Here is a 113,310-nt window from a genome sequence, read left to right as displayed (position 1 = left end):
CGGAGGATGTGACAGTGGTACATGTAGGGAGTCCGCGGATCGGTGTGCCGGCCGAACTCGACGGCGAGCCGGACGGTCGTCTTCGACGGCACGTAGACGGTGTCCTTGTGGCCGGTGGCGTAACCGGGCGGGGCTGATCCGCCCACGTCCAGGATCCGGAAGGCCACCTCGTGGATGTGGAAGTTGTGGGCGTAGACGCTGTTCTCGATCTCCCAGATCTCCGTCGCCCCGGCCGGCACCACCTCGTCGATCCGGGTGGGATCCATCTCCTTCCCGTTGATGGCGTCGTGCCCGTTGAGCTTGAAACGTCGCACCCTGGCCCCCGCGGGCACGGCGATCGGCGCGGTTCGCGCCAGCCGTGCGGGCAACGGCTGGGAGTCGGCGAGCCGGGCGGCGGCAACGATCTTCAGCAGCTCGAGGTCACCCTCGTCGATGTCCGCTGAGCCGCCGACGCTGCGCAGCACGACCTGCTCGCCAGGGGCGAAGTCCACCACGATCTCCATCCGCTCACCAGGCGTCAGCGACACCCGGTCCGCCGTGACCGGGGCGGGCAGCAGACCGGCGTCGTTGCCGACGACATGGAACTTCCGGCGGTCGGAGAACGCGAGGTTGTACATGCGGGCGTTGGATCCGTTCAGGATCCGGAACCGCGCCCGCTCGGTGGTGACGTTGACGAACGGGTCGTAGGTGCCGTTCACCAGGATGTGGTCGCCGAGGATGCCGAAGGTGCCCTTCAGCGGGTCCCCGGCCAGGGAGCCGTCCGCGGCGAAACTCTTGTCCTGCAGAATGAGCGGGATGTCGTCGACCCCGTAGCGGTCCGGCAGCTCCACCTCGACGTCGTCGTCAACGATGAACATCCCGGCGAGCCCGCGGTAGACGTGCATGGCCGTCTTGCCGTGCGGGTGCGGGTGGTACCAGGAGGTGGCGGCGGGCTGGTCGACGGTCCAGTGCGGCCGCCACGTGGCGCCCGGTTCGATCGGCTGATGCGGGCCTCCGTCCATCTTCGCCGGCAGCCGCATGCCGTGCCAGTGCACCGTGCTGGTCTCCGGCAGCCGGTTGGTGACCGCCATCTGGATCTTGTCGCCTCTGGCCGCCCGGATCGTGGGTCCGAGGAACGAGCCGTTGAACCCCCACGTGGCGGTCGACGTGCCGGGCAGGATGCCCACCCGGCCGCTCTGCATGGTGAGCTGGAACCGCCGCACGCCGCCCTTGCCGGGCTCGGGGCGGAGCAGGGGCGGGATGCGCAGCTCAGTGCGGAAGCCCGGCTTGCCTGCGGGGCGGGACGCCCCTGCCTCCGATGACGAGCCGCAGGCGGCGGTGAGACCAGCGAGCGCGGCGGTCGTCAGGAACCGCCGGCGGCTCATGCCGTGCATGGTGATCAGTCCAATTCTGTCGATCTTCATGGTTCGATCGCAGTCTGGGCCACCCTGCCCGGTCCGGAACAGTCGCCGGATTCACCTCATGGCGTGAGAACTTCATGATCGACGGGTGCTTCGGCGAGGAGCTCGAAGCGATCGCCCGCGCGGGCGATGGTGAGCTCGCCGGCCACGGCCTCAAGGCGGGCACGCAGGTTTCGCAGCCCGCTGCCGTGCCGGTGAACGGCCAGGCTCGTCCCGCCGCCCCCCGCCCTGGTCGCCGGTACGGCCTGGTCCACGCCGTCGTTGACGACACGCAGCCGTACCCGCCCGCCGGTGGAGGTGAGCTCGATGCGGACCTCCGCGGGCGAGCTGTGCCTGAGCACGTTGGTCACCGCCTCGCGCAGCACCAGCGCCAGGACCGCGCCGAGCGGGTCCGGCAGCGGATCGGCGGTGGTCCGGACCCGAGCGCCCGCCGCTCGCAGCGCGGCTTCGGCGGCGGCCAGTTCGTCGGCCAGCCGCAGGCGGGGCACGGCGTCGCGAAGCCCGTAGGTCTCGGACCTCGCGGCTCGCACCGCGCCGGCGGCCCGCTCCAGCTCCGCCCCCGCCCGCACCGGATCGGCGTCGAGCAGCCGCAGCGCCAGCTCGCTGTGAAGGGTGATCGCGGTGAGTCCGCGGCCGAGCAGGTCGTGCAGGTCCCTGCCGGCCCTCAGCTGCTCCCGCAGCGCGGCCAGCTGCACCGACTCGGCCTGCGTCCGCCTGAGCTCGACGACGAGCCCGGTCAGCCGGGTCAGGCCGTACACACCCATGGAGGTGAACAGCGTGCTGCAGGCGAAGTAGGCTCCGGTGACCGGCCCCCACGAGAACGTGCCGCTCACGCCGGCCACGCCGACGATCATCGCGCAGACCAGCCAGGACACCGGTGCCGCCAGGTACAGCAGCACCACGCCGCCCAGGAAGCCCGACACGATCAGGCCGGACTCGGCCCCGAGCGCCACGGGGAGGTAGGTGGCCAGGGCCTGAAGCGGCAGCGTCCAGTGCCAGCCCCTGGAGCGGTCGCCCGCCCGGGCGGCCGCCAGATGCCGCAGCTGCAGGCCGAAGGTCACCGGCAGCAGGGCCACCCCGACCACTTCGCCGGCACCCAGGGGGACGCCCTGGGCGGTGAGGTTGAACACGGCCTGGCCGACGAAGATGGCGTGCACCAGAACCAGGCTGGGACCGGCCAGACGCACGACCCGCCAGTCGTAGGCGGGCAGCGCGACGGGGGGCGGGTCCGGGGCCGCGGGCAGGGAGCGCACCCGGGCCAGCGTCTCCCGGGCTATGCCGACCGCACGGGCGATGTCCCTTTTCGCCGCCTCCCCCTGCTGCGACCTGGCCCGATTCACCAGCCGTTCGGCGGTGGACAGGCTCGTCAGGAGCAGTCCGCGGGTGTGCCGCCACAACCGCAGCCGCTCCACCTCTCCGGCCCTCGTGGCGAGCTCGTCCCGCTCCTGCCGGACCCGCTCGGCCAGGCCGATGAGGTCGCTGAGGCCGTACAGCACGAGGCCGGCAGTGATCGGCGCCACGATCGAGTGGTAGACGTCCGCGGCCCCGCGGCCCAGGAGGAACGCGACGACGCCTTCGAGGGCTGCGACCAGCGTGAACAGCACCCAGGCGCGCCGCCCCCTGACCACCAGCAGGATGGAGGCTGCGACGAAAGCCGTTCCCCCGGTCCACCAGGCGTCCGGCGTGACCAGGAGGGGCAGGTAGTTGACCAGCCCCTGCGCCACCAGCAGCCACGTCCGCGTGACAGGCGGCCGGCCCGGCAGCGAGATCGGCTGCTGGAGCAGGGCGACCAGCGTCACGGCGAGGACGACCAACGTGGGATCCGCGCCCTGGTCGAGGTGAGAGCTGACCCGGATCCCCCACAGGGCGCACAGGAACCAGGCCAGAAGCGCGACCGGTCTCACAGCCAGCCGGCGTCTGTGGCGATCCGGACGGCGTGCAGCCGGTTGCGGGCGTGCAGCTTGGTGACGATCGCGGTGAGGTAGTTGCGCACCGTTCCCACCGACAGGAACCGTTCCCTGGCGATCTGCTCGATGTCCGCCCCCTCGGCGAAACGGCGCAGCACATCCAGCTCGCGCTCGTTGAGCGGGCTCTCCACCACCTCCAGGGCCGCCGCGGCGAGTTGCGGATCGATCACCCGCTCACCCGCCGCCACCTTCCTGATCGCGTCCGCGAGCTGGTGCGGCGGAGCGTCCTTCAGCATGAACCCGGACGCCCGGGCGGCGAAGGCCCGGCGGACATTGGCCGGGCGGCCGAAGCTCGTCACGACGAGGACGCGGCACTCCGGCAGCAACCTGTGCAGCTCGGTGGCGAGGGAGAGGCCGTCCACACCCGGCAGCTCGATGTCGAGCACGGCCACGTCGGGCACGGAGGCGAGCGCCGCGGGCACGACCTCCTCCCCCGATCCGACGTCCGCGACCACGTCGATGTCAGGCTCCAAGCCCAGCAGCGCGACCAGCGCGCCGCGCACCAGATGCATGTCCTCGGCGAGCAGCACGCGGATCATCCGTCACCCCGTTGAAACACGGACCGATTGTGCCGCATTTCGACCATCTCGTGAGATCTTCACGAAACCGGCACGAAGATCTCACGAGGTGAGGCGCGGGGGATCGCTACCCGTACGACTTGGCGACTCCGTCGAGCAGGTGCTCAAGCGTGTCGTAGGACGGGGTCTCGACCACATCGATGAGATCCGTCGCCACGCGTACGTCGTGATCCGCGGCGACCTTGGCGAACTGGGCGGCGTCGCCGGAGCGGAACCCGTGCTCGGCAGCGAGTCGCTGCAGCTCCGGGTCGGTGCTCAGCAGGTGCCCGACCCGGTCGCCTGAGGCGTTGAACGGCACCAGGGTGTGCTTGGACAGCACGGTCGGTGACGGGTACATCAGCACCATCCCCGGCTTGAGCTGCCCGCGCGTGGCGGCGTCCACGAACTGCGCCTCGTAGATCCAGACCATCGGGGTCGGGCCCATGCCGACCGTGAGGTATTCCTTGAAGGGACCCTCGGAGGTGTTGTCGGTGTAGCCCTGGCTGGTGAAGAGCTGAGACACCAGGGGGAGCACGGTCTTTTCCGCGGCGGCGCCGTGCACGATCGTGCCGTTGTTCGCGACATAGCCGGCGATGGCCAGGTACATGGCCGCGGAGTTCGAGGTGCGCGGATCCGTCGTGGAGACCAGGATGTTCTTGCGCACGGGATAGACGGTGTTGCCCGTGAGCTGGTCCCACTGCACGTCCGTGGTGACCAGCTCCAGATAGCGGCTGAAGTCGAAGGTCAGGACGGGTCCCTGTTTCACGACGCCCGCCTTCTTCAGCAGGTCCGCGATGGGCTGGAACGTGGCGATGGCCATGGGCGAGGAGAACGGCGTGTATTTCGCACTGCCATGACGCTGGCGCTGGATCCGGTCGCCCGCAGGCGCGCTCGACGGGAACGCGAAGTCGTATTTTCCGAGGTCGATCGAGGTGGCGATCTGGCGTGAACCCGCCGGATCGACTTCGACCTTCACCCCCTTGTCCGCGAGCGCCTTCTGCACTCGTGGATCCTCGAAGAACGCCTTCTTCTCCGAGCCGATCACACCGCGCACGGTCGCGAGCGGGGGCGGGGGCGGGGTTTCCTCCTGCCCGGTGTTCACGACCACCACTACGGCGGCGACCACGGCCACCGCGACCACGATCAGCGCAAGAAATCCCTTACCGCGGACTCGCGCCGACCGAGTTCGCGCCGGCTCGGCGACTTCAGGGGAGCGACTTCTCCCTGTGTCAGATATGTCGCCGATGGCGTTAGATGTCGTTTTCGCCGTTACCGCGGGAATGGGGTCCGCCGTCACCTCCGGGTGAAGGTCCCCGGCAAACTCCGGCGGCTCCTCGGTCTCCACCGCCCGATTCGCCTCCACCAGTTCCTGACGGACGATGCGCTCGACCAGGATGGGGACGAAATCCCTGACGGGATGGCCGTCGAAACGGCGGTGGATCGTCTCCACCGCACTCTCGACCTGCTCGGCCGGGTGAGTGCCGGCAAAAACCTGGACCAGGTGGTCAGTCGCTCGACGTATCGCCTGTTCCTCGCGGAGGGTGTCGACACTCACCAGCATCTCCTCGGCTTACTCATTGGTCGGGCACCCGCGGCCTTTCGGCCTGCGCCGGGCCAACCTTATAGGGGGTTTCGGCCGAGTCGATAATCCGAGTCAAGGGTTATTCGAAATCGCAGATGACCGCCTATGCGACCGCGCGACTTGAAGTTGTTGTTCACCTTGCCGTGGATTTGGTTCGACAAAATCAATGATTAATGTCAGAGCTTGTTCATCAAGATGACCCGTGGAGGCGATACCTCTTGGGCAGCTTGAACCCGCGCTCGGCCATGACCTGCCGCAGCCGATCGGGATAGTCGGTGATGATGCCGTCCACGCCGTCGTCGATGAGCTTGTTCAGCGTCGGCTCGTCGTCGATCGTCCACGGGATCACCTTGAGCCCGAGCGCGTGGGCCTGGTCGACCATGTCCTTGGTGACGTACGCCTGGTAGCCCGGGTCCGTCACCTTGCCGTTCTGCGGGAAGCCGTGCACCGGCGAGAACGCGTCCGCCCCGAACGACTTGACCGCCTTGAGCGGGTCGCCGCCGAAGGCGTCGATGTCGATGCCGCCCAGCCAGGGCGAGGCGCCGGGCTGGCCGGTCTGCAGGAAGTCGCGGTTGGTGAGGGCGACGAGCGGCAGCCGCGGCTCCAGCTCCCGCATCCGCATGAGCGCGCCCCAGTCGAAGCTCTGGATGGTGACCTGCCGCAGCATCCCCGCCCGGCGGATCTCCCGGAGCGTCACCTGGACGAACTGCTCCCTCGGCGCCGTCTCGCTGGGCGCCCCTGCCTCCACCTTGGTCTCCACGTTGAGCTTGACGTCTCGCGCCCGGTACCGGCCGACCAGCTCGAACACCTCGCGCAACGTGGCCATCGGCGCCCCCGGCACCGCCCGCTGCCCGGGGAACGCGGCCAGCGTCTGCGAACCGCAGTCCATGGTCCTGATCTGGCTGAGGGTGAGCGTGTTGACGTACTTGCCGGCGTAGGGGAACTCGGGGTCGTCCGGCACGGCCGGCGCCGTGTCGCGGCACTTCGTGCCGTTGACCTTCCTGTCGTGGGTGACGACCGCCTGGCCGTCCTCGGTGATCTGCACGTCGAGCTCGAGCGTGCTGACGCCGAGCTCCAGCGCGTTCGCGAACGCGGGCAACGTGCTCTCCACCACGAGCCCGAGCCCGCCCCGGTGCGCCTGGAGGTCGAAGGCGCGCCGCCCGTCCGCGTCCGCGACGCCCGGCACGGCCGTCACCGCCAGCGCCGCCGCCACTACCGTAAGCCATCTCTTCGTGTTCACATGCGAAAAGATCGGCCATCACGGGTACAGCAGGGCGTACGCGAGGTGAGCCCCGACAGACCGTCAGTGGAACTGCGGGACGATCAGGTAGATGCCGTACAGGACCACCGCCGCGCAGGCCGCGAAGCACAGGACGGCCGCGGCCAGCCCGCGGGCGCCGCTGCCAGTGCCTTGTTCCTGAGCGGACTGCCGGGCGGCGACCGCCAGCACGCCGAGCGAGAAGACCAGGACGATCACCACGCTCACGGCCAGGCTGACGGCGAAGACCTGGCCCAGGGCGGCCCACTTGATGTCCATCGCGTTCCTCTCAGACCACGGTCGGGACTTCGTTGACGTTGCCGGCGTGGACGGGCTCGCGGCGGCTGACCGCGTAGAGCCCCGCGGCGGCGGCGATCGTCACCAGCGCGGCGATGGCGACGCCGAGGGTGCCGGTGATGGCCACGACCGCCACGACCCCGCCGACCGCCGCGGCGGCGGGCAGGGTGAACAGCCAGGCCAGCACCATCCGGCCGGCCACGTTCCAGCGCACCTTGGCCAGCCGGCGGCCCAGCCCGGTGCCCAGGATCGCGCCGGAGACCACCTGCGTGGTCGACAGGGCGAAGCCCAGGTGAGAGGAGACCAGGATGACAGTGGTCGCGCTGGACTCGGCGGCGAAGCCCTGCGGGGACTCGATCTCGGTGATGCCCCTGCCCATGGTGCGGATGATCCGCCACCCGCCCATGTACGTCCCCACCCCGATCGCCAGGCCCGCGGCGGCGATCACCCACAACGGCGGGCCGGAGCCCGAGGCCAGCGCGCCGGACGAGATCAGTGTGAGCGTGATGACGCCCATGGTCTTCTGCGCGTCGTTGGTGCCGTGCGCGAGCGACACCAGCGACGCGGAGACGATCTGCCCGAACCGGAACGTGGTCGTCACCGAATCCTGCCGGGTCCTGGCGATGATCGTGTACGCCAGATAGGTGGCGCTCATCGCGACGAATCCGGCGATGAGCGGCGAGGCGACCGCCGGGATGAGCACTTTCTCCAGGACCGTGCCGAAGTGCACGCCCTGGATGCCCGCGCCCACCCACACGGCGCCGATCAGCCCCCCGAACAGGGCGTGCGAGGAGCTGGACGGCAGCCCCAGCAGCCAGGTGAGCAGGTTCCACAAGATCGCGCCGATCAGCCCGGCGAACACCATCGGCGGCGTCACCAGGTGATCGTCGACGATGCCGCCCGAGATCGTCTTGGCCACCTCCACCGACAGGAACGCGCCCACGACGTTCAGCACGCCCGAGATCGCCACGGCCGCCCTGGGCCGCAGCGCGCCGGTCGCGATCGAGGTGGCCATCGCGTTGGCGGCGTCATGGAAGCCGTTGGTGAAATCGAACGCCAGCGCCGTGATGATCACAACGACGACCACGAACGTCACGTGCTCCATATGGGCGGCCCCATCGTCTCGACGTCACCAGGACGTTGGGCGCGGGCTGTGAACCAGCCGTGAACCCCCGGCCGACAGGACGCCCCGGTGGGCGTATACCCCTCCTCAGCAGATCCGATACGGGCGGCGTTCCCTTCAGGCAGCCGGCGGGAGAGGCTTGTCGTACAGCCAGGCGGACATAAGCGGGCCCACCGGACGCGCCGTGTGCCGCTGGAAGTGCGCGGCCAGGCCCTGGGTGGTGACGTTCCCGTGCCGGTGCGCGGTGGTCCAGGCGCGCAGGGCGGGGAAGAACGCCTCGTCGCCCAGCGCCCGGCGCAACGCGTGCACGATCAGCGCGCCCCGCTTGTACACGCGGTCGTCGAACAGCGTGCCCACGCCGGGATCGGCCAGCATGAAGTCCTGCGGCAGCCCGGCGAGCCGCTGGTGCCAGCGCCGGGCGTGTTCGGCGGCGGACGGGCCGCCGGACGCCTCGGACCACAGCCACTCGGCGTAGGTGGCGAAGCCCTCCTGCAGCCAGATGTCGCTCCAGCAGGACACCGTGAGGCTGTTGCCGAACCACTGGTGCGCCAGCTCGTGCGCGATCAACCGCTCGAACCCGCGCCGGCCGTCCACGTGGTTGCGGCCGAAGATCGACATGCCCTGCGCCTCGACCGGGATGTCGAGGTCGTCGTCGGCCACGACGGCGACGTAGCCGGCGAACGGGTAGGGGCCGAACCGCTCCGTGAACACCGCCATCATCTCGCCCTGCCGGCCGAAGTCGTGCCGGACGCGGGCGCCCAGGCGCGCCGGATGGGCCAGCCGGGTTCCCGCGACCTCGGCGACCTGATAGCGCCCGATCTGCACGCTGGCCAGGTAGCTGGCCATGGGCTCCGGCTGTTCGTAGATCCACGTCGTGGTCCCGGCCCCGCGGCGCCGGGCGGTGAGCACGCCGTTCGCGATGACCTGGTACGGCGACGCGGTCGTCACGGCGATCCGGTACGCCGCCTTGTCGTCGGGCCGGTCGTTGCACGGGAACCAGGAGGGCGCCCCGATCGGCTGGCTGGCCACCAGCGCGCCGTCGGTCAGCTCCTCCCATCCCAGACCACCCCAGGGGCTCGGCACCGGCATGGGTCCGCCCGAGTAGCGGACCTCGACGGCGGCGCCGGCTCCCGCGGGCAGCGGCCTGGACAGGGTCACCCGCAGCTTGCCCCGTCCGTGCACGTGGCGGGCCGGGACCCCGTCGACGGTGACGCCCGTGACCCGGAACCGGCCGAGGTCCAGGTCGAGGACGCCGACGGGTTCGGCGGCCGACACGGTGAGCCGGGCCGTGCCGTCGAGCCGGTTGCCCGCCACCCCGTACTTCAGCGTCAGGTCGTAGTGCGACACCCCGTACCGGTGGTCGCCGTGCGCGGGAAAGTACGACGTCATCGCCACGCCGAGATGGGATTGCCGAACCACCGCGTACGAGCGGGCACCGCCTCCCCGCGCATGACCAGCGAGGCCGGCCCGATCGTGGTGTCGGCGCCCACCCGCGCGGCAGGCAGCACCACACCGTGCGGTCCCAGGGTCGCGCCCGCCTCCAGCGTCACCGTGTCCATGCTCATGACCCGGTCGTGGAAGAGATGGGTCTGCAGGACGCAGCCCCGGTTGACGCACGCGCCGTCGCCCAGGGTCACCAGATCCGCCTCCGGCAGCCAGTACGTGTCACATGAGACCCCATGCCCGATGCGCGCCCCGAGCGAACGCAACCACACGTTCAACGGCGCGGTCCCCAGCCACGGCTGCGCGAACCAGGGCGCGGCCAGCACCTCCACGAAGTTGTCCGCGAGCTCGTTGCGCCACACGAAGGAGCTCCACAGCGGCCGGCTGCCCGCTCTGATCCGCCCGACGAGCGCCCATTTCGCGGCCGTGGCGACCGCCGCGGCGAGGACGCCCGCGGCCAGCAGCACCACGCCGCCCAGCGCGAGCGCCACGGCGAAGCCGTAGCCGGCCGCGAGCCACTCGAAGGCGGCGGCGACCAGGACGGCGAGCGCGACCGCGCACATCGCGGGCACCACGCGGAACGCCTCGACCAGCGCCCTGGCCACCTTGTACCGGGCGGGCGGGTGATAGGTGCGGCTGCGATCGGCCTCCTCGGCGGTACGGCGCAGCTCCATGGGCGGCATGCCCACGTACGACGATCCGGACCTGGCCTTCTTCGGCGTCGCCGACAGCACCCCGACCAGGCCGTCCTTGGGCACCTTGCGGCCGGGCGCGGTCATCCCCGAGTTGCCGAGGAAGGCGCGCTTGCCGATCCGCGCCGAGGCGACGCGCATCCAGCCGCCGTCCAGCTCGTACGGGGCGACCATCGTGTCGTCGGCCAGGAAGGCGCCGTCTCCGACGGACGTCATCGTGGGCAGCGCCAGGACCGTGGACAGCTCGACGCCGCGGCCCACCTTCATGCCGAGCGCCCGCAGCCACGCGGGCGTCAGGACGCTGGCGTACAGCGGGAACAGCCAGACCCGCGCCGAGGCCATCAGCCGCCCCGTCGTCCACGCCTGCCAGGCCTGGCGGCTGTGCACCGGGTGGCGGCCCGCGTGCAGGCCCATACCGAGCAGCCGCACGCTGACCAGCGTGATCAGCGCGAAGGCGGCCATACCGGCGATCGTCGCCAGCGGCACGCCCGGCAGAGCGGCGGCCAGTGCCTGGCCGAGCGTGCGCGCGTCGCCGGCGAACCAGGCCAGCACCGCGAGCCCGGCCCCGGCCGCGACCGCCGGGAGCAGGCTGAGCACGATGGCGGTGAGCCCGTACATGGAGGCCCAGAACCGGGAGCGGGCAGGCCGCTCCGCCGGCCGCGACCTGCGGGACTTGCCCTGCCTGAACGCCGGGGCGCCGGCCCAGAGCTGGCCCGCCGGCACGCTGCCGGCGACCGCCGATCCGGGGGCGATCTGGGCGTTCTTCCCGATTCTCGTGCCGGGCAGCAGCGTCGACCGGGAACCGATCCTCGCGCCGGCGCCGATCCCGATCTCGCCGATGTGCAGCCGGTCGCCGTCGTACCAGTGGCCGCAGAGATCGACCTCCTGCTCGATCGACGCGCCCGTGCCCAGCTTGAGCAGCCCCGTGACGGGTGGCGGCGAGTGCAGGTCGGCGTCGCCGCCCACCTGGGCGCCCAGCAGGCGGGCGTACCACGCCAGGTAGGGCGCGCCGGCCAGGTCGGGAACGCCGAGCCGCTCGGCGAACCGCTCGGCGAACCACAACCTCAGATGTACGCCGCCGCCGCGCGGATGACTGCCCGGCCGCACACCGCGCAGCAGGAGCCGGGCCACGGCCGCGGACAGGCCCATCCGCCCGGCGGGGGTGACGAACAGCAGAGCGCCCAGCGTCACCCACCACCACGACAGGGCCGGGGCCCACGCGGGCGCCAGCAGGTTGCCGAGCGCGGCGAGCAGCACGATCCAGCGCATCGCGCCGACGGTGAGCAGCGGAACCATGAGCGCCGACTGCGCCAGCGCGGCGCGCCTGGGCATCGGGGTCACGGGCCGCCGTTCCGGCTCCGCCTCGCCCCGGCTCTCCAGCAGCCGCGCCAGCCCGCCCAGCGTCGGCTGCGCGTACACGTCGCCCACCGCCACGTCGGGATGGCCGGCGCGCAGCATCGACACCAGCCGGGCCGCCGCCAGGCTCGTGCCGCCGTCGGCGAAGAAGTTGGCGTCCCGTCCGCGCGGCGCCACGCCGAGGATGGCGGTCCACCGTTCGGCCAGCGCCGCCTCGGCCGGGCTCAGCCCGTCCCCGGTCGCGGCGGGCGCGGCCAGCGGCCAGGGCAGCGCGTCACGGTCGACCTTCCCCGAGGTCCTGGTCGGGAGCGCGTCGACCGCTGCCAGGCGCGGCACCAGGGCCGCGGGCAGCGAGTCGGCGAGCAGCTCGCGCGCCTTGCCGAGGTCGAAGCCGGGCTCGGTGACGACGTAGCCGACGAGCACCTGGTGACCGCCGCCCGCGGTGCGCACGGCCGCCGCCGCGCCCGTGACCCCGGGCAGCGCCCGCAACGCGGCCTCCACCTCGCCCAGCTCGATCCTGCGCCCGCCCAGCTTCACCTGGTCGTCGGCGCGGCCGATGAACACCAGTCCCTGGGGGTCGGCCCGTACCAGGTCACCGCTGCGGTAGGCGCGCTCCCAGCCCAGCGACGGCAGCGGCGCGTACTTCTCGGCGTCCTTGACCGGGTCCAGGTAGCGGGCCAGGCCCACGCCGCCGATCACCAGCTCGCCGGTCTCCCCCATCGCCACCGGCTCGCCCTCGCCGTCGACCACGACCAGATCCCACCCGTCGAGGGGCAGGCCGATGCGCACCGGGCCGTCGCCCGTGAGCCGCGCCGCCGAGGCCACCACTGTGGCCTCGGTCGGCCCGTAGGTGTTCCACACCTCGCGCCCGGGTACGGCGAGCCGCTCGGCCAGCTCGGGCGGGCAGGCCTCCCCGCCGAAGATGAGCAGCCGGATCCGGTCGAGGTGCTCGGCGGGCCACAGCGCGGCCAGCGTGGGCACGGTCGAGACGACCGTGATCCGCTGCTCCGCCAGCCAGGGCCCCAGGTCCATCCCGGTGCGTACGAGGGCTCTGGGCGCGGGCACCAGGCAGGCGCCGTGCCGCCACGCCAGCCACATCTCCTCGCAGGAGGCGTCGAAGGCCACCGACAGTCCTGCCAGCACCCGGTCGCCGGGGCCCAGCGGCCGTTCCCGCAGGAAGAGCCCCGCTTCGGCGTCCACGAACGCGGCCGCGGACCGGTGCGTCACCGCGACCCCCTTCGGCCGGCCGGTCGAGCCGGAGGTGAAGATGATCCACGCGTCGTCGTCGAGGGCGGGCGGCGAAGGGGCCGTCGCGGCTCCGCCCTCGCCGCCTGCGCTGTCCTCGCTGCCCTCGCTGCCCTCGCTGCCGCAGACCGTCAGTTCGCCGGAGATGACCGCGTCGACCTCGGCCTCGGCGAAGACCAGCGCGGCGCGTTCCGCCGGGTCGTCGGCGTCGACGGGCACGTACGCGGCGCCGGCGGCGAGCACGGCGAGGATGGACAGGTACAGCTCGGCGGTTCCCGACGCGACGCGCACGCCGACCCGGTGGCCGCGGCCGATCCCCGCCGCGGCGAGCTCGGCGACGAGCCGGTCCACCTCGGCGCGCAGCGAGCGGTAGTCGAGGCGTACGGTGCCGTCGTCGATCGCGAGCGCGTGCGGGTGCAGGCGAGCGGTCTCGTCGAGGACGTCGATGAGGGTACGTGGCGGCGTCGCCAGCACGCCCGCGGGGTAGATCGCGTCCGCGGTTCTGTGGCGTAAAGAGGCAGGGTTGCTGGGCAAGAGTGCTCCGTGGATCGGCGACGGCTGACACTGCAGGGTACGCGCCGTTCCCTCTTGATCGCCCACGGGGCCGGGCCCGGCGCTCGTCATGGACGCCTCCCGAATGGCTTCGCGAGCCGTCACGGAGTGAATGTCAGCGAGCTGGAGCGGTGGGCGCCTGCCTAGCGTGGGCGCATGGGTGACTGGTGGGCGGCTTTCAAGCAATCGCCGTACTTTCCCGCGTCCGTCCTCGCGCTGATCCTCGCGGCGGGGGCGGGGCTGTTCGCCGGGTCGTACTCCTACGCCATGGCCTCCCCGACCCCGCATCATCTGCCGGTGGCGGTCGTCGGCGTCACCGCCGAGACCGTGCGCGGGAGGGCCTTCGTCGCCGGGCTGGAGAGATCGCTGGAGGCCTCGCTCGTGCTGCGCTTCTACCGGACCTACGGCGAGGCCGTTCAGGCCATCGAGGAGCAGCGGGTCTTCGCCGTGTTCGTCGTGCGCGGCGAAGACGTCAGGATGGACGTGTCGAGCGCCTCGGGCGCGTCGGTGGCCCAGCTGCTCACTCAGGAGGCCCCGCACGTCGCCTCCCGGGTGGGGGTACGCCTGACGGTGCGGGACGTCAAGCCGCTCCAGCGAGCGGATCCGCGCGGTCTGGCGATCTTCTACATCACGCTCGCCGCGGTGATCATCGGGTTCACCGGGGCGGCCCAGTTGAGCGCCAACGCCGCCGGTCTCAATGCCGGCGAGCGGATCGCCTTCACGGCGGTGTACGCGGCGCTCGGCGCGTTCGCCATCGTCGCGATCGTGGACTGGCTGCTGGGCGCGCTGGACCTGCCCGCCGCGGAGTCATGGATGATCCTGGCCCTGACCATGTTCTCGACGGGGATGGTGTTCACCATGTTCAACGCCTTCCTGGGGCGCTGGGCGATGCTCCCCACCTGGGGGCTGATGGTGCTGCTCGGCAACCCCTCCTCCGGCGGGGCGGTGTCGTGGCCGCTGCTGCCCTCGCCGCTCGGCGCCATCGGCCGCTGGCTGCCGCCGGGAGCGTCGGTCAACGCCCAGCACACCGCCGTCTACTTCGGCGCTCACCAGAGCCTGATGCCGTTCCTGGTGCTGGGGGCGTGGACGCTGGTGTCCTGCGTGGTCTTCCTGATCTGGCACCGGCGCCCCGCCGCGGACCGCTCCCGCGATCACGGATGACGCGGAATCATTGTGCCGGCGTGCCGTACACGCTGACCTCAGTGAGGTGGAACGACAGGTTGGCGGTGTTGTGCGTGCCGACCACCCGGACGTAGCGGGCCTTAGCCTCAGTGGTCAGGGTGTCTCCGGCGTCGGTCGCGGCGCGGGGGCCACGGCGGCCGCCGAGGGTGTGCCAGGTGACGCCGTCGAGGCTGCCCTCCAGCCGGTACTCGTAGTAGCGCCCGCCCCCGACATAGTTGCGCACGTTGACCCGTGAGATGTCGTTGACCGTCCCCAGGTCGACCTGCCACCAGGTGGTGTCCCAGGTCATCTGGCTGGCGAAGTACGGCGAGTTGCCCCGGTTGCCGTCGTTCGCGTGCTCGGGGCCCCGGTTCGGCTCCGAGCTCAGCGCCGTGACCGGTTTGCGGAGGCTCTGCAGCGTGTCCCGCGCGCCGTCGCGTGCGGTCGGCGGGGTCGGTGCGGGATCGGTCAGCACGGCGATCGCCTGGTGGCCGGTGTTCCGGTTGGCCGCGCTGACGAACAGACCGGCGTCGAGCGTGACGCCCGCGCCCGGGACGCGGGCCGACCCGATCACCGACCAGTTCTCGCCGTCGCTGCTGCAGGAGCCGGTCAGCCGGTCGCCGGACCTGCCGATGCGCACGCGTACGGGGGGTGCGAACCCGCCTGCTTCTGCGTACGAGTCGAGCTGCCCGTCGCCGTCGGAATCCCAGCTGAACACGCAGCCGTGACCGGGGGTGACGGCGATGTTCGCGTAGCCGCCGGACCCGGGGGCGGCCAGGTCGTCGCTCACCACCAGCCCGGACCGGGTCCACTCCGACGAGCCGTCCTGCCGCAGCACCGTGCTCGCGAGCTGCTGCCCGTCGGCCAGGGCGTCGGGGCGGTAGGCGGTGGCCAGCTCGTTGGTCTCCCGCCAGAGGTCCGCGCCACCCGCCACGATCGCGATCCCGTCGCTTGCGGGAGCGAACTCGGCCGGCGTGTTGCTCATCGTCCGGTACGACGCGGGCGCGGCTCCGGCGATCAGCAGCCGGGTCGAGGCCGTGTCCTGCCGGGCGACGTCGCCAGATCGCCAGGAAGCGGTGACGTCCAGCGCCGGGGCAGCGCCCGGCGCCTCGCCGGCGGGAACGGTCACCGTCCACGTCACGGTGAGCTTGCCGCGCGGGGCGACGTGGTCGGCGCCTGCCGGGGAGGTCGCCTGCACCTGGTATCCCTGCGGGGCATCGAGCCGGAGCGTCACCTTTCCGGTGGGCCGCAACGTGTTGTCGTTGGCGAACACGGCGGTGACCTGTACGGTCCCACCCGGTTTGACGCCCCTGCGGTCGACCCCGACGGTCACCGCGCCGTCCGGCAGCGCGGCCACCCTGCTCGCCTCGAGGTAGGCGTCGCCACGTGGCTCGGCGGCCAGCCGGGTGCCGGCCCTGGCCCAGTCGCGGGCCACGGCCGGCCAGTCGATCGGCTCGGGATACTCCTTGCCCGAGCGCAGCGCGCTCTTCAAGCTGTCGAAGAACAGCTGCCACCGCTTCGCGTAGTACTGCCCGACGAGGCCGTTCATCTCCCTGCGGGCGTAGTCCTGCAGCCGGGCGCCGGCGGCCCAGAGCGTGACCAGCGACTTGAGGTTGTAGTCCAGGGTCGCTGCTTCCGCCGGAGTGGCGGCCTGCCGGCGGGCTTCCTTCTGCCACACCCCGAGCAGGAAGTTCTCGTCGGTGCCGAGCAGCCGGTCCATCAGCCGCAGCTGGTCCATCCACTGGCCGGTGAGGCGCTCGAAGCGCCCGAGATCCTTCGCGCGGTAGGCGGCGCGGATCCTGGGCAGCTGCAGCCGGCTGTGGTTGGCCAGCACCTGCCGGGCGACGTCGACGAGGTCGTAGCGGTACGCGCCGGAACCGCGCAGGCTCGGGTCGACCTGGAGCAGCTCGTCGAGCGCCTTGTCGAAGGTGGCGATGTCGTACTGCAGCGGGTAGCCGGTGTTCGCCAGACCGGGCTCGTCGTCGTACAGGCCGGTGACGTGCCGGGTGTCGGCGCCGGCGGGCCAGCTGTAGACGGTGTCGAGGAGGATCTGCCAGGCCGCCTTGGCGTGCGGATCCTGGCCGCCGTACCGGGCGGTGGCGTAGTCGTCGAACCACTTGCGCATGTCGACCGGGCCGTCCTGCCACGGCATGTCGGTGAAGAACGCGACCGCGGCCGGGTTGTTGTCGATGGCCTCCGGCATCAGCGCGATGCCGTTCATCGCCGTGCCGGGCTTGCCGCGCCAGGCGTGGAACTTCTCGTTCCACACCGTCAGCCGGGCGCCGAGGTTGAAATGGCCGCCGAAGTTCCAGATGGTGCCGAACGCGTACCCGGTGCCGAAGAAGTCCTTGTCCCGGTCGGTGGTGCCGGATTCCTCGCTGATGCCGTCGACGATGAACATCTTGGTGCGGTCGATGGCCTGGAGCGTCGCCGGCAGCGGGTTGCGCTGCCAGCCCAGGATCGTCCAGAGCGCGTTGGGGTGTGCGGTGTTCAGTGCCCGCTGCACCGCTTGTGACGCCTGCGCGACGTCGACCGTTCCGGCTGTGCCGCCCTCGTGCAGCAGGTCCATCTTGTACATCGTGCTGGGACCGAACAGCCGGGTCTGCACCCGGTAGAACGTGGCGGCGACGCGGGCGAAGAGCGGATCCGTCGGGTCGAGCCAGTGGGGGCGTTCGAGCTGGTTCCAGGTGCCCTGCGGGACCGTGTTGGCTCCCGGGTTGCGGTCCTTGAAGTCGGTCGGCACGGTGCCGAAATAGCCGGGCAGCGCGGGGACCATGCCCAGCGAACGCAGGCGGTCGGCCATCTTGCGGCCGAGTTCGACCCGTTGGTCGATGAGTTGCTGGGAGATCGGGCTGTCGGTGCAGCACATGTTCTGCAGCAGCCACCAGGCCTGGTGGCCCGGCTGCGGGATCCACTCGCGCATCTGCTGGTCCGAGTAGCCGAACTCCATGAAGGTGCGCTGGTAGACCGCCTCCTGGCCCTCGTAGACGAGCACCTCGTTGATGCCGTGCAGCGCGAGGACGTCGATCCGCCGCTGCCACTCCGGCCAGCTCAGGTACGGCCCCGCGTAGCCCTGGTTGGTGTCGTTGAGGGCGAAGCGGTGATCCACCGAGGAGTCCTTGGCGATGGGCGCCGCGGGTAAGGGGAGGCGCTGGGGCAGGTCGACCTGGGAGCCGTTGATCGAGACGTCGGCGTGTGCCACCTGGCGCAGGTAGTGGCCGAACCCGGTCAGCTGAACCGCGGGCGTCGTGCCGGCGACGACGAGGCGGCCGCTGTCGGCGTACACCTCGAACCGGTCCCGGCCCGCGCCCTTGTCGATCGCGCGCAGGGTGACCTGTTTGGCGCGCGATGTCCCGATCAACCGTTCCAGGGCCTGCGCCGCCGGGCTGTCGAGCCGGGCGGCCGCCTCGGCCACCGCCCCGGGCTGGGGGACGAACGGGACGGCGAGCATCGTGAGCAGGACGGCGAGCACGGTCAGATATCGCGGTAAAAGGACCGCGGGGCTCTGCGGTTCGCGGGACCGGGTCATCGGGGCGGCCACCTCCGAAGGGGGGTGAGTAAGGGGGCCTATTATGTAAAGACTTTTCGTAAACTCTCTGCGAAATATACTGAGCCGCAGGCGATCGAAGGTCAAGATCTCGCGACGGATGTTCATGAAACGGACAGCGAGGGGCGCGGATGCAGGAGGAACGGCCGGCGGGTACGCCGGTGCTGCGCAGGATGAACCGGGCCGCGGTGCTCGACGCGGTCCGGCGGCGCGCGCCTGAGCCGGTGCGGCTGGCCGAGCTCACCCGGCTGACCGAGCTCACCCGCCCGACGGTCGCCCAGGCCGTGGAGGATCTGCTGGCCGGCGGCTGGCTGCGGCAGCACGCGCCGCGGCCAGGCGGCGGACGCGCCACGGTGGGCAGACCGGCGACGCGGTTCTCGCTGAACGGCCGCGCGGCGCCCGTGCTCGGTCTGGACGTCGGCCCGCACACCGTGACGGCGGGGATCGCCGACCTGGCCGGTGAGCGCCTCGCGGTGATCCGCCGGGCGGTCAGCCGTCGTGACGCTCGGCACCTGCTCGAGGCGGTCGATGAGGCGACGGGTGCGGCGCTGGCGACCGCCGGCGTGGCCGCCGGGCAGATCAGGGCGGTCACCGCGGCGACCCCGGGCATCGTCGAGGTGACCACCGGCCGGGTGCTGTTCGCCCCGAGCGTGCCGGGCTGGTCGGAGATCGACCTCGCCGGCCGCCTGCGGGCTCGGTTCAGCTGCGCGGTCACGGTGGAGAACGACGCGAACCTGGCCGCGCTGGCGGCCGCCCACCAGCGCACCGGCGCGGGCACCCTGCTCGCGGTCCAGTGGGGCGAGCGGCTCGGAGCCGGTGTCGTCATCGACGGGCGGCTGCATCGGGGGGCGGGCCAGGCAGGTGAGATCGGCTTCATCCGCCCGAACGCTCACCTTCCGGACGCTCGCCTTCCGGACGCTCGCCTTCCGGACGCGGCCGGGGACGGTCGTGGGCCGCTGGAGCGCGCGATCGGCGCCGAGGCGATCGTCGATCTCGCCCGCCGCCGCGCCGCGGAGCATCCGGAGTCCGGGCTCGCCCGCGCGACGGACGCGGCCGCCGTCTTCGCGGCCGCCGCCGGGGGTGATCCGATCGCCGCCGAGGTCGTCGACCGGGTCGCCGCCGTCTTCGCCGAGGCGGTCGCGCCCGTCGTGCTTGTGCTGTCCCCGCACGCGATAGTGATCGGCGGTGGCATCGCCCGAGCCGGCTCGGTCTTGCTGGAGGCGATCGCCCGGCACCTCGAGGACCTGACCCTCACCCCGCCGAGCGTGGAATTGTCGGAGCTGGCCGAGGGCACTGTGCTCACCGGCGCGATCCAGATGGCCCTGGACGAGGTGTGGCGCGACACCCTGACCGTCTGCTGACCTCAGGAAGCGCGGATCAGGAAGGCGCGACCGAGGCGGCGGCCCCGGTCACAGGAGCTTGTCCAGGGTGATGGGGAGGTCGCGGATGCGCTTGCCGGTGGCGTTGTGGACGGCGTTCGCCACGGCCGCCGCCGCTCCGACGATGCCGAGCTCGCCGATGCCGCGGGCGCCGAGGTCGCTCAGCAGCGTGTCCGGATAATTCAGGAACTCCACATCTATAGGAGGAATGTCGGCGTTGACGGGGACCAGGTAGTCGGCCATCGTGGCGTTGCCGAACCGGCCCGTCTCCGGCTCGATCCGCAGGTCCTCCAGCAGCGCCTGACCGATCCCCATGACGATGCCGCCGACGATCTGGCTGCGGGCCGTCCTGGCGTTGACGATCGTGCCCGCGTCCACCACGCACAGCCACCGCGTGACCCGCGGCTCCCCGGTCCACCGGTTGACCCGCACCTCGCAGAAGTGCGCGCCGAACGACCTGAACGCGTGGTCCTTCACGGGGTTGCGCGGCGAGGTCGCGGTGGCCTCGACGGCGGGCACGCCCAGCAAGGTCAGCAGCTCGCCGAACGGCATCCCGCGCCCACCGGCCCTGACCTCCCCCGCCGAGAACGTGACCTCCCGTCCGTGGAACGGCGACTTCTCGTGCTCGGTCGCGAGCTTGACCATCGCCTCCTTGGCCGCGTCGGCGGCGAGCCGCACGGCCGGCCCGTTGGTGGAGGTGGAGCCGGAGCCGCCCGCGTTGGCCGCCGGCGGCGTGGCGGAGTCGCCGAGCACCGGCACGACCCGGCCGGCCGGGATGCCGAGTGCGTCGGCGGCGAGGACGGCGAAGACGGTGGACTGTCCTGTGCCGAGGTCGGCCGCGGTGCCCGACACCACGGCCCGGCCGTCGTCGCGGAGCCGTACGTTGATCGACGCCTGGCCTCGGCCCGCGCCGTAGGTCGCCGTCCCCATGCCGAGGCCGACCAGCCAGTCGCCGTCGGTGACCGCGCCGGGCCTGGAACTGCGCCGCGACCAGCCGAACCGCTCGGCGCCCAGCGTGTAGCACTCCGCCAGGTGCTTGCTCGACCAGGGCAGCCCGTTGGCCGGGTGGATCGGGGTGTCGTTCTTCATGCGCAGGTCGAGCGGGTCCATGCCGAGCTCGGCGGCCAGCTCGTCCATGGCGCTGTCCAGCGCGAAGGAGCCGTTGGACTCCTGAGGGGCGCGCATGATCGTGGTGACCGGCACGTCCAGGGTGACGACCTTCCTGCTCACGTGCAGATTGGCCGAGCCGTACAGGGCCAGGGAGAGGTTGGCGACCTGCTCGTAGAAGCCGTTCGATGCCGACTTGCTGGAGACGCCGTCGTTCTTGACGGCGATGAGCGTGCCGTCCCTTGCGGCAGCCAGCGAGACGGTCTGGGTGGTCACCGGCCGGTGCCCGACCACGGTGAACACCTGCTCGCGGGTGAGGACCGTCCTGACCGGGCGATCGAGGGCGCGGGCCGCCGCCACGGTCAGCGGGGTGTGCGCCCACATGCCCCACTTGTTGCCGAAGCCGCCCCCGACGTACGGGTTGATGACATGGATCAGCTCCGGGTCGATGGCGAGCGTCTCCGTCAGCCGGTCCACGACCAGCCGTACGCCCTGGCTCGCGGTGTGGACCGTGAGCCGGTCCCCCGTCCAGAACGCCACGGTGGCGTGCGGCTCCATCGCGACGTGGGTCTCGGCGGGAGTGGTGTACGTGGCGGTGACAGTGACGTCACCGGCCGCCAGCGCCTCGTCGATCGAGGAGACACCGGGTGCCAGCACGTCCACGACGGGCGTGCCGCCCGGCGGCGGGGTGGCGCCCGGCAGGCCGTCGGCGAAGGACGCTCTGGGGCGTTCGGCGCTGTAGCGGGTGCTCACCAGCGCTGCGGCGTCCCTGGCCTGCTCGAACGTCTCCGCCACGACCAGTCCGATGGCCTGGCCGTAATAGCGGACGCCGGTGTCCTGCAGTGGCGGGGTGAGCTCGGCGTTCTCCTCCTTGGCGTAGGGGTGCAGCTCGAGCGGGTTGAACGGCGTGTAGATCGCGATCACTCCGGGCGCCTTCTTCGCCAGGGCGGTGTCCATGGCGAGGATGGAGCCGCGCGCGATCGTGCTGGTGAGCAGGTAGCCGTGGGCTAGACCGTCCGGGTGGTTGTCGCCCGCGTAGAGCGCCGCGCCGGTGACCTTGACGGGGCCGTCCTCCCTGTCCACCGACCTCATCACGGGCCTCATCACGGGCCTCATCACGGGCCTCATCGCGCGCCTGCCAGTTCCGTCAGGGCGCGCAGGATCACGCGCTGTACCAGTGTCACTTTGAATGCGTTGCCGGCCAGCGGGCGCGCGCCCTCCGCGGCGAGCCCGGCCGCCGTTTCGCGGCTCTGACCGGCGCGCAGCGCCGCCTCCACAGCGGGCAGCCGCCAGGGCACGGTCCCCACGCCGCCGACCGCGACCCGGGCATCGTGGACGACGCCGTCGCGAAGATCGACCGCCACGGCGGCCGAGGCCAGCGCGAACTCGTACGACTGACGGTCGCGTACCTTGACGTAGCGGGAGTTCCCGGCCCACGGCAGGGGCGGCACGATCACCTCGGTGATGAGCTCGCCGGGGCGCAGCCGGTTCTCCACGTGCGGGGTGTCGCCAGGCGGCAGGTAGAAGTCCGCCAGCGCCACCGTCCGCTCGCCGCCGGCGCCGAGCAGCCGTACGGACGCGTCCAGCGCGACCAGCGCCACGGCGACGTCGCTGGCGTGTGTGGCGACGCAGGAGGTGCTCGTGCCCAGGATGGCGTGGCCTCTGTTGTCGCCGGTCCGCGCCGGGCAGCCACTGCCTGGTGTGCGCTTGTTGCACGGCGTCGCCACGTCGCGGAAGTAGCCGCAGCGGGTGCGCTGCAGGAGGTTGCCGCCGATGCTGGCCATGTTGCGCAGCTGCGGTGACGCGCTGAGGAGCAGCGCCTGCGAGATGAGCGGGTAGTGGGTGGCGACGGCGTCGTGGCGGGCGATGTCCTCCATCCGCTCAAGCGCGCCGATGCGCAGTCCGTGCGGTCCGAGCCGGATCCCGTGCAGCGGGAGGCGGTTGATGTCGATGACCTGCTCGGGGGCGAGCAGGTCGAGCTTCATCAGGTCGACCAGCGTGGTGCCGCCGGCCAGGAAGGCCGAGGCGTCCCCGGCCAGGCGCAGGGCGTCGTCGATGCCGCGCGGCGCGGCGAAGCCGAACGCGCGCATCAGGCCCGCGCCTGCTTCACGGCCTCGACGATGTACGGGTAGGCGCCGCAGCGGCAGACGTTTCCCGACATGGCCTCGCGGAGCTCCGCGTCGGTCTTCGCATGCCCCTCGCGCAGCACGGCCACCGCCGACATGATCTGCCCCGGCGTGCAGAACCCGCACTGGAATCCGTCGCAGTCGATGAACGCCCGCTGCACCGGGTGCAGCCGGTCGCCCTCGGCGAGGCCCTCGATCGTGGTGACCTCCCGGCCGTCCATCATGGCCACGAGGGTCAGGCACGACAGCACCCGCCTGCCGTCCACGTGCACGGTGCAGGCCCCGCACTGCCCGCGGTCGCAGCCCTTCTTCGTGCCGGTCAGCTCCAGCCGCTCCCGCAGGGTGTCGAGCAGCGTCGTCCGTGGGTCCACGCGGAGCCGCTCGGCGGTTCCGTTCACCGTGAACGCCACCTCGACCGTGCCGTCCGCGGCCTGTCCCGGCAAGCGCCGCCGGGCGAGATCAGCCTGCTCCATACGGCGGAACGTTAAGCTTTGCCCACCCCACCGGTCAAGAGCAGACATCGGATGATTATCACCTGCACTCCGTCCACCGAAGGGGCGGATGGCATGAAGTGCGGCTACTTCCTCCGATGACTGGCGGCACCTGAAGCAGGCTCAATCCCCACCGAGCGGATCGCGCCGCAGCACGAGCTTGGTGGTCCGGGTGCAGTACGCCTCGGGTGCCTGATCCCACTCGGCGGTCAGCGTGGTGACGCGTTCGGCGGGGAAACCGGTGCGACGCACCCAGTCCAGCAGCTCGGGCAGGATCGCGCGGGTGTGGGAGACGCCCAGGTGAAGGGTGGCGTCGGTCGCGTACATACGCATCAGCGGCACCCGGGTGCCGGTCGCCAGGTAGTAGCCGACCGCGGTGCAGATGCCTCCGGGCGCCAGAGCGCGCATGGCCTGCCGTACCCCCGAAGCCGTGGACGTGGCTTCGACGGCGACGTCGTAATCGCCTTCGGCTCGGGCGGGAGTGCGGGCGCCGAGGGAGGCGGCGAGTTGCCTGCGGTGCGGACTGCGGTCCACGTAGTCCACGACCGCGGCGCCGTGAACGGCCGCAAGTCCGGCCGCATACAGCCCGATGCTCTTGGCGCCGCCGCCGAGGATCAGGACCCGGCCGCCGGGCCGTACCCGGAGTGGCTGCACGACGGCCCGCCAGGCGTCTGCGAGGTTGTCACTGGCGGCAGCCACGCGCAGCGCGGGGATGCCGTCGGGGACAGGGACGAGCATGTGGTTGGCGTACGGCACGCGGAACCGGTCGGCGATCATCCCGCCCCATGGGCCGCAGGAGGGGCCGAAGCCGTAGGCGGCCAGGGTGCCGGCGGCGCGGGCGCACTTGGCGGTCAGACCCCGCAGGCAGCGTGGGCAGGCGCCGCAGGAGACCGCCCACGGCACGATCACCCGCTGGCCGATGGTCACGGCGGTCACGTCGGGTCCGGTCTCGACGACCTCGGCGACACATTCGTGGCCGATCGCGAAGGGGCCCTTGAAGGGCACATGACCGGCGATGTTCGCCACGACCGGGTCGATCAGGCCGAGGGTCAGGCCGGCCTGCATGACACGTGATACGGGGCGGTGGATCGGCACGGTGTCGCCGTCGCAGCGGCCGGCGATGAAGGGGCGGACGATGACGTCGTCGGGTTCACGCAGCCGGGGCTCCGCGGCCTCGTGCCAGGCCAGTCGGCCGCTGCGCTCGAATCTCAGCTCACGCATGCCATCCCTGCTATTACGATCGTTATATGGCAAGTTCACGGGATCGGGTCGTCATGGGGGCGGCCGATCTGATCCGGCGACGGGGGCTGGCCGGCAGCACCGTCCGCGATCTGGCCGCGCACTCCGGGGCTCCGCTGGGCTCGACCTACCACTACTTCCCCCGTGGCAAGCAGCAACTGGCCGCCGAGGCCGTACGGTATGCCGGTGACCTGGTGTCCACGGCACTGGCGGGCGAGCTGACGGCAGGGCCCGTGGCCGGGTTGCGCGCCTTCCTGGCCTTGTGGCGGCAGACGGTGCTCGACAGCGACTTCCGCGCGGGCTGCCCGGTGCTGGCCGTGGCGGTCGAGGAGCCGCCCGCCGAGGGCGAGGCCGAGGCGATCGCCGCCGCTGCCGCCGTCTTCACAGCCTGGGAGAGGCTGCTGGTCGAGGCGCTGCGCGAACACGGTGTCGCGGACGCCGGACCGCTGGCCACCTTGATCGTCGCCTCGGTGGAGGGCACGGTGGCCATGTGCCGGGCCAAGCGCGACATCCAGCCGCTGGACGACGTCGCGGCCCAGCTAGAGCAGCTGCTTACGGATCGCCTCGGCTCGCTCGGCTGAGAAGACGCCGCTGTCGAGCAGGTCCAGGATCGACAGCACGCCGCCCCGCGAGCCCCAGCTGCCCTCCTCGATCACCCGGAAGTTCACCCACCACCCCGGCGGGGCCTGTTCCAGCCCGCACGCCTCGGCCATGGCCGCCAGAACCCGCGTGATCACGTCCGCGCGGACGTCCGGGGCCCAGTCGGCCTCCATGACGGCCACGTCGATGTGCATGGCGTCGGCTCCCGAGTCGCTGAGCAGGACGCCGCCGATGGCCATCATGTCCGGCGCGGACTCGGCGAAGTGCACCTGGAAGCCCACCCGGGCGGCCTCGACGAACCGGCCGACCTCGGGCACCAGGACAGCGTCGGTAAGCGTGCGGGCCAGCCTGCGACGCTGCTCGCCGGTGAGCCGTCCGGCGGGTGCGGTAACGGTGATGACGGTCATTGGGCCACTCCTTCTATGACGCTCGTTATATTCCCACTATAACGAGCGTCATAGAGAATTCTGAGCAGCCGACCGGCGCAGTTGCGCGAGTTGGGGCTGACGCCATGAGCGACCCTGCGCCGCGCGGCAAGAGTGGCGCAGGCGAGGGGCGATGGCCCGCGCCGTGCGTAGGCCTTCACCCCTGCGTTATGGCCCGAGCTGGGTGAGCGTGGCGATGAGCTGGAGCATCCGCAACCCGCCCCTCACCCCCGTTGGTGGTGCGTGAGCAGTTGAGAGAGCAGGCGGATCAAGGTCCGCCTGTCCTCCGCCGGAAGCGGTCCGAGCAGGTCGTCCTGCACCTTGTCAAGCGCCCGGTCCATGAGTCGCAGTTGCCGATCACCCGCCGCGGTGAGGGTCACCATGTTGCGCCTTCGGTCATCCGGGTCCGGCGTCCGCTCGACGAGACCCTGCTCGGCCAGCTCATTGATCGCCGCCACGACGTCGCTGCGGTCCATGTTGCACCGGCGGCCAAGCGCAGCCTGGCTGGCCACCCCGAACTCGTCCAGCGCGGCCAGGATCCGGTAGTGGTAGCCACGCGCCCCCACCTCGCCGAAGCCGTCGGACGCCAACCGGTGGGCGTGCACTGCCAGCTGGGTGAGCAGCCAGCTTGGCTTCGCGGTCAATCGTGCGGGTGTCTCTTCCACGACAACCACCATACATCGTTGGCGTCGCCAATCAATCTATGTATAGTGGGTGGCGCCAACATTGGAGTCACCAACGAAAGGGATGTCATGTCCACGGAAACTTTGATCGCCGACCGCATCGAGATCGCCGACCTGTTCGCCCGCTTCGCGCGCCTGCTCGACGAAAACCGGTGGGAGGATGCGGACACCGTCTTCGCCGACGATGTGGCGGTGCACTCGCCGCGCGGGGGCGAACTCCGCGGCATCGACAAGGTCGTCGGCTTCATGCGACAGGGTGAGGTCGAGGGGCAGCACACCCAGCACACGACTACTGACCTGCTGGTGAACGTCGAGGGCGACCATGCGGCCGCCTCGGCGAACTCGCTCGTGTACTACTACCGCGACGGCCAAGCCCCCCACTTCACAGGCGGCCTGCGAATGACCTCCACCACCGTACGGACGCCGGCCGGCTGGCGATTCCGCGAGGTGCGGATCACGCCCGCCTGGACGCGCGAGAACTGATCTCTTTCCGGGAAGCTGTGGACATCCACGGGGATGTGTCACGCACCACCGGCAAGCACGTCATCTGTCCGAATGAATCCCCCTGGAGTCAAGACCATGATCAAGCCGTTCCGCATCGACATCCCCCAGACCGACCTCGACGACCTGGCCGACCGGCTTTCCCGTACCCGTTGGCCCAACGAGGTCGCCGACGCCGGGTGGGACTACGGCTTCCCGCTGGCGCGGCTCAAGGAACTGGCCGAATACTGGCGCACCGGCTACGACTGGCGCGAGCACGAGGCCAAGCTCAACGAGCTCCCGCACTTCACCACCGAGATCGAAGGCCAGAACATCCACTTCGTCCACGTCCGCTCTTCCAAGCCGGACGCGCTCGCGCTGATCCTCACCCACGGCTGGCCCGGTTCGTTCCTGGAGTTCCTCGACGTGATCGAGCCGCTGTCGCGCGACTTCCACCTGGTGATCCCGTCCATCCCGGGTTACGGCTTCTCCGGGCCGACCCACGAGCGCGGCTGGGATGTCGTCCGCGTCGCGCGGGCCTGGGCTGAGCTGATGCGCCGTCTCGGGTACGAGCGCTACGGCGCGCAGGGCGGCGACTTCGGCTCGGGCATCTCAATGGCGCTCGGTGCGGTGGCGCCCGAGCAGGTCGTCGGGGTGCACGTCAACTACCTGCCGACCCGCCCGGTCCCGGACGCCGACATCGAACTGTCCGAAACGGATGAAGCCCGGCTGGACAAGATCAGGCAGCTTATGGCCAATCGTCCGCCGTACCAGGCTCTGCAGGCCCTCACCCCCCAGACCATCGGCTACGCGCTGACCGACTCGCCGGTCGGCCAGCTGGTCTGGATCGCCGAGCGCTTCGCACACTGGACGGACCCCCGCTCGCAGATCAGTGACGATCGGATGCTCACCAACATCTCGCTGTACTGGCTTACCGCCACCGCGGCTTCCTCGGCACGGCTGCACCACGACGCTCCGCGGCGGATCGAGCCGTGCCCGGTGCCGGTTGGCGTGGCGGTGTTCGCGCACGACATCACGCAGTCGGTGCGACCGCTGGCCGAGCGGCTGTACGACATCAGGCACTGGTCGGAGTTCGAGCGCGGCGGCCACTTCGCCGCGATGGAGGTGCCGGAACTGCTCGCCGAGGACATCCGGGACTTCTTCCTCACCCACATCAAGCACGACTAGCGGGTCGCCACCCGCTAGGAGGCCTTCGGCAGAACTCCGACGCCGTCCTCGACGTGCGCGCCCCGCGCCGCGCTCCGGCGTGCTCCGGCGCGGCGTGCACCTGTGGGTGGCGGGTCGGGGATGGACGTGACCGCGGACGACCCGATAGCGAAGCCTTTCGTCATGCTGGCGGGTGGCCGGGAGTTCCGGCGGGACATGATCTCGGAGAACACCCGCGAGGGCGTGGTCGCCGCGGCCGGGGGTAGGTAGTAGTAAGTAGTAAATAGTAGGAGGTCAGCATGGTTTGACGTGCTCCTCCCTATGAACGAATGGAGAGGATTCTCATGGCTGCTACGCGGCCACCCCATACGGGGCGGTGTGGGTAGTCCCGCCATGAGTTGCTTGACGCTTCACCGGCCCCAGTGGTGCAGGGCCTCCACGTCCAGTGACCGCCCGTCCGGCGGCTGAGTTGTACCAGTACAACTGGGTGCGGGCGGCGTTGACGTCGGCGTTGCCGATCCACCCGCATGCTGTGTTCTTGCACACGAACCGGGACTGCGTCTGGCGCGACCCCTCGATGGTCGTGTGGCAGGCGTGGCATTCCTGGCTGGTGCCCGGCGCCGGGACGAAGACGACCTTCCCGCCCTTGGCGGTGGCCTTGTAGGTGAGGAACTCGGCGGTACGGCCCCATGCCTGGCTGGCGATGGCGCGGTTCAGACCGCGTTTTTGAGCGACGTTCCTGCCCGGCGCTTCGATGGTGCCGGAGGCGGCGGCCATCATGTTCCTGACCTTGAGGTATTCGAGCACGATGACGCTGAACCGGTCGGTGAGCTTGGCGGTGGTCTGGTGCTGCCAGTCGATGGCCCGGCGCTTGGCTTTCGCGCGCAGGCGGGCGATCTGGCCGTACGTTCTTTTGAGCCGGTTGCTGGTGGGCTGGCCGGGTTTGGCCGCTCGTTTCTGTCGGGCGGCTTTGCGTTCCAGGCGGAGCAGGCGCTCCTGTTCTCCGCCTGTCAGCCAGTCCTTGCGGTGGCGGATTTTCTCCCCGGTGGCCAGGGCGAGTGGGACGGTGATTCCCCGGTCGATCGCGGTTGGCGGCCCTTGGTGCGGGGCGGTGGGTGGCTGCATGGTCTGGGTGCGGAACACGATGTGCCACCCGCCCGTTTGCTTGACCAACCGTGCACCTGTGATCTTTCCGTCCGGTCCGCCTTTGGTGACCCCTGGCAGGTCTTTGGTCCACCGAAAGCGGACCCGGCCGAGCTTGGGAATGTTGACCGCGCCCCACCGCCGGTTGATCCGGGTGATATTCAAATCCCGGCCCTGAGGGACGTCCACGGCCATCCGGGAACGCAACCGGCTCTTGAACGTGGGCCGCCTGGCCGGATGGTCGGCGTTGAAGAAGTTCACCCACGCCTGCCGGTAGGTCTTCAGCACAGCCTGCGCCGCCTGCGCGGGCAGATCCTTCAGCCAGTCGATCTCCTTGCGGGCGACCCGGATGGCCTCGTCGCACTGAGCCAGCGACGCGAACCGACCCTGCCGGAAGGTGAAGAATTCGTGCAGCAGGTTCCACAGCACGCGCGCGTTGTGCGCCTGACCGTCCAGCACGGCGCTCTGCCGCGCGTCCAGGTCCAGGCGTGCCACATGAGCACGCGACCGTTTCTCCAGCTCCACGCGGCACACTCTATCGTTTGGTGTATGTCACCGAGATGGGAATTCAATCCCGACATCAGAACAGGGCACCACTGCGTCCATGAGCTCTCTGCGCATTTGGTGTACGTCACGAAATATCGGCGAAATGTCTTTACTGAGCCCATGCTTGAACGCTGCGAACGGATCATGAAAGAGGTGTGTGAGAAGTTCGACTACGAGCCGGCCGAGTTCAACGGCGAGGACGATCACGTCCACGTCCTCGTGCACTACCCGCCCAAGGTCGCTCTGTCGACCCTGGTCAACAGCATCAAGGGCGTCTCCGCCCGCTATCTGCGCCAGGAATACATTGCCCACGTCCGCACATACCTGTGGGAGGGCCACTTCTGGTCCCGCTCCTACTACGCCGGCTCCACCGGTGCCGCGAACCTGGCCACCCGCACCTACATCCAGTCCCAGGACCGACCTCAGATATAAGAAGGACCAACACGTGGTCACACTGATCTCATGAGAGCGGTCAGGGCACACTCCCCCAGGGGGCCTTCCCGCGCGGGCCTTCACCTCCCACCTGAAGGACTCTGCTGAGAAATTCTGATTTGGGTTATCAAGCCACGAGAGCGAGCGTTTCGAGGTGAGATGTGCGGGGTGCCGGTTAGCCACCGGTCGATGCGGATGAGGTTGCGCGCGGTGGCGGCGAAGACATGACCCAGGCGGGTGGTGGGCAGGTCGCGGCGGCGGGTGCGGCGTAGCCCGGTCGCGCGGACGCTTGGGAGATGGTGCCCTCGACGCCTGCCCGGGTCGCGTAGCGTTGTTTCCATCCGTCGGTGTCTTGGGCGTTACGGGCTGCCTGGAGGGCTTCGTGGCGTTCCCTGGGCAGGAAGGTCAAGCCCCGGCCCCGGCGTCCGGTTGGAGGTCTGGTGCATTGTGCCTGCATGGGGCAGGGGCCGCAGTTCTCGGCGGAGAAGAACACCTTGACCACCGGCTCGTTGTTGCGGTGATGCTTTTGATCCCACCATTCGAAGCTGCGCCGCCCTGCCGGGCAGACGGCTGTGCGCTCGTCGAAGTCGATGGTGAAGTCGCCTCGGGAGAACCCCTGATTCTGTCGTGATTGGCGGCTGCTGTCGTGTGGGGCCGGACCCAGGAGTTCCACTCCCGTCTGGGCGGCGGCCACGAATAATGCGGCAGTGGTTTAACCAGCGTCGACGAGATGGACATCGGGCCGGAGACCTCGGTGGGTGAGCATCTGCTGCACCTGCTCGGTCAGATCGCTGTCGACGGTGACTGCGTCGGTAGTGCTCACGTGGGTGATCACATGGGGTGCGTCGGGCTCACACGTCTCGCTCAGGTGCACCTTGTAGCCAATCCAGCCCGAACCACGCTTGATCCCGTAGCGGCCATGCCGGACAGGTCGAGCCGGCGGGCGTTCGGCGCCGTGGACTCGGGCAACCGGTGGGCGGCGAGCAGCACCGTGGCGAGCCCGATCGGCACGTTGATCCAGAACACCGACCGCCAGCCGGAGCCGAGCACCTCCGCGCCGATCAGCAGGCCGCCGGCCAGCTGCCCCACGATGGAGGCGCCCCCGAGCACCACCCCGAGCACGCCGAAGGCGCGATGCCTGTCCCGCTCGGAGACCACCACGGTGAGGAACACGTACGCCTGGGGCACCATCAGCGCCGCCCCCAGCCCTTGCGCGAAGCGGGCTCCGATGAGCAGGGCGGCGGTCGGTGCCAGCGCACACACGACCGAGGCGCCGGTGAAGGCCGCCGTGCCGGCGATGAAGACGCGGCGGCGGCCGTACAGGTCGCCGAGGCGTCCCCCGGTGATGAGCAGGACCGCGTAGGTGAGCTGATAGCCGGCCATGATCCACTGGAGCTCACCGTCGCTCGCCCCGAGCTCCGCCTGGATCGAAGGCCCGGCGACGATGACGATGAACGAGTCGAGGGTCGCCATGAACGCCCCGGCCAGCACGATCGAGACCGCACCCCACGACGTCTTCGGAACGCTCATGCCACCGTCCCCTCGCCGGCGGTCCCGGTCGTGAGCAGGCGCGCCAGGCCCTTGACGATCTCGGTGGCCAGCACGGCCTGCCCGGCGGCGGCGAAGTGGATGCGGTCGGCGCTCAGCAGGTCCGGGCGGTCGTTGACCGGGTGGTCCCACATGTCGACCAGGACCGCGCCGTGATCGGCGGCAAGGCCGCGGGTGATGTCGTTGACGCGGCGCACACGTTCGCCCCAGTCCGCGAACCGCGGCACCACGAACGCGCGGCCGAGGGTGAAGGTCGTCAGCTGCGCCCCGGACGCGGCGGCGCGCTCGAACACCCGCGCCAGCGTAGTGGTGATGGCGGCGTAGTCCGGGACGGGCCGGAACAGGTCGTTGACCCCGCAGGAGACGTGGACCAGGTCGGGGGCGAATCCGGCGAGCCGGTCCAGCTGCGTGCTCAGCGTCCGGGCGGCGGTCGCGCCGGCCTCGGCGGCCTTGAGGTAGGCCAGTCCGGGGTGGACGCGGCGCAGCACGCCGGCGACGCGGTCGGGCCAGCCGAGGCCGGCGTATCCGGGGCTGGGGTCGCCGGTCCCCGCCGCCAGGCTGTCGCCGACCGTGGCGAAGCGGCGCCAGGGCGCCCGGGCGAGAAGGTCCGCGGCACGCTCCGGCGGCAGGCAGAAGGGATCGGACTCTTCCGTCCGATGCGTTGTCGTGGTCACACAATTAAGCGTACGATCGTTCGTACGTATTCTCAACCGGGAAGGATCAGCATGACCACGGATCAACGCGTGGCACGCGGAGCGCGCTCCAGGGCGGCCATCACCCGCCACGCCGTGGACGTGGCCTCCGTCGAGGGCTTGAGCGAGCTGAGCATCGGCCGCCTGGCCACCGACCTGGCGATGAGCAAGAGCGGGGTGGCGACGCTGTTCCGGAGCAAGGAGCAGTTGCAGCTCGCCACCATCGAGACCGCCCGCCAGGCGTTCCTGGACGCGGTCGTGCGGCCCGCCCTCGACGCGCCGCAAGGATCAGCCCGGGTGCGAGCGCTCATCGAACGCTGGATCGCCTACGCCGAAGAGCCGCTGTTTCCTGGAGGCTGCTTCTGGGCCGCGAACCTGCCCGTCTTCGACAGCCGCCCCGGCGCCGTCCGCGACGCGCTGCAGCGCCAGCGCCAAGCCTGGCTGGACCTGCTCGCCGAGCAGATTCACCACGCCGGGGAGACCGTCGGCCGCGACGCCGATCTCGCGGCGTTCCACATCGATGCGGTGCTCACCGCGGCCAACACCGCCATGCGCCTGGGCGAACCGGACGCGGCGGACAAGGTGCGACGCTTGATCGACGGGCTCCTGTGAGCGGTCACCCTGAAGGCGTCCGGCATGATCCTCGCCCGAGCCAAGATCTCCGGTGACCTGACGAGCGCGCTTTGGCCTACTAGACATTTGCGTGTTTGATCTATGGATGGCGAATTCCAAGATCCTCAACACTTTTGATCACAGCGCCGGAGAGCTGGCGGAGAACGTCGTGGTTCTCGCCGACGGGACGATCTGCGCGACGCTGCTGCTGGCGGGTGCCGTCTGGTTGTCCAGCGGTGAGCAGGAGCAGGTGGTCGCGGATCACGCCGACGCGATCGTGGTCGGGCTTGCCTCGGACGCCGACGACCGGCTCTACGCCGCTGTGCGCAGCACGAGTGACACCGTGGCGGGAATCTGGCGGCGCGAGGCTCCCCACCGCTGGATTCGATTCGCCGCCGCGGAACCTCGGGCGGGACTCAACGGCATCACCTTCACCGAGGACGGCACTCTGTTCGCGGCAGACTCCGTCCATGGCGAAATCCTCTGCTGTCCCCCCGGCGACGACACGCTGCGGCTCTGGCTCGCCGACGAGCGCCTGACGCCGACGTCGCCGGACGACCCGGTGTCGTCCACGGGCGTGAACGGGCTCAAGGTCTGGGACGGCGACCTGTGGGCGACCAACACGGCTCAGGGGACCGTCCTGCGCATCGGCATCGACGACGGGCGGGCGGGCGAGTTGACGCGGGTGCACACCGGCATACCCGCCGACGACTTCGCCTTCGACTCCGCCGGCACGCTGTACCTCGCCGTCCACCCACGCGACACCGTCCTGCGCATCACCCCGGACGGCGCCATGACGGTCCTCGCCACCGAGGCTGACGGTCTGGACGGCCCGACCGCGATCGCCGTCATCGACGACGGGCTTGTCGTGACAAGCCTGGGAATGCTCGGCTCGAGGCACGAGCCCAACATCGTCCGCCTCACCCTGGACGTGGCCGGTCCCGCACTGCCCCGTCCGCGAATGCCCCGCTGACGACCAGGCGGGGTGCTGGAGCGGCTGGACCCCGGGCGTGGCTGGCGTGGGCCGGCCCGGGGCGGGGGCTGGGTCCGGCCGAGGGGCGCCAATCCCGTCGGCCAGGCCGTGGCCCGCGGCCCTTTCCTTTCAGGGCCGCTGTCCGAGTGGCAGGATTCGAACCTGCGGTGCTCCTGCTCCCAAGGCAGGCGGGCTGACCAAACTGCCCCACACTCGGTCGTCAACAAATAAGCCGCCCCGGTGAGTCCGGGACGGCTTTCCGAAACAATTCGAGGGTTTATCCGGAAAGCCTTCACGGGCGGCTCGGGGAGGGCCAGGAGGATGCTCACTTCGCCGCCTTTCTCGTGCTGCTGGACAATGTCCACGGTAAAGGCTTGATCGGCCCCGCGCCACATATTTAATTTTGCACGCGGGATTCCGGGGTCTCCACGCGGAAACGGGGCAGGGAGTCCGGGTAGTTGTCCCTGACGTAATTGACCAGGAACTCGCGCACATCGCACTTGAGGTCCCACGCGGACGGCGAGTCCGCGGCGCTCATCAGGGCGCGCAGCTCCACCAGGCCGTTCGGCAGCACGTCGGTGACCTGGAGCGTCCAGTCCTTCTGGTCCCACAGCGGGTTGTCCTGCAGGAACTCATGCAGCGCCTCCCGCAGTTTCGGCACCGGCACCGACCAGTCCACGCGCAGGAGGACGACGGCGAGGACGCGGCTGCCGTGCCGGGTCCAGTTCTCGAACGGGTTCTGGGTGAAGTAGGACACCGGCAGGACCAGGCGGCGCTCGTCCCACAGGCGCAGGACTACGTAGGTGAGCGTCAGCTCCTCGATCCTGCCCCATTCGTCCTCCACCACGACCACGTCGTCGAGCCGGAGCGCGTCGCTGAAGGCGAGCTGGAGACCGGCCAGGGCGTTGCCGATGGTGGGCTGCGCGGCGATGCCGACGATGGCGCCCGCGATGCCCGCCGAGGCCAGGATGCCCGCGCCGAGCGCGCGGACCTGGGGGAACGAGAAGAGCATGGCGCCGATCGCGATCACGATGATGACCGCGGCGGCGATGCGGCGGACCAGCGCGATCTGCGTCCTGATCCGCCGCGCCCGGCGGTTGCGCTCCCCCTCGACCAGCACCAGCCGGTCGAGTACGACGTCCGTCAGCGCGTACGACGCCTGCACGATCAGCCAGGTGACCGCGGCGATCGTGGCGAGCCCGAGCACCCGCTGCACGGTCGCCGCGACGCTCTTCTCGGACAGACCGGAGCCGAACATCCCCGGCCCGAAGACGGCGTTGCAGGCCACCACGGCCGCCACCGAGAACGCGGGCCACGTGCAGTGCTCCACCAGGTGCCGGGCGAGCGCCCACTTGCGCCCGACCCTGTTCAGCACCCTTCGCACCAGCTCAACCAGGAGGATCGACCCGATCACCGAGATTACGAGAATCGGCCAGTCCGCCGGAGACTGCACGCCCTTGCCCCCAATGTCTAGAACGTCTCGTCAAAGGTCACATTGCCCTCAACTGCCACTTGATAAGCAGATACCCGCCGTTCGAAGAAGTTGGCCAGCTCCTGGACGTCCTGCAACTCCATGAACCCGAACGGGTTCGCCGAGCCGTACCTCCTGGGCAGGCCCAGCCTGGCCAGCCGCTGGTCGGCGACGTACTCGAGGTACTGGCGCATCTGCTCGACCCCCATGCCGGGCATGCCGTCCCCGCACAGGTCCTCGGCGAAGGCCAGCTCGGCGGCCACGGCCTCCTCCAGCATGAGAGTAACCTGCTTGCCCAGGTCATCGTCAAAGAGACCCGGCTCCTCCGCCCGCACCGTGTCCACCACGCTGAAGGCGAACTCCATGTGCATGGACTCGTCGCGGAACACCCAGTTCGTCCCGGTGGCCAGGCCGCCGAGCAGACCCCGGGAGCGGAACCAGTACACGTACGCGAAGGCGCCGTAGAAGAACAGGCCCTCGATGCAGGCGGCGAAACAGATCAGGTTCAACAGGAAGCGCCGGCGGTCGTCCCGGGTCTCCAGGCGCTGCAACGAGTTGATCGAGTCGATCCACTTGAAGCAGAACTCCGCCTTGTCGCGGATCGAGGGAATGTGGTCGATCGCCGCGAAGGCCTTCACCCTCTCGTCGGGGTCGGGAAGGTAGGTGTCCAGCAAGGTCAGGTAGAACTGGACGTGCACGGCCTCCTCGAACAGCTGCCTGCTGAGATACAGGCGCGCCTCGGGGGCGTTGACGTGCTGGTAGAGGTTGAGCACGAGGTTGTTGGCCACGATGGAGTCGCCGGTGGCGAAGAACGCGACCAGCCGGTTGATCAGGTGCCGCTCCTGGGGCGTCATCTTGGCCAGGTCGGCGAGGTCGGAGTGGAGGTCCACCTCCTCGACGGTCCACGTGTTGCGGATGGCCGCGCGATACCGTTCGTAGAAGTCGGGGTAGCGCATGGGCCGGAGGGTGAGGTCCATTCCCGGGTCGAGCAGCATGGAGGTCTCCTTCTACTGGCAGGCTTCGCAGGTCTCCGGGTTCTCCAGGGAGCAAACCGAAGCCGCGACGGTGGTCTGGGCGATGCGGGTGGCGGGGCGGGAGCGCAGGTAGTACGTGGTCTTCAGGCCCTGCTTCCAGGCGTAGGCGTACATCGACGAGAGCTTGCCGATGGTCGGGCTGGCCATGAAGAGGTTCAGGGACTGCGACTGGTCGATGTACGGCTGGCGGGCGGCGGCCAGGTCGATCAGCGCCTTCTGCGGCAGCTCCCAGGCCGTGCGGTAGAGCACCTTGAGGTCGTCCGGGATGCCGGGGATCTCCTGGACCGAGCCGTCGGCCCGCTTGATGGCGTCGCGCATCTCCTGCGTCCACAGCCCGCGCGCCTGCAGGTCGGCCACCAGATACCGGTTGACCTGCAGGAACTCCCCGGACAAGGTCTCCCTCTTGAACACGTTGGACACCTGCGGCTCGATGCACTCGTAGCAGCCGGCGATGGAGGCGATCGTGGCGGTCGGCGCGATGGCGATCATGAGCGAGTTGCGCAGGCCGGTCACCCCGATCTTCTCCCGCAGCGCCGCCCAGCGCGGCGCGGCCCCGGCGCCGTAGTGGTCCGGGTGCAGCACTCCCCCGGCCGCCCGCGTGTCGGCATACGACGGGTGCCTGCCGCGCTCGGCCGCGAGGTCGGCCGAGGTGTCGTACGCGGCCAGCGCGATCTCCTCGGCGATCTGCGTGGACAGCTCCAGCGCCCGCGGCGAGTCGAACGGCAGTCGCAGCGCGAAGAACACGTCGGCCAGGCCCATCACGCCGAGCCCGATCGGCCGCCACCGCTTGTTCGCCGACTCGGCCTCGGGAGTGGGGTAGAAGCCCAGGTCGATGGTCCTGTCCAGGAAGCGCACGGCCGTGCGCACGGTGCCGCGGAGCCGGTCCCAGTCCAGGTCCCAGTCACTGTCACCGCCGGCGAGATGGGCGGCGAGGTTGATCGAGCCGAGGTTGCAGACCGCGGTCTCGGCGTCGCTGGTGACCTCCAGGATCTCGGTGCAGAGGTTCGACAGGTGGATGACGTTCTCGGGGCGGGCGGTCTGGTTGGAGGTGCGGTTGGCGGCGTCCTTGAACGTCATCCAGCCGTTGCCGGTCTGGGCGAGCGTGCGCATCATCCGGCCGTAGAGGGTCCTGGCCGGGATCTGCCGGACGTACCGCCCGGCGGCCTCGTACGCGCGGTACGCCGCCGTGAACGCCTCCCCGTACAGGTCGGTGAGGTCGGGCACCTCCTTCGGGTCGAACAGCGACCAGACCTCGTCCGCCTCCACCCTGCGCATGAACTCGTCGGGCACCCAGTTGGCCAGGTTGAGGTTGTGGGTGCGGCGGGCGTCCTCGCCGGTGTTGTCGCGCAGCTCCAGGAACTCCTCGATGTCGGCGTGCCAGGTCTCCAGGTAGACGCAGGCCGCGCCCTTGCGCCGCCCGCCCTGGTTGACCGCCGCGACGGAGGAGTCGAGCGTGCGCAGCCAGGGGACGATGCCGTTGGAGTGGCCGTTCGTGCCCCGGATCAGGGAGCCGCGCGAGCGCACCCGGGTCCAGGCGATGCCGATGCCGCCCGCGTACTTCGACAGCCGCGCCACCTGCCCGTACCTGTCGTAGATCGCCTCCAGCTCGTCGCGCGGCGAGTCGAGCAGGAAGCACGACGAGAGCTGCGGCCGGCGCGCGCCCGAGTTGAACAGCGTGGGTGAGCTGGGCAGGTACGACAGCGTGGACATGAGCGCGTAGAGCTCGGCGGCCTCCGCGACCGACTCCGACAACCCGCAGGCCACGCGGAGCAAGAAGTGCTGGGGCCGTTCCAGCACGGCCCGCGTCTCGGGGTGGCGCAGCAGGTAGCGGTCGTAGACGGTGCGCAACCCGAAATACTCGAACCGGTCGTCCGCCTCCGCGGAGATCAGGGCGTCCAGCTCGGCCGCGTGCGCGGCGACGAACTCCGCCAGCCCGTCCTGGATCAGCCCGGCCGCGTGGGTGGCGGCGATGGACTCGGAGAACGACCGCACCCCGTGCGCGGCCGCCTCGTCGGCGATCTCCTCGGCCAGCAGCCGGGCGGCGACCCGGGAGTTGGCGGGATCGGCGATGACCCGGGCGGCGGCCTCCTCGATGGCCAGACGACGGTCGATCCCGATGGTCTGCGTCACGTGCTCTCTCCTCGCGAGCTCGTCCCCCGTGAGGGCGCGCGAGAGCACGACGGCAGGCAGCACCCGCCGGTTCGCTCCCCGGCCCTCCCTCGAGGCCATGGTCACTTCACGCCGGGCGGGCAGCCCGGCATGTCGCAGGCAGGTCTTCGGGCTCGCGGGCGCGCAAGTGCTCCTACTGGCCGTCGCTTCCCAGATCGCTCCAGTGCGCATGACGGCGGTCGTTCCCGCTCACCGCTGCGGGGCAGCCCCGGAATCGCACCGGGTTCCCTTTTACTCCGCCTCCGGAGAGGCGAACCAGCGACGAGGAGGATCCTACATCTAGTAGCCGTTCCCGCAACTGACCCAGCATGTTGTGGCTCAGGGCTTGTCGAGCAGTCCGAGATCCCGCAGGACGGCGCGGGTGCGCTCGACCTCGGAGCTCAGCCACAGCTCGAAGTCGTCGCCACTCAGCGGGATCGAGACCCACCCCTCGGAACGGCAGGCCGCGTCCCAGGCCGGCGAGCCGGTCACGTCGTCGCACATGCGGATGGCCGCCTCGCGCGTCCCGTCCGGCATGGCCGCCGGGCCGAAGGCCGCCACCCAGTCCGCGAAGTCCACCCGTACGCCGGACTCCAGCAGCGTCGGCACGTCCAGCTCCGGCACCCGCCTGGCCGAGGACACCGCCAGCACCCGGACCCGGCCCGCGCCGATGCCGGCGCGCCACTCGGCGAGCAGGCCCGCGGCGGCCTTGGCCTTGCCGGACAGCAGCGCGGTGGCGGCCTCCTGGCTGCTGGGATAGCCGGTGTAGTCGACCTGTCTGGTGTCCGCGCCGAGCCCCTTGGCGATCAGCCCGAACAGCAGGTGGTCGGGCTCGCCCTCCGGCCCGCCCGCCAGCGGCGTCTGGCCCGGCCGGGCGAGCAGCTGGGCGCCGAAGTCCTCGAAGTCCCTGAATCGGGAGTCACCGGGCACGACCACGACCTCGACATCGCCGCTGAGCCGCGACAGCGGCGTCGTGGTGTCGAGGAGGGTCTGGGCGCTGTTCACCTCTGCGGCGGCCAGCGCGGGCAGGCCGGTCAGCATGACCTTCGTGCCGGCGCCGATCTGGTATCCGGCCGCGCGGGCGGTGTCGGCGAACACGTGCCCGACGCGCGCCCAGCGGCGCCCCTCCGGGTTGATCGAGAACCGGGCACGCAGGCCCGGCGCACCTCCGGTGGCGCGCTCCGTGCCGCAGCCGGCCGCGCACACGGCCACACCCAGCCCCCATGCGAAGAACCGTCGACGGCGCATGTGCCTCTCTCCCCCGAACTACCGCTCACTGGGGGTTATTGGCAATTTACCCAGAGATACACATATCTCTCACAAGGGCTTCTTCCCGACCCCGGCCATGAGCGACGACGGCAGCGACCAGTCGCCGACCAGCTTGGGCCGGTCGGGACGCCAGTCGACGGCCTGTACGAGCCCTGGGGGCTCCAGCGGGAAGTCGCCGAAGAACGCGCGGATCTCGGCGGGCGTGCGGTCGGTGCCGGAACCCGGATTCTCCGTGGCGGCCCCCCGGTATCGCTGACCGTCCTCCAGCCGGCCCATCGACGTGGCGTGGGTGATCACGAGATGGCTGCCCGGCGCCAGCCTCTCGCACAGACGGGCCACCGCCCGCTGCGGCCGCGCCGAGTCCGGCAGGAAGTGCAGGATCGACACCAGGAGCACCCCGACCGGTTCGCGCAGGTCCAGGAACCTGCCGGCCTGGGCCAGCACCGCGTCGGGATCGAGGAGGTCCGCCTGAACGAAGGCGGCCCTGCCCGGAGTTCCGAGCAGGGCCCTGGCGTGTGCGGCGACGACGGGATCATGATCGACGTAGACGACCCCGGCCTCGGGCGCCACCTCGTGCGCGCTGCCCTGGGTCGGCAGCCCGCTGCCCAGGTCGAGGAACTGGCTCACCCCGGCGGCGGCGACGTAGCGCACGGCTCGCTGGAGGAAGGCCCGGTTCGCGTGGGCCAGCGGGACCGCCTCCGGGATCAGCTCGGCGAGCTGCTCGATGGCCTGGCGGTCGACCGCGAAGTTGTCCTTCCCGCCGAGCATGTAGTCGTACATGCGTGCGAGATTGGGCGTCTCATGGTCGAACTGCCGCACGTATCGAATTTATGCCGTCCGCAGCAAGATAACGAGGTTTGAGGCCAAATTGGACTCTTTATTCGACCGTGACACTCTTGGCTAGATTGCGCGGCTTGTCCACATCGCGGCCGAGCGCCACGGCGGCATAGTACGCGAGCAGCTGCAACGGGATCGTGAGCAGGATGGGGTCGAGCTCGATCTCGTTCTTGGGGATCACGATCACGTCGTCGGCCAGCTTGGCGCCGGGCTCGCGATGGCCGACCATGATGACCTGGCCGCCGCGCGCGCGGATCTCGCCGAGCGTGGTGAGGTTCTTGTCGAGCAGCTCGTCGTCGGGCACGATCGCGACCGTCGGCATGTCGGGGCCGATCAGCGCGAGCGGCCCGTGCTTGAGCTCGCTGGCCGGGTACGCCTCGGCGTGCACGTACGAGATCTCCTTGAGCTTCTGCGCACCCTCCCTGGCCACCGGGTAGCCGCGCACGCGGCCCACGAACATCATGCTCGGGTGCTTGGCGTACTTCTGCGCCAGCTCGGCGATCTTGTCGCCCTGCGCGAGGATCTCCTCGATCTGCCCGGGCAACCTGCGCAGGCCCTCCACGATGCGCCGCCCGTCGGCGGGCGACAGGTCGCGCACCCTGCCCAGGTGCAGCGCGAGCAGCGCGAACGCCACCGACGTCGAGGTGAACGCCTTCGTCGAGGCCACCGACACCTCGGGCCCCGCGTGCAGGTAGATGCCGCCGTCCACCTCGCGGGCGATGGCGCTGCCGACCGCGTTGACGATGCCGATGACGCGACCGCCCTTGCGCTTGAGCTCCTGCACGGCGGCGAGCGTGTCGTACGTCTCCCCCGACTGGCTGATCGCGACGTAGAGCGTGTCGGGGTCGACGACCGGGTTGCGGTAGCGGAACTCGCTGGCGGGCTCGGCGTCGGCCGGGATCCTGGCCAGCTCCTCGATGAGCTGCGCCCCGATCTGCCCCGAGTAGTACGCCGACCCGCACCCGATGATCTTCACCCGGCGGAAGGAGCGGGTCTCGCGGGCGTCCATGTTGAGGCCGCCGAGGTGGGCCACGTGGAAGCGCTCGTCGAGCCGGCCGCTCATCGTGCGCGTCATCGTCTCGGGCTGCTCGGAGATCTCCTTGAGCAGGTAGTGCTCGTAGCCGCCGGTGTCGTAGTGCCCGGCGTCCCAGTCGACGGTCAGCGGCTCCTTGGCCATCTCGCGGGCGTCGCTGGCGAACGTGTGGAAGCCGTCGGCCTTGAGCACGGCCAGCTCGCCGTCCTCCAGGTGGACGACCTGACGGGTGTAGCGGATGAGCGCGGCCACGTCGGACGCGGCGAACATCTCCTTCTCGCCGATGCCCACCACGATCGGGCTGCCGTTGCGCGCCACGACCACCTCGCCGGGCCGCTCGGCGTCGATGACCGCGATGCCGTACGTGCCGACGATGCTCTTGAGCGTCTTCCTGACCGCCTCCTCCAGGGTGTCGTTCTCGTCGACGGCGCGGGCGATCAGGTGCGCGAGCACCTCGGTGTCGGTCTCGGAGGCGAACTCCACGCCGTCGGCCTCGAGCTTGGCGCGCAGCTCGCCGGCGTTCTCGATGATGCCGTTGTGCACGACGGCGATGCGCTCGTCGGCGGACAGGTGCGGATGCGCGTTCACGTCGCTCGGCACGCCGTGCGTGGCCCACCGGGTGTGCCCGATGCCGAGGGTGCCCTTGAACCTCGCCGGCATCACCTTGGCGAGGTCAGCCACCCGGCCCTTGACCTTGCGTACCTTGAGCCCTCGGTTGGACACCACGACCCCGGCCGAGTCGTAGCCTCGATACTCCAGCCGCTGCATGCCCTCCAGCAGGATGGGGGCCGCGTCTCTCGGGCCGACGTAGGCCACGATTCCGCACATAGAGGTCTCCTCTTATCCGTAAATGATCCTGCGCAGCTGCCGCAGGGACAGCTCGGGTGCCGCTACCCGGCGACCGCGTAATTCGCGGGCGATCCGCGGGAAGATCTCGTCGTTGGTGTGGCCGCGCGACTTCAGCTCTCCGTGACGGCGGCGGACGTACTCCTCGGCGGACTCGGAGAAGTACGACAGCACGTCGGCGACCACTCGCGCGGCCTCGCCCGGGCCCAAGGGGCTCGTCTCGGTGAGGTGGACGATGAGGTCTTCGTAGGGATGCCGTGCGGTGGACACAGAGGAGGACACTACGCATCTGGACCGAGACACGCCAACATCCTGCCCGATATCGGGCAGGAATTAACTCCAACGGCTCTCTAGAGGAGGTCGCCGCAGCCCCAACCTTTGGCGAACCGCGCGGGCGGCGGACCGGTCTCATGGGTATCATCCGACCCGTCTGACACATCCCTTTCGGGGAATGGCTACGGTGAGTAGTTGCATCGTGACGTTCCCGAGGGAGTTGTCATGCCCATCTGGCTCGCCGCCACCTTGATCGCCGCCGCGCTCACCTCGCCCGCCTCCGTGCCCGCGCGCGACCACCTGGCGCGCCCCGACGGCCCCGGCACCGCGACCGCATCGAAACGGCAGACCGGCTCCGCCGCGAGCCCGTCGAAACGGCAGACAGGCTCTACCGCGAGCCCGTCGAAACGGCAGGCCGATTTCGCCCTGGCCGCCCGGGAGCACGGCGTGCCGGAGAGCGTGCTGCTCGGCGTCTCGTACCTGAAGTCCCGCTGGGACTCCAACGGCGGGTCGCCCAGCACGGCGGGCGGCTACGGGCCGATGCACCTGGTGGACACGTTGCCCGCCGCCCACCGCGGGCCGGGTGACGCGCTCGGCGACGCCCGCGGGGACGACGCCCGCCCGATGTCCCGTACGGTCACCGCCGCCCCTCCCCTGTCGGCGCTGCGCATGGCTGGCCCGCCCGCCACGCTCCCCGAGGCCGGGCGCCTGATCGGGGCCGACCCCGCCAGCCTGCGCGAGGACCCGGCCGCCAACATCCGGGCCGGCGCCGCCCTCCTCGCCTCCTACCAGGACCGCCCGAGCGCCGACCCCGCCGACTGGTACGAGGCCGTCGCCCGCTATTCGGGCGCCGGGGACGCGGCCACGGCTCATGAGTTCGCCGACGAGGTGTTCTCGGTGATGCGAGAGGGCGCGGAACGCCGTACCGACGACGGTTTCCTGGTGCGGCTCGACCCCGTGCCCGGCCTGCCGGTCCCCGAGGAGAAGCAGCCGGAGACCGTAGGCAAAGCGGGCAACACCGGGCAGGTGGAGTGCCCCGAGTCCCTCGCGTGCGAATGGATGCCCGCCGCGTACGAACGCTTCGGCAAGAAGAAGAGCGGGAACTACGGCAACCACGACCACCTGAGCCGGACCCGGACCGTCGACTACATCATCATTCACGACACCGAGGGGACCTACCGGGGCATCCCCTCCATGGTCGGCGATCCGAAGTACGTGAGCTGGCACTACACGATCCGCTCCGGCGACGGGCATGTCGCCCAGCACGTGCCGACGAACGACATCGCCTGGCACGCGGGCAACTGGGACGTCAACACCCGTTCGATCGGGGTCGAGCACGAGGGCTACCTGGCCAAAGGGGGCACCTGGTACACGGAGGCGATGTATCGCTCGTCGGCCAAGCTGGTCGAATACCTGGCCGGCAAGTACGACATCCCGCTCAACCGCGCCCACATCCTCGGCCACGACAACGTGCCCGGCAGCACCCCGAAGGCCGTCTCCGGCATGCACCAGGACCCGGGGCCGTACTGGGACTGGGCCCACTATTTCGACCTGATGAACAAGCCGCTCAAGGGCGCCAAAAAGGGCGATTCCATCATGATCCGTCCGTCGTACGGCGAGAACCGGCCCCGCTTCACCGGCTGCGGCACCGCCAAACCGGCCAAGGACTGCCCGGCGCACGGCGCCGCCACGGTCTGGCTGCACAAGGAGCCGAGCGAGTCGTCTCCCCTGGTCAGCGACCCGGGCAAGCATCCGGGCAAGCCCGGCACGTACAGCGTGTACGACCACAGCGCCCGCGCCTCGACCGGTCAGCGCTACGCCGTCGCGGCGCGGCAGGGCGACTGGACGGCCATCTGGTACCTGGGCCAGAAGGCCTGGTTCTACAACCCGCCCTCGAAACCCACCGCCGTCCCCGCCAAAGGCCCTCTGGTCACTCCGCTCAAGCCCGGCACCAAGGTGTACGGGCGGGCGTACCCGGAGAAGTCCGCCTACAAGCTGGCGTCCTACCAGCCGCTCACCCCGCTGCAGTACAAGATCGAGCCCGGCCAGACGTACACGGTGGGCGACACGGTGACCGGCTCCTACTACGCCGCCGGCGCGTTCAGCCCGGCCAAACACGTCACCACCGCCGGCAAGCTCCGCTACTACCAGATCCAGCTCGGCCATCGGGTGATGTTCGTGATGACCAAGGACATGCGCCTGATCGAGTGAATTTGGCTCCACGCGACTCTCGCTGCGCACGGGCACTCCGGGAAAGCGATATGGTTTTCCCGTGGCCTGGCGTACGTCGTCCAGGGTTCACGCGGAAGTGGCTCAGTGGTAGAGCATCACCTTGCCAAGGTGAGGGTCGCGGGTTCGAATCCCGTCTTCCGCTCGGAGCAAGACTCCTGGTGGAGTGGCCGAGAGGCGAGGCAGCGGCCTGCAAAGCCGTCTACACGGGTTCAAATCCCGTCTCCACCTCGGCCCGGCCGGCGGACCCCTCGGGATCCGCTAAAGTAAAAACAGCACCACGCGGAAGTGGCTCAGTGGTAGAGCATCACCTTGCCAAGGTGAGGGTCGCGGGTTCGAATCCCGTCTTCCGCTCTGAGTTCTAACTCAATATGGACGATTAGCTCAGCGGGAGAGCGCTTCCCTGACACGGAAGAGGTCACTGGTTCAATCCCAGTATCGTCCACCAGGCTCCATAGCAGATTCAGGTTGCCCCAGATCGCGGCCCATGCCGGGATTCTGGGGCTTCTTGTTGTTCCGGGTTGATCAGGGCAGTTGTCAGCACCGGTGCTGACTTTGTGCGACCGTGGCTGGCCCGCGATCCGGTAGCTGCATGGTCGAGCTGGCGCAGGCGCCTATGGCACAGTTTCACCGTGCCGTTTGACGATCTGCCGGACTGGCTACCGGCGTGGTGTCTGGACCATCTCGGGGACCGACCCGCCGACGTGCTGTTCCGACAACAATCGATGTCGACGGTGTTCGGTCTCCGGCTGGCCGGCGGTACGGACGTCGTGATCAAGGCCCGCGGCGACGACGGCCGGGCGGGGCCATGTGTGGCGGCGCAGGCCCGGCTGGCGGAGAACGGGTTCCCTTGCGCCCGCCCGCTCACGCCGGTCGTCGGTGTCGGTCCCCTGGCCGTGCACGCGGAGGAATTCCGCCCTGGAGGAGAGGTGTTGCGCGGGGACGCGCCGGAGATCGCTGTGCGCTACGCGGAGGTCTTCGCCCGGCTGATGGCCGCACTGGCCGACCTCGCCGTCACGCCGCCGCTGCCGAATCCGCGCTGGGTGCGGTGGGATCACACGGACCCCGGGCTGTGGCCGTCGATCGAGTCACTCGACGAAAAGGACCAGAGTCTCGTACCCACCTACGTCATGGACACGGCCGACCGGGCCCGTCGGCGAATGCTGGCCGCTGACCTGCCCCGCGTGCTGGGCCACGCCGACTTCGAGGCACACAACCTCCGCTGGCACGGCCAACAGGTGTGGACGGTCCACGACTGGGACAGCCTGGCATGGCAACCGGAAGCCGCCCTGGTGGGAGCCGCGAGTGCGGTGTTCCCCAAGCTGGGACCGGCCACCCTGCCGCCGATCGAGAGCACCGAGGCGTTCCTGGCCGCCTATCAGGACACCCGGGCCCGCTTGTTCACCGCCGAAGAGCTGCAGATCGCGTGGGCGGCCAGCCTGTGGCCGGCAGCCCACGACATCCGATGGGAAGCACTCCACGGCTACACCGCCGTGTCCGGCAAAGCACTCTGGACACAGGCAGCCGAACGCCTCCGCCGAGCGAACGCCTGAGGCGTCGCGGTGCCCGCCACGCCATTTGGCGGCAAGGTCGACATAGGTTGGTTGTCCAGCGGTGAACAGCACCATCGGGATGGAAGGAGCAGACGCGCGCCGGGGTCGCCTCGAGCATCGACCTGACACTCGCCCTCGTCGAAGGGGACCACGCCACGAACATGGCCGCACGATCGCCACAGAGCTCCTGGATGTCACCCGCCACTGGGACAGCGACGCCGCCGACGGTCTGATCTCCACCACCCGCGACGTCAACCGCTTCTCCGGGGCGCGTTCGGCGGCGAGCTGTTGCCCGCCGCGCAGCTGGCCGAGACGACCAAGGAGGCCGCGCCGTCGGCCAGGAACAGGTGTGGCCCGGCGTCCGCTACGGCCTGGGCATCGGCTCCTGCCCGCTGTCGTGCGGCGGCGTCTACTGGCAACACGGCGACGACTACGGCTACAAGACCAGGACCGGCGTCACCGCCGACGGCGCGGCGTGACGATCTCCATGTCCACCCAGCTCACCGACAAGCGATCCATGCGCCGGGAGAAGGCCGCGGGGACCTGGTCGACCACGCCCTCTGCGCCTACTGACACCACGCCCCTGCCCCAGATCCCGACCGGCGACCCGCGCGCACTGGCTGTGTCCCCTGTGAGAACGCGGCACCGCACCCAGGCAACGCCTCTACGCAAAGCTATCCACTGTCATCATCGCCGCTCGAGACATCACTGTCGTCCTCGTCCCTACTGGGCACGTATGCATCGCCGCCCTGCTGGAACTTTTCGAGGGCCTTGAGAAAGGCAACCTCCTTCCACGCGTCCTCATCCGAGCCCGAACCGGAGTTGGAGTCGAGCTCGGAGCTGGAACTTGTATCCGCACCCGAGCCCGAGTCTGGCTCGGGCGTTGGGATGCAGCCAGGAACACGGAAGGTCACCATCAGGCCCTATGGGAACGACAACTAGCGGCAGTTAAATAGACGATCTCACCAGTAAGTATCGAAGGCCTATATCCCACCCAGCTGACGAATCTCCTCCAGCGGATAGGGAGCCCGCCTGCTCCGGCGCTGGAACGTGCGATAGAAGTCGGACATCACGGCGGCGATCGGCGCGTGCCGGGCGATGATCGCTGCGGCCTTCGCCGGGATCCCTGTGGGGCGCTCGCCCTCCGCGTAGGCACGCACCCGCTTGTAGCGGCCCTCCCCGCCCCCTCTCCGCAGTCCGTACAGAGCGGTGATCAGCCAGTCCACCCGATACGTGGCGGAATAACAGCGGTCGTAGGTCTGGTGCCGGCCGAAGAAGTCGGCCTCGTCCTGCGACAGCTCGAACCCGGAGGAAATCGCCAGGCCGTAGTCCGCGAAGTAGAGGCGCTGGCCGTCGGTCAGGATGTTCTCGAAGTGCGCGTCGAAGTGCAGGAGCCCGCGGCTGTTCATGAACGAGATGCCGGCCGCCAGTTCCGTCTCCACCATGGCGCAGGCTCGGTTGGCGGCTTGATCTCCTGGCTCGACCTGGGCGCCCAGCCACTGGTGCAGGTTCTGCGGGATGTACTCCAGAAACAGCGCGACGCTCGCCGAGGCCTGCTGAAGAGCCTGGATCCGGCGGCGTACCTGCGCTCCGCCGCCCCAGTAGGCGACCGCCCGTTCGATGTCGGCCAGTTCTTCGGGCAGGGACGTCGAGTCCGGCAGCACCCGCCAGTGGTACATCAGGGGGAAGCCCTCGTGTTCCGCCGCGAGCACCCAGTTCGTCGTCATGGTGTGCACGGCGAGCTCCCTCCAGACCCCCAGCCCGGCCCGCCGACGAGGCCGACGCCGTAGTGACAGAAGACAGGCAGGTCGAACAGATTCGCCGTGGACCGGACATGCTCTGGTTGCCTCTCCAGATCGGTCAAAGGCACCCGCTTCACAAAGACCGGGATTCCGGCAACCTCCAGCAGGGCCGACTTCCCGCCGATGCCGGATCCCAGCGGCACGGCCGTGTCCACGAGCTCGCGCAGGGTGCGGTCACTGCACAAGGCCAGGGATGTGGAGACGGCACCATGGGCGGTCAGACGCGCAGCGCGCGACATGTCAGGGCACTTCACTGTGGCTTCCACCTGGGTGCCGACCTCGATCCTGCAATGGCCACGCAGTGGCGCCGAGCGCAACGGCGCGTGGCTCTGCGGTTTTGGCCTCCGGAGCGGTGGCAGAGGGCGTCCAAGATCCGTGTGAGACGACAGACCTGGGCGCGTTCCTGACTGCACCTTAGTGAAGATCGACGACGACCTGGGGCCCGGCGCCCCGGTAAACCGCGCAGCGGAAGCCGCGAGACGCAGCCTCGAGATACCCGCGCCCGTTGTCGCCAACGCCCTCGGCTACCACGACAAGACCACCACTCGCCTCCTCAACGAGGGCGGCGGCGCCTGGAGCCGCTACGCCGCCGGGCAACATGGACGGTCACCATCGAGTTCCACGGAGCCGACAACTCGCGACAGTTGAATAGGCCGAACTCACCAGTATGGGACCTCCTTACATGCGGTGCATCAGACTGAAAGAGAATTTGATCCATGCAACTCCCTGATCAACTTCGCCGGCTGATCGAGCAGGACTCCTCCTGGTCAGGAGATCACGAAGGAGCCAGTGGTACGGCCCTGCGGGTCACGTCAGGAGCGAAGGTCTTCTACGTCAAGCACGGTCCCCTCGCCAGAGCCGAGCACCTGCGGCTGCGCTGGCTTCACGGACGCGTTCCTGTTCCCGAGGTGCTCGCGTTCGAGGACCCCGTTCTCGTGCTCGCCGACGTGGGCGCTCCAACCCTGGAAGCCGCCGCGCCCGCCGACATCGGCGCCGTCCTGGGCCGGACGCTGCGCATGCTGCACGAGTTGCCCATCGCCGAGTGCCCTTTCGACGGCCGGCTGCCGACGGTCATCGAACGCGCCGCCGCCAACGTACGCGACGGACTCGTGGACCCGGACGACTTCGACGCCGACCATCTGGGGCTGACCCCTGAGGCGATCCACGAACGACTGCTGGCCCTACGCCCGCGTGCCGAGGACCTGGTCGTCGCGCACGGGGACTACACCCCGTCCAACGTGCTGCTGCCCGCCTCGGGAGAGCCCGTCGTCATCGACGTTCCAGGACTGGGCGTGGCCGACCGGTACCGCGACCTCGCCATCGCCCACAGGGACTTGTCCGAGGACCATGGGCCGGCGGCGTGGGATGGGTTCCTTTCCGCCTATGGCCTCGTCGACCACGTCGAGGAAGAGCGGTTGTACTACTACCGGCTGCTGGACGAGCTTCTTTGACCCAGGACAGCAAGCACGACCCCGATGAAGCGGTTGCAGGGCGACGAGGCTACGCGCCGAACCGCCCTCTCAGGAGTCGCGTCGCAGCGAGGACAGGCCCCAGAGCTCGGCGATGCGCCCGTCGCGTACCCGGAAGATCTCCAGCATGGTCGGTGGTTCCTGGCCGGGAACGCCGTGCACGCTCGTGCGGACGGCGACCGTGTCCCCCTCGACGATCATGTCCTCCACGACGACCCGGGCGTCGGGGAAGGCCTCATGGAACTGCTCCCACGCCCGGGTGATGCTCTCCGTTCCGGTGGTCCCCAAGGGGTGGCTGTAGAAGTCCGCTGTGAAGATCTCCGCCGCGGCCGCGTGGTCGCGGGCGTTGAACGCCTCGTACATGCGCCGGGCGGCGGCCCGCACCTCGTCCGTCATCGCTCCTCCTGTCCGCTCATGTTCGCGCGGACGCGGCGTAGCACGCCCAGCACGATCTCCTGCTGTTCCGAGGTGACGCCGTCGAGCAGCCGCTCCTGGTACACCTGGTGCGATCGCTCCAGATCGGCCGCGACCCGCTCGCCGGCGGGGGTCAGCGCGGCCAGGGTGTAGCGGTTGTCCGCCGGGTCCAGGCGCCGGCCGACCAGCCCTTCGGCCTCGAACTCCTTGACCAGCCGGGTAACGCTCGCACCGTCGATGCCCAGCGTCTGGCGCAGGTCGCTATGGCTCGTCTCGCCGTCACGCCGCAGCCGGACGAGCAACTGCACCCGGTGGGGGCTCATGCCCACGTGCCGGGCGAACGCCTGCCGCAGCTCGGCATAGGCGCCTCCGAGCTCACGGAAGAACGTGTCCTCAGAGGTCTCTTCACGCACCATCTCTTCATAGTATCAACTCTTGACGACATCAAGAGATCGGCACCGCATTGCTTCGAGAGCAAGAGTCGAGGAACGTCACGGCACCGCGGTTGGCGAAGGCCTCAGATCAGCAGCATGATCATGCCCGCGAAGAGCAGGCCGACGACGGTCAGGGCCACCACGATCAGCGCCATTCCGCCGAATCGACGGCGGAGTAGTTTCGGATTGTGCGCCATGAAGATCCCTTTCGTTCAGGTTCGCCGTTGTACCGCCAGCAGGCGACGCCGGCCAGGGAGAGAGGACCAGGACCAAGTAGAAGGGCGCGCATCTCCAGCGCGTTCACCTCTCCTCTCCGCTGATCTCCCCACCGGTCAGCTCGCGCATGCGACGCAGCAGCGCGGACCGGCGAGCATGAGCGCGTACGGCCAGCACCAGCGCCACCGCGACGAACAGACCCCCCACCCCCAGCGCCAGGCCCAGGCCGGTGCCGCGCTGGGCAGCGACGGCGGCCACTACACCGGTGGTGGCCACCGAGGCGGCCAGGCCGATCCAGGCCGCGATGACCCGATCGGTGGCGAACAGCGGCACCCGGCGCGTCAGCAGCCACCCGCCGTAGCCGGCCCAGGCCAGGCAGAACACGGTGAACAGCGCGAACGCCAGATGCGTGCGGCCGGGCAGCGGGCCGGGTTCGCTGCCCCACAACGCCGCCACGAATACCGCGCCGGCCAGCCCGGCCAGCAGCGCCGCCACCGCCCGCACGCGCCTCCACGGCGACAGCGACGGCTCCAGCCGCTCGATCATCTCCCGCGCCGCCAGGTGCGGCTCTTCTTCCTTGGTCATGGCCGGTATCCCTTCTCCTCCAGGTGAGCACGCAGCAGGCGACGGGCCCGATTCAGCCGCGATTTGACCGTGCCGACGGGAATCCGGCAGATTTGCGCGCAGTCCTCCACCGACAGGTCCTCCAGGTAGAACAGGACGAGGATCTCCCGCTCCGGCACCGGTAGCCCCGCCAGCGCGCTCACCAACTCGGCGCGGTCCACCATGGTCTCCACCGGGTCCTCGGCGACCACCTCACCGGCCGCCCTTGCCTCGTGCTCTCGGGCGTACTGGCCGCGCAGGCGATCGGTGACGGAGCGGCGGGCGATCGTGAACAACCACGGCGCGAACCGGGCCGGCTCCCGCAGCGTGGGCAGGCCGCGGAGCACGGCCAGCCAGATCTCCTGGGTCACGTCATCGGCCCGCTGGGCGTCCAGCATGCGTCGCACGTACGTCCACACCGGTGCCTGCCAGCGGGCCACCAGCTCGGCCAGCGCCGTCCGCTCGCCCAGCTGGGCACGTACCACCAGCAGCTCATCGGTCATTTCGTCCTCCCGTCACCCTGCACAGTCGGACGAGAGATCGATCAGGTTCACCACTTCGGCACATTCCGGGAATCCGGCCTAGGTCATTCTGCGCGCTGGCGCCGGGCGCGATCCCGGCCAGGAGCACCGCGGCTGCCATGGCCGAGAAAAACCGTCCTGACCCGCGTAGGAGAGCGTCGGCCACGGCCGAGCTGCCCGACCTGGCCACCATGGGTCGAGCCGTCCGGGGAGAAATCGGCAAGACTGCGGATCGGGTGGTTGTCATACCGCCGCGCGTCGGCGGGTGTTCAACGAGTGGCCGTTGATGAATGTCACGTCGGCGCCCCTGCTGCGCTGACGGTGCGCGTTCAGGCGATGTGGGTGTCGTACTCCTCGCGATTGGCGAGTACCTCGTCCATGTGCGCCTCGGCCCACACCTTGATGCCGCGCATCAGGTGGTGGAGCGAGAGACCGAGGCCGGTCAGCTCGTACGTGACCGTGACCGGCACCGTCGGCGTCACGGTGCGGGTGACCAGCCCGTCGCGCTCGAGGGAGCGCAGCGTCTGGGTGAGCATCTTCTGGCTGACCCCGGCCAGCCTGCGGGACAGCTCGGAGTAACGCATCGACCGCGACTCGCCGGCGCAGTCGCCTCCGGGTTGGTGCGGGCCGTCGCCGCCGAGCGCGGCCAGGATCAGCGCTACCCACTTGTCGGAGATCCGGTCGAGCAACTGGCGGCTTGGGCAGCTCGCCAGGAACGCGTCGTAGTCCCCCTTCGCTTGTGCCCGCTTCTGGGCCGCCGTCCTCGTTGGCATCGACCGCTCCTTCCTACCGGGCGGCTAGTTACGCACTTCCAGGTGCGTACTTCCCACTGGAGAGCTACCTGCCCATAGTGAAGCAGGTCAACCGTCGAACACAAGCCACGAGCCAACACATCCCCATAGCAACGAATGGAGCAAGCATGATCTGGACAGCCGGCTTCCGCACCGCAGTGATCAGTCCCTACGAGCAGATCCAGCTCACCGAACCGCGCGGCTTCGCCGATCAGACGGTGCGTCAGGTGCTCCACATGGCCGGCGGCGGAGAACGCCTCCGGGTACGCCTGACGAACCGTTACGGCCGCACCCCCTGGACCATCGCCGCCGGGAGGGCCGCCACCGAGCACGGGCAGGCCGCCCTCACCTTCGACGGTGCCGAGAGGCTCACCATCCCGCCGGGAGAAGAGGCCGCCAGCGACCCGATCGATCTGCCCGTCGCCCCCGGCGCCGACCTACACCTCAGCCTCTATCTCCCTGAGGAGACAGGCCTGGCCACCTATTCCCACAGGCCCATGGAGACCGCTCACGTAGTCGGCGGCAACCACCTCACGTCTCCCGCACTCCCTGATGCTGAGCAGGTAGAAGGCAGGTTCTACGTCTCGGGCGTCGACGTGCTCGCCCCGGACGACACCGCGATCGCCGTGGCGTTCGGCGACTCCTGGTTCGAAGGGGTCGGCTCCACGACCGGCGCGAACAACCGCTCCGTGGACTTCCTCAACCGGCGCCTCAAGCGGGGATGGGTCGTCAACCAGGGCATCGCCGGAAACCGCCTACTGCGTGACGAGGTCGGCGAGCACGCGCTCGCGCGCTTCGACCACGATGTTCTCTCGATTCCCGGCCTGACCCACGTCCTGGTGCACTTCGGCATAAACGACCTCGGCCTTCCCGGCATGTCCGGCGAGCCTCCCGCCACCTCCGGCGCCCTCATCGAGGGTTTCAAGGCCCTGGCCCACCGCGCCCACCAGGCCGACCTGAAGATCCTCGCCGCCACCATCGGCCCCTTCGCGGGCGCCGTCTACCCCGGGATCAGTACCCCCGAGGGCCTCGCCGCCCGACGCGAGGTGAACGACTGGATCCGTACCACCGACACTTTCGACGCCGTCTTTGACGTGGCCCGAGCTGTCGAGAACCCCGAAGCCCCCGACTACATCGACCCCGCCCTCGACAGCGGCGACGGCATGCACCTCAACGACAAAGGCGCCGAAGCCATGGCCAACGCCGTAGACCTGGAAACCCTCGCCCTCTAGAAACCTCCTCCTTATTGTGACGGGCCCGAACGGCCGGGCTCCGAGTGCCCACCCCGCCAACGGTGTCCCCGTACGTCGCATCGACCCAGCTGAGCAGCCACGGTTCGAAGAGATCCACGCCGGCCTCCACGACCGGCTTCGAGAGGCGAAGGAGCAGGGCTGACTCCTCGCCTGGGCGCAGGGTCAAGAGCTGGGCGAAAGCGTCTTGGCAGGCGACCGAGCGGAGCGAGGACGGCCTACGGGGTGGCGACTATGGTTTCCACGCCGCTCGCGGTGAAGGGGGCCAGGGACTCCGGGGTGGCGGCGGCGTCCGTCACCAGGGTCCAGGTGTCCGGCATGCGGGCCCAGGCGTGGAACGGGCGGCGGCCCAGTTTCGCGGCGTGGACCAGCAGGTAGACGTGGCGGGAGCGGGCCATCATCAGCTCCTTCAAACGGGTCTGCTGCAGGCTCGCCTCGCAGATGCCGTCCTCCGCCGTCACCCCGTCCGCGCCCAGGAAGACCCGGTCGAACGTCATCCTGCTCAGCGCCGCCTCCGCCAGCGGGCCGATGAAGCCCTGGCTCACGTGGCGCAGCGTGCCGCCCAGGCACTCGACGTGGACGCCCGTCGCCCCCGCCAGCTCCTGGAGGGCGTTCAGTCCCGTCGTGGCCACCGTCAGGTCCACGGCTTGGCGCAGCTCGTGGGCCAGGGCGCCCGTGGTGGAGCCGGCGTCCAGGAGGATCGTCTCGCCGGGGCGGATCTGGGCGGCGGCCCAGACCGCTATGGCGCGTTTCGCCTCGAATGCCTCGCCTATGCGTTGCCGGAGCGAGGCCTCGGGGTGGGTGACCACGGCCATGGCGCCGCCGTACGTGCGGGCCAGCAGGCCCGCGGCCTTGAGGTGGGCCAGGTCGCGGCGGATGGTGGAGGCCGTCACGCCCAGCTGGGCCGACAGCTCCTCGACGCTGGCCAGGCCGGTGGTGGTGGCCAGGCGGACGATCTCGTCCCGGCGAACCTGCGCTGCGCGGCCCATCGACGGTCCCTTCCCCTCACAGGCCCTGCGCGGACGACAGCTCAGCCGCCTGGCGGAGGGCTTCGATCATGCTACCGGCGTCCGCCACGCCCCTCCCCGCGATGTCGAACGCGGTGCCGTGGTCCACGGAGGTCCTGATCACGGGCAGGCCGACCGTGATGTTGACGCCTGCCTCCAGCCCCAGGATCTTCACCGGGCCGTGGCCCTGGTCGTGGTACATCGCGACGATCAGGTCGTAGTCGCCGCGGCCCGCCAGGAAGAACGCGGTGTCGGCGGGCAGCGGGCCGTGGACGTCCATGCCCTCGGCCTGGAGGCGCTCGATCGCGGGCACGATCTTCTCCTCCTCCTCGCCGTACCCGAACAGGCCGTTCTCTCCCGCGTGCGGGTTGATGCCGCAGACGCCGATCTTGGGGCGGGCGACGCCGGAGCCGCGCATGGCCGCCTCGCCCCGCCGGATGGTCCGCTCCACCAGGCCGGGCTCGATCCGGGCGACCGCGTCGATCAGGCCGATGTGGGTGGTGACGTGGATGACCTTGACCTTGGCGGTGGAGAGCATCATCGACACCTCCTCGGTGCCCGTGAGGTGGGCGAGCAGCTCGGTGTGGCCGGGGTAGACGTGCCCGGCCGCGTGCAGGGCCTCCTTGTTCAGCGGGGCCGTGCAGATCGCCCGCACCTCGCCGGACATCGCCAGCTCGCCGGCCAGCCGTACGTACTCGTAGGCCGCGTGGCCCGCGACCGGCGACACCTGGCCCCACGGCAGGTCGTCGGGGAGCAGGCCGGGGTCCATGACGTTGATGCGCCCCGCCCGGAACTCCGCGTCCCCGACCCCGGACACGGTGACCACCTCCGGTCGCACACCGATGAAGCCGGCGGCCTTACGCAGGCGTCCGGCGTCGCCGATGACCACGGGGCGGCAGAACGTGGCGGTCTCCGGGGCCAGGAGCGCGCCGACGATCACCTCCGGCCCCACGCCGGCGCCGTCTCCCATGGTGAGGGCGATGAGAGGGGTACTGCTCATGTCAGCCAATGTCAGCCTTTCGAGTCCGAGAGGTGGGCGGCCATGCGAAGGAGGCTGTCGGCATCCCCGAAGCTGCCCGGTCTGGTGACCACGGAGTGACCTTGAGGGGTGCGGCTGTGGACGGCGCCGTGGTGGACCTGGTCCAAAGGGATCAGCTCGCGCACGCCCAGCGCGTCCAGGACCTTCCTGGCGGTCTCCCCGCCGGTCAGGACCAGGTCGGCCGGGAGCCCGCCGAGCGCCTCGCGCACGATCTCGCCGAGTGTGCGGGTGAGGGTGGGTGGGGCCGGTCCTCGTACGGTCAGCACAGCCGGTCCGGCGGCCAGAGCGTCTCGTACGAGTCTCGCGGCAGTGGGGGGCGCGGGTCCCGTGGCGCCGAGGTCCTCCGCGTCGAGCGCGACGTTGCTGAAGCCGTGTCCGATCAGTGATCCGACCTGCTCGGCCGCCCCCGGCTCCGCCGTGCCCACCACTACCAGCAGCCGGCCGTTCCCGCGCGGCGCCGCACAACGACCGGGATTCCCGCCGAGAGCGGGGCCGAGGGCCGTGGCGAGGCCACCGGAGCCGACCAGGCGCGTACGAGGGGAGCACCTGAGCGCGGCCGCCACGATGGCGTCCAGGTCTGCGTCCGTCTCCGCGTCGCAGACGGCCACCTGCCCGGCGGCCGCGACCTCCGCAAGGTCGGCGCCCGGGGGCGCATGAACCCACGGGACATCACCCAGCGCCTCGGCCACAGAAGCGGGCGCGGGGCGAGGTTCGGCCCGCCATGCGCGCGTTTCGCGCAGCGGCACCCCCTCTATGTACGGCACCCCGCCCACGACCGTGCGACCGGCCGATGGCAGGGCCGGAGCGAACACGACCGGAGCGTCCAGGCAGGCGGCTACCGTGGCGGCGACGTCGCCGCGCAGCAGGGAGTCGACCTTGACGAACACCCGCCGGTCGCCCGAATGCAGCAGCGCCTCCCGTACCAGGTCATAGGCGCGCGGATGGTGCCGGCAGTCCAGGTCCGCGACGAACACCGGAGCGTCACCCTCCGGCACCCCCGACAGCGCGATCCGCGCGGGGCGGGCGGGGGACATGAGTGCCGCCGCCGTCTCCGCCGCACCGGTCAGGTCATCGGCCAGGGCGAACATGCGGCCCATGCCCCACTCCCAGCTGCGTGAATCACGCGGCGAGTATTGCACGAAACGCGCACGCTATGCCACAGTTGCCGGCAAGTGACGCGGAGGTTTCCCGCACCCTCTCCTGAACGACGCGCGCCGCGGCGACCCGGCGCACGCCGTACTCGCGGCAGCGAATGGAGCCGATCGATGACCCCAGAACCGGTGCTCGGCACCATGACGTTCGGCGACACCGTGGACGCGAGGACGGCCGGGCGGATGCTCGACCACGCGCTCGACGCCGGGGTCACCGGCGTGGACACGGCCAACGGCTACGCGGGCGGAGCCGCGGAGGAGATCCTGGGCGAACTGCTGCGGGGCCGCCGGGACCGTGTCGTGCTGGCCACCAAGGCGGGTATCCCTCATCCGGACGCCGGCGATCACGCGCCCCTGTCTCCCGCCGGGCTGCGGGCCAGTCTGGAGGGCAGCCTGCGGCGGCTCAAGATGGAGCACGTGGACCTGTTCTACCTGCACCAGCCCGACCGGGCCACGCCGCTGGACGACACCCTGGCCACCGTCGCCGAGCTGATCGCCGAGGGCAAGATCGGCAGCCTGGGCGTGTCCAACTACGCCGCCTGGCAGATCGCCGGGATCAGCCCTCTCCCGGTCGTCGCCCAGCAGCTGTACAACCTGCTGGCCAGGCGGATCGAGGACGAGTACGCCGAGTTCGCCCTCACCGGCGGCCTGCGCACGATGGTCTACAACCCACTCGGCGGCGGCCTGCTGACCGGCCGGCACCGGTTCGACCAGGCTCCGGGGACGGGCCGCTTCGGGGACTCGCGGGTGGCGGCGATGTACCGGCAGCGGTACTGGGACGCGGACCTGTTCAAGGCGGTCGAGGCGCTCCAGGCGATCGCCGGGGATGCCGGGCTGCCGCCCGCCGAGCTGTCGCTGCGCTGGCTGGCCGGCAAGCCGGTGGTGAGCGCGGTGCTGCTCGGCGCCTCCAGCGTCGACCACCTGCGGGCCAACCTCGCCGCGCTCGCCGCGGGACCCCTGCCCGCCGACGTGGCCGCCGCCTGCGACGCGCTGGGCGACACCCTCCGGGGCCCGATGCCCGCCTACAACCGATAAGGAGCACTCATGACCGCGGCCGAGCTGGCCAGAAAGATCCGCGACCGGGAACAGTGCGTCGGCTACTGGGTGGTGCTCGACGCCCCTGTCGCCACCGAACGCCTGGCCAGGCTGGGCTACGACTACGTCGCGCTGGACGCACAGCACGGGCTGATCGGCAACGCGGGGCTGCTGTCCAACCTCATGGCCATCGACGCGGGCGGCCGCTCGGTCGGCCTGGTGCGCGTCGAGTCCGGCGAACCGGCGGCCATCGGCCGGGCGCTCGACTTCGGCGCGGGCGGCGTGATCGTACCGCTGGTGGACACCGCCGAGGACGCCGCCCGCGCCGTGTCCGCCGCCCGTTACCCCGCCAAGGGCCGCCGCTCGTACGGTCCCATGCGCTCCATGCTCAGGATCGGCCCCACCCCGGCGGAGGCCGACGAGAGCGTGCTGGTCCTGGCCATGATCGAGACGCCGGACGGGCTGGCCGACATCGAGGCGATCTGCGCCACGCCGGGTCTGGACGGCGTGTACGTGGGCCCGTCCGACCTGTGCCTGGCCGTGGGCGGCAGGTTCCCGAACGACCCCGAGGTCGCCGATGTGTTCGAGGCCGCGCTGGTGAAGGTCAGCACGGCCGCCAGGGACGCCGGGGTCGCGGCCGGGATCCACAACCCCTCGGGCGAGCTGGCCGCCCGCCGCCTGGCCGAGGGCTTCACGTTCGCCACCGTCGCCTCCGACCTCGTCCATCTCGAGCAGGCCGCGGCCGCGCAGCTGAAGGCCGCGAGGGGCGAATGAGGATCCTCCTCACAACGCCCACGTTCGCCAAGCACGGCGTCGGCGTGGACACCATCGACGTCGAGGCGGCCAGGGCGCGCGGCATCCCGGTGGTGTACGCGCCGGGCAGCAACTCCAGGGCCGTGGCCGAGCTGGCCTTCGCTCCCCTGCTGGCCGCCGCCAGGAAGATCACCCAGTCGGACGCGGCCATCCGCGCGGGCGGCTGGCCCAGCCTCTTCGGCCCGGAGCCGGCCGGGAAAACCCTCGCGATCATCGGCTACGGCCGCATCGGCCGCCCGGTCGCCGGCCATCATGGTGCAGACCGGGGCGCTGGGCTCGGGCGTCTCCTGCTCGCCTGAACCCGTTCTGACCCGTACCCGGGTCAGGGCCAGGTCTTCGCCTCCGCCTCGAACCGGTCGCTCTCCACGGGCAGCACGCAGAGCAGGTGCCCGCCGGGCGCCCGCAGGATGCGGCACTCCTGCCACCGCGTCACCTCCGTCGCCCCGAGCGCCAGCAGCCGCCGCGTCTCGGCTTCGACGTCGTCCGTCTCGATGTCGATGTGGAACCTGGGCGCGTCGTCCACCGCCTGCACCGCCACGGCGAGGCCGGGAACGGCCCCGTGCAGAGAGGTGAACTGCTCGTATCCGGGGAGCGGGCTCGCGGTGGCCCCGAGCGCCCCCGACCAGAACGCCGCCGCCTGCTCGGCCTCTGACGCGGGGGTGTCGACGAGAAGGGCGTAGACCCGGCTGCGGTGCATGCCGATCACCCTAGCGGCCGGCCCGATGCGATGTCGCCTTGTGCGAAGTTTCGACTGCGCTGCGTGCATACACCGATTCGGTACGGGTAGCGCCGTTGCATTGACTCCTCGAAGGAGGAAACCGTGGATATCAACCTAGGCCAAGGCCTTTCAGACGCCTGGCGGGCGATCGCGACGTTCGTACCAAGGCTGATCGCGATGCTGGTGATTCTCTTCATCGGCTATCTCGTGGCCAAGGCACTGGAGAAGATCGTCAACAAGATACTCGAACGCGTCGGCTTCGACCGGGCGGTGGAGCGCAGCGGCGTGCAGCGGTGGCTGGAGCGGAGCAAGTACGACGCCAGCAGCCTGCTCGCGAAGATCGTCTTCTACGCGATCCTGCTGGTCACGCTGCAGCTGGCCTTCAGCGTGTACGGGCCCAACCCGATCTCGTCGATGCTGAACGGCGTGGTCGCCTGGCTGCCCATGGCACTGGTGGCCATCGTGATCATCGTGGTCGCGGGTGCGGTGGCCAAGGCCGTCAGGGACATCGTCGAAGGCATGCTCGGCGGGCTCTCGTACGGCCGCTGGCTGGCGACGGCCGCTGCGGTCTTCATCTGGGCACTGGGCATCATCGCGGCGCTCAACCAGATCGGCGTGGCGACCACCGTCACGACTCCGGTGCTGGTCACGGTGCTCGCCACCCTCGGCGCGATCGCGGCGATCGGCTTCGGCGGCGGGCTCGTCCGGCCGATGCAGCAGCGCTGGGAGCGCTGGCTGGGCCGCATCGAGCAGGAGGCGCCGCAGGCGAGGGCGCACGCCGAGGCGTACCAGAGGGGCCGCGAGGACGCCCGGGCGATGGCGGCGGAGGAGACCACCCCCATCCGCACGGGCCCGGCGACCCCGCCGCGCACGGACATGCCGCCGCGCTCAGACATGCCTCCGCGCACGGACATGCCGCCGCGCTCGGAGATGCCTCCGGATTGACCGCGCCCGGCGGGCGTCACGTTCGGGCACGGCGTCCGCCGCACGGCGTGGCCCTGTCCGCCGGCCACCCGCCGCGTGGGGCGGTACGCCGGCGTCTCCGCACGCCCGGGGCGCAGGCGCAAGCCCCGATGCCCGATGGCGCAGTCGCAGACGCAGCGCCGGTGCCTGATGAGAGAGCAGGCGCCGGTGCCAAGTGAAGGTGCCGGTGCCAACGCCGAAGCCGGGTGAGGGCCGGTGCCAGGGCCGCTGCCGTGCCAGCGCCGGGTGAGGGTGCGAGGGGCGGGGTGGGTCAGGCGGGGAGGCCGTCTTCCAGGAAGCCCTGTTCGCGGGCCAGCCAGCAGACGGCGGTCAGGCGGAGCGCCGCCGCGTCCGGCTCGCCGGTGAAGACCCAGCCGCGGTGCCGTAGCTCGTCGAGGAAACCGAGCAGGTAGTCGCCCAGCGTCTCCCGGTCGAGCGGGATCGCGTCACGCAGCACCGCCGCGTGCTGGTCGACCGCGGCCACCAGCCCCGGGTCGCGGTCCATCCGGGCGAGCTGTGCGTCGCCCAGCGTGTTCATCAGCCAGCGCAGGGGCGAAAGCGCCCACCCTTCCTCAAAGACCACCAACCAACTGTAAAGCATCTCCCAAGGTCAGCAGCTCTCCGCGTCGATTTCGGCAAGGGTACGGCGGGCCACCGCGAAAGCGGCATTGGCGGCCGGAACCCCGCAGTAGACGGCCGTCTGGAGCAGCACCTCCTTGATCTCGTCCCGCGTGAGCCCGTTCCGTAAGGCCGCGCGGACGTGCATGGCGAGCTCCTCCAGCTGCCCCCGGGCCACGAGCGCGGTGAGCGTGACGCAGCTGCGGGTGCGCCGGTCGAGGCCGGGCCGGTTCCAGATCTCGTTCCAGGCGTAGCGGGTGATCAGCTCCTGGAAGTCGCGGGTGAAGTCCGTGGTGGCGGCGACCGCCCGATCGACGTGTGCGTCCCCGAGGACCTCGCGCCTGGTGCGCATGCCCGCCGCCAGGCCGTCCTCGTCGGGAGTAGGCGCGGACGGTTCGTGGTCGCCCGAGAGATGGCCGGCGATGGCGGTGGTGACCGCCTCGGGGCGTTCCACGTTGGCCAGGTGCGAGGCGCGCGGCACCACGGTCAGGGACGCTCCCGGGATGTGGTCGGCCAGTACGAGCGCCTGGTCGAGCGGCGCGGCAGGGTCCTGCGAGCCCGCGATGACCAGCGTGGGCGCGGTGATCTCCGCCAGGCGGGGCGTCAGGTCGAGGGCGGCGATGGCCTCGCAGCAGGCGGCGTACGACTTGGCGTCCACCTCCACCAGCTGGTCGAAGACCCACTGGCCGTCGTAGCCGGGCGTGAACCAGCGGGACTTCAGCGTCGGGACGAGCGCCGCCAGCCCCTTGCCGCGCACCAGCGCAGCCCGCCCCAGCCACGGCCCCGGCTCGCCGAACCTGGCCGAGGTGCAGCACAGCACCAGTTTGCGCACCCGGTGCCGCTCCCGGGCCGCGATGGTCGTGGCGATCGCGCCGCCGAGCGAGATGCCGCCGACCGCGAACTGCTCGGTCTCGACGAGATCCAGCACGGCCCGCGCCAGGTCGTCGATCGTGAACCCGGCCGCCGCAGGTGGCGAGCCGCCGTGGCCCGGCAGGTCGTACCTGAGGACCCGCCAGGAGCCGGTGAGCGCGGACAGCTGGGGCTGCCAGATCTCCATCGTGGTCCCCAGCGAGGGCCCGAGCACCAGCAGCGGCGCGCCGGACGGGCCGTCGACGCGGTGGTGGAGTTTCACGGTTGCTCCCGATAGGTGGCGAGAATGCGGTCAACCAGCTCGGCAGCCGCCCCCAGGTACGCCTCTGGATCGAGCAGCTCATCGGGGACATCGAGCCGCGAACCCTCCGCGGCCAGCGCCTGCTTCAGCGCCTTCTGGCCGAGGTGGGCGGCGAGGCGTTCGGCCAGCAGACGGCCCCCGGTCAGCTCGGCGTTGGCACGCATCCGGTCGGGGAACACCCGCAGCCCGGCCACCAGCTCCGCAGCGGTCTCGGCCGCGCCGCCGGTGAGCCGGAGCGCCTCGCGCAGCGGCAGCCACTCCGCCTGCCAGGCCCCCGCGGCTCGCTCGTGCTCGCCGGCCTGCCCGAGCACCTGCGTGTACGCGGGCACCTGGAGCGCGGCCGACCGCACCAGAACGGACAGCGCGGGGTTGCGCTTCTGCGGCATGGCCGACGAGCCGCCGGTGGAGGACTCGGCCACCTCCCCGACCTCGGTCTGCGCCATGAGGACGATGTCGGTGGCCGGCTTGCCGAGCGCCCCGGCGGTGCCGGCGAGCGCGGCGCCCAGCTCGGTGACGGCGGAGCGCTCCGCGTGCCACGGCGCCGCGGGCGCCGCCAGCCCGATCTCCTCGGCGAACACCTCGACCAGCATCAGCGCGGTGACCGGACCGGCGCCCGCCCGCTCGGCGAAGGCGGCCAGGGTGCCGGCCGCGCCGCCCAGCTGGGCCGGCAGGCGTAGCTCGCGGAGCCGGGCGCGGGCGCGCAGGAGACCGGACAGCCACCCGGCCGCCTTCAGCCCGAACGTGGTCGGCACCGCCTGCTGCCCCAGCGTGCGCGCGGCCATCACCGTGCCCTTGTGCCGCTCGGCCAGCTCGCACAGATCCCGCATGATCGCGCTCAGATCGCCCACGATGGCGCGTACCGCCCGCGTGGCCACGAGCATGGCCGCGCTGTCCAGGATGTCCTGGCTGGTCGCCCCCAGGTGCGCGTACGAGGCCGCGCCCGGCACGGCCCGCCGCAGGTCCGAGACCAGCGGCACGACGGGGTTGGCCGACTGGCGGGCGCGTCTGGCCAGGTCGGCGGGGTCGAGGACGAGCGCGGCGGCCGTCCTGTCGATGGCCGCGGCCGCCTCGGCGGGGATGAGCTCCAGTCGCGCCTGCGCGCGGGCGAGCGCCGCCTCGGCCTCCAGCATGGCCCGCAGCCAGGCCGCGTCCGAGGTGATCTCCTCCGCTCGGGTGCCCGCCCAGACCGGGGCGAGCAGGCCGCCGTCAGCACTCAATGAAGCCTCCGACCCTGATGTATCACGGCAGCCCCACGTAGTTCTCCGCCAGGGTGGTCGCCGCCGCCTCCGAGGAGGTCACGTAGTCCAGGTGGGAGAGCTGCAGCCGCCGCCCGTACGGATCATCGTCCTCGAACGTGTGCAGCAGCGTCGTCATCCACCACGAGAAGTGCTGCGCCCGCCACACCCGCTTCAGGCACGCGGCGGAGTAGCCGTCGAGCAGCTCGGTCGAGCCGTCCGCGAAGTACGCGGCCAGCGCCTCGGTCAGCACGCGGACGTCCGCCACGGCCAGGTTGAGCCCCTTGGCGCCGGTCGGCGGCACGATGTGAGCGGCGTCCCCGGCCAGGTAGAGCCGCCCGTACTGCATGGGCTCGGCCACGAACGCCCGCATCGGCGTGACGCCCTTCTCCATGATCTCGCCGGTCGTCAGCGCGAAGCCGGGCACGCTCTCCAGCCGCGCCTTCAGCTCGGCCCAGATCCGCTCGTCCGGCCAGTGCTCGGCCTTCGTATCGGCCGGGACCTGCAGGTAGAAGCGGCTGACGGTGGGCGAGCGCATGCTGTGCAGCGCGAAGCCGCGCTCGGTCCTGGTGTAGACGAGCTCCTCCGAGGAGGGCGCCACCCTGGCCAAAATGCCCAGCCAGGCGAAGGGATAGTCCCGCTCGTAGACGCTCAGGACGCCCTCGGGGATGGCCGGTCTGGACACGCCGTGGAAGCCGTCGCACCCGGCGATCACGTCGCAGTCGAGCCGCTCGCCGCCGAACGTCAGGTACGGATCCGACTCCAGCGAGTGCAGGGCCACGTCCTCGACCTCGAACCGCACGTCGCCGCCCGCCGCGAGCCTGGCCGCGATCAGGTCCTTGACCACTTCCTGCTGGCCGTACACGGTGATGGACCGGCCCGGCACGAGCTTCTCGAACGCGACGCGGTGGCCCGCGCCGCCGTACCTCAGCTCGATGCCGTGGTGCGGCAGCCCCTCGCGCAGCAGGCGCTCACCGACGCCCGCCTCGACCAGCGTGTCCACCGTGCCCTGCTCCAGCACCCCGGCCCGCACCCGCCGCTCGACGTAGTCGCGGCTGCGCTGCTCCAGCACGACGGAGGAGATGCCGCACAGGTGGAGCAGATGGGACAGGAGCAGTCCTGCGGGGCCTGCCCCGATGATCCCGACCTGAGTTCGCATGAGGGAAGCATCCTGCCTCGACCGTGATTTGGCCGAGGTCATCCTTCCACTCAGTGGAAGAATGGCCGCATGGCAGGCGGATCACGGGAGCCGGGGCGTTCGGTGACGTCCAAGGTGCTGGCCGTCCTGGGCGCGTTCGGCCCGGCGCATCCGCAGCTCACGCTGACCGAGCTGGCCAGGCGCAGCGGGCTGCCGCTGAGCACGGCGCACCGGCTGGTCGCCGAGCTGGAGGAGTGGCAGGCGCTGAGCCGCGCGCCCGACGGGCGGCTACGGGTGGGGCTGCGGCTGTGGGAGCTGGGCCAGCTCGCGCCCGGCCCGCTCCACGACCTGGCGCATCCGTGGCTGCAGGAGCTGTTCGCGAGCACGGGCGAGAACGTGCACCTGGCCGTGCGCGACGGGCTCGAGGTGCTGTACGTGGACAAGGTGTACGGCAGGCGGGCGGTGCCCATCGTCTCCAGGACCGGCGGCCGGCTGCCGATGCACCCGACGGGCGTGGGCAAGGCGCTGCTGGCGTACGAGCCGGACTGGTTCGTGAAGTCCTATCTCGCGCGCAAGCTCGAACGTCCGACCCCGCACACGATCACCGAGCCGGGGCGGTTGGCCAGGGAGCTGGTGGCGGTACGGGCCCAGGGATACGCGCTGACGTACGAGGAGATGACCCTGGGCACGTGCTCGGCGGCGGCGCCGATCCTGGTGGAAGGGCGGCCCGTGGCGGCCGTGGGCATCGTGGTGGCCTCCCGGCGCGCCCGCGAGCTGCCCCGCCTGATCGATCCGCTGCTGAACGCCGCGGCGGGGATCGCGAAAGCTACTCCCCCATCTTCTGGATCCGGTCCTTGAACAGGGTGGTGGCGATGGCGGCCTTGTGCGGCTGCCCCTTGAGGAAGGCCTGCGCGAAGTTCTTCGCCTGCTCGTAGGAGACCTTGCCGGGCATGGGCGGCTCGTTCGGGTTGACGTCCACGTCCACCAGCGCCGGGCCGTCATGCGCGAGCGCCTGCCCGATCGTCAGGGCCACGTCCTCCGGCTTGGTGACCTTGGCCCCGAACCCGCCGCACGACCGGGCCCAGGACGAGAAGTCGGCCTCGGGCTCGGGATAGCGCACGCCGTGCTCGGGGAAGCCGAGCACCATCTGCTCCCACAGGATCTGGCCGAGCGAGTTGTTGTTGTTGATGATCACCTTGATCGGCAGCCGGTGCTGGATGGCCGTCAGGAACTCGGCCATCAGCATGGAGAAGCCGCCGTCGCCGACGTACGCGATGACCTGCCGGCCCGGGAAGGCGTGCTGCATGGCGATGGCGTACGGCAGTCCCGGCGCCATCGTGGCGAGCGTCCCCGACAGGTAGAACCGGCGCTCGCCCCGGATCGTCCAGTGCCTGGCCGCCCAGGTGGCGACGGTGCCGCTGTCGCAGGTCAGGATGGCGTCGTCGCGGGCGAGCTCGTCCACGACGGACATGACGTACTGCGGCGCGATGGGATCCCGGTCCGGATTCTCCAGAGCGTCCATCTCGGCCCGCCACTTGCCCATCATCGTCTGATATTTCGAGAGATGAGCGCCTCGGTCCCGGTAGGCCAGCAGCGGCAGCAGGGCCTGCAGCCCTTCCTTCGCGTCGCACACCACGGGCACGTCGGTCGCGATCCGGGCCCCCGCCCTGGTCGGTTCCGCCTCGAACTGCACCACCCGCGCCGTCTCCGGGAGGAACTTCGTGTAGGGGAAGTTCGTCCCCACCATGAACAGCACGTCGGTGTCGTCCATCAGCTCCTCGCTCGGCCGGGTGCCGAGCAGCCCGATCCCGCCGGTCGTGTATGGCGAGTCGTCCGGGATGACCGCCTTGCCGGGCAGCGTCTTGACCACGGGCGCCCCGAGCGCCTCGGCCACGGCCAGCACCTCCTGCCTGGCGTGCAGCGCGCCCTGCCCGACGAGCATGGCGGGGCGTTCGGCCTGGTTGAGCACCTCGGCCGCCCGCTGGAGGTCCTCCTGCCGCGGGATGCCCGACGGCTGCAGGTAGACGGGCAGGGTCTGCGGCGCGCGCGCCGGCGCCACGGTCCGGTACGGCTCCGCCTCCGCCTCGGACACCTGGATGTCGTTGGGCACCGTGAGATGGGAGACCCCGCGCCGCGCGTAGGAGGTCCTGATCGCCAGGTCCACCAGCGAGGGCAGCTGCGCCGGGTTGGTGATCATCATGTTGTACTCGGTCACGTCGGCGAAGAGCCGGTCCAGGTGCACTTCCTGCTGGTAGCCGGTGCCCAGCACGGACGTCTCCTGCATGCCCGTGATCGCCAGCACCGGGACGTGATCCAGCTTGGCGTCGTAGAGGCCGTTGAGCAGGTGGATGCCGCCGGGCCCCGAGGTGGCCAGGCACACGCCGATCCGCCCGGTGGCCTTCGCATAGCCGGTGGCCATGAAGGCCGCCGCCTCCTCATGGTGGACGAGGACGAAGCGCACCCGGTCACGGTGGCGCCGCAGCCCCTCCATGATGCCGTTGATGCCGTCGCCCGGCAGGCCGAAGACGGTGTCGACGCCCCACTCGGCGAGCCGTTCTATCAGGGATTCCGCTGCGATTCGAGCCATGCGAGCGGCCCTACCCTGCTCATCCGCTCACAGACGCTTTTACCAGATTCCTTGTCATTTCCTGAGATTTGCGGGTAGGGGGGCGGCATGCGCATTCTGGTCACGGGAGCCACGGGCACGCTTGGTGGCGCGCTGGTGCCCGCTTTGCTCAGAGCGGGCCACCGGGTGCGGGCGCTGAGCCGTACGAAGCGGGAGAACCGCGGGAACGTCGAGTGGATGTGGGGCGACCTCGTCTCCGGCAACGGCCTGGCGGACGCCGTCCGGGACGTCGACGTGATAGCGCACCTGGCCACGGGCGGCCGCAAGGGCCGCGGCGCGGTGGACGTGACCGGGACGCGCAAGCTGATCGCCGCCGCCCGCGAGTCGGGGTACGCGCACCTGCTCTACACCTCGATCGTCGGGGCCGACCGCGTCGCCATCGGCCATCTCAGGCACAAGCTGGAGGCCGAGCGCCTGATCTCGGAGAGCGACCTGGGCTGGACGGTCCTGCGCGCCACCCACTTCCACCAGTCGCTCGACCGGCGGCTCAGCGACTTCGAGTCGCTCCCCGTGCTCACCGTGGACCGCACGGTGCCCTGGCAGCCGGTCCACGCGGGCGAGGTGGCCACCCGCCTCACCGAGCTGATCGCCGCGGGCCCCGCGATGGACGAAGTCGAGTACGGCGGCCCCGAGGTGCTCAGCACGGAGGAACTGGTCAAGGCGTGGCTGCAGGCCAGGAACCTGCACCGCCCCTGCCTGCCCGTCCGCTTCCCCGGCAGCCTGTACGCGGCCCAGCGCGCGGGCGACCTCCTGACGGACGCCGAGCCCAAGGGCCGCATCACCTGGCACGACTACCTCTTCCCGCCGCCGCCCGAGCCTTCGGACGACTTCGCCGCTGAGCACACCGCCTCGCCCACCAGCCCCGCCAACCAGCCGGAGCAGGACCCCGACCTGCACGTCTACGGCGGCGACGAAGGTTACGAGCGCCCGACGCGGGGTTGAGCCTCCCTTTACGCACTCGTTACACATCTCCCCCTTGATGGGGATTCGACTACGTATGTACGGTCCTTTCATTGCCACTTAACAACTTGTTCAGTGCAGCCAATCGAGAGGTTCGATGACGGAGTCGGAGAACACCCGCTTGGGTGCGCGAATCCGGGCCTACCGCAACATGCGCCGCATGACCGTGCGCGCGCTCGCTGCCGAGGCCAAGGCGAGCGCGAGCTTCATCAGCCAGTTGGAGCGCGGGCAGACCAGCTCCAGCATCGGCATGCTCCGGCGGATCGCCTCGGCTCTCGGGCTCACGGTCGCGGATCTGTTCAACGAGGAGGATGAGATCGGCCACCGCGTGGTGCGCCGCGAAGCACGTCCGGAGCTGCAGACAGCCCCCGGCACGCGCAAGTTCCTGATCTCCCAGCGCCCGCTTCAGAACGTGGAGGTGTACGCCGGGGAGTTCGATCCGGGCTCGTCCACCGGGGACGAACCGTATTCCCATGGCGACTCCCAAGAGATCTTCGTGGTACTCCGCGGGCGGGTCACACTCTGGCTCGGCACCAACGACTCCGCCGCCGCACACGTGCTGGAGCCCGGCGACAGCGTGGAGTACCGCACGTCCGTCCCCCATCGGGTCGTCAACGAGAGTGATGAAACCGCCGAGATTCTCTGGATTGTCGCCCCGCCCACCACCAACGCCTGAACCCCACTCATACCTGCCACCAAGGGGGTAACCCATGCCGAAGCATCCGAAGCGACTGGCCACCATGGCCGGTGTCGCGGCTTCGCTCCTGTTCGCGGCGGCCTGCGGGGCCGGCTCGGCGGCGCCTGCCTCGATCGACCTCGGATCGGGGCCCGCCAAGGCGGGCACGGTCAAGAAGGACGCGCTCAGCGGCCTGAACATGACCTTCGTCTCCTACGGAGGCGCCTACCAGGAGGGCCAGCAGAAGGCCGCGGTCGACCCGTTCGCCCAGGAGTCGGGCGCCAAGATCCTCCAGGACGGCCCGACCGACTACGCCAAGATCAAGGCCCAGGTGGACTCCTCCAACGTCACCTGGGACGTGATCGACACCGACTCCATCTGGGCGGACGCTCAGTGCGGCAAGCTCCTCCAGCCGCTCGACTACAAGATCATCGACAAGTCCAAGGTCCCCGACGGCCTGGCCACCGAGTGCAGCGTCCCCGCGATGCAGTACGGCATGGTGCTCGCCTACAACAAGAACAAGTTCGGCTCCAACCCGCCCAAGGGCTGGAAGGACTTCTTCGACACCACGAAGTTCCCCGGCAAGCGCGCGATCTCCGGCAACCCCGGCGACTCGGCGCCCGGCCCGTTCGAGGCCGCGCTGGTCGCCGACGGCGTCGCCCCCGACCAGCTCTACCCGCTGGACGTCGACCGGGCCACCAAGAAGCTGCAGTCGGTCCGCTCCAGCCTGGTCTTCTGGAAGACCGGCGCGGAGGCCCAGCAGCTGCTGGAGTCCGGTGAGGTGGACCTGGCGATGATCTGGAGCGGCCGGGCGTACGCCGCCGCCAAGAACGGCGCGCCGTACCAGGTGTCGTGGGACCAGTGGATGCCGGTCATGGACTCGCTGACCGTGCCGAAGAACGCCAAGAACCCCAAGGCGTCGATGGCGCTGATCAACTACTACCTGGGCGCGCAGCAGCAGGCCAAGCTGACGGAGCTGACCTCGTACTCGCCGATCAACACCGACGCCAAGCCGAACCTCGACCAGCTCGGTCAGTCCTTCCAGACGAACGGTCCTGGAGTGGCGGAGAAGGCGCTCAAGATCGACTCCAAGTGGTGGGCGGAACACCAGCCGGAGATGATCGAGAAGTGGTCGGCCTGGCTCGGCGGCTGATCGCCCATGGCCTCCACTCTGCAGGCGGTCGCACCGCCCGCCGCCGCCAAGCAGCCGGCGGATCCTGAGCGCCGCCCGGCGCTGCTGATCCTGCCGGCGCTGGTGGCGCTCGCCGTCTTCTTCCTGTATCCGCTGGTCTCGATGGTGATCAGCGCGTTCACGGATCCGGCGCCCGGTCTCGGCAACTTCACCTGGTTCTTCGGCGAGGCCCAGAACCTGCGGGTGCTCGGCCGCACGTTCACCACCGCCCTGTGGGTGACGGTGATCGCGCTGGTCGTGTCGTACCCGTACGCGTACGCCATGACGATCGCCGGGCCGCGGGCCCGGGCCGTGCTGACGCTGCTGGTGCTGGTGCCGTTCTGGACCAGCCTGATGGTGCGGACCTTCGCGTGGGTGATCCTGCTGCAGGACACCGGCGTGGTGAACGACGCGCTGGGGCTCATCGGGCTGGGGCCGTTCAGCCTGATCCGCACCCAGGCGGGCGTCGTGATCGGGATGGTGCAGCTGCTGATGCCGTTCATGGTGCTGCCGCTCTATGCCGTGATGAGCGGGATCGACCGGCGGCTGCTCACCGCCGCGGGCAGCATGGGAGCGCACCCCGCCAAGGCGTTCGCGACCGTGTACATGCCGCTGTCCCTGCCCGGGGTGTCTGCGGGCTGCCTGACCGTGTTCATCAGCGCGCTCGGCTTCTACGTCACCCCCGCGCTGCTCGGCTCCCCCACCGACGCGCTGCTCTCGCAGCAGATCTTCACGCAGGTCAACGGGTTGCTGAAGTGGGGGCGCGGCGGCGCCATGGGCGTGGTCCTGCTCGGGCTCACGCTCGCCATGATCGCCCTGCTGGCCGTCACGCTCCGCCGGGCGGGAAAGAAGGTCACCGGATGAGCGCACGTGCAGGCCGCGGGGTGCTGTGGGCGTTCTGCGCCCTGGTCGGCTGCTGGCTCGTGGCGCCCGCGCTGATCGTGGTGCCGCTCAGCTTCACCTCGAAGGCGTCACTCAAGTTCCCGCCCGACGGCTACTCCACCCGCTGGTACGAGCACTTCTTCGGCGACACGGCCTGGATGTCGGCCCTGTGGACCTCGATCGAGGTGGGCCTGCTGGTCACGATCGTGGCCACGGTGCTCGGCACGGCCGCGGCGCTCGGCCTGACCAGGGCCAGGATGCGCGGGCTCGCGCTGGTCCAGGGGTCGATGCTGGCCCCGATGATCGTGCCCGGCGTCGTGCTGGCCATCGGCGTCTACGCCGTGTTCCTGAAGCTGCAGCTCGTGGGCACGCTGATGGGCTTCGTCATGGCGCACACCGTGCTCGCGCTGCCGTTCGTGATGATCCCGGTCACCGCGTCGCTGAGCGGGTTCGACCGGCGGCTGGAGAGCGCGGCGGCCAGCCTGGGCGCGGGGCGCTGGACGACGTTCCGCACCGTGACGCTGCCGCTGGTCGCGCCGGGCGTGGCCGCGGGCGCGCTGTTCGCGTTCGTCACGAGCTTCGACGAGGTGGTCGTCTCGCTGTTCATCCAGAGCCCCTACCTGCAGACGCTGCCGGTCAAGATGTACGCCAGCGTCACCCGCGAGACCGACCCGACCATCGCCGCGGCGGCCACGATGATCATCGTGTTGACCACGAGCCTCGTGCTGATCGCCACCTTCTTCGTCGCCAGGAGGTCACGTGTCCACCAGTAACGATCTCGCCGCCCGCGGCGCCGGCATCGAGCTGAGCGGGCTGACCAAGCGCTACGGTGACTTCGTCGCCGTGGACGACGTCTCGCTGTCGATCAGGCCGGGCGAGTTCATCACGCTGCTCGGACCGAGCGGCTCGGGCAAGACGACCACGCTCAACATCATCGCCGGCTTCGACCGGCCCACCTCCGGCGAGCTGACCGTGGACGGCACCGCCATCGCCGCGACACCGGCGCACAAGCGGGACATGGGCATGGTCTTCCAGCATTACGCCCTCTTCCCGCACATGACGGTCGCGGAGAACATCGCGTACCCGCTCAAGCAGCGCAAGGTGCCCAAGGCGCGGCGCGCCGAGCTGGTCGCGGCGGCGTTGGCCACCGTGCACCTCGGCGAGTACGGCCACCGCTACCCGCGCGAGCTGTCCGGCGGCCAGCAGCAGCGCGTGGCCGTGGCGCGGGCCATCGTCTACAGCCCGCGCGTGCTGCTCATGGACGAGCCTCTGGGCGCGCTGGACAAGAAGCTGCGCGACTGGCTCCAGCTGGAGATCAAGCGTATCCACGGCGAGCTCGGCATCACGTTCGTGTACGTCACGCACGACCAGGACGAGGCGCTGGTCCTGTCGGACCGCATCGCCGTGTTCAACCGGGGCCGCATCGAGCAGGTGGGGCCCGCCGAGGAGCTGTACGAGCGGCCCGCCACGCTGTTCGTGGCCCGCTTCCTCGGCGAGTCGACGATCCTGCGCGGCGACGTCACGCCCGACGGCATCGGCGTGTGCGCGCGGCTGCTGCGGGCGCCGGGCACCTTGGCCGGGAAGGCGGGGGCGCTCGTCGTACGGCCGGAGCGGCTGACCCTGCGCAAGGCCGGCTTCGACCCCGACCCGGGATGGAACGCCCTGCCGGCCACCGTCACCGGCGAGATCTACCTGGGCTCCAGCAGGAAGCTGGAGCTGAGGCTGCCCGACGGTTCCGCGGCGCTGGTGCGCGAGCAGGCAGGCAACCTCAGCGACGCGCGCGGCGGTGACGAGGTCACCCTCACGTGGCGGGTCGCCGACTCCGTCCTGCTGCCCGACTCGCCCGATGTGGAGGCTGTACTCACATGACAGGAATCCCGCTGACCAAGGATTTCGCCAACGGCGGCGTCTCCTTCTGGTACCGCCAGATCGGCCTGCCGGACCGGCGTCCCGCGCTGCCCGGGCCGCGCTCGTACGACGTGGCGATCGTCGGCGGCGGCTACACCGGCCTGTGGACCGCGTACTACCTGAAGAAGGCCGAGCCGGGGCTGCGGATCGCGATCCTGGAGAAGGAGTTCGCCGGGTTCGGGGCGTCGGGGCGGAACGGCGGCTGGCTGTCGGCGGAGTTCGCCGGGTCGCGCAAGCGGCACGCCAAGGCGCGCGGGCGGCAGGCCATGATCGACCTGCAGCACGCCATGTTCCGCTCCGTGGACGAGGTCATCGAGGTGACCCGCGAGGAGGGCATCGACGCCGACATCCACAAGGGCGGGCTCATCCACGTCGCGACGAACCCGGCCCAGCGGCGCAGGCTCCGCGAGGAGCTCGAGGACCTGCGTACCTGGGGGTACGGCGAGGAGGACATGCGCCTGCTGGACCGCGACGAGCAGCGCGAGCGCGTGCAGGTGGCAGGCACCCTGGAGGCCGCCTACTCGCCGCACTGCGCCCGCATCCAGCCGGCGAAGCTGGCCGTCGGCCTGGCCGAGGCCGTGGCCCGGCTCGGCGTGGACATCTTCGAGGACACGACGGTGACCGCGATCCGGCCGCGGCGGGAGGGCGCCCAGGCGGCGGCGATCACCACCCGCGGGGCGGTCTCGGCGGACTACGTCATCCGCGCCACCGAGGGCTTCACCGCCTCGCTGGCCGGGCAGCACCGGCACTGGCTGCCGATGAACAGCTCCATGATCGTCACCGAGCCGCTGCCGCCCGAGGTGTGGAAGCACATCGGGTGGCAGGGCAACGAGCTGCTCGGGGACGAGGCGCACGCCTACATCTACGCGCAGCGCACCGCCGACGACCGCATCGCGATCGGCGGGCGGGGCGTGCCCTACCGGTACGGCTCGCGTACCGACGTCAGGGGCGCCACGCAGCCGCAGACGGTGGCGCTGCTCTGGCGGATGCTGGTGAAGCTCTTCCCCGCGGCGGCGGACGCGCGGATCCAGCACTCCTGGTGCGGCGTGCTGGGGGTGCCGCGCGACTGGTGCTCGACGGTCCACCTGGACCACGCGACGGGGCTCGGCTGGGCGGGCGGCTATGTGGGCAGCGGCGTGACGACCACCAACCTGGCCGGGCGCACGCTCCGCGACCTGGTGCTGCGCCAGGACACCGAGCTCACGGCCCTGCCCTGGGTGGGCCGCCAGGTGCGCCAGTGGGAGCCGGAGCCGCTGCGCTGGACGGGGGTTCAGCTGATCTACGCGCTGTTCCGGGCCGCCGACCGCCGGGAGAACGACCACGGCACCACCACCTCGCCGTACGCCCGCCTGGCGAACCTGATCTCGGGCCGCTGAGCCGGCGATCGCTCACGGGATGACGAGACGCTCCTGCTCGGTGGGCGGTGTCCCGCCGTACCAGGGTAGGGGCTTGCCGAAGCGGACCAGCTCCCCGTACAGGGCGGGGTCGGCGCCCTCGCCGAGCACCAGGTCGAGCACGGCCCGCGCGGCCTGGGCCGGCGCCTGGGCGTGGCCGTAGTCGCTGAACCAGGGCCGCGAGGCCCGGGTGTCGACCATGCCGGGGCAGACGGCGGCGATCATCGTGCCGATGGCGAGGTCGCGCTCGCGGCGTTCGGCGGCGACCGCGCGTACGGCCGCCACCTGCGCCACCTTGGAGGGCACGTTCAGCCAGCGCGGCCAGCCGGCTTCGTCGAGCGTCCTCGCGTGGATGGCGCTGCGCCAGGATTCGACGGCCTGCTCGACATCGTCGAGTGAGGCGCCGTCGAACAAGTGGTGCAGTCTGGGGTCGAGGTGGCCGAGGGCGCCCAGGGTGCTGGACACGACGATGAGCCGCCCGCCGGGCCTCAGTATCGGCCCGTACGAGCGCAGGATCGTGTGGGTGGCGACGTTGGCGACGTCGATGAACTCGTCGGCCTGCTCGGCCTGCGACCTGTCGGGGGCGTTCGGGGCGATGGCGTTGGAGATCACCACGTCCACCCCACCGTGGCGCTCGCGCAGCTCATCGGCCAGCCCGGCCACGGCGCCGGAGTCGGTGACGTCGAGGACCCGGCCCTCCACCCGGCTACGCGTGCCTGGCGACTGCGCGACCTCGCGGGCGGCGTCCGAGACCCGCCGGGCGTCGCGGCCGGTGAGCAGGACCAGGTCGTCCGGGGCCAGCCGGGCGGCCAGCCCCTCGACGAGTGCGCGGCCGAGGCCCTGGTTCGCGCCGGTCACCAGGGCTATGCGTGGATCGTTCATGCCGCCACGTTAGGAGCCGCCTCGATCATGAGTCCAACGAAAGTTGCGCACACCTGGTATGCGTATACGTCATGGACTTCAGCGACGTGTCGCTGACCGCGCTGCGCGTCTTCCGCACCGTGGCCGAGCAGGGCACCTTCACCGCCGCCGCGACCGCGCTCGGCTACACGCAGTCGGCGGTGTCCCGGCAGATCGCCTCCATCGAACGAGCCGCGGGCGCGGAACTGCTGGAGAGGCGGCGCGACGGCGCCCGGCTGACCGCCGCCGGCCGCATCGTGCTGCGCCGGGCCACCGTCGTGCTGGACCAGATCGACGCGGCCGCGCGCGAGCTGTCCGGCCTGCCGGTCCAGGCCGGAATCGTACGGGTGGGCTGGTTTCCCAGCGCGGGCGCCGTCCTGCTGGCCCGGGCGCTTGCCGCGCTGCGCCGTACGGACCCCGCCATCACGGTCGTCACCCGGGAGGGCAGCACCCCGGCGCTCGTGCGCGCGCTGCGGGCCGGCAGCCTGGACCTGGCCTTGCTGGCGTCGTCGCCGCCGTTCCGCCCGCCGGACGCCGAGTCGCCGCCGCTGGTCCTCCAGACGCTCGCCGAGCGAGGTCTGCGCCTCGCCGTGCCCGCCGCCCACCCGCTCGCCCGCGGCGACTATGTCGACGTGGCCGACTTGCGCGGGCAGCGCTGGATCGCCGGTCCCGCGGGGGACGACCTCGTGATGGGGGTGTGGCCCGGGCTGGACGAGAAGCCCGAGATCGTGCACACCGCCCGCGACTGGCTCGCCAAGCTGCACCTCGTCGCGGCCGGCTTGGGCCTGACCACGGTGCCCGCCCTGCTGGCCCCAGCCGCGCCGGCGGGCGTACGCGTGCTTCCGGTCAGGGGCGGCCCCCAGGAGCACCGCCGCCTGCTGCTCGCCCGCCTCCCGCACCCGCTGTCGGACCCGGTCACCCGCGTCGCGGACGCCCTCCGCGGCGCGGCACTCGACATGGACACACCGGCCGGCGACGCCGCGGCACGCGGCCCCGGGGACGCCCGAGGTCTCCGCGGCGACCGTCCGGTCAGTTCAGGATGAGTTGCCGCAGGTCGCGCAGGGCCTGGTGGGAGGGTGAGCCGGGTTCGGCGGTGTAGAGGACGAGGCGGAGGTCGTCGCGGTCGGGCACGGCCATCACCTGGCAGATCACGTCGATCTCCCCGACCACCGGGTGGGTGACGCGCTTGCGCTGCTGCCTGCGGATCTCGACCTCGTACCTGGACCACAGCTCGGCGAAGTGCGGGCTGAGTGCGAGCAGTTCGGTGACCAGCGCCTGGAGCTTGCGGTCGTCGGGGTAGCGGCCCACGGCCGCGCGCAGGTCGGCCACCGAGGCGCGGGCGAAGCGGCCCTTCTCCTCGTCGTCGAGGTGCTCGGCGATGTCGGGGGACATGAAGACCCAGCGGATGACGTTCCTGTTCTCGGCCGTCACGCTGTCGAGGCCGCCCATGAGAGCACTGGCCAGGGGGTTCCAGGCGAGGATGTCGTACCTGGCGTCCAGCACGTACGCGGGCACCTCCTCCATGAAGGAGATCAGGTGCAGCAGGCTCTGCGGAACGTCCTCCCTGATCCGCGGGCTCTCCACCGCCTGCCCGGCCAGGTGGAACAGGTGGGCACGCTCGTCCTGGCTCAGCATGAGCGCCCTGGCCAGCGCGTTGAGCACCTGCCGCGACGGATGTGGCCCCCTGCCCTGCTCCAGCCGGATGTAGTAGTCGATCGACATGCCCGCGAGCTGCGCGACCTCCTGACGCCGCAGTCCCGGCGTGCGGCGCCGCCCGCCGTCCGGCAGGCCGACCTCTGCCGGGGTGACGTGGGCGCGCCTGATGCGCAGGAAGTCGGCGAGTCCGTCGCGGTTCATGACTCCATCCTCGGCGATGGCGGCCCCCAGTTGGGTGGTACCGCTGATACCAGGCTTTGCGGGTCTCTCCTGGACCCGGTACGACCTGCGGGAACGTGGACCCATGACGAGGATCGCGCTCATCACGGGCGCCAACAAGGGAATCGGCCACGAGATCGCGCGGCTGCTGTCCGGGCAGGGTGTCACCACGATCGTGGGGGCGCGCGACGAGGAGCGCGGGCGGGTCGCCGGTGAGCGGCTCGGGCAGCCGTACGTGCGGATCGACGTGACCGACGAGGCGAGCGTGACCGCCGCCGCGAAGTGGATCGAGCAGGAGTACGGGAAGCTGGACATCCTGGTCAACAACGCCGGGATCAGCGGCGACATCACCGCCGTCACTCCCAGCACCGCCTCGGTGGCGGCGGTCAGGGAGGTCTACGAGACGAACGTGTTCGGCGTCATCGCGGTGACCAACGCCATGCTGCCGCTGCTGCGGCAGTCGGAGGCAGGGCGGATCGTGAACATGTCGAGCGAGCTCGGCTCGCTGGCCATGGCGATGGACCCGGAGAGCCCGTTCTGGCAGGCCAACATCATCGCCTACAACTCCTCCAAGACCGCGCTCAACATGATCACCGTCTGCTACGCCAAGGAGCTGATGGACACCCCGATCAAGGTGAACGCGGCCAACCCGGGTTACTGCGCCACCGACCTCAACGGGCACACCGGGTTCAGGACCGCCGAGCAGGGCGCGGCGATCGCCGTGCGGCTCGCGACCCTCGACGCCGACGGCCCCACCGGAGCGTATCTGGAGGATGCCGGCGTGCTCCCCTGGTGAGGTGTCAAACCTGGTGAATCGGACAGAGGGGGGTGATGGGACGAGATCTGGATAGAGAGCGATTTACCGAGGCGGAGTACGCCGCCTTCGGCGAGCGCATCCAGGAGCAGCTCGGCGTGCTGCGCGAGCTGCTCGCAACCCCCGGCTTCGGCCAGGGCCCGGTCACGGTCGGGGCCGAGCTGGAGCTGTTCCTGATCGACGGGCGGGGGCGGCCGTTGTCGCGCAACAGCCAGGTGCGCGACGCCCTCGGCGACCCGCGCGTGGTGCTCGAGCTGGGCCGATACAACCTCGAGGTGAACCTGACCCCGACGCCGCTGGCCGGCGAGCCCTTCGCGCGGCTCGGCGACGAGGTGCAGGAGACGATGACCAGGGTGGACGGGGCCGTGGCGGGCGGGGGCGCGCTGCCCATCGGCATCCTGCCCACGCTCGCCGCCGAGGACTTCACGGTCGGCGCGATGAGCGACCAGAACCGCTACCGGGCCATGAGCAGGGGCATCAGGCGGCTGCGGCTGGAGCCGTTCCTGGTGAAGATCGACGATCTGGAGCTGTCGGTGGAGGACGTGATCCTCGAGAGCGCCAACACCTCCTGGCAGGTGCACATGCGCACGCCGCCCGAGCGGTTCGCCCGGGTGTTCAACGCCGCCCAGCTCGCCGTCGGCCCGGTGCTGGCGGCGTGCGGCAACTCGCCGTTCTTCCTGGGCAGGCGGCTGTGGGAGGAGACGCGGATCGCGCTGATGGAGGAGGCCGCCGACGACCGGGACGTGCAGCGGCGCGAGCGCAGGGACGGGCGCGTGACGTTCGGCTCCGACTGGGTGCGTGAGGGCGCTTACGAGCTGTTCGAGCGGTACGTGCGGGACTACGACCCGGTGGTGCCCGACCTGACCGACGACGCGGAGCCGTACGAGGTGCCCGAGCTGCGGCTGCACCAGGGCACGATCTGGCAGTGGAACCGGCCCGTCTACGACCCGGCGGACGGCGGCCACCTGCGGATCGAGATGCGCGCGCTGCCGGCGGGTCCTTCGTGCGCGGACATGGCGGCGAACACGGCGTTCCTGCTCGGGCTGACGTTGTCGCAGGCGGAGCGGGATCTGACCGGGTACCGGTTCGCGGAGGCGTACCAGAACTTCTACCGCGCGGCCATGCACGGGCTGGACGCCAAGCTCTCCTGGCCGGGCCACGACGTCGAGTTCGAGGCCGCCGACCTCGTGCTCCGGCTGCTGCCCGAGGCGCGGGAAGGGCTGCTCGCGGCCGGGGTGACGCCGTCCGACGCGGACCGCGCGCTGGGCGTGATCGAGCAGCGGACCAGGCTGCGCCGCACGGGGGCGGTGTGGCAGCGGGAGGCGCTGGAGCGGTTCCGCGGTGACCGGGAGCGGCTCGTGCAGCGCTACCGCGAGCTGGCGCTTTCGGGGCTGCCGGTACATTTGTGGCGCTGAACGCAAACATCCGTCGCTTGCCGTCCGTCAAACTTGGTCAAAGGACGGCAAAGTGAGGATGAAATGGCGGCAACGGGGATGGTTCCCACGGACAAGGCGCGCTTGGCCTTGCGACGGGAGACGGGCGACCTGGCCGAGGGGGCGGCCAAGCTGGCGGGCGAGATCGGCAGCACCGGCGTCGAGGCGGTGCTCGCGCAGGCCAACCGGGTCGCGGCGCGCAAGGGCGCCCCGGGCGCGCTCGGGTCGATGAGGCCCCGGCCCGTCGAGTGGTACGCCTTCGACGACAAGGACCAGGACACCGCCGACTGGTATCCGCAGGGGCTGACCTGCTCCGACGAGTCCGGCTCCATCGGGGTGCCGGCGTTCCTGGCGACCTGGTACTTCAAGCCGGAGGCGGGCGAGCGGGGCATCAGGGTGTCCTTCCTGAGCCCGCAGACCCTGAAATATCAGCATGCGCTGCTGGTTGAGGCGAAGCCGGATGGCTCGTACGGGCCGATCAACATCCACGCGGGCGGCATCGCGTGCGACGGCGACCTGGTCTACGTCGCCGACACCAAGAGAGGGCTGCGCGTCTTCGACCTGAACCGGGTGCTGGACCTGCGTACCGCCCAGAGCGACCTGGGCGATCCCAAGCGGGTCGGGCGGCACGACGGCAAGTTCCACGCGTTCGGCTACCGGTACGTGATACCGCAGACCGACTTCTGGCGGGTGGCGACGGCGGGGCCGCTCTTCTCGTTCGTCTCGATCGACCGCAGCGGCGGCACGCCGCGGCTGATCAGCGGCGAGTACCGGGAGAGCGACCCGGGCGGCTGGGTGGCCCGCTGGGACCTCGGCATGTCCGGCGGCGAGCCCGCCGACGCCTTCGTGATGGGACATCCCAAGATCCAGGGAGCCATCTCGTGGGGCGGGAAGTGGTACCTGAGCCAGGCAGCCGGCGCGGCGGCCAACGGCAGGTTGCTCGTCTACACCGACGGCGAGCTGGAGACGAGGGGGTTCCCCGTCGGCCCGGAGGACCTGACGGTGCGGGACGGCAAGCTGTGGAGCGTCACCGAGTTCAGGAACAAGCGGGTCATCTTCGGCGTCCCTCTGTGAGGCTGGTGAGGTGCTCGTACAGGACCTCGCGGTAGTGGCGGTCGAAGTCGTCGTAGCGGGACCGCAGCTCGGCGCCCGGCCAGTCGTCCGGTAGCAGCTCCTCAGGGAGCAGCGGGTCGGCCAGGAGGTGGCGCAGCACGGCGGCCGAGACCAGGAAGCCCTCGGCCAGGCCGTCCGCCCGCTCCAGGGCCCGCTCCAGCCGGCGGGCCTCCCCCGCCCAGCCGTCCAGGTCCCACAGCAGGGGGGTGGGGTCGCCGTGCGGGCGGCCGTCGATCAGCGTGCACTGCGCGGTGACGGTCTCCGGCCACTCGCGCACCAGGTTGGCCGGCCGCATCCAGGTGCCCTCGCGCAGCTCGGCCAGGCGCAGCGCGGTCATCGTGTGCCGGAACGCGGCCCGGTCGGCGGGCGCGCGCCGCTCCGCGGTGACCACGGCCACCTCCCACGTGCCGTCCCACGGCCTGGTGTGCGGGTCGCGGCTCTCGTCCTGCCTGGCCTGGCGCTCGACGAGCCGCTCCGACAGCGTGTAGTGGCGGCCGTCCTGGATGAGGTCGCCCGCCGCGACCATGCGCGACAGCGCCACCCGTACGGTGCCCTCGGCGATGCCGAACAGCGCGCCGATGCGCACCAGATGACGGGCCGGCAGGCGCGGCGGATGGCTGCCCAGCAGCGCGCTCAACACGGCCGATCTGGCACTCAGGTTGTTACGCTCTTCCATCGCGTGTCGAGTATATGTAACACTCGCGAGTATGGGGCGCTATCTCATCGAACCTTTCGACCGCAGCGACCGCTACGCCACCGAGCGCTACCAGGGCGCGGCCGGGCGCAACTGGTGGACCTGCGATCCCACGCTGCGCCTGCTCATGCGTCGCCACCTGGGTGCGGGATTCGCCTGGGCCGAGCCGCATCTGGAGAGGCTGGGCGCGCTGACGGGCGGGCTCGTCGCCGAGTGCGCCGAGGAGACCGATCGCAACCCGCCGCGGCTGGAGAAGTACGACAAGTGGGGCAGGGACGTCAGCCAGGTCGTCATGCCGCCGTCGTTCCAGGCGGCCAGGCAGGCGCTCATGGAGGACAACTTCACCTCGCCGTCGTTCGCCGAAGAGGCCCGGGCTCATGGGGCGAATCCGGCCGCGCTCGCCGCCGCCTGGACGTATCTGCTCGACCAGGCCGACATCGGGATGGGCTGCGCGCTCGGCACGGGCGGGGACATGGTGGTCTCCCTCGCGGAGAAGTACGCGCCGCAGGACGTACGCGATCGGGTGCGGGAGATCTTCGCCAACGGCTTCTACTCCGGCGAGGCCGCTCAGATGTTCACCGAGCGGACGGGCGGCTCGGACCTGGCGGCGCTGGAGGCCACGGCGGTCCCCGCCGGCGACGCGTGGCTGCTGACGGGGTTCAAGTGGTTCGCGTCCAACGCCAACGGCTCCGCGTTCGTGGTGCTGGCCAGGCGCACTGACGGGGCCGTTTCGCCGTTCCTCGTGCTGTGGGAGCGGCGGGACGGGACCCGCAACGGGGTGCGGATCAGGCGGCTCAAGGACAAGCTCGGCACCAGGTCGGTCGCCTCGGCCGAGGTCGAGTTCGCCGACGCGGAGGCGTTCCCCTTGTCGGGTGAGGGCTCCGGCTCGGGGCTCGGGACCATGATGAAGCTCACCAACGCCTCCAGGCTCGGCGTGGCCATGATGGGCGCCGGCGTGGCCAGGCGGGCGCTGGTGGAGTCGATCTGCTACGCCAGGGCGCGCGAGGCGTTCGGGCGGCCGCTCATCGACCAGCCGCTGATGCGCCGCAAGCTCGGGGAGCTGATCGTCGAGGTCGAGGCCGCCCAGGCTCTCGTCTTCGACGGCCACGTCGGTCCCCGCCTGCGCCTCGCCCCCGCCCTGATCAAGCTCCGCGCCGCCCGGCTCGGCGTGACGGCGGCCAGCGACGCGATCGAGGTGCACGGGGGCAACGGCTACATCGAGCAGTGGCCGGTGGCCCGGCTGCTGCGCGACGCCCAGGTGAACCCGATCTGGGAGGGCGGCGACAACATCCTCTGCCTCGACGTGCGGCGCGCCATGGTGAAGGAGCAGGCCCACCTGCCCTTCCTCGACCGCCTGCGCGACCTGGCCACCTCCGACCTGGTGCACGCCCGCGTCGACGACCTCGCCAAGGCCGTCTCGGCATGGGGCGCCCTGGAGCCTTCCGTGGCGGAGGAGCGGTTGTATCCGCTGGCGCAGTTCATGGCCGACGTGTACGCCGCCGCGCTGCTGGAGGACCAGGCCACGTGGGGGCTGGACGACGGGCGCAAGGCACTCGTGGCCCGGCTCTACGCCGAGGCACACCTCGCCGACCACGGCCCGCTACGCGGAATCGACCGCCCGGCGGAGGGCTCCGAGCTGTTCGACGACCTCGTTTCCGGGGCGGTCACGCTCTGACGGCCGCCGGGGTGAGCGGCTCTTCGATTCGCTCACCCCGGCGTTTCCAGCCGTGCTCCAGTGATGTTCAGATGCCGATGAGCCGGACACGGTCGCCGCACAGGCGGGCCATGTCGTCGACGTCGGAGGTCAGCATGGCCACCGGGCCCGGCTGGCTCGCACGCACGCGCTTCGTAGTGTGCTCGAAGTCATGATCCACCCGGAGACGCATCTGGTGTTTCAGCATGCCCTCACACGCGCAGAACGGTGACGTGGCGGCCGGACGGCGTGGTCGCCTGCTCGAAGCCGCCTCGTTCCTTCCAGGGCGGGGCCTCCGGGCGCCGGTCGAAGACCACGAGCACGCCGGTGGGGAGGGTGAGCCGGTCCAGATACTGGTCGAGCTGGGCGAGACCGTCCGGCGTCGGGTCGCTTTCGTTCGCCCGCCGGACCTTCAGCTCCATCGCCTCCCGCTGTAGCAGCCGCTCGTTTCCGGGTCCGGTGTAGGGCCAGCGGAGAAGCACGTCCAGGCGTTTGGTGCCCGCGGCGTACTCTCGGTTGAGATAGCCTCCGCCGTTGACCAGGCGGTGCAGGAAGGCCATGAGGATGATCTGGCAGGCGGCCTCGTGGTAGCCCTCCTGCTGGATGAGGACCTCGCCGTGCTCGCGCCAGAACACGACGAACTCCTTCAGCAGGCGGTCCAGGTCGAAGCGGCCGTCCGGCAGCACGAAGCTGCGTGGATCTGCCATCACGTGCTGTTCCGACGGGGCTCCCAGCACCCGCAGGATGACCTCCCGATAGATCGGGTTCGCCACCTCCGAAGCGGATCCTTGCCTGATCAGGCCCAGATCCCTGACGTAGGACAGGTCGTCGGAGAAGGTGGGGTCGACGTGGGCGAACGATCCGGCCACGACGGGCTCCATCACCCGCTTGACCCGGGGCTCGTGCAGCCGGGCCATCAGCGCGTCCAGATGGGTGGGGCGCGCCCGGATCAACCGTTCTTTGGCCTTCTCCACCTGCTCGGCGGTGATGGCGCCGGTCACTCCCATCTTGAAGGTGATCTCATGGGCGAGGGCGTTGACCAGCCACGGTTGCCCCTGGGTCAGCTCGAAGACCCGGTCCACCGCGTCCTTGGCGAACTCCTGACCGGTCGCCTGGGTGTGCTGGTCGTAGAGCTCGGCGATCTGGTCGGCGGTGAAGTCGCCCAGGCGCAGCGACTCGGCGACGATGTTGAACGGGCTGGCCAGGCTCGATCCGTTGGGATCGCCGCCTGAGGCGACCTTGTAGTCACGCACGTCGCGCAACCCGCACAGCACGACGGACGCGGGGAACGGATGCCCTTCCGGTCGCGCGTTGTGACCGTCGCGGAGCTGGCTGAGGATGCTGACCATGCCGGTGCCCTGCAGGGCGTCGATCTCGTCGAAGAGGAGCACCACCCGGCGCGGGCAGCGGCGGCACCATTGGCTCAGCGCCGAACCGAACCGGCTGCCCGGCGTGACCTGCGGCCAGGGATCCAGTGGCAGCAGCTCCTCTGGCCATCCCGACCGTGCGGCGGCGTCGCGGATGGAATCCAGCAGAAGCGACTCCGCCGCGGCGTAGTCGTCGCCGGCCGCCTTGGCGCGCTCGCAGGAGAACATCAGGGCGGCGATGTCGCCCTCGGCGGTGAGCTCGGACGCCAGGGTGCGCAGCGCTGTCGTCTTCCCGGTCTGCCGGGGCGCGTGCAGCACAAAGTAACGGTCCATGTCGACGAGCACCCGCGCCTGCGGGAGCCGCGGCGTGGGGGGCAGCATGTAGTGGCGCTGCGGGTCGCACGGGCCGGTGGTGTTGAAGAACTTCGCTTGGGGTGGCGGCACGGTCACATTCTGCCACCAATACTATGCCGGCGGTGGGTTGCTGGCCGGAAACCCTGGCTTGGACGTACGCTCCTCACGATCCCCGAGCCCCGAGGAGGGCCGCATGACCGTACGCGTGGAGCGCGAAGGACCGGTCACCACCGTGGTGATCAGCAGGCCGGAGGCGCGCAACGCGGTCGACCGCAAGACCGCCGACGCGTTGTCGGACGCGTTCCGTGACTTCGAGGGCTCCGACTCCGCCGTGGCGGTGCTGTGGGGCGAGGGCGGCACGTTCTGCGCGGGCGCCGACCTCAAGGCGCTCGACAACCACGTCGGCGAGGAGGGCGACGGGCCGATGGGCCCGACCCGGATGCGCCTGACCAAGCCGGTCATCGCCGCCGTGGCCGGGCACGCCGTCGCGGGCGGGCTGGAGCTCGCCCTCTGGTGCGACCTGCGGGTGGCCGAGGAGGGGGCGGTGTTCGGGGTGTTCTGCCGGAGGTGGGGGGTGCCGCTGATCGACGGCGGCACCGTGCGCCTGCCCAGGCTCATCGGCGCCTCGCGGGCCATGGACATGATCCTCACCGGCCGCGCCGTCGAGGGGCGCGAGGCGTACGAGTGGGGGCTGGCCAACCGGCTCGTGCCCGACGGCACCGCCAGGGTGCGCGCCGAGGAGCTGGCCCGCGAGCTCGCCCGCTTCCCGCAGACCTGCCTGCGCGGCGACCGGCTGTCGGCGCTGGAGCAGGCCGGGCTGAGCGAGGAGGAGGCGATGCGGAACGAGCTGCGGCACGGGCTCGTCTCGCTGCCCGACGCCGTGGGCGGCGCCGCCCGGTTCGCCGCGGGCGCGGGCCGCCACGGCGACTTCAGCGACCTCTGAGACGGGCAAGGGTCGCTCGGGGCGTCGCCGTCACCGAAGTTTTGTCGCCCTGCGTTGCTATAGATGGCGCCATCACCTGACACTTCGAGGACAGGGCATTCGATGGCATCAGTGACGTTTCGCGATGAGACCGCGACGGGCCGGGAGCTGGAGGAGTTCTCTCTGCCCGGCCTGCCTGAGCGGATCTCGGCCCGGGAGCTGGTACGGCTGCGCGTGCGCGAGGAGGTGGCCCGCCACAACGCCGCCCCGTCGCATCATTTCCGCGGCCTGGTCAAGCCGAGCGACGCCGAGGTCGAGCTGAACGGCTACCGGATGCGCACCGCGCGCAGGCTGGACTGGGAGAAGCAGGCCGACGCCGCCGAGGCCGCGTTCGCCCGCAACGGATTCCTGCTGCTGGTGGGCGACCGGCAGATCGAGGACCTGGACACCGAGATCGATCTGACCGCCGACCCGGTGGTGTCCTTCGTCAAGCTCGTCCCCCTGGTCGGGGGCTGACGTGAACTGGGACATTCTCAAGGACTCTCCACTCAACAACATGTACAGCTTCGTGTATCTGGCCAACGACCACAAAGAGGTGTTCGAGCGGTTCGACTCCGCCTTCGCCGCTCATGAGCCTTTCGAGGCAGAGGAGTTACGCCTCTTCGCCGTGTGGGCGCAGATGCGGCTCAACCTCGGCTGGGACGGCGGTCACGACCACGACGAACGCCGGCTCGCCGTCATCCGCGAGCTGATCGGCCACATGCCGGAGCTGCCCAAGGTGGTGGTCACCCAGCTGTGGAGCGCGGCCAACGGCCTGATGACCTGGCGGCACACCAACTACGCCGAGCTGTACCGGCTGCCGCTGGCCGCCACCGCCCGGCTCTCCTATCACGAGCGGCGTCAGGTGCTGAACTCCATGCCGAGGTGGTTCGCCCAGCACTGGAAGCCCGCCTGGGAGGTCCTGCGCGAACCGATCGAGGAGCTGCTCACCGAACCGGAGACCGGCGATCCCGGCGCCACGGTCCGCAACATCATGTGGGAGGACGACGCGTTCGCCACCCGGATGATCGCCGATCACGCCGCCCGCCTCGCCGCTCCCGAGGTCCTGCCGTTGCTGCGGCACTGGAACACCGCCACCGCCTCCAAGCCCAGCGCCCGGTGGACGAGGCGGGCTGCCGGGTTGCTGACCCCGCAGGCCGCCGAACTGATCAAGGACATCCTCGCCCAGGTCATCGCCCACCGTGAGGTCACGCTCCGGCACCCCACCCGCGACGGCGAGTGGACCGAGACCGTTTTCCTGCGCGAGCGCACCGCCGTACCGCTGCGCGGCATGGTGTGGACCTGCGAGCTGATCGGCGAGCCGTGGGTGACCGCGCTGCTGGGCGACGTCGCCGTGGCGACCGGCACCGGGATCGGCGGCTCCGGCGCCAACGCGCGCAGCGAGATGCTGGCCAACGCCGCGATCGGGGTGCTGGCCCGGCGTGGCGGTCTGGAGGTGGTCGCCCAGCTGGCCCGGGTACAGGCCAAGGTGCGCAAGAAGACCATCCTCGCGGGCGTGGCCAAGACCTTGGACGCGGTCGCCGGGCAGAGCGGGCTGTCGCCCGAGCAACTGCTGGAGCGCACGGTCCCGACCTTCGGTCTGGGCCTCGACGGCACCCGTACCGAACACGGCCTGCGGCTGACCCTCGGCGGCGTCGTGGACTTCGTCGACCCCGCCGGCAAGATCCGCAAGACCGTCCCCAAGGCCGTCCGCGAGGAGCACAAGGATTTGCTGGCCGAGCTCAAGGCCACCGCCAAGGAGATCAAGAAGGTCTTGCCCGCCGAACGCTTCCGGATCGAGCGTGCGCTGGCCACCGAACGCATCTGGCGCTGGAGAGAGGTGTGCGAGTACTACCTCGACCACCCGGTCACCGGCTCCATGGGCAGGACCTTGATCTGGGAGATCCTCCAGGGACCGGCCGGGCTCCCGGTGCTCGTGGACGGCACCTGGGAGCTGACCGACCCGGACGGGCGCCGCATCCAGCCATACCCCGACACCCCGGTGCTCCTGTGGCACCCCATCTCCCACACCATGGACGAAGTGCGTGCCTGGCGCGACCATCTCATGGAGCACGGCCTGCGCCAGCCGTTCAAGCAGGCCTTCCGCGAGGTCTACCTGCTCACCCCCGCCGAGGAGGAGACCCTTGATCACTCGCGCCGCTTCACCGGTCACCTGCTGCGGTACGGCCAGGCGAAGGCGCTGCTGACCGGACGCGGCTGGACCGGGATGACGCTGGGCCACTGGGGCTGGGAGTACGGCTCCGACCAGGCCGAGGCCGCCAAGGAGCTCCCCGGCGGCCTGGCCGCCCACTGGGGCTTCCACCTGGATGGGGGCTCGTTCGACCGAGACGACCTCGGCACGGTGTCCATCTGCGTCAGCGGCGACCTCCACTTCACCGACGACCGCGGGCGCCGGGTCCCGCTGACCGAGGTGCCCCCGCTGACGTTGTCGGAGGTGCTGCGCGACGCCGACCTGGCCGTCGGCGTCACCTCCACCGGCCTGGACCCCGAGGGCCACGGCGAGTACTGGCAGTCCTACGGCTTCGGCGACCTGACCGAGACCGCCCAGATCCGCCGGGACGCGCTGGCCCGGTTGCTGCCCCGCCTGGCGATCTCCGGCCGCTGCTCCCTCACCGACCGGTTCCTGCGCGTCCGCGGTGACCTGCGCACCTACAAGATCCACCTCGGCTCGGGCAACATCCTCATGGAACCCAACGACGCCTATCTGTGCATCGTGCCCCGCCGCGGTGCCGGCGACCCGGTCTTCCTGCCCTTCGAAGAGGACGGCGGCATGTTGTCCATCGTCCTGTCGAAGGCGTTCCTGCTGGCCGCCGACACCGCCATCACCGACCCGTCGATCACGCGCCAGATCCGGCCCTGAGCGGCGCCGCGGGAGGGGCGCCGCCATGCCCCTCCCGAGGGAGGTCAGCCCTTGATCTGCCGGACGATGGTCTCGTCGGTGATCCGGCTGTCCCCGGCCAGGAGGAGGGCCTTGCTGAGGATGAGCGCGAGGCGCCCGTCGTCCTCGAACGGCAGGAACAACCCCCCGTCGCGGTCGGGCGCCGAGACGATGCACAGGTAGACGTCGCCGGGCTCCATGAGGACGTTGGCGCTGCCCAGGTGGATCTTGTAGGTGCGCAGGTCGCCGCGGACGACGAGGTAGCGCTCTGTGAGGGAGCAGCGCTCGGCGATCGCCAGGCGCGGCAGCAGCCGGGCCAGCGCGTCGCGGCGCACCTCGGCCGACGGCGGCAGCTCGCCGAAGGACGCCGCGTGCCAGTAGGCGAGATGGCGGTCGTGCCCGCGGTCGGCCCACTCCGGGTCGGCCGCGATCGAGGTCACCGCCACGAACAGGTCCACGTCCCGCATGGCCTCGCTGAACACCAGCGCCGGCACCTCGGCCAGCGGCGCCTCCCGCCACTCGCCGTCCACCCTCCGGTGGAAGCGCACCTGGTCGGTGGAGGCGTGCTCGCCCGGATCCCCGTACAGGTAGTCGTGGAAGAACGACGCCCGCCACTGTCCCTCGGCCAGCACCCGCGTGGCCTGGCCCCCGCCGCCGCCGTCCCATGGGCCGAGCATGTCGGCCCGCCACCCCCGGACCTTGAACATCGCGTACAGCCGCCGGTAGTCCACGACGTGTCCGGCGAAGCGGTTGGAGTAGACGGCGGTCCGCTCCTCCGCGGGTGTCAGCGGGTAGACCTCGCGGAACGCCTGCTTGAACGGCTGCCTGATGCGCCCCTCGGCCACGGCCTCCCGCCAGCCGGTCACCTCGGCGAGCGTCGCCCGGGCGGGATGCCAGAGGCGTACCCGCCGGCCCTCCAGCCCGCCGAGCGCGGCCCGCCACTCCCCTGGCGCGACCTCGGCCTCCCAGATCAGCCGCGCGGCCACGGTGGCGGCGATCGGATGCGCCGCGATCTGCTCGCGCCAGGTGTCGTACGGCTGCGCGGCCTCGCCGGCGAAGCCCGCCTCCAGCGCCCTGACCAGGGTCGTCACCTGCCGCTGCACTTGCTTGACCAGCTCGCGCACCCGCTTGACCTCATCGGGACGCTCCTTGCGCAACGCCGCGGGCACGGCCTTGAGCCGCCGGTCCCCGTGCCACCAGGACAACGCGAACTCGCCGTCCGCACCGGCCGCCACGACCGCCCGGTGCTCGCCCATCGGCACCTCCAGCCGCCCGCCCGGGCCGAACCCGAGATCCGGCATGCGGAAGGCCACCTCGACCCGGTCCGCGAGCCCCGGCTCGGCCTTCCTGATCATCCGATCGAGCTGCTTGACCACCCCGGCGTGCCGGGTGAGCGCGCGGGCGGTGCGCAGCGCCGTGATCGCCTCCGGCGTCGGGAACCGTTCGACCGCCCGCGCCACCTCGTACAGCAGCGCCTGCGAGGGCAGGGTCTTGGCCGTCGTGGGGGCGACGGCGACCCGGGAGAGCAGGCGGTCGAGCAGCTCGGGAAGCCACGGCTCGTCGCGGAACAGCGCCAGCCGCGCGGCCCGCCCGATCGCCCCCGTCTCGGCCGGTCCGAACGCCTTGTCCGCCCGGTAGGGGAGCTCGCCCGCGTGGATCGCCGCCAGCCGGTCATCGGCGGCCTCCAGCGTCGAGCGGGCGAAGTCCACGTACGCCGGCATCGCGGCCAGCCGCTCCCAGACGTCGGTCAGCTCCGGCGGCGACCCGTACGACCGGGCCCCGATCTCGGCCAGCAGCGCCCTGCCCGCCGGGTCCAGGCCCATGAGCAGCTCTAGCTCGGCGGCCGCCAGCGGCTCCTGCCGCTCCTGCATGATCTCGGCCACCTCGTCCATCCCGGCCAGGCCCGCCACGGCCAGGAGCGCGTACGGGTGCTCGGTCCGCTTCTCCCGGACCATGAACTCGATCAGGGTGCGCGCCGGCGCGGCGAGTGCGGCCGACGGCGCACCGCCGGGGCAGCGCAGCAGCGCGGCCGCCGCCAGGCACAGGTCGGCCCACTTACGGCCGGCCAGGCCGTCGACCAGGGCCTCGTACAGCGCCACGCACGACTCGGGGCTGAAGGACGGCTGCCGCTGCCTGACCTCGTCCTCGACGATGACCCTCGCTGAGAACGCCGGGCCGCCGCTGGTCACGCGATAGGCGAGCGGCAGCAGGGCGCCCAGGTCGGCCGCGGTGAGCTGCGGCCCGGCCTGCCGGAAGACGAGATGCCCGGCGCCGGGCTCGGTGAACTGGTCCTGGAGCCGCTGGGCCGTGGGGGAGAGCTGCATGTGGTGTTTCCCTTGGTCTGCCAGAGGACCGTCAACCTTGATCCTCGCTTTCACCGCAGGAGAATGCCGCACCCCACCGACAGAAGCCAGTCCCGGGCTGCCCGGACGCGGCTCTACCCCAGCACGGGGAAGTTCGCCCTGATCACGCCGTGCGGGTCGCGGGCGCGCTTGAGGTCGCGCAGCCTGGCCAGCGACTCGCCAGGGAACGCCGCCGCGGCCTGCTCGCCCCCGTGCAGCATCGTGTACGGCTTGCGCCCGCTGGTGACCGGCACCAGCGCTTTGCCCAGCCGCTCGAGGCGGTCGGCCGTCGCCTCGCCAGGCAGGCCGAACGCGTAGATCAGGTACGGCTCGTCCAGGTGCCCGGCGGCGCCGCCGCCGTCCGCGGGCCTGGCCAGCGCGCCGCCCAGATGCCGGATCTGCACGCTCACCAGCGGGTCGATCGGCTCGCCCAGCAGCACGCCCGCCACCTGGTCGTCCAGCCCGGTCAGCAGCTCGCACCGGCTCGCCCCCGGCGAGGGGTCGGTGGGCTCGTCGCAGATGGAGCCCAGCTCGGCCACCGGCAGCAGCCGCCTGTTGTCGCTGACGGCCCCGCCGATCAGGTCGAAGGGCCGCAGCAGCCCGCCCGGGTCACGGCCCAGGTACGTGCTGTCGATCATGACGAACCCGGGGCCGCCGGGGATCTGCAGCAGGTCGAACCAGACCGTCAGCTCGTCCGGCGCGGACGCGGTGACCTCGCGGAAGGCGGCCAGCACCTCGGGCGCCCGCTCGATCGGCCACATGATCCGCCCGCCGTGCAGGAAGGGGGCGGGACGCAGCTCGAACTCCACCGCCGTCACGATCGCGAAGTCGCCGCCGCCGCCCCGCAACGCCCAGAACAGCTCGGGGTCCCGATCGGCGCTCACCCTGATCCGGGTGCCCTCGGCGTCCACCGCGTCGAAGGCCAGCACGCTGTCGGCCGCGAAGCCGTACTTCCTGCTGAACCAGCTCAGCCCGCCGCCCAGCGTGTACCCGGTCACGCTCACCACGGGCGAGCTGCCCGCCAGTCCGGTCAGCCCGAGCGGGCTCGCCGCCGCCAGCACCTCGCCCCACTTCACGCCCGCGCCGACGCGCGCCACTCCGTTCTCGATCTCCACGCCGCCGAGCCCGCCGGTGCGCAGCAGGATCGTGTCCTCGGCGTCGCCGGAGGCGCCGTGGCCGCTCGGCTGCGCGGTCACCGACAGCCCGTGCAGGCGGGCGTAACCGACCGCGGCCGCCACGTCGTCGGCGTCGGCCACCTCCACGACCGCGCGCACCGGCTGGTCGACGGCCAGGTTCCACGGCTTGCGCGCCTCGTCGAAACCCTCGTCGCCGGGGAGGAGCACGCGGCCGTTCGTCAGATTCTTCAGCTCGTTCATGCGTCCAGAGTGCTGTTTAGGACTTGGGGAGGAGTTGGGGTTGACTTGGGGTTCGTGGAGTTGAGACTGTTCGGCCCGCTTGAGGTGGACGGCGACGAGGGTGACCGGCTCGACCTCGGCACCCGCAAGCAGCGGGCGGTCCTGGCCAGGCTGGCGCTCGAGCCCGGCCGCGTCGTCCCGCTCGACCAGCTGATCGAGGAGCTGTGGGCCGGGGAGGCGCCGGCCAAGGCCACGGCGACGCTGCAGGCGTACGTCTCGCATCTGCGGCGGGTGCTCGAGCCGGACCGCAAGCCGCGCACGCCACCCCAGGTGCTGCTCACCCGCGAGCCCGGCTACCTGCTGAACGTCACGCCCGGCCAGACCGACGTGGGCCGCTTCGCCGCATGGGCCGCCGACGGCGCGCGCCTGGTGAAGCAGGGGCGGCACGCGGAGGCGGCCCGGGTGCTGGACCGGGCGCTCGCGCTGTGGCGCGGGGAGCCGCTGGCCGAGTTCCCCGATCTGGCGCCGGTGGCGTCCGCGCGGCTGGGCGAGCTGCGGCTCGCGGCCGAGGAGGACCGTCTGGAGGCGCGGCTGGCGCTGGGCGAGGCCAGCGTGCCCGACCTGGAGGCGCTGACCGAGGCGCATCCCTACCGGGAGCGGGCGTGGGGGCTGCTGGTGCTCGGGCTGTACCGGGCGGGGCGCCAGGCCGACGCGCTGGCGGCGCTGCGCAGGGTGCGCGCCCTGCTCGCCGACGAGCTGGGGATCGAGCCGGGGCCGGAGCTGAAGCGGCTGGAGCAGGCCGTGTTCGAGCAGGCGCCCGAGCTGGACGCGGCGACGCCCGCGAGAGGCAGCCATGACGGCGGGGCCGCGCCCGCGGACGGTCCCAGGCCCGCGCCCGCCTTCGACGGCGACAGGCTCGTGGCCAGGCAGGCAGAGCTGCGTGCCCTGGAGGAGCTGCTGTCCGAGGCCAGACGGGGCAGGGGCGGGCTGGTCCTGGTCACCGGCGAGGCGGGCATCGGGAAGACGAGCCTGGCCAGGGCCGCCGCCGACCTCGCCGCCGCCAGGGGCTTCAGGGTGGAATGGGGGCGCTGCCTCGACGGCGGCGCCGCTCCGGCGTTCTGGCCCTGGGCCAGGGCGGGCCTGATCCCGCCGCGCCCGCACGCCGAGCTGTTCGACCTGTACGACGCCGTGCTGTCCGAGCTGCGCAAAGGACCCCTGCTGGCGGTGCTCGAGGACCTGCACTGGGCGGACGCCTCCTCGCTGAAGCTGCTCGGCCACGTGGCGGGCGAGCTGGCGAGGACCTCCGCGCTCGTCGTCGCCACGCTCAGACCGGAGCCCGGCGAGCACCCCGAGCAACTGCGCGAGACCCTGGGCGCGCTGGCCAGGGAGGGACACAGGCTGCCGCTGAAGCCGTTCGACGCCTCGGGCGTACGCGACTACCTGCGCCTGCACGATCTGGCGGCCGACCCGCAGGAGCTGCTCGACCGGTCGGGCGGCAACCCGTTCTACCTCACCGAGCTGCTCCGCCTGCCCGAACCCGAGCGCCACCTCGTCCCTCCGGGCGCCCGCGCCGTCATCGAACGCAGGCTGGCCCGCCTCCCCGAACCCACCCAGGAGCTGCTCAGAGCCGCCGCGGTCGCGGGCCGCGAGGTGGAGCTGGACCTGCTGACCGCCCTCGTGGACCGCCCGGTCGAGGAGGTCATGTCGCAGCTGGAGCCCGCGCTGGCCGCCGGGCTGCTCGCCGAGGCCGCCGACTACCGCTTCTCCCATGCCCTGGTACGACAGGCCCTCGACGCGGGGCTCACCAGGCTGGACCGCGCCCGCCTGCACCTGCGGGCCGCCGGACACCTGGAGACCGTGCCCGGCGCCGATCCCGTGCTGCTGGCGGGCCACTTCGCCGCCGCGGCCAGGCTGGGCGGCGCTCCCAAGGCCGTCACGTACGCCACGCGGGCCGCCAGGCAGGCCGCGCAGCGGCACGGCTACCAGGAGGCCGTCCAGCTGTGGGAGCTGGCGCTCGATCACCTGCCGCCCGGCGGCTCGCCCGAACGCTGCCGCGTGCTGACCGAGCTGGGCCAGGCCCGCCGCACGCTGGGCGACGCCGAAGGCGCCTACCGCGAGCTGACCGAGGCCATCGCCCAGGCCCAGCGGCTCGGCGACAGGGACGCCCTGGTGGCGGCGGTCTCGGTCTTCGGCGGCCTGTCGGTGTGGAACTGGCGCCCGTACGGCACGGTGGACGAGGACATGGTCGCGATCCTGGAGGACCTGCTGGCGGGCGACCTCGACGACCGGTCCAGGGCCGCGCTCCTGGGCACGCTCGGCACCGAGCTGCACTACGGCCCCCGGCGCGCCGAAGGCGAGCGGCTGGCGCTCGAGGCGATCGGCCTGGCCCGCCGCTCGGGCGACTCCATGCTGCTGGCCAGGGCGCTCAACAACTATTTGATCGCGAGCTTCGTCCCTGGCCGCAACCCCGAGCGGCTGGCGGCAGCCGAGGAGATGCTGGCCCTGCCCGGGCTGCCCAGGGAGGCCAGGCTGGTGGCTCGGGTGCTGCGCATGGCGTGCCTGCTGCGCGCGGGCGAGCTGGCCGAGTGGAGCCGGGACCTGGCCCGCTGCGAGCAGCTGCTCCACGAGGTGGACCGGCCCGAGCTGGAGGCGATGGTCCGCGTCGCGCAGACCGCCGACCACGCCTTGCACGGCCGGTGGGCGGAGGCGGAGGCGCTGGCCGAGCACTTCCCCACGATCTCCTACGGCGCGAGCCTGTGGGGCCAGGAGGCCCGCCGCCTCGGCGTCCTCTACACGTGCCGGCGCGGCCAGGGCCGGGTGGCGGAGCTGCTGGACGAGCTGGTGGCCGCGGGCGACCGTCCGCTCATGAGCATGGTGCGCCCGCTCGCCATCCTGGCCTGCCTGGACGTGGGCCGCACCGGACAGGCGCGGCAGCTCGTCGAACGGTGGGGCGTGGACCTGCGGGAGGACTGGTCGGCGGACTTCTTCTTCCCGGTCTGGGGCCTCGTGGCCGCCCAGCTCGGCACCCCCGACCCCGGGGAGATGTACGAGCGGCTGCTGCCGATCGCCGGCCAGCCCATCGTCATGGGCACGGGCAGCGCGGCCCTGGGCTCCGTGCAGGACGTGCTGGCCGAGCTCGCGCTCCGGCTCGGCCGTACGGACAAGGCGCTCGAGCACAACCAGGCGGCCATCGCCACGCACCAGCGGCTGGGCCTGGCCTACCTGGAGTCGCGCAGCCGCGCCCGCCGCGCCGAGCTGACGCCCTGAGCCTTGTCGGTGGCCCCGCGTATGGTGACCCTATGCCTGTCATCGAGGTCGCCGGGCGCGAGGTCCGCATCACCAGCCCGGACAAGGTCGTCTTCCCGCAGACCGGCCACACCAAGCTCGACCTGCTCGGCTACTACCAGGCCGTGGGCGAGGCGGCGCTGCGGGGCGTGCACGGGCGGCCGATGGTGCTCAAGCGGTTCGTGCACGGCATCGAGCAGGAGGCCTTCTTCCAGAAGCGCGCCCCGGCCAAGCGGCCCGACTGGATCGAGGTGGCCGAGCTGAAATACCGCTCGGGGCTCAGCGCCGAGGAGGTGGTCTGCACCGACCTGGCCCAGCTGCTCTGGGTCGTCAATCTGGGGTGCGTCGACCTCAACCCCCATCCGGTGCGCTCCGACGACCTGTCCAGGCCCGACGAGCTCCGCATCGACCTCGACCCGGTGCCCGGCGTGCCGTGGTCCGACGTGCTGGCGACCGCCCAGGTGGCGCGCGAGGTGCTGGCCGATCACGGGCTGGTCGCCTGGCCCAAGACGTCCGGTTCGCGGGGGTTCCATGTGTACGCGCGGATCGAGCGGCGCTGGCCGTTCGCGAAGGTGCGCAAGGCGGCCGAGACGGTGGCCCGCGAGGTCGAGCGGCGGGCGCCCGAGCTGGCCACCAGCCGGTGGTGGAAGGAGGAGCGGCACGGCGTGTTCGTCGACTTCAACCAGAACGCCTACGACCGCACGGTGGCCTCCGCCTACTCCGTGCGCGCCGTGCCCGACGCCCGGGTCTCGACGCCGCTGACCTGGGACGAGGTGCCCGGCTGCCGCCCCGAGGCGTTCACCGTCGACACGGTGCCCAAGCGGCTGGCCTCGGCCGGCGACCCGTGGGAGGACATGGACCTGCACCCGGGCTCGCTCGACGGGCTCCTGGCGCTGGCCGAGGAGCTCGGGCCCGCGCCCAAGGCGCCCAAGGGCGCGGGGCGCCGGCAGCAGACCATGCCCGTCATCGAGATCGCGCGGGCGGAGCACAAGGACGAGGCGCTGGCCGGGTTCGAGCGGTGGAAGGCCCGCCATCCGGAGGCCGCGGCCCGCCTGGAGCCCGCCGATGTGCTGGTGGACGGCATGCGGGGGCGCAGCAGCGTGTGGTATCGCGTCCGGGTCAACCTCCAGCACGTCCCGGAGGAGCTGCGGCCGGGGCAGGAGCCGCTGGAGGTCGACTACGACCCCTGGCGCGGCGCCGCGGGCCCCGCCCCGAGCTGACCGTCGCGTTCCAAGCGTCCGTGGTGAGGTCCTGGCGGAGCCGTACTCACCCCGCGCCCACATTGGCGCCGGGCCCAGGTCGCCCTCCAACCAGGCCTTCCGTGATCCGGCAACTGGCTCGAAGGCTAAGCTCGTGAGATGCGAGCGGTTGCGTTTGACATCTTCGGCGGGGAGCTTGACGTGCGCGAGCTCCCCGACCCGTCCCCCGCGCCACATGGGGCGGTGATCAGGGTCGAGGCGACGGGGCTGTGCCGGTCCGACTGGCACGGCTGGCAGGGGCACGACCCCGACATCAAGGTCCTGCCCCACGTGCCGGGCCACGAGCTGGCGGGCATCGTCGAGGCGGTGGGCCCCGACGTGCGCGGCTGGCGGCCGGGGGCGCGCGTGACCGTCCCGTTCATCTGCGCCTGCGGCACGTGCCCGTCCTGCGCCACCGGCGACCAGCAGGTGTGCGAGCGCCAGACGCAGCCGGGCTTCACGCACTGGGGTTCGTTCGCCGAGTACGTGGCCATCGACCACGCCGACGTCAACCTGATCGCGATCCCCGAGGACATGGCCTTCGTCACCGCTGCCGGGCTCGGCTGCCGCTTCGCCACCGCGTTCCGCGCCGTGGCGCAGGTCGGCGAGGTGCGGCCCGGCGAGTGGGTGGCGGTGCACGGCTGCGGCGGCGTGGGCCTGTCGGCCGTGATGATCGCGACGGCCGCCGGGGCTCGCGTGGTGGCCGTGGACGTCAGCACCGACGCCCTGCACCTGGCTGAGCGGGCGGGGGCCACGCACTTCGTCAACGGCTCGGCCGGTGACGCGGCGGCCCAGGTCAGGGAGCTGACCAGGGGCGGTGCTCACGTGTCCATCGACGCGCTGGGCAGCCCGCAGACATGTGCCGCCTCCGTCGAGAGCCTGCGCCGCAGGGGCCGTCACGTCCAGGTGGGGCTGCTGCCGGGAGGGCCGACGCCGGTGCCGATGGGCCGGGTGATCGGCCACGAGCTGCGGCTGCTGGGCAGCCACGGCATGGCCGCGCACGCGTACCCGCCGATGCTGGAGATGATCAGGGCCGGCATCCTCCACCCCGACCAGCTCGTCACCCGCACGATCGGGCTGGCCGACGCCGGCAAGGCGCTGGCCTCGATCGGATCGGTGCCGGGCGTCACGATGATCACTCCTCGATCCGGCCACTGATCGTCTCGAGTCTGAGCCCGTTCGCCGCAAATCTGGTAATCATCCTGACCATCATGTAACAAGACTTTTCACGATCGAGTCAATACGTCAGGATTGAGAGGCCCGCAGACGTGTAAGCCTGGCCTACCGCAAGGACGCATAGTGATCCGAACGTTACTCGCAGAGGATATGCATCTGGTACGCGGAGCGCTGGTGGCGCTGCTGGCTTATGAGGAAGACATCGAAGTCGTGGCCGAGGTCTCCAGGGGAGATCACATCCTGGCCGCGGCCAACGCCTGCCGCCCCGACGTCGCCGTGCTCGACATCGGGCTGCCCGGCAAGGACGGGCTGGCCGCCGCCGGCGAGCTGCACGAGAAGCTGCCCGAGTGCGGGGTGCTCATCCTGACCGGCGTGGGCACGCCGGGCCTGCTCAAACGGGCGCTCGACGTGCACGTGCGGGGGTTCATGGCCAAGGACGCGCCGCCGGAACGCCTGGCGGACGGCATCCGCAGGGTGGCCGACGGCGAGCGGGTCATCGACTCGGAGCTGGCCATCGCGGCCATGCGCCCGGCCGATGCGCCGCTGACCCAGCGCGAGCTGGACGTGATCGGGGCCGCGGCGGACGGGGCGTCGATCGGGGAGATCGCCGCGTCGCTGTTCCTGTCCGAGGGCACCGTGCGCAACTACCTGTCCAAGAGCACGAACAAGCTGGGCGCCCGCAGCCGGATCGACGCCATCCGCATCGCCAGGGAGTCAGGCTGGATCTAGGCCCGTGTGGGCGGCGAGGAAGGCCAGGGCGTCGGCCGCCAGGCCGACCGACCGGCTGGCCGCCCGCGCGCCGTGCCCGACGTCCGTCTCGTACCTGAGCAGGACCGGCCGGTCGCCGCCCGTCGCCCACTGCAGGGCGGCGCACATCTTGCGCGCGTGCATCGGGTCGACCCGCGTGTCGCCCGCCGAGACCGTGAACAGCGTGGCCGGGTAGTCCAGCCCCTTGTTGATGTGGTGGTAGGGCGAGTAGGCCAGCAGCCAGCCGAGCTGCTCGGGGTCGTCGGGGTCGCCGTACTCGCCGGTCCAGGAGGGGCCGAGGCCGCTCAGGTGGTAGCGGGCCATGTCGAGCAGGCCCGCCGAGCAAACCGCCGCCGCGAACAGTTCCGGCCGCTGTGTGAGGGCCGCGCCGATGAGCAGGCCGCCGTTCGACTCGCCCCAGATGCCGAGCTGCCCGGGCGTGGTCCAGCCGTCGGCGATCAGCTTCTCGGCTGCGGCCACGAAGTCGTCGAACACGTTCTGCTTGCGGTCCAGCATGCCGTCCCGGTGCCAGCCCTCGCCCTCCTCGCCGCCGCCCCTCAGGTTGGCGACGGCCAGCACGCCGCCCGCCTCGACCCAGGCCAGGGAGTCGGCGGCGTAGCCGGGCATGAGGGGGATGCCGAAGCCGCCGTACCCGGTGAGGATCGTGGGACGGGGGCCGCTCGGCGACGGGCGCGCGACGACGACCATGCGGACGCGGGTGCCGTCGGCCGAGGTGTACTCGATGTGGTGGCTGCGCACGGAGGGCAGCGCGGACCGGCCCGGCGCGGCCGACCAGAGGGTGGTGTCGCCGGTGCGGGCGTCGTAGCGCCAGATCTCGGGGGGCGTGACGGCGTCGGTGTAGGCGAACCAGGCCTCGGGGCCGCCGTCCGGGCGGGAGGTCAGCGAGGCGATCGTGCCGCTGCCGGGCAGCGGCACGCTGCCCAGCCGCCGCCCGGTGCGGGCCTGGTGCACGGCGATCTCGCCGACGGCGTGGCGGGTCCTGGCGACGAGCAGCCGGTCGCCGTCGAGCACGGTGAACGCGCCCAGGACCGCCTCGGGGTCCTCCGGGATCAGCTCCCGCCACGCGGCGGGCTGCTCGGGGTCGGCCACGCAGAGCCTGCGCCTCGGCGCGTCCCTGTCGGTGACCAGGTAGAGGCGGCCGTCACAGGCCACCGCGCCCGCCGTGCGCGCGTGCACGCCCTCCTGTACGGGCCGGGGCTCCGGGTCGCTGCGCGAGAGGTCGGCCAGCCAGAGCGAGTTGCCCGTCGGGGTGCCCGCGGAGATCGTCAGCCAGCGGCCGTCGGCGCTGATCTGCACGCTGTAGGAGACGGGACCCCTGGTGAAGAAGGGGACGTCGGCCGCGACGCCGATCCTGTGCAGGTGAACGCCCTCCTGGAAGCGCACGTAGTAGAACGCCTCACCGCCCGGCAGCCAGGCGACCGCCGAGTAGCGGCAGCCGCTGATCGGCCCGTCGATGACGCGCCCGGTGTCGACCTCCCTGACGTAGAGGTCCGCCCGCTCGTCACCGCTTCGCGAGATCTGGTATGCCAGGCGGCGCCCTTCGAGGTCGGGCTGCCAGTCGTCCAGCGTCGTGAGCCCCGTGGGGTCGAGCTCCATGGGGTCGATCACGACGCGGTCGTCGCAGTAGAGGACCGGGTGCTCCTGCGAGGTGGACTGGCGCAGGTGGAAGCGCCGCCCGCCGCGCCACACCGGCGAGGTGACCAGGCCTGTCTCCCTGAGCTCGGTGAGCCGGGCCAGGAAGCGCGCACGCTGGGGCAGCTTGGCTGCGCCGTCGCGCCACAGCCGGTCCTGCGCCGCCAGCCAGGCCTCGGTGCCGGGGGCGTGGGGGTCTTCGAGCCAGCGGTACGGGTCGTCGATCTCGAGGCCGTGGCGGCGGTCGGTGATGGGGAAGCGTTCGGCGGACGGATAGTTGTCTGGAAATTTCATGACACGGGCTCCGGGTGCCAGTGGCCGGCCAGGTCGGCGTAGAGCGGAGAGACCCTGACCAGCTCGTCATGGGTGCCGATGGTCACCCGGGTCCCGTCCATGAGGAGGATGCGGCGGGCGCGCAGCGCCGAGGTGAGGCGGTGCGCGACGACGATGAGCGTGCCGCCGCGCCGCGCGAACGCGGCCTCGGCTGTCGCCTCGGCGGCGGGGTCGAGGTGGCAGGTGGCCTCGTCGAGGATGACCAGGGGCGCGGGGGTGAGGTAGGCGCGGGCGAGCGCGACCAGCTGCCGCTGCCCGGCCGACAGCGCCGCCGGGTCCAGCTGGGCCTCGTAGCCGCCCAGCTCGTCCACCAGCTCACGGGCGCCGACGGCGGCGACGGCCTCGTCCAGCCGCTCCCCCGGGTCTCCGGCGGCCAGACAGGTGAGGTTCTCCATCAGCGTGCCGCGGAAGACGTACGCCTCCTGGGGGATCAGCACGCGGACGGCGGGGTCGACCTGGTCGGCGGGGACGCCGCCGACCAGCGCCTCTCCCTTGGCGGGCCGGAGCACGCCGCTGACCAGGGCGGCCAGCGTGGACTTGCCCGCGCCGCTGGGCCCCACGACCGCCAGGTGGTCGCCCTCGGGGATGACGAGGTCGAGGCCGTCGAGGACGGGGGCGGAGTGGGGGCCGTACGCGAAGGTGACGGAGGCGAGCCGTACGTCGGCGGCGGCGGGGCGGATGCCCGGCCGCCGCGGCGGGGCGGGCGGCGTGGCGGCGGCGATGCGGCCCAGCGTGGCGACCAGCCGGACGCCGCTGACGCCGAGGCCCTGCACGAGCCCGCCGAGCGCGGGGGCCAGCGACTGCGTGACGTAGGCGAGCGTGCCGACGATCACGCCGGCGCCGAGGCCGCGCTCCAGCAGCCATGGCGTCCCGGCCAGCACGAGCACGACGGGCAGCCAGCCGCCGACGGCGAGGGCGGCCGTGCGGGCGGCGGTCACCCCGGCGAGCGCCCGTGCGGCGGCGGCCTGCGCGCCGACCTGGTGATCGAGCCGCTCGGCCGTGCGTTCCTGCAGGCCGCACGCCTCGATGTCGCGCAGCCCGCCGGCCATGGCCGTCATCGCGTCGGCCAGCCGCTCGTCGGCCAGCAGGAACGCCCGCTGCCTGCGCGCGAGGGCGGGCAGCGACGCCAGGAACAGCCCGAGCCCGGCGGCGAACGGCGGCAGCACGAGGGCGATCGCCTGCGGCGCCAGCGTCACCAGCCCCAGCACCACGCTGATGACCGTGAACGCGAACCCCCTGACGGTGGTGACCACGGCCGCGAAGGCGTCCCTGGCCAGCTCGACCTGGAGCGTCGCCCTGGCCACCGCGGCGCTGTCCCGCCTGGCGGCCTGGCGCAGCGTCCCTTCGACGACGTGCGTCAGCAGGTCGTCCCTGAACGGCTCCGCCACCCCCGCCACGCACAGCACGACCTGCCGCGCGGCCACGGCCGCGACCAGCCACGCGACGCCGAGGGCCGCCAGCCACCCGAGCCCGGTCATGGGCTCGGCCTTGGCGAACCCGTCCTCGATGGCCCGGGCGACGGCGTGCCCGATGAGGAACGCGGGCGCGGCCTCCAGCACGGACCAGAGCCCGAGGGCGACGAGCCGCCGCGGCTCCCGCCCCAACGCCCGCCAGAACCCGAATGTCACGCCGCTGTGCCCCCGTTCCCTCCGTGCTCCGTCCACCTCGCCGGTTCGGCGCGGCTCCCGCCGCCACCCGGCTCCCCCCGGTGCGCGGCGCGGCGGCCTCACGGCTCCGTCCCCTGGAAGACCGCCCGGTAGGCGGGGTCCTGCCACAGCACGTCGTGGGGCCCGTGTGCGCGCACCGCACCGTCCTCCAGCCAGACGACCTGGTCGGCGCGGGCGGCGGTGACGGGCCGGTGGGCCGCGATCAGCCGGGTGCGGTCGCGGCGGTCGCTGGTGAGCGCCTGGCTCACCTGGCGCTCCGTCACGGTGTCGAGGCTGGAGGTGGCGTCGTCGAGCACCAGCAGCCGCTCACCTTGCGCGAAGGCCCTGGCCAGGCCGATCCGCTGCCGCTCGCCCCCGGACATCGGGGCGTCGCGCAGGGGCGTGCCGTAGCCGAGCGGCAGCCGCCGGATGAACGCGTCCGCGCATGCCGCCTTCGCCGCGTCGGCGACCGGCCCCTCGTCACCCGGCGCACGTCTCCCGCCGAGGGCCGCGCCGGGTTCCCCGGCGATGGCCTCGGCGACCGTCTCGCCCACCAGGACCGGGCGTTCGAAGGCGTACCCGATGGCGCTTCTGAGCTCCTCCCGCGACAACTCCCGCAGCGGGATCCCGTCGAGCAGGACGGCCCCGCGCTCGGGGTCGGCCAGGCGGCCCGCCAGGGCGGCCAGCAGGGACTTGCCCGCTCCAGACCGTCCGACCACGGCTGTCACCGAGCCGCCGGGAAGCGTCAGGTCGCCGACGGTCAGGCCGTCCACCGCCACGTCGCGGAACTCGACCGTCCCCGGACCGGGCGGGAGCGTCCGCGTGCCGTGCGCGACCGGGGTGAGGCCGAAGACCTCGGCGACCCGTTCGGCTGCCGCCCGGGCCCTGGCCAGACCGCCGATGAAGCCCAGGGAGGTGCTCAGCGCCGCCCCGAGCACGGCGTAGCGGGCGGCCGCGTACAGCTCTCCGACGGTGAGGCTGCCGGCGGCGAGCATGAAGCCGCCGGCGATCAGCACGGCGACCTCCAGCAGCGGCACCACCAGGCCCGACTGGACCGCGGCGCCCGCGTTGGCCCGCCACAGCGACATGCCGTGGGCACGCAGCCGGGGCAGCGGCGCCAGCACGCGCCGCGCCTCCTGGGCCGCGGTCCCCGCCGCGTCGATCGTGCGCGCCCCCTCCATGGCGTCCACGAGCCGTGCGGCGATGTCGCCCTGAACCTGCTGGTACCCGCCCGAGATCACTGTCGAGGCGCGGAGGAAGGCACGCAGCACGAGCAGGATGACCACGATGCCCGCCAAGAGCGTCAGGGTCAGGACGGGCGCGATGAGCGTGAGGGCGACCAGCGCCCCCACCGTCGGCACCAGCAGCGCGAGCGCGCCGGTCACCGTCTCCGGCGCCCTGCCCACCTCCTCGGCGTTCAGCCCGGCTCGGGTGACCAGTTCACCTCCTGGGAAGCGGCGGGTGGCGGCGGGCCCGGCGCCGAGTACGTGGCGCAGGACGCTCCGCCGCAGCTTGGCGGCCGCGTACGCGCCGCCCGCGCCGCGGGCCCAGACGCCGAGGCTCTCGCAGGCGACGACGGCGGCCACGGCGCAGGCGGAGAGCACCAGCCAAGGGGTGCCGCCCGGCTGGCGCATGACGAAGGCATCCACGGTGCGGCCGACCAGGTACGGGACCGCCAGCTCGCCGGCCGCGCCCACGACCGCCGTGACCGTCAGCACGGCGGGCCAGGGGCCGCTGCGCCGTACCGCGCCGATCACCAGCCGGTCTCCCGCTCGCACCCCGGTGCCTCCTTACGTCTGCGTCCCCGCGCCGCCACCGACGGCGCGGGGACTGCTATCACGGATCAGTGGCAAATGGCGACACTGAGGTTGCTGGGCTTGCCAGAGTGGCACGACAGCACCGTCAGCGTGCTGCCGCCGCTGGCGACGTCGCTGGCCGCGGGAGCCTCGAGACCCTGCAGGTCGAGAAGGACCATTCGTCTACACCTCCTTCCGGGCTTGGTCGGGGAAAGACCGCTCGGGAGCGGCCTCCAGGAACGGCAGATGGCCCGGCTGGTCACCCAGCGCCGTGCCGAGGGCGAAGAGCACGCCCGCCGTTCCGGTCGCGAAATCCATGGAGAGGCGCAGCATCTGGTCGCCGGGGAACGCGAGCCCCCCGCCGTACGGCAGCGCGTGCCACCTCAGACCCTTGACGTGGTCCTGCGGGTCGCCCGCGCGGGCCGCGAGGATGCCCGCGCGCCCGGTGAACAGCCCGGACTGCACGAAGAACCCGGCCCGCCCGGCCAGCCGCAGCTCGGCCAGGGCCGTCGCGAGCTCCTCGTCGTGCCGGTGCGCGAGATAGCGCTCCAGCACCAGCGCGATGCCGGCCGACCCCTCGTCCAGGTACGGCAGCAGCCGCCAGCCCTGGTTCACCTGGAGCGAGCCGTCCGAGGAGTGGCGGCAGCGCCGCAGGTCCTGCCGGAGCGCGGTCGCCGCCAGGTCGAGCAGCGCCCGGTCTCCGGTGTGCTCGTAGGCGTGCAGGAACAGCAGGGCGGGCCCCGACGAGCCGTACATGAGCCCTGCCCTGGGGTTGCTGCCGCCGCTGAGCTCGGGGACGGGGGCGGCGAGCCGCTCCGCGCAGATGTCCGCGGCGCGCAGGGCGAGGTCGGTGCGGCCGGAGCGCAGGAGGTTCAGCCCGATGCCGGACAGTCCGGAGAACAGCGCCGACTCCAGGCTCTCCCACTTCTCGCGCAGGCAGACCTCGATGACGTCGTGGGCGTCCTGGTGGTGTCCGAGCAGGTCGAGCACGTACGCGAGGCCGTGCAGCCCGTCGTACAGGCCGAGCCCGGAGCCCTGGACCGGGCGGAGCGCACGCTCGCGTAACCAGCGCTCGTACTCGGGGAACGGCCCGAGGCCCGCGCGGTGGAGCGCGAACAGCACGCCGGCCGCTCCGTAGGCCAGGTTGAGCCCGCCGCCCGGCTGGAACTGCGCCACGTCGCCGGGGAACAGCCGGTCGTCCCGCGCGGGCGTGGCGGCGGCCACGATGGCCCGGCACATCGCGTCGCGCAGCTCGGGCCAGGTCTCCGGCATGGTCACCGGCTCGCCGTCCGCGCCGACGGTCGCGACGGCCGCGTCCACCAGGTCCCCCGGCACGGGGAACGTCTCTTTGACGATCTCCCCCAGGTGGGCCGCCTTGGGACGGTGCAGCGGCAGCATGATCGTGCACTGCGGCGCGAACAGGCCGAGGCGCAGGCAGGCCAGCGCGTACCTGTCCACGTCCACCCCCTGGCGACCGGGGGGCGCGATGAAGGCGGGGTGGGCGAGCGCGGCGCGGGCGCCGTCCTCGGCGAGCGTGGCGACCTCGTAGTCGATCAGCGCCACTCGTCCGTCGGCGGTCAGCAGGATGTTGTCGGGGTGCAGGTCGCCGAAGACGACCCCGCGCTCGTGCAGCGACTCGACCGCCCGCTCCACGCTCTCCAGCGTCTCGACCGCCCACGCGGTGTAGTCGGCGAGGTCCCGCTCGGTGCGGTCGGCGCGGGTCAGCGGGTAGCGGTGCACGAGGCGCCGCTGCAGCGGCGTGCCGTCCACGAACTCCTGCACGAGGAAGTGGTGCTCGCCCAGCGTGAAGTAGTCGTGCAGCGCGGGCGCGGCGGCCAGGCCCGACAGGCGCCGCAGGATGTCGCGCTCGTGCTGGAGCCGGGTGACGGCGTCGCGCCCGGCCGCGTCGAGCCCGGCGTGCGGCCTGGCCTCCTTGAGCACGACCTGCTCCCCCGTGCGCGTGTCCCGCGCCAGGTAGACGCCGCCGCCGTTGGAGAAGTGCAGCACTTTCTCGATCTCGTACGGCAGCCCGCTCATGGTCACGGCGTTGCGCGCGGCCAGATGCGGCTCCAGGAACCCGGGCAGCGTCGTCCACGGCGGCACCGAGAACGTCGCGCCCCGCACGTCGGGCACGAGCTGCCCGCCGCCGTCCTCGACGGCCAGCACGCGCTCGCCGGACGCGGACAGGGTGTGCCGTTCGGCGAATCCGCCGTACCTGACGAACAGCGGGCCGGTGCCGTAGCGCAGGTCGCTGAGGATGTACGGGCCCTTGACGTCCCGCAGCAGCTCGTCGAGCTCCTTGAGCACGAGCTCGAGCTGGCCCTCGTCCCTGGGGTAGACAGTGATCAGCTTGCCGCTGGACGCCCGGGAGGCGGCCTTGGAGTTGACCATGACGAGCACGGGGGTGCCGCGCAGGAACTTGAACGCGATCCCGCGCGGGACGCAGTAATCCCATACGGCGGCGATGGCCTTCTCCGCGTCCTCCACACGGGCGGACACGTGTATCTTCCAGCCCTGGGCGGGCAGCGGCGGCTCGTTGTCCGGAGCGTAATAGCACCAGGTGTCGGTCAGGGCGTTCGACCAGCCGTCGGGTACGTGCCTGCGCAGAATAGGAAAGTCGGCGTCTGCCGCCGTGCTCTGCTCGAGAGAGTCGTAGAAACACGGGTCCACGAGGCAGTACAGCTCGTACTTGTCCATCTGACGCCGACCTCCAAGGGGATGCCCTTCGAGATTGCCGCCAGCACGAGTTTTGGTCTAGTTACACACGACATCGAGAAAATATGTCTATTGAATTTATATTTGTGCGTTCTTCACAATTAATTGTGAGAGCTTATTTATTTCGCGGGACATACGCGTTGAAGGTGAACACTCCGGTCCGGGAGGACGTGGCCTCCAGCCAGCCGCCGAGGTGCGAGACGCGTTCGGCGAGGTTCATCAGGCCCTGTCCCCCCTCCCACTGGCGGCGCGGCAGGCGTACCCCGTCGTTCCTGATCGTCAGGCGGACGAGCTTGTCGCGTTCCAGGAGCTGGATGGAGCACTGGCGGGCCTCGGCGTGCCTGAGCACGTTCGTCACGCCCTCCCTCAAGGCGTGCGTGAGCGCCTCCTCGACGTCGCCGGGCAGGTCGCGGCAGGCCACCTTGATCTGGCAGCGGACCCGTGCGGACTCCAGGAGCGACCGGGCGGAGTTCAGCTCCGCCGCAAGGGAGGAGCTGCGCAGGCCGTGGGCGACGGCTCTGACGTCGGCGGACAGGCTGCGCAGCAGCTCCAGCGTCTCGCTCGCCTCGTCCTCGGCCCGCTTGTCGCCCTCCGCCACGAGCCGCTGCACGAGCTGAGTCTTCAGCACGAGCACGGTGAGCCGGTGGCCGACCAGGTCGTGCAGGTCGCGGGTGAAGCGGCGGCGCTCCAGGGCGACGGCCTTGCGCATGACGTCGGTACGCGCCTCGGTCAGCCGCCTGGCCCGCTTGGACAGCGCCACCACCACGTACTCGACGAGGCCGAGCAACGGGGCGGCGAGCGCCCAGCCGATGCCGATCATCGCCTTCTCGGGTGCGGCGAGCACCACCGGGCCGCAGGCCAGCGCCAGCACCACGAGCACGACCGAGCGGATCCTGGCCGCCATCACCAGCAGCGCGCCGGCCAGCAGGGCGAACACCGGCGTCCACGCCGCCCCGAACACGGCCAGCGGCAGATAAGTGAGCCACGCCTGCAGGGCCACGATCCACCACGCGCCCGCACCGCGTACCGGTCTCTCCGTGACGAACCTGACGTGCAGCGCCAGCAGGACGAGCAGCGTCACGCCGCCCGCCACCCCCGCCCCCGACTTCACCAGCCCGGCCATGACCGGCGCCGCCAGGCCGGCGATGCCCGCCGCCAGCCCGAGCCCGCCCAGCCAGCTGGGAGACTTGAGTCTTGAACGCGCCCATGACACGAGTCCGCGACGTTTGTCTTCCACCCCACCCCCGATATGCGGTTGGATCGACGGAGCCGGTCGTGTCGTGAGAGCGTTAACCATTGCCTCACTCCTCCTCATCACTCGGCCCGGTAAAGGTCGTTGGCCCTTTTGGAAACCGATGACTTCCCGCCGACGCCCCCGCTAACCGGCCCCGTCCGCTTCCGGACATCAGGATCCACCGCGCGCAGCCGTGGCGAGGCCCCTGACAGGCCGGACCCACCGGACTCGTATGGTGGGCGCTATGGAATACACAAGACTTGGTCACACCGGCTTGAAGGTCTCCCGCATCTGCCTCGGCATGATGAGCTACGGCGATCCCGCCAGGCAGGAGTGGGCGTTGGCGCTTGACGAGGCGGAGCCGATCATCCGCAGGGCCGCCGACGCGGGCGTGACGTTCTTCGACACCGCCGACGTCTACAGCCAGGGCGCGAGCGAGGTGGTGACCGGTGAGGCACTGCGCGCGATCTTCCCCCGGCGCGAGGACTACGTGCTGGCCACCAAGGTGTACTTCCCCATGGGCGAGGGCGCCAACGACGGGGGCCTGTCGCGCAAGCACATCCACGCCGCCATCGACGCCTCGCTCCAGCGTCTCGGCACCGACCACGTGGACCTCTACCAGATCCACCGGTGGGACGACGAGACGCCCATCGAGGAGACCATGGAGGCGCTGCACGACGTGGTCAAGGCCGGCAAGGCCCGCTACATCGGCGCTTCGAGCATGTGGGCCTGGCAGTTCTCCAAGGCGCAGCACGTGGCCGAGCAGAACGGCTGGACGAAGTTCGTCTCGATGCAGAACCACTACAACCTCCTCTACCGGGAGGAGGAGCGCGAGATGCTGCCGCTCTGCGCCGACCAGGGCGTGGGCGTGATCCCGTGGAGCCCGCTGGCGCGCGGCGTGCTGGCCAGGGCGGGCTCGTCGGCGACGACCGCGCGGACGGGCTCCGACCAGCGCATCGACTTCCTGTACGACCCGGAGAACGACAAGGCGATCCTCGACCGGGTGGCACAGGTGGCCAGGGACCGCGACCTTCCTGCCGCCCAGATCGCGCTGGCCTGGCTGCTCCACCAGCCGGCCGTGACCGCGCCGATCGTGGGGGCCACGAAGGACCGGCACGTGGACGACGCGGTGGCGGCCGTGTCGGTGTCGCTGACGGAGTCGGAGCTGTCCTTCCTCGGCGAGCCGTACCGCCCGCGCGAGGTGCGCTTCTAGCGGTTGCCTGATCGCCTTCCCGGCGGTTCCCGGATTGTCGGCCCTACCTTCTAGGGTGTGGGCATGCGGGCAAATGAGGAGGCGGCGGCGGCGCTGCAGGAATACGCGGAGCTGTTCGCGCTCTGCGGCGGCGACGCCTTCCGGGTGCGCAGCTACCAGAAGGCGGCCAAGGCCATCGCCGGGTTCCCCGAGGACATCTCGGTGGCCGACGTGCGCGGCGTTCCCGGCGTGGGCGAGGCGATCGCCAAGAAGATGGAGGAGTTCCTGCAGCGCGGGAGCTTCCGGCAGCTCGACGACCTGCGGGGGCGGGTGCCCGACGGTGTGCGCAGGCTGACGCGGGTGCCGACGCTGGGGCCCAAGACCGCGATCATGCTGTTCGAGGACTTCGGCATCGACTCCACCGCGGCGCTGAGCGAGGCGATCACCTCCGGCCGCCTCGACGGCGTCAAGGGCCTCGGCCCGAAGACGCTGGCAAACCTGCTCAAGGGCATCGAGCAGCTCGAGCAGTCGGGCCGCCGCGTCCACATCGGCGTCGCCATGTCGGTGGCCGAGCAGGTGATGGCCTCGCTGGAGGCCGAGCGCATCGCGTACGCGGGGTCGCTGCGGCGGATGAAGGACACGATCGGCGACATCGACATCCTCGCGGTCGCGCCCGAGTCCGTCATGGCCGCCTTCCGCGCCCAGCCCTACGTCGCCGAGGTCATCGCCACCGGCGACAAGAAGACCTCGATCCGCACGACGTCCGGCATCCAGGTGGACCTCCGCGTGGTGCCCGCCGGGTCGTGGGGCGCGGCGATGCAATACTTCACGGGCTCCAAGGAGCACAACGTCGCCATCAGGGAGATGGCGGTGAAGAAGGGCTGGAAGCTGTCGGAGTACGGCCTGTTCGAGGGCGAGCGGGTGATCGCCGCCGCCTCGGAGGAGGACATCTACGCCGCGCTCGGCATGCAGTACGTGCCGCCGCCGATGCGCGAGGACGGCGGCGAGGTCAAGGCGGCGCTCCGTGGCGAGCTGCCGGAGCTTGTGCGGCTGGAGGATCTGAAGGGCGACCTGCACACCCACACCAACCTCACCGACGGCATCGCCTCACTGGAGGACATGGTGGCGGCCGGGCACGCCCGCGGCTACGCGTACTACGCGGTCACCGACCACGCCCCCGACCTGGCGATGCAGCGGATGACCCTGGACAAGGCGCTGGAGCAGCGGGGGCAGGTGGCCGAGCTCCAAGAGAAATATCCCGACATGCGCCTCCTGCACGGCACGGAGCTCAACATCGCCCCCGACGGGTCGGTCGACTGGCCCGCGGAGATCCTCGCCGGGTTCGACGTGTGCGTGGCCTCGGTGCACTCCCATTTCGGGATGTCGCGCGAGGAGATGACCCGGCGCTTCATCGCCGCCTGCGAAAACCCGTACGTGGACATCATCGGACATCCGACGACCCGCAAGATCGGCAAACGGCCGGCCGTCGACGCCGACTGGGACGCCGTCTTCCGCGCGGCCGCCCGCACGGGCACCGCCATGGAGATCGACTCCTTCCCCGACCGGTCCGACCTGCCGTCGGACCTGGTGCGGCTGGCCAAGCACCATGGGGTGAAGTTCTCGATCGACAGTGACTCGCACGCGATCCCGCATCTGGCCAACCAGCGGTTCGGGGTGGGGGTCGCGCAGCGGGCCTGGCTGACGACGGACGACGTCATCAACACGTGGCCGCTGGATCGGCTGCTGGCGTTCCTCGGCCGCTAGCGCCCACCACCGGCCACCGCCGGGGAGACGCCCTCTGCGCGGCGAGGCGACGCCGCCCGCCGCCACAGGCGCCCGCATCACCCGGCAATCACCACCACTAGCAGCCGGGTGCCGGCCAGGACCGGCGGGCGGCCTCTCCTCTGGAGGCACCGACCGATGCGACGGGACCGCTCCCCCGCCGGCCCCGCGGTCAAGTGATCATCCTGTCCCGGCGAGCAGGGCATGGGAGCCGTCCGCCTGTTCGGCACGGCGCATCTCCGTATTCCCGCGCTCCCCCTGGTGGGGGATCTTGCCTTCGCCCTCTGGGGGGAATGCCTCTGAGCTGTTCACCCCTTGGCGGGATCCGTGCGCGGGCGGCTGACGGAAGGATCGCCGGTGTCGGAGGTCGGCGCGGAGAAGGCGGGGTCCCATTGACGCGGGTGCCAGCAGGAGCGGAGGCGCGGCCGGCCGCCGGGGGCGTCGGCGCGCGCTGGAGCTCCGCACGCAGAGTGGCGGGTTATGCGGCCGCGCTGGCGATGTCGCTCTATCTGGTCGTCAAGGTCGTCTGGATCGTGGCCGGGTTGACCGGGCACGGGCCGTCGGACGTCGGCACCGCCGGCTGGGTGGCCCTCAACGCCGTCACGGTGGGGATGTCCGCGGTGGGGGTGGCGCTGGGACTGGCGTTGGCCCAGCGATGGGGGCTGCGGCTGCCCGCCCTTCCCGTGATCTTTCTTTCGTGGATGGGCGCCGGCTTCCTGGTTCCGATGCTCCCGTACATGGTGATCAGCACTGTCCTCGGGGCGTCCGGCGTGGACGAGGGCGGCGGCCGAGCTGGTGCCGGGGCGGCGGAGTCGGCGCCCGGGTGGGAGACGGTCCTCATCGGCATCGGCTTCGCCGGGATGGCGGCAGGGCTGGCCGTGGCCCTTCCGATCTACCTGCGGGAGAGATGGCCGAGTCATTTCCTGGGGCGGATCGGGCAGATCCGGCTCGGCGCCTCGCGCTGGGCCTGGCCGGGGACGCTCGCGGCCGTGGTGCTGGGCTTGCTCTGGCTGTACTGGGGGTTCGGCGGAACGATCGGTCTGGACCCCGCTCATCTGGGTCATCGGGATCTCAACGAGCGGCTGCTGAACGGGAACGCGGGACTGTGGGCCCTGCTCGGCGGCTGCAGCATGCTGGTGCTCCATCGTCGCCGACCCGCCCGGCTGCCGCTGTGGGCCCCGATGACGCTGGTGTTCACAGCTTCGGGGTCGCTGTTCGCGTGGAGCTGCTGGAAGCTTCCGCTGGCCGTCATCCGGCCCTGGGACTACGTGCCCGCGGAACATGCCGTTGTCGCGATGATCGAACACGTTCTGAGCATCGGCGCGGGCTTGGCCCTTCTGATCGCCGCCAGCAAGCTTCCCGCTGCTGACGCGCATGAGCCGAAGACCACCGGCGTGGCGGCGGAGACGTGAGGGCGCTCCGCATCCTCGGAGTGAGTACATCGCCCAGCGGTCGGCGGTAACCATGTCGTGCCGGCCAGCCTGTGGGACGCGCTGGGGATCACCGCCGAAGGGCCGGACGGAGAACGAGTCCTGTCGGCGAGTGACGTTCGTGTCTCCGCCTGTGACCACGCGCGCCCTGCGCAGGGTCGCCGCCTGGTGTGCGGCGGCGGTCGTGCCGGCGGCCGTTGCCGGGTTCTGCTATGAGTCCGTGGCCCGGCAGGGGGATCCGCCCGCGCCGGGGCGGCCGGTGGCCTCCTTTACCGGCTGAAGCAGCACCGTGGCCACCATGTTTTCGGTCAGGGATCCGACCCCCCGTCGGTCTTCGCCAACTTCTCCATCGCTTGCTGGACGCCCCCCAATGTGACCTGCCCGGCCGTCGCTCACCGGCCCTTCATCGCCTGTCAATCCTCACGTGAAATCGGACTGCCGGGCGGATGACCGCAACATGGTTTCTTCCGAGAAGCGGAATTACCAGACCCGAAAAAAGCCAGGACCAAAACAGCGCGACTCGTATTTGGCGATTTACAACCGCCCTGCCTTGTGTGTAGCTTCGGGAGGTCTCGAATTCCCCGATGCCTTTTGTGGAGGCTCCATGCGCGGATTTCGGTTACGCCCGTCAGCAAGGCGCGCGCTCATAGCAGGCGCAGCCGCCGTCCTCATGGGCGGAGCCATGGTGGTCACCGCTCCGGCGAGCGGTGCCGCCGTACCGAGTGTGAAAGCCCCGGCCGAGGCCGTCGCCGTCCCCGCTCC

The 113,310-nt window shown here is 71.1% G+C and carries 98 protein-coding genes, 5 tRNA genes and 1 riboswitch (2 of these 104 only partly in view); of the genes, 47 read left to right on the top strand and 56 right to left on the bottom strand.

The window, feature by feature from the left end:
* The 9 genes from ACIBVN_RS01245 to ACIBVN_RS01205 form a co-directional block, all read right to left on the bottom strand.
* Positions 1–1,403: the 5' portion of a multicopper oxidase family protein gene (locus ACIBVN_RS01245; protein ID WP_397131345.1), read on the bottom strand. It extends 100 nt beyond the left edge of the window; 1,403 of the gene's 1,503 nt are visible here — the first part of the coding sequence; the start codon lies at positions 1,401–1,403; its stop codon lies beyond the left edge, outside the window.
* A gap of 56 nt (positions 1,404–1,459) precedes the next feature.
* Complete coding sequence (locus ACIBVN_RS01240) at positions 1,460–3,304, bottom strand: sensor histidine kinase (RefSeq protein WP_397131343.1); 1,845 nt, start codon at positions 3,302–3,304, stop codon at positions 1,460–1,462.
* Positions 3,301–3,906 (bottom strand): DNA-binding response regulator, encoded by a 606-nt coding sequence (locus ACIBVN_RS01235; protein WP_397131341.1) that lies wholly within the window; start codon positions 3,904–3,906, stop codon positions 3,301–3,303. Before ACIBVN_RS01235 ends, ACIBVN_RS01240 begins: the two co-directional genes overlap by 4 nt.
* Before the next feature lie 106 nt (positions 3,907–4,012).
* Entirely contained in the window at positions 4,013–5,479 is a 1,467-nt protein-coding gene (locus tag ACIBVN_RS01230; protein ID WP_397131339.1) for a three-helix bundle dimerization domain-containing protein, read from the bottom strand.
* Between the two features lie 217 nt (positions 5,480–5,696).
* Positions 5,697–6,746, bottom strand: coding sequence for a glycerophosphodiester phosphodiesterase (locus tag ACIBVN_RS01225; RefSeq protein WP_397131337.1), 1,050 nt, complete (start codon positions 6,744–6,746; stop codon positions 5,697–5,699).
* A 63-nt stretch (positions 6,747–6,809) separates the two neighbouring features.
* A complete protein-coding gene (locus ACIBVN_RS01220) occupies positions 6,810–7,043 on the bottom strand; it encodes a hypothetical protein (protein ID WP_397131335.1) in 234 nt (77 codons plus the stop codon).
* Positions 7,044–7,053: 10 nt separating this feature from the next.
* Positions 7,054–8,166: an anion permease gene (locus ACIBVN_RS01215; protein ID WP_397131333.1), complete on the bottom strand. Its 1,113-nt coding sequence runs from the start codon at positions 8,164–8,166 to the stop codon at positions 7,054–7,056.
* Between the two features lie 135 nt (positions 8,167–8,301).
* Positions 8,302–9,573 carry a M1 family metallopeptidase gene (locus tag ACIBVN_RS01210; RefSeq protein ID WP_397131642.1) on the bottom strand — a complete coding sequence of 424 codons (1,272 nt, stop codon included), beginning with the start codon at positions 9,571–9,573 and terminating at the stop codon, positions 8,302–8,304.
* Positions 9,570–13,454, bottom strand: coding sequence for a Pls/PosA family non-ribosomal peptide synthetase (locus ACIBVN_RS01205; RefSeq protein WP_397131331.1), 3,885 nt, complete (start codon positions 13,452–13,454; stop codon positions 9,570–9,572). The genes ACIBVN_RS01210 and ACIBVN_RS01205 overlap by 4 nt, the downstream gene beginning before the upstream one ends.
* A gap of 174 nt (positions 13,455–13,628) precedes the next feature.
* Between ACIBVN_RS01205 and ACIBVN_RS01200 the strand changes: the two genes are divergently transcribed.
* The gene (locus tag ACIBVN_RS01200; protein ID WP_397131329.1) at positions 13,629–14,633 is read left to right on the top strand and encodes an ABC transporter permease; all 1,005 of its coding nucleotides are present in this window, start codon (positions 13,629–13,631) and stop codon (positions 14,631–14,633) included.
* Between the two features lie 7 nt (positions 14,634–14,640).
* Here ACIBVN_RS01200 and ACIBVN_RS01195 read toward each other — a convergent pair whose 3' ends face one another.
* Positions 14,641–18,162, bottom strand: coding sequence for an alpha-N-acetylglucosaminidase TIM-barrel domain-containing protein (locus ACIBVN_RS01195; protein ID WP_397131327.1), 3,522 nt, complete (start codon positions 18,160–18,162; stop codon positions 14,641–14,643).
* A gap of 149 nt (positions 18,163–18,311) precedes the next feature.
* Here ACIBVN_RS01195 and ACIBVN_RS01190 point away from each other — a divergent pair, with 149 nt between their 5' ends.
* Complete coding sequence (locus ACIBVN_RS01190) at positions 18,312–19,541, top strand: ROK family protein (protein ID WP_397131325.1); 1,230 nt, start codon at positions 18,312–18,314, stop codon at positions 19,539–19,541.
* Positions 19,542–19,589: 48 nt separating this feature from the next.
* Here the strand turns inward: ACIBVN_RS01190 and ACIBVN_RS01185 are convergent, their stop codons facing one another.
* The 4 genes from ACIBVN_RS01185 to ACIBVN_RS01170 form a co-directional block, all read right to left on the bottom strand.
* On the bottom strand, positions 19,590–21,770 hold the full coding sequence (locus ACIBVN_RS01185; protein WP_397131323.1) for a xanthine dehydrogenase family protein molybdopterin-binding subunit: 2,181 nt from the start codon (positions 21,768–21,770) through the stop codon (positions 19,590–19,592).
* Between the two features lie 20 nt (positions 21,771–21,790).
* On the bottom strand, positions 21,791–22,756 hold the full coding sequence (locus ACIBVN_RS01180) for an FAD binding domain-containing protein (protein WP_397131321.1): 966 nt from the start codon (positions 22,754–22,756) through the stop codon (positions 21,791–21,793).
* Positions 22,756–23,265 (bottom strand): (2Fe-2S)-binding protein, encoded by a 510-nt coding sequence (locus ACIBVN_RS01175; RefSeq protein WP_397131319.1) that lies wholly within the window; start codon positions 23,263–23,265, stop codon positions 22,756–22,758. The genes ACIBVN_RS01180 and ACIBVN_RS01175 overlap by 1 nt, the downstream gene beginning before the upstream one ends.
* Positions 23,266–23,406: 141 nt before the next feature.
* Positions 23,407–24,504, bottom strand: a complete 1,098-nt coding sequence (locus tag ACIBVN_RS01170) for a zinc-binding dehydrogenase (protein ID WP_397131317.1) — start codon at positions 24,502–24,504, stop codon at positions 23,407–23,409.
* Positions 24,505–24,530: 26 nt separating this feature from the next.
* On the opposite strand from ACIBVN_RS01170, the gene ACIBVN_RS01165 reads away from it, so the two are divergent.
* On the top strand, positions 24,531–25,103 hold the full coding sequence (locus tag ACIBVN_RS01165) for a TetR/AcrR family transcriptional regulator (protein WP_397131315.1): 573 nt from the start codon (positions 24,531–24,533) through the stop codon (positions 25,101–25,103).
* Here ACIBVN_RS01165 and ACIBVN_RS01160 read toward each other — a convergent pair.
* Both ACIBVN_RS01160 and ACIBVN_RS01155 read right to left on the bottom strand, forming a co-directional pair.
* The gene (locus ACIBVN_RS01160) at positions 25,062–25,529 is read right to left on the bottom strand and encodes a 4-oxalocrotonate tautomerase family protein (protein ID WP_397131313.1); all 468 of its coding nucleotides are present in this window, start codon (positions 25,527–25,529) and stop codon (positions 25,062–25,064) included. The genes ACIBVN_RS01165 and ACIBVN_RS01160 overlap by 42 nt on opposite strands.
* A 242-nt stretch (positions 25,530–25,771) precedes the next feature.
* On the bottom strand, positions 25,772–26,212 hold the full coding sequence (locus tag ACIBVN_RS01155) for a MarR family winged helix-turn-helix transcriptional regulator (protein WP_397131311.1): 441 nt from the start codon (positions 26,210–26,212) through the stop codon (positions 25,772–25,774).
* An 87-nt stretch (positions 26,213–26,299) separates the two neighbouring features.
* On the opposite strand from ACIBVN_RS01155, the gene ACIBVN_RS01150 reads away from it, so the two are divergent.
* From ACIBVN_RS01150 to ACIBVN_RS01140, 3 genes are all read left to right on the top strand, one after another.
* Positions 26,300–26,713, top strand: a complete 414-nt coding sequence (locus ACIBVN_RS01150) for a nuclear transport factor 2 family protein (protein WP_397131309.1) — start codon at positions 26,300–26,302, stop codon at positions 26,711–26,713.
* Between the two features lie 96 nt (positions 26,714–26,809).
* Positions 26,810–27,898, top strand: a complete 1,089-nt coding sequence (locus ACIBVN_RS01145) for an epoxide hydrolase family protein (RefSeq protein ID WP_397131307.1) — start codon at positions 26,810–26,812, stop codon at positions 27,896–27,898.
* A gap of 120 nt (positions 27,899–28,018) precedes the next feature.
* Complete coding sequence (locus ACIBVN_RS01140) at positions 28,019–28,147, top strand: hypothetical protein (protein WP_397131305.1); 129 nt, start codon at positions 28,019–28,021, stop codon at positions 28,145–28,147.
* Positions 28,148–28,228: 81 nt separating this feature from the next.
* Here ACIBVN_RS01140 and ACIBVN_RS01135 read toward each other — a convergent pair whose 3' ends face one another.
* Positions 28,229–29,545 (bottom strand): RNA-guided endonuclease InsQ/TnpB family protein, encoded by a 1,317-nt coding sequence (locus tag ACIBVN_RS01135; protein ID WP_397131303.1) that lies wholly within the window; start codon positions 29,543–29,545, stop codon positions 28,229–28,231.
* Positions 29,546–29,569: 24 nt separating this feature from the next.
* Between ACIBVN_RS01135 and tnpA the strand changes: the two genes are divergently transcribed.
* Positions 29,570–29,998 (top strand): IS200/IS605 family transposase, encoded by a 429-nt coding sequence (gene tnpA / locus ACIBVN_RS01130; RefSeq protein WP_397131301.1) that lies wholly within the window; start codon positions 29,570–29,572, stop codon positions 29,996–29,998.
* A 175-nt stretch (positions 29,999–30,173) separates the two neighbouring features.
* On the opposite strand, the gene ACIBVN_RS01125 is transcribed toward tnpA, so the two are convergent.
* The 3 genes from ACIBVN_RS01125 to ACIBVN_RS01115 form a co-directional block, all read right to left on the bottom strand.
* Positions 30,174–30,671, bottom strand: coding sequence for a transposase (locus ACIBVN_RS01125; protein ID WP_397131640.1), 498 nt, complete (start codon positions 30,669–30,671; stop codon positions 30,174–30,176).
* 191 nt (positions 30,672–30,862) lie between these two features.
* A complete protein-coding gene (locus ACIBVN_RS01120; RefSeq protein ID WP_397131299.1) occupies positions 30,863–31,528 on the bottom strand; it encodes an MFS transporter in 666 nt (221 codons plus the stop codon).
* Positions 31,525–32,220, bottom strand: coding sequence for an SGNH/GDSL hydrolase family protein (locus ACIBVN_RS01115; protein ID WP_397131297.1), 696 nt, complete (start codon positions 32,218–32,220; stop codon positions 31,525–31,527). Before ACIBVN_RS01115 ends, ACIBVN_RS01120 begins: the two co-directional genes overlap by 4 nt.
* A gap of 51 nt (positions 32,221–32,271) precedes the next feature.
* On the opposite strand from ACIBVN_RS01115, the gene ACIBVN_RS01110 reads away from it, so the two are divergent.
* On the top strand, positions 32,272–32,850 hold the full coding sequence (locus tag ACIBVN_RS01110) for a TetR/AcrR family transcriptional regulator (RefSeq protein WP_397131295.1): 579 nt from the start codon (positions 32,272–32,274) through the stop codon (positions 32,848–32,850).
* 106 nt (positions 32,851–32,956) lie between these two features.
* Positions 32,957–33,823, top strand: coding sequence for an SMP-30/gluconolactonase/LRE family protein (locus ACIBVN_RS01105; protein WP_397131294.1), 867 nt, complete (start codon positions 32,957–32,959; stop codon positions 33,821–33,823).
* A 141-nt stretch (positions 33,824–33,964) separates the two neighbouring features.
* On the opposite strand, the gene ACIBVN_RS01100 is transcribed toward ACIBVN_RS01105, so the two are convergent.
* From ACIBVN_RS01100 to ACIBVN_RS01065, 8 genes are all read right to left on the bottom strand, one after another.
* Positions 33,965–34,040: transfer RNA gene (locus ACIBVN_RS01100), tRNA-Pro, on the bottom strand.
* A gap of 180 nt (positions 34,041–34,220) precedes the next feature.
* The gene (locus tag ACIBVN_RS01095) at positions 34,221–35,237 is read right to left on the bottom strand and encodes a mechanosensitive ion channel family protein (RefSeq protein WP_397131292.1); all 1,017 of its coding nucleotides are present in this window, start codon (positions 35,235–35,237) and stop codon (positions 34,221–34,223) included.
* Positions 35,238–35,293: 56 nt separating this feature from the next.
* A complete protein-coding gene (locus tag ACIBVN_RS01090; protein ID WP_397131290.1) occupies positions 35,294–36,289 on the bottom strand; it encodes a ribonucleotide-diphosphate reductase subunit beta in 996 nt (331 codons plus the stop codon).
* 12 nt (positions 36,290–36,301) lie between these two features.
* Positions 36,302–38,557: a ribonucleoside-diphosphate reductase subunit alpha gene (locus ACIBVN_RS01085; protein ID WP_397131288.1), complete on the bottom strand. Its 2,256-nt coding sequence runs from the start codon at positions 38,555–38,557 to the stop codon at positions 36,302–36,304.
* Positions 38,558–38,577: 20 nt separating this feature from the next.
* Positions 38,578–38,772, bottom strand: a riboswitch (cobalamin riboswitch).
* Between the two features lie 43 nt (positions 38,773–38,815).
* Entirely contained in the window at positions 38,816–39,724 is a 909-nt protein-coding gene (locus ACIBVN_RS01080; RefSeq protein WP_397131286.1) for a Bug family tripartite tricarboxylate transporter substrate binding protein, read from the bottom strand.
* A gap of 69 nt (positions 39,725–39,793) precedes the next feature.
* The gene (locus ACIBVN_RS01075) at positions 39,794–40,564 is read right to left on the bottom strand and encodes an SAM-dependent methyltransferase (protein ID WP_397131284.1); all 771 of its coding nucleotides are present in this window, start codon (positions 40,562–40,564) and stop codon (positions 39,794–39,796) included.
* 58 nt (positions 40,565–40,622) lie between these two features.
* Positions 40,623–42,443: a glutamine--fructose-6-phosphate transaminase (isomerizing) gene (glmS, locus tag ACIBVN_RS01070; RefSeq protein ID WP_397131282.1), complete on the bottom strand. Its 1,821-nt coding sequence runs from the start codon at positions 42,441–42,443 to the stop codon at positions 40,623–40,625.
* Between the two features lie 12 nt (positions 42,444–42,455).
* Positions 42,456–42,731: a hypothetical protein gene (locus ACIBVN_RS01065; RefSeq protein WP_349453053.1), complete on the bottom strand. Its 276-nt coding sequence runs from the start codon at positions 42,729–42,731 to the stop codon at positions 42,456–42,458.
* Positions 42,732–42,959: 228 nt separating this feature from the next.
* Here ACIBVN_RS01065 and ACIBVN_RS01060 point away from each other — a divergent pair, with 228 nt between their 5' ends.
* The 7 genes from ACIBVN_RS01060 to ACIBVN_RS01030 all read left to right on the top strand — a co-directional run bounded on the left by ACIBVN_RS01060 (position 42,960) and on the right by ACIBVN_RS01030 (position 46,995).
* Positions 42,960–44,945 carry an N-acetylmuramoyl-L-alanine amidase gene (locus ACIBVN_RS01060; protein WP_397131279.1) on the top strand — a complete coding sequence of 662 codons (1,986 nt, stop codon included), beginning with the start codon at positions 42,960–42,962 and terminating at the stop codon, positions 44,943–44,945.
* 91 nt (positions 44,946–45,036) lie between these two features.
* Positions 45,037–45,108: transfer RNA gene (locus ACIBVN_RS01055), tRNA-Gly, on the top strand.
* 15 nt (positions 45,109–45,123) lie between these two features.
* Positions 45,124–45,194, top strand: a tRNA-Cys gene (locus ACIBVN_RS01050).
* Positions 45,195–45,245: 51 nt separating this feature from the next.
* Positions 45,246–45,317: transfer RNA gene (locus ACIBVN_RS01045), tRNA-Gly, on the top strand.
* 19 nt (positions 45,318–45,336) lie between these two features.
* A tRNA-Val gene (locus ACIBVN_RS01040) sits at positions 45,337–45,411 on the top strand.
* Positions 45,412–45,595: 184 nt separating this feature from the next.
* The gene (locus ACIBVN_RS01035; RefSeq protein ID WP_397131277.1) at positions 45,596–46,516 is read left to right on the top strand and encodes a phosphotransferase; all 921 of its coding nucleotides are present in this window, start codon (positions 45,596–45,598) and stop codon (positions 46,514–46,516) included.
* Between the two features lie 347 nt (positions 46,517–46,863).
* The gene (locus tag ACIBVN_RS01030; protein WP_397131275.1) at positions 46,864–46,995 is read left to right on the top strand and encodes a hypothetical protein; all 132 of its coding nucleotides are present in this window, start codon (positions 46,864–46,866) and stop codon (positions 46,993–46,995) included.
* Positions 46,996–47,499: 504 nt separating this feature from the next.
* On the opposite strand, the gene ACIBVN_RS01025 is transcribed toward ACIBVN_RS01030, so the two are convergent.
* Positions 47,500–48,252 carry a hypothetical protein gene (locus ACIBVN_RS01025; RefSeq protein WP_397131273.1) on the bottom strand — a complete coding sequence of 251 codons (753 nt, stop codon included), beginning with the start codon at positions 48,250–48,252 and terminating at the stop codon, positions 47,500–47,502.
* On the bottom strand, positions 48,240–48,557 hold the full coding sequence (locus ACIBVN_RS01020) for a hypothetical protein (RefSeq protein ID WP_397131271.1): 318 nt from the start codon (positions 48,555–48,557) through the stop codon (positions 48,240–48,242). Before ACIBVN_RS01020 ends, ACIBVN_RS01025 begins: the two co-directional genes overlap by 13 nt.
* Positions 48,558–49,034: 477 nt before the next feature.
* Between ACIBVN_RS01020 and ACIBVN_RS01015 the strand changes: the two genes are divergently transcribed.
* Positions 49,035–49,769 (top strand): aminoglycoside 3'-phosphotransferase, encoded by a 735-nt coding sequence (locus ACIBVN_RS01015; RefSeq protein WP_397131269.1) that lies wholly within the window; start codon positions 49,035–49,037, stop codon positions 49,767–49,769.
* 69 nt (positions 49,770–49,838) lie between these two features.
* On the opposite strand, the gene ACIBVN_RS01010 is transcribed toward ACIBVN_RS01015, so the two are convergent.
* The 5 genes from ACIBVN_RS01010 to ACIBVN_RS00990 all read right to left on the bottom strand — a co-directional run bounded on the left by ACIBVN_RS01010 (position 49,839) and on the right by ACIBVN_RS00990 (position 52,748).
* Entirely contained in the window at positions 49,839–50,183 is a 345-nt protein-coding gene (locus ACIBVN_RS01010; RefSeq protein ID WP_397131267.1) for an ester cyclase, read from the bottom strand.
* The gene (locus ACIBVN_RS01005) at positions 50,180–50,617 is read right to left on the bottom strand and encodes a MarR family winged helix-turn-helix transcriptional regulator (RefSeq protein ID WP_397131265.1); all 438 of its coding nucleotides are present in this window, start codon (positions 50,615–50,617) and stop codon (positions 50,180–50,182) included. Before ACIBVN_RS01005 ends, ACIBVN_RS01010 begins: the two co-directional genes overlap by 4 nt.
* A gap of 318 nt (positions 50,618–50,935) precedes the next feature.
* The gene (locus ACIBVN_RS01000; RefSeq protein WP_397131263.1) at positions 50,936–51,436 is read right to left on the bottom strand and encodes a hypothetical protein; all 501 of its coding nucleotides are present in this window, start codon (positions 51,434–51,436) and stop codon (positions 50,936–50,938) included.
* Entirely contained in the window at positions 51,433–51,957 is a 525-nt protein-coding gene (locus tag ACIBVN_RS00995) for an RNA polymerase sigma factor (protein ID WP_397131261.1), read from the bottom strand. Before ACIBVN_RS00995 ends, ACIBVN_RS01000 begins: the two co-directional genes overlap by 4 nt.
* 347 nt (positions 51,958–52,304) lie before the next feature.
* Positions 52,305–52,748, bottom strand: a complete 444-nt coding sequence (locus tag ACIBVN_RS00990; protein WP_397131259.1) for a winged helix-turn-helix transcriptional regulator — start codon at positions 52,746–52,748, stop codon at positions 52,305–52,307.
* A 146-nt stretch (positions 52,749–52,894) separates the two neighbouring features.
* Here ACIBVN_RS00990 and ACIBVN_RS00985 point away from each other — a divergent pair, with 146 nt between their 5' ends.
* Positions 52,895–53,998, top strand: coding sequence for a GDSL-type esterase/lipase family protein (locus ACIBVN_RS00985; RefSeq protein WP_397131257.1), 1,104 nt, complete (start codon positions 52,895–52,897; stop codon positions 53,996–53,998).
* A 236-nt stretch (positions 53,999–54,234) separates the two neighbouring features.
* Here ACIBVN_RS00985 and ACIBVN_RS00980 read toward each other — a convergent pair whose 3' ends face one another.
* Genes ACIBVN_RS00980 through ACIBVN_RS00970 form a run of 3 tightly spaced genes read right to left on the bottom strand, consistent with a single transcriptional unit; the run spans position 54,235 to position 57,159 of the window.
* On the bottom strand, positions 54,235–55,005 hold the full coding sequence (locus ACIBVN_RS00980; RefSeq protein WP_397131255.1) for a DeoR/GlpR family DNA-binding transcription regulator: 771 nt from the start codon (positions 55,003–55,005) through the stop codon (positions 54,235–54,237).
* 16 nt (positions 55,006–55,021) lie between these two features.
* Positions 55,022–56,023 carry a 4-hydroxythreonine-4-phosphate dehydrogenase PdxA gene (gene pdxA / locus ACIBVN_RS00975; protein ID WP_397131253.1) on the bottom strand — a complete coding sequence of 334 codons (1,002 nt, stop codon included), beginning with the start codon at positions 56,021–56,023 and terminating at the stop codon, positions 55,022–55,024.
* A gap of 11 nt (positions 56,024–56,034) precedes the next feature.
* The gene (locus ACIBVN_RS00970) at positions 56,035–57,159 is read right to left on the bottom strand and encodes a four-carbon acid sugar kinase family protein (RefSeq protein WP_397131251.1); all 1,125 of its coding nucleotides are present in this window, start codon (positions 57,157–57,159) and stop codon (positions 56,035–56,037) included.
* A gap of 168 nt (positions 57,160–57,327) precedes the next feature.
* Between ACIBVN_RS00970 and ACIBVN_RS00965 the strand changes: the two genes are divergently transcribed.
* The 3 genes from ACIBVN_RS00965 to ACIBVN_RS00955 are packed head-to-tail and all read left to right on the top strand — an operon-like array spanning position 57,328 to position 59,360.
* On the top strand, positions 57,328–58,248 hold the full coding sequence (locus ACIBVN_RS00965; RefSeq protein WP_397131249.1) for an aldo/keto reductase: 921 nt from the start codon (positions 57,328–57,330) through the stop codon (positions 58,246–58,248).
* 9 nt (positions 58,249–58,257) lie between these two features.
* The gene (locus tag ACIBVN_RS00960; RefSeq protein WP_397131247.1) at positions 58,258–59,022 is read left to right on the top strand and encodes an HpcH/HpaI aldolase/citrate lyase family protein; all 765 of its coding nucleotides are present in this window, start codon (positions 58,258–58,260) and stop codon (positions 59,020–59,022) included.
* Positions 59,019–59,360: an NAD(P)-dependent oxidoreductase gene (locus tag ACIBVN_RS00955; protein WP_397131245.1), complete on the top strand. Its 342-nt coding sequence runs from the start codon at positions 59,019–59,021 to the stop codon at positions 59,358–59,360. Before ACIBVN_RS00960 ends, ACIBVN_RS00955 begins: the two co-directional genes overlap by 4 nt.
* Positions 59,361–59,383: 23 nt before the next feature.
* On the opposite strand, the gene ACIBVN_RS00950 is transcribed toward ACIBVN_RS00955, so the two are convergent.
* Entirely contained in the window at positions 59,384–59,758 is a 375-nt protein-coding gene (locus tag ACIBVN_RS00950) for a VOC family protein (RefSeq protein WP_397131243.1), read from the bottom strand.
* Positions 59,759–59,887: 129 nt separating this feature from the next.
* Here ACIBVN_RS00950 and ACIBVN_RS00945 point away from each other — a divergent pair, with 129 nt between their 5' ends.
* Complete coding sequence (locus tag ACIBVN_RS00945; RefSeq protein ID WP_397131638.1) at positions 59,888–60,724, top strand: hypothetical protein; 837 nt, start codon at positions 59,888–59,890, stop codon at positions 60,722–60,724.
* A gap of 289 nt (positions 60,725–61,013) precedes the next feature.
* Here the strand turns inward: ACIBVN_RS00945 and ACIBVN_RS00940 are convergent, their stop codons facing one another.
* The 4 genes from ACIBVN_RS00940 to ACIBVN_RS00925 are packed head-to-tail and all read right to left on the bottom strand — an operon-like array spanning position 61,014 to position 64,925.
* Positions 61,014–61,325: a DUF6401 family natural product biosynthesis protein gene (locus ACIBVN_RS00940; protein ID WP_397131241.1), complete on the bottom strand. Its 312-nt coding sequence runs from the start codon at positions 61,323–61,325 to the stop codon at positions 61,014–61,016.
* A 27-nt stretch (positions 61,326–61,352) separates the two neighbouring features.
* Positions 61,353–62,492, bottom strand: coding sequence for a 4-carboxymuconolactone decarboxylase (gene pcaC, locus ACIBVN_RS00935; RefSeq protein ID WP_397131239.1), 1,140 nt, complete (start codon positions 62,490–62,492; stop codon positions 61,353–61,355).
* Entirely contained in the window at positions 62,489–63,748 is a 1,260-nt protein-coding gene (locus ACIBVN_RS00930; protein WP_397131237.1) for a lyase family protein, read from the bottom strand. Before ACIBVN_RS00930 ends, pcaC begins: the two co-directional genes overlap by 4 nt.
* A gap of 22 nt (positions 63,749–63,770) precedes the next feature.
* The gene (locus ACIBVN_RS00925; protein WP_397131235.1) at positions 63,771–64,925 is read right to left on the bottom strand and encodes a 4-hydroxybenzoate 3-monooxygenase; all 1,155 of its coding nucleotides are present in this window, start codon (positions 64,923–64,925) and stop codon (positions 63,771–63,773) included.
* A 69-nt stretch (positions 64,926–64,994) separates the two neighbouring features.
* Here ACIBVN_RS00925 and ACIBVN_RS00920 point away from each other — a divergent pair, with 69 nt between their 5' ends.
* On the top strand, positions 64,995–65,762 hold the full coding sequence (locus ACIBVN_RS00920) for an IclR family transcriptional regulator (RefSeq protein WP_397131233.1): 768 nt from the start codon (positions 64,995–64,997) through the stop codon (positions 65,760–65,762).
* On the opposite strand, the gene ACIBVN_RS00915 is transcribed toward ACIBVN_RS00920, so the two are convergent.
* Positions 65,731–67,491 (bottom strand): thiamine pyrophosphate-dependent enzyme, encoded by a 1,761-nt coding sequence (locus tag ACIBVN_RS00915; protein WP_397131231.1) that lies wholly within the window; start codon positions 67,489–67,491, stop codon positions 65,731–65,733. The genes ACIBVN_RS00920 and ACIBVN_RS00915 overlap by 32 nt on opposite strands.
* A gap of 87 nt (positions 67,492–67,578) precedes the next feature.
* On the opposite strand from ACIBVN_RS00915, the gene ACIBVN_RS00910 reads away from it, so the two are divergent.
* From ACIBVN_RS00910 to ACIBVN_RS00880, 7 genes are all read left to right on the top strand, one after another.
* The gene (locus ACIBVN_RS00910; protein WP_397131229.1) at positions 67,579–68,472 is read left to right on the top strand and encodes an SDR family oxidoreductase; all 894 of its coding nucleotides are present in this window, start codon (positions 67,579–67,581) and stop codon (positions 68,470–68,472) included.
* Positions 68,473–68,587: 115 nt separating this feature from the next.
* A complete protein-coding gene (locus ACIBVN_RS00905; protein ID WP_397131227.1) occupies positions 68,588–69,166 on the top strand; it encodes a helix-turn-helix domain-containing protein in 579 nt (192 codons plus the stop codon).
* A gap of 34 nt (positions 69,167–69,200) precedes the next feature.
* Positions 69,201–70,319, top strand: a complete 1,119-nt coding sequence (locus ACIBVN_RS00900; RefSeq protein WP_397131225.1) for an ABC transporter substrate-binding protein — start codon at positions 69,201–69,203, stop codon at positions 70,317–70,319.
* Positions 70,320–70,325: 6 nt separating this feature from the next.
* Positions 70,326–71,201 carry an ABC transporter permease gene (locus ACIBVN_RS00895; RefSeq protein WP_397131222.1) on the top strand — a complete coding sequence of 292 codons (876 nt, stop codon included), beginning with the start codon at positions 70,326–70,328 and terminating at the stop codon, positions 71,199–71,201.
* Positions 71,198–71,992, top strand: coding sequence for an ABC transporter permease (locus ACIBVN_RS00890; protein ID WP_397131220.1), 795 nt, complete (start codon positions 71,198–71,200; stop codon positions 71,990–71,992). Before ACIBVN_RS00895 ends, ACIBVN_RS00890 begins: the two co-directional genes overlap by 4 nt.
* Positions 71,979–73,088, top strand: a complete 1,110-nt coding sequence (locus ACIBVN_RS00885; protein ID WP_349453082.1) for an ABC transporter ATP-binding protein — start codon at positions 71,979–71,981, stop codon at positions 73,086–73,088. The genes ACIBVN_RS00890 and ACIBVN_RS00885 overlap by 14 nt, the downstream gene beginning before the upstream one ends.
* Positions 73,085–74,503: an NAD(P)/FAD-dependent oxidoreductase gene (locus tag ACIBVN_RS00880; RefSeq protein WP_397131218.1), complete on the top strand. Its 1,419-nt coding sequence runs from the start codon at positions 73,085–73,087 to the stop codon at positions 74,501–74,503. The genes ACIBVN_RS00885 and ACIBVN_RS00880 overlap by 4 nt, the downstream gene beginning before the upstream one ends.
* A gap of 12 nt (positions 74,504–74,515) precedes the next feature.
* On the opposite strand, the gene ACIBVN_RS00875 is transcribed toward ACIBVN_RS00880, so the two are convergent.
* A complete protein-coding gene (locus ACIBVN_RS00875) occupies positions 74,516–75,403 on the bottom strand; it encodes an SDR family NAD(P)-dependent oxidoreductase (RefSeq protein ID WP_397131216.1) in 888 nt (295 codons plus the stop codon).
* Positions 75,404–75,474: 71 nt separating this feature from the next.
* Here ACIBVN_RS00875 and ACIBVN_RS00870 point away from each other — a divergent pair, with 71 nt between their 5' ends.
* Positions 75,475–76,464 (top strand): LysR family transcriptional regulator, encoded by a 990-nt coding sequence (locus ACIBVN_RS00870; RefSeq protein WP_397131214.1) that lies wholly within the window; start codon positions 75,475–75,477, stop codon positions 76,462–76,464.
* Here ACIBVN_RS00870 and ACIBVN_RS00865 read toward each other — a convergent pair.
* A complete protein-coding gene (locus ACIBVN_RS00865) occupies positions 76,451–77,278 on the bottom strand; it encodes a helix-turn-helix transcriptional regulator (protein ID WP_397131212.1) in 828 nt (275 codons plus the stop codon). The two genes, ACIBVN_RS00870 and ACIBVN_RS00865, sit on opposite strands and share 14 nt — an antisense overlap.
* Positions 77,279–77,381: 103 nt before the next feature.
* Here ACIBVN_RS00865 and ACIBVN_RS00860 point away from each other — a divergent pair, with 103 nt between their 5' ends.
* The 3 genes from ACIBVN_RS00860 to ACIBVN_RS00850 all read left to right on the top strand — a co-directional run bounded on the left by ACIBVN_RS00860 (position 77,382) and on the right by ACIBVN_RS00850 (position 80,617).
* Complete coding sequence (locus tag ACIBVN_RS00860; RefSeq protein WP_397131210.1) at positions 77,382–78,092, top strand: SDR family oxidoreductase; 711 nt, start codon at positions 77,382–77,384, stop codon at positions 78,090–78,092.
* 35 nt (positions 78,093–78,127) lie between these two features.
* Positions 78,128–79,525, top strand: coding sequence for a glutamate--cysteine ligase (locus ACIBVN_RS00855; RefSeq protein ID WP_397131206.1), 1,398 nt, complete (start codon positions 78,128–78,130; stop codon positions 79,523–79,525).
* 108 nt (positions 79,526–79,633) lie between these two features.
* Positions 79,634–80,617: a hypothetical protein gene (locus ACIBVN_RS00850; RefSeq protein WP_397131204.1), complete on the top strand. Its 984-nt coding sequence runs from the start codon at positions 79,634–79,636 to the stop codon at positions 80,615–80,617.
* Here ACIBVN_RS00850 and ACIBVN_RS00845 read toward each other — a convergent pair.
* Positions 80,595–81,332 carry a PaaX family transcriptional regulator C-terminal domain-containing protein gene (locus ACIBVN_RS00845; protein WP_397131202.1) on the bottom strand — a complete coding sequence of 246 codons (738 nt, stop codon included), beginning with the start codon at positions 81,330–81,332 and terminating at the stop codon, positions 80,595–80,597. The genes ACIBVN_RS00850 and ACIBVN_RS00845 overlap by 23 nt on opposite strands.
* A gap of 31 nt (positions 81,333–81,363) precedes the next feature.
* On the opposite strand from ACIBVN_RS00845, the gene ACIBVN_RS00840 reads away from it, so the two are divergent.
* Positions 81,364–83,025 (top strand): acyl-CoA dehydrogenase family protein, encoded by a 1,662-nt coding sequence (locus tag ACIBVN_RS00840; RefSeq protein ID WP_397131200.1) that lies wholly within the window; start codon positions 81,364–81,366, stop codon positions 83,023–83,025.
* Between the two features lie 230 nt (positions 83,026–83,255).
* Here the strand turns inward: ACIBVN_RS00840 and ACIBVN_RS00835 are convergent, their stop codons facing one another.
* Positions 83,256–84,854 carry an AAA family ATPase gene (locus tag ACIBVN_RS00835; RefSeq protein ID WP_397131198.1) on the bottom strand — a complete coding sequence of 533 codons (1,599 nt, stop codon included), beginning with the start codon at positions 84,852–84,854 and terminating at the stop codon, positions 83,256–83,258.
* Positions 84,855–84,957: 103 nt separating this feature from the next.
* Between ACIBVN_RS00835 and ACIBVN_RS00830 the strand changes: the two genes are divergently transcribed.
* From ACIBVN_RS00830 to ACIBVN_RS00820, 3 genes are all read left to right on the top strand, one after another.
* The gene (locus ACIBVN_RS00830) at positions 84,958–85,707 is read left to right on the top strand and encodes a crotonase/enoyl-CoA hydratase family protein (RefSeq protein WP_397131196.1); all 750 of its coding nucleotides are present in this window, start codon (positions 84,958–84,960) and stop codon (positions 85,705–85,707) included.
* Between the two features lie 102 nt (positions 85,708–85,809).
* Positions 85,810–86,202: a hypothetical protein gene (locus ACIBVN_RS00825; protein ID WP_397131194.1), complete on the top strand. Its 393-nt coding sequence runs from the start codon at positions 85,810–85,812 to the stop codon at positions 86,200–86,202.
* 1 nt (position 86,203) lies between these two features.
* Positions 86,204–88,606 carry a DUF4132 domain-containing protein gene (locus ACIBVN_RS00820; protein ID WP_397131192.1) on the top strand — a complete coding sequence of 801 codons (2,403 nt, stop codon included), beginning with the start codon at positions 86,204–86,206 and terminating at the stop codon, positions 88,604–88,606.
* Between the two features lie 44 nt (positions 88,607–88,650).
* Here the strand turns inward: ACIBVN_RS00820 and ACIBVN_RS00815 are convergent, their stop codons facing one another.
* Positions 88,651–90,948, bottom strand: coding sequence for a DUF4132 domain-containing protein (locus ACIBVN_RS00815; protein WP_397131190.1), 2,298 nt, complete (start codon positions 90,946–90,948; stop codon positions 88,651–88,653).
* Between the two features lie 113 nt (positions 90,949–91,061).
* Entirely contained in the window at positions 91,062–92,342 is a 1,281-nt protein-coding gene (locus tag ACIBVN_RS00810; RefSeq protein ID WP_397131188.1) for an FAD-binding oxidoreductase, read from the bottom strand.
* Positions 92,343–92,396: 54 nt separating this feature from the next.
* Between ACIBVN_RS00810 and ACIBVN_RS00805 the strand changes: the two genes are divergently transcribed.
* From ACIBVN_RS00805 to ACIBVN_RS00790, 4 genes are all read left to right on the top strand, one after another.
* Positions 92,397–95,588 (top strand): BTAD domain-containing putative transcriptional regulator, encoded by a 3,192-nt coding sequence (locus ACIBVN_RS00805; RefSeq protein ID WP_397131186.1) that lies wholly within the window; start codon positions 92,397–92,399, stop codon positions 95,586–95,588.
* Positions 95,589–95,620: 32 nt separating this feature from the next.
* Positions 95,621–96,826, top strand: a complete 1,206-nt coding sequence (ligD, locus tag ACIBVN_RS00800; RefSeq protein ID WP_397131184.1) for a non-homologous end-joining DNA ligase — start codon at positions 95,621–95,623, stop codon at positions 96,824–96,826.
* A gap of 138 nt (positions 96,827–96,964) precedes the next feature.
* The gene (locus ACIBVN_RS00795; protein ID WP_397131182.1) at positions 96,965–98,002 is read left to right on the top strand and encodes a zinc-dependent alcohol dehydrogenase family protein; all 1,038 of its coding nucleotides are present in this window, start codon (positions 96,965–96,967) and stop codon (positions 98,000–98,002) included.
* A gap of 141 nt (positions 98,003–98,143) precedes the next feature.
* Positions 98,144–98,749, top strand: a complete 606-nt coding sequence (locus tag ACIBVN_RS00790; RefSeq protein ID WP_397131180.1) for a DNA-binding response regulator — start codon at positions 98,144–98,146, stop codon at positions 98,747–98,749.
* Here ACIBVN_RS00790 and ACIBVN_RS00785 read toward each other — a convergent pair.
* From ACIBVN_RS00785 to ACIBVN_RS00760, 6 genes are all read right to left on the bottom strand, one after another.
* Positions 98,735–100,714 carry a prolyl oligopeptidase family protein gene (locus ACIBVN_RS00785; RefSeq protein WP_397131178.1) on the bottom strand — a complete coding sequence of 660 codons (1,980 nt, stop codon included), beginning with the start codon at positions 100,712–100,714 and terminating at the stop codon, positions 98,735–98,737. The genes ACIBVN_RS00790 and ACIBVN_RS00785 overlap by 15 nt on opposite strands.
* Positions 100,711–102,381, bottom strand: coding sequence for an ATP-binding cassette domain-containing protein (locus ACIBVN_RS00780; RefSeq protein ID WP_397131176.1), 1,671 nt, complete (start codon positions 102,379–102,381; stop codon positions 100,711–100,713). The genes ACIBVN_RS00785 and ACIBVN_RS00780 overlap by 4 nt, the downstream gene beginning before the upstream one ends.
* Positions 102,382–102,479: 98 nt before the next feature.
* On the bottom strand, positions 102,480–104,177 hold the full coding sequence (locus tag ACIBVN_RS00775; protein WP_397131174.1) for an ABC transporter ATP-binding protein: 1,698 nt from the start codon (positions 104,175–104,177) through the stop codon (positions 102,480–102,482).
* A gap of 65 nt (positions 104,178–104,242) precedes the next feature.
* Positions 104,243–104,374, bottom strand: a complete 132-nt coding sequence (locus ACIBVN_RS00770; protein WP_397131172.1) for a SapB/AmfS family lanthipeptide — start codon at positions 104,372–104,374, stop codon at positions 104,243–104,245.
* A gap of 4 nt (positions 104,375–104,378) precedes the next feature.
* Entirely contained in the window at positions 104,379–106,892 is a 2,514-nt protein-coding gene (lanKC, locus tag ACIBVN_RS00765) for a class III lanthionine synthetase LanKC (protein ID WP_397131170.1), read from the bottom strand.
* A 133-nt stretch (positions 106,893–107,025) separates the two neighbouring features.
* The gene (locus ACIBVN_RS00760) at positions 107,026–108,147 is read right to left on the bottom strand and encodes a sensor histidine kinase (protein ID WP_397131168.1); all 1,122 of its coding nucleotides are present in this window, start codon (positions 108,145–108,147) and stop codon (positions 107,026–107,028) included.
* Positions 108,148–108,388: 241 nt separating this feature from the next.
* Here ACIBVN_RS00760 and ACIBVN_RS00755 point away from each other — a divergent pair, with 241 nt between their 5' ends.
* From ACIBVN_RS00755 to ACIBVN_RS00735, 5 genes are all read left to right on the top strand, one after another.
* On the top strand, positions 108,389–109,357 hold the full coding sequence (locus tag ACIBVN_RS00755; RefSeq protein ID WP_397131166.1) for an aldo/keto reductase: 969 nt from the start codon (positions 108,389–108,391) through the stop codon (positions 109,355–109,357).
* Positions 109,358–109,420: 63 nt separating this feature from the next.
* The gene (gene polX / locus ACIBVN_RS00750) at positions 109,421–111,100 is read left to right on the top strand and encodes a DNA polymerase/3'-5' exonuclease PolX (protein ID WP_397131164.1); all 1,680 of its coding nucleotides are present in this window, start codon (positions 109,421–109,423) and stop codon (positions 111,098–111,100) included.
* Between the two features lie 419 nt (positions 111,101–111,519).
* A complete protein-coding gene (locus ACIBVN_RS00745) occupies positions 111,520–112,530 on the top strand; it encodes a hypothetical protein (protein ID WP_397131162.1) in 1,011 nt (336 codons plus the stop codon).
* Between the two features lie 151 nt (positions 112,531–112,681).
* The gene (locus tag ACIBVN_RS00740) at positions 112,682–112,828 is read left to right on the top strand and encodes a hypothetical protein (RefSeq protein WP_397131160.1); all 147 of its coding nucleotides are present in this window, start codon (positions 112,682–112,684) and stop codon (positions 112,826–112,828) included.
* Positions 112,829–113,230: 402 nt separating this feature from the next.
* A protein-coding gene (locus tag ACIBVN_RS00735) for a trypsin-like serine peptidase (protein ID WP_397131158.1) crosses the window boundary here: on the top strand, positions 113,231–113,310 show its beginning. Its footprint extends 922 nt past the window's final position; the window shows 80 of its 1,002 coding nt (coding positions 1–80); the start codon lies at positions 113,231–113,233; the stop codon falls past the right edge of the window.

Origin of the sequence: Nonomuraea sp. NPDC049400 (assembly GCF_044466425.1) — a bacterium.
Lineage (GTDB): Bacteria > Actinomycetota > Actinomycetes > Streptosporangiales > Streptosporangiaceae > Nonomuraea.
This window is presented reverse-complemented; position numbering and strand designations above follow the sequence as displayed.

Excerpts from the sequence above, each read along its gene's own strand:
- ACIBVN_RS00950 (WP_397131243.1), bottom strand. The coding sequence starts at position 59,758 with ATGCACCGCAGCCGGGTCTACGCCCTTCTCGTCGACACCCCCGCGTCA.
- ACIBVN_RS01145 (WP_397131307.1), top strand. The coding sequence starts at position 26,810 with ATGATCAAGCCGTTCCGCATCGACATCCCCCAGACCGACCTCGACGAC.
- ACIBVN_RS00925 (WP_397131235.1), bottom strand. The coding sequence starts at position 64,925 with ATGCGAACTCAGGTCGGGATCATCGGGGCAGGCCCCGCAGGACTGCTC.
- ACIBVN_RS00880 (WP_397131218.1), top strand. The coding sequence starts at position 73,085 with ATGACAGGAATCCCGCTGACCAAGGATTTCGCCAACGGCGGCGTCTCC.
- ACIBVN_RS01215 (WP_397131333.1), bottom strand. The coding sequence starts at position 8,166 with ATGGAGCACGTGACGTTCGTGGTCGTCGTTGTGATCATCACGGCGCTG.
- tnpA (WP_397131301.1), top strand. The coding sequence starts at position 29,570 with ATGTCACCGAGATGGGAATTCAATCCCGACATCAGAACAGGGCACCAC.
- ACIBVN_RS00915 (WP_397131231.1), bottom strand. The coding sequence starts at position 67,491 with ATGGCTCGAATCGCAGCGGAATCCCTGATAGAACGGCTCGCCGAGTGG.
- ACIBVN_RS00845 (WP_397131202.1), bottom strand. The coding sequence starts at position 81,332 with ATGGAAGAGCGTAACAACCTGAGTGCCAGATCGGCCGTGTTGAGCGCG.
- ACIBVN_RS00865 (WP_397131212.1), bottom strand. The coding sequence starts at position 77,278 with ATGAACCGCGACGGACTCGCCGACTTCCTGCGCATCAGGCGCGCCCAC.
- ACIBVN_RS01180 (WP_397131321.1), bottom strand. The coding sequence starts at position 22,756 with ATGCGCGCGTTCGGCTTCGCCGCGCCGCGCGGCATCGACGACGCCCTG.
- ACIBVN_RS00830 (WP_397131196.1), top strand. The coding sequence starts at position 84,958 with ATGACCGTACGCGTGGAGCGCGAAGGACCGGTCACCACCGTGGTGATC.
- ACIBVN_RS00900 (WP_397131225.1), top strand. The coding sequence starts at position 69,201 with ATGCCGAAGCATCCGAAGCGACTGGCCACCATGGCCGGTGTCGCGGCT.
- polX (WP_397131164.1), top strand. The coding sequence starts at position 109,421 with ATGCGGGCAAATGAGGAGGCGGCGGCGGCGCTGCAGGAATACGCGGAG.
- ACIBVN_RS01005 (WP_397131265.1), bottom strand. The coding sequence starts at position 50,617 with ATGGTGCGTGAAGAGACCTCTGAGGACACGTTCTTCCGTGAGCTCGGA.
- ligD (WP_397131184.1), top strand. The coding sequence starts at position 95,621 with ATGCCTGTCATCGAGGTCGCCGGGCGCGAGGTCCGCATCACCAGCCCG.
- ACIBVN_RS00985 (WP_397131257.1), top strand. The coding sequence starts at position 52,895 with ATGATCTGGACAGCCGGCTTCCGCACCGCAGTGATCAGTCCCTACGAG.
- ACIBVN_RS00825 (WP_397131194.1), top strand. The coding sequence starts at position 85,810 with ATGGCATCAGTGACGTTTCGCGATGAGACCGCGACGGGCCGGGAGCTG.
- ACIBVN_RS01200 (WP_397131329.1), top strand. The coding sequence starts at position 13,629 with ATGGGTGACTGGTGGGCGGCTTTCAAGCAATCGCCGTACTTTCCCGCG.
- lanKC (WP_397131170.1), bottom strand. The coding sequence starts at position 106,892 with ATGGACAAGTACGAGCTGTACTGCCTCGTGGACCCGTGTTTCTACGAC.
- ACIBVN_RS00905 (WP_397131227.1), top strand. The coding sequence starts at position 68,588 with ATGACGGAGTCGGAGAACACCCGCTTGGGTGCGCGAATCCGGGCCTAC.
- ACIBVN_RS01015 (WP_397131269.1), top strand. The coding sequence starts at position 49,035 with ATGCAACTCCCTGATCAACTTCGCCGGCTGATCGAGCAGGACTCCTCC.
- ACIBVN_RS00970 (WP_397131251.1), bottom strand. The coding sequence starts at position 57,159 with ATGGGCCGCATGTTCGCCCTGGCCGATGACCTGACCGGTGCGGCGGAG.
- ACIBVN_RS00785 (WP_397131178.1), bottom strand. The coding sequence starts at position 100,714 with ATGAAATTTCCAGACAACTATCCGTCCGCCGAACGCTTCCCCATCACC.
- ACIBVN_RS00860 (WP_397131210.1), top strand. The coding sequence starts at position 77,382 with ATGACGAGGATCGCGCTCATCACGGGCGCCAACAAGGGAATCGGCCAC.
- ACIBVN_RS01020 (WP_397131271.1), bottom strand. The coding sequence starts at position 48,557 with ATGTCGCGCGCTGCGCGTCTGACCGCCCATGGTGCCGTCTCCACATCC.
- ACIBVN_RS00795 (WP_397131182.1), top strand. The coding sequence starts at position 96,965 with ATGCGAGCGGTTGCGTTTGACATCTTCGGCGGGGAGCTTGACGTGCGC.
- ACIBVN_RS01165 (WP_397131315.1), top strand. The coding sequence starts at position 24,531 with ATGGCAAGTTCACGGGATCGGGTCGTCATGGGGGCGGCCGATCTGATC.
- ACIBVN_RS00875 (WP_397131216.1), bottom strand. The coding sequence starts at position 75,403 with ATGAACGATCCACGCATAGCCCTGGTGACCGGCGCGAACCAGGGCCTC.
- ACIBVN_RS01160 (WP_397131313.1), bottom strand. The coding sequence starts at position 25,529 with ATGACCGTCATCACCGTTACCGCACCCGCCGGACGGCTCACCGGCGAG.
- ACIBVN_RS00895 (WP_397131222.1), top strand. The coding sequence starts at position 70,326 with ATGGCCTCCACTCTGCAGGCGGTCGCACCGCCCGCCGCCGCCAAGCAG.
- ACIBVN_RS01175 (WP_397131319.1), bottom strand. The coding sequence starts at position 23,265 with ATGGAGCAGGCTGATCTCGCCCGGCGGCGCTTGCCGGGACAGGCCGCG.
- ACIBVN_RS01185 (WP_397131323.1), bottom strand. The coding sequence starts at position 21,770 with ATGAGGCCCGTGATGAGGTCGGTGGACAGGGAGGACGGCCCCGTCAAG.
- ACIBVN_RS01090 (WP_397131290.1), bottom strand. The coding sequence starts at position 36,289 with ATGCTGCTCGACCCGGGAATGGACCTCACCCTCCGGCCCATGCGCTAC.
- ACIBVN_RS01190 (WP_397131325.1), top strand. The coding sequence starts at position 18,312 with ATGCAGGAGGAACGGCCGGCGGGTACGCCGGTGCTGCGCAGGATGAAC.
- ACIBVN_RS00995 (WP_397131261.1), bottom strand. The coding sequence starts at position 51,957 with ATGACCGATGAGCTGCTGGTGGTACGTGCCCAGCTGGGCGAGCGGACG.
- ACIBVN_RS01120 (WP_397131299.1), bottom strand. The coding sequence starts at position 31,528 with ATGAGCGTTCCGAAGACGTCGTGGGGTGCGGTCTCGATCGTGCTGGCC.
- ACIBVN_RS01000 (WP_397131263.1), bottom strand. The coding sequence starts at position 51,436 with ATGACCAAGGAAGAAGAGCCGCACCTGGCGGCGCGGGAGATGATCGAG.
- ACIBVN_RS00840 (WP_397131200.1), top strand. The coding sequence starts at position 81,364 with ATGGGGCGCTATCTCATCGAACCTTTCGACCGCAGCGACCGCTACGCC.
- ACIBVN_RS01235 (WP_397131341.1), bottom strand. The coding sequence starts at position 3,906 with ATGATCCGCGTGCTGCTCGCCGAGGACATGCATCTGGTGCGCGGCGCG.
- ACIBVN_RS00810 (WP_397131188.1), bottom strand. The coding sequence starts at position 92,342 with ATGAACGAGCTGAAGAATCTGACGAACGGCCGCGTGCTCCTCCCCGGC.
- ACIBVN_RS00920 (WP_397131233.1), top strand. The coding sequence starts at position 64,995 with ATGGCAGGCGGATCACGGGAGCCGGGGCGTTCGGTGACGTCCAAGGTG.
- ACIBVN_RS01080 (WP_397131286.1), bottom strand. The coding sequence starts at position 39,724 with ATGCGCCGTCGACGGTTCTTCGCATGGGGGCTGGGTGTGGCCGTGTGC.
- ACIBVN_RS00770 (WP_397131172.1), bottom strand. The coding sequence starts at position 104,374 with ATGGTCCTTCTCGACCTGCAGGGTCTCGAGGCTCCCGCGGCCAGCGAC.
- ACIBVN_RS01085 (WP_397131288.1), bottom strand. The coding sequence starts at position 38,557 with ATGGCCTCGAGGGAGGGCCGGGGAGCGAACCGGCGGGTGCTGCCTGCC.
- ACIBVN_RS00755 (WP_397131166.1), top strand. The coding sequence starts at position 108,389 with ATGGAATACACAAGACTTGGTCACACCGGCTTGAAGGTCTCCCGCATC.
- ACIBVN_RS00815 (WP_397131190.1), bottom strand. The coding sequence starts at position 90,948 with ATGCAGCTCTCCCCCACGGCCCAGCGGCTCCAGGACCAGTTCACCGAG.
- ACIBVN_RS00960 (WP_397131247.1), top strand. The coding sequence starts at position 58,258 with ATGACCGCGGCCGAGCTGGCCAGAAAGATCCGCGACCGGGAACAGTGC.
- ACIBVN_RS01140 (WP_397131305.1), top strand. The coding sequence starts at position 28,019 with ATGGACGTGACCGCGGACGACCCGATAGCGAAGCCTTTCGTCATGCTG.
- ACIBVN_RS00955 (WP_397131245.1), top strand. The coding sequence starts at position 59,019 with ATGAGGATCCTCCTCACAACGCCCACGTTCGCCAAGCACGGCGTCGGC.
- pdxA (WP_397131253.1), bottom strand. The coding sequence starts at position 56,023 with ATGAGCAGTACCCCTCTCATCGCCCTCACCATGGGAGACGGCGCCGGC.
- glmS (WP_397131282.1), bottom strand. The coding sequence starts at position 42,443 with ATGTGCGGAATCGTGGCCTACGTCGGCCCGAGAGACGCGGCCCCCATC.
- ACIBVN_RS00990 (WP_397131259.1), bottom strand. The coding sequence starts at position 52,748 with ATGCCAACGAGGACGGCGGCCCAGAAGCGGGCACAAGCGAAGGGGGAC.
- ACIBVN_RS01170 (WP_397131317.1), bottom strand. The coding sequence starts at position 24,504 with ATGCGTGAGCTGAGATTCGAGCGCAGCGGCCGACTGGCCTGGCACGAG.
- ACIBVN_RS00980 (WP_397131255.1), bottom strand. The coding sequence starts at position 55,005 with ATGGGCCGCGCAGCGCAGGTTCGCCGGGACGAGATCGTCCGCCTGGCC.
- ACIBVN_RS00910 (WP_397131229.1), top strand. The coding sequence starts at position 67,579 with ATGCGCATTCTGGTCACGGGAGCCACGGGCACGCTTGGTGGCGCGCTG.
- ACIBVN_RS01110 (WP_397131295.1), top strand. The coding sequence starts at position 32,272 with ATGACCACGGATCAACGCGTGGCACGCGGAGCGCGCTCCAGGGCGGCC.
- ACIBVN_RS01010 (WP_397131267.1), bottom strand. The coding sequence starts at position 50,183 with ATGACGGACGAGGTGCGGGCCGCCGCCCGGCGCATGTACGAGGCGTTC.
- ACIBVN_RS01060 (WP_397131279.1), top strand. The coding sequence starts at position 42,960 with ATGCCCATCTGGCTCGCCGCCACCTTGATCGCCGCCGCGCTCACCTCG.
- ACIBVN_RS00890 (WP_397131220.1), top strand. The coding sequence starts at position 71,198 with ATGAGCGCACGTGCAGGCCGCGGGGTGCTGTGGGCGTTCTGCGCCCTG.
- ACIBVN_RS00870 (WP_397131214.1), top strand. The coding sequence starts at position 75,475 with ATGGACTTCAGCGACGTGTCGCTGACCGCGCTGCGCGTCTTCCGCACC.
- ACIBVN_RS01210 (WP_397131642.1), bottom strand. The coding sequence starts at position 9,573 with ATGACGTCGTACTTTCCCGCGCACGGCGACCACCGGTACGGGGTGTCG.
- ACIBVN_RS00965 (WP_397131249.1), top strand. The coding sequence starts at position 57,328 with ATGACCCCAGAACCGGTGCTCGGCACCATGACGTTCGGCGACACCGTG.
- ACIBVN_RS01220 (WP_397131335.1), bottom strand. The coding sequence starts at position 7,043 with ATGGACATCAAGTGGGCCGCCCTGGGCCAGGTCTTCGCCGTCAGCCTG.
- ACIBVN_RS01150 (WP_397131309.1), top strand. The coding sequence starts at position 26,300 with ATGTCCACGGAAACTTTGATCGCCGACCGCATCGAGATCGCCGACCTG.
- ACIBVN_RS00855 (WP_397131206.1), top strand. The coding sequence starts at position 78,128 with ATGGGACGAGATCTGGATAGAGAGCGATTTACCGAGGCGGAGTACGCC.
- ACIBVN_RS01105 (WP_397131294.1), top strand. The coding sequence starts at position 32,957 with ATGGCGAATTCCAAGATCCTCAACACTTTTGATCACAGCGCCGGAGAG.
- ACIBVN_RS01195 (WP_397131327.1), bottom strand. The coding sequence starts at position 18,162 with ATGACCCGGTCCCGCGAACCGCAGAGCCCCGCGGTCCTTTTACCGCGA.